The sequence below is a fragment of the Ruegeria sp. BC7 genome, assembly GCF_056539165.1.
Map to the genome: position 1 here is coordinate 110,370 of NZ_JBQFUL010000006.1, position 102,366 is coordinate 212,735.

At 58.8% G+C, this 102,366-nt stretch carries 95 protein-coding genes, 1 other RNA gene and 1 riboswitch (1 of these 97 cut by a window edge); of the genes, 62 read left to right on the plus strand and 34 right to left on the minus strand.

The annotated features are described in order from the left end of the window. Positions 1 to 621, plus strand: partial view of an LON peptidase substrate-binding domain-containing protein gene (locus ACR0KS_RS15375; protein ID WP_170553983.1) — the 3' portion only. 21 nt of this gene lie to the left of the window's left edge; 621 of the gene's 642 nt are visible here — the last part of the coding sequence; its start codon lies off the left edge, out of view; its stop codon occupies positions 619 to 621. Further along, positions 618 to 803 carry a Trm112 family protein gene (locus ACR0KS_RS15380; protein WP_170388768.1) on the plus strand — a complete coding sequence of 62 codons (186 nt, stop codon included), beginning with the start codon at positions 618 to 620 and terminating at the stop codon, positions 801 to 803. Before ACR0KS_RS15375 ends, ACR0KS_RS15380 begins: the two co-directional genes overlap by 4 nt. On the opposite strand, the gene ACR0KS_RS15385 is transcribed toward ACR0KS_RS15380, so the two are convergent. Further along, entirely contained in the window at positions 800 to 2,062 is a 1,263-nt protein-coding gene (locus tag ACR0KS_RS15385) for an FAD-dependent monooxygenase (RefSeq protein ID WP_480693259.1), read from the minus strand. The genes ACR0KS_RS15380 and ACR0KS_RS15385 overlap by 4 nt on opposite strands. Before the next feature lie 53 nt (positions 2,063 to 2,115). Here ACR0KS_RS15385 and ACR0KS_RS15390 point away from each other — a divergent pair, with 53 nt between their 5' ends. The 4 genes from ACR0KS_RS15390 (at position 2,116) to ACR0KS_RS15405 (ending at position 8,379) form a co-directional block, all read left to right on the plus strand. After that, complete coding sequence (locus ACR0KS_RS15390) at positions 2,116 to 3,444, plus strand: amidase family protein (protein WP_170567206.1); 1,329 nt, start codon at positions 2,116 to 2,118, stop codon at positions 3,442 to 3,444. A 108-nt stretch (positions 3,445 to 3,552) separates the two neighbouring features. Then, positions 3,553 to 4,734: an aminotransferase class I/II-fold pyridoxal phosphate-dependent enzyme gene (locus ACR0KS_RS15395; protein WP_170567204.1), complete on the plus strand. Its 1,182-nt coding sequence runs from the start codon at positions 3,553 to 3,555 to the stop codon at positions 4,732 to 4,734. Positions 4,735 to 4,748: 14 nt separating this feature from the next. Further along, the gene (locus ACR0KS_RS15400; RefSeq protein WP_170567202.1) at positions 4,749 to 7,643 is read left to right on the plus strand and encodes a DNA translocase FtsK 4TM domain-containing protein; all 2,895 of its coding nucleotides are present in this window, start codon (positions 4,749 to 4,751) and stop codon (positions 7,641 to 7,643) included. A gap of 139 nt (positions 7,644 to 7,782) precedes the next feature. Further along, the gene (locus ACR0KS_RS15405; RefSeq protein ID WP_170553995.1) at positions 7,783 to 8,379 is read left to right on the plus strand and encodes an outer membrane lipoprotein carrier protein LolA; all 597 of its coding nucleotides are present in this window, start codon (positions 7,783 to 7,785) and stop codon (positions 8,377 to 8,379) included. A gap of 12 nt (positions 8,380 to 8,391) precedes the next feature. On the opposite strand, the gene ACR0KS_RS15410 is transcribed toward ACR0KS_RS15405, so the two are convergent. Together ACR0KS_RS15410 and ACR0KS_RS15415 are read right to left on the minus strand one after the other, a co-directional pair. Further along, positions 8,392 to 8,973: a transglycosylase SLT domain-containing protein gene (locus ACR0KS_RS15410; RefSeq protein WP_170388763.1), complete on the minus strand. Its 582-nt coding sequence runs from the start codon at positions 8,971 to 8,973 to the stop codon at positions 8,392 to 8,394. A gap of 60 nt (positions 8,974 to 9,033) precedes the next feature. Further along, on the minus strand, positions 9,034 to 9,915 hold the full coding sequence (locus ACR0KS_RS15415) for an AEC family transporter (protein ID WP_170567200.1): 882 nt from the start codon (positions 9,913 to 9,915) through the stop codon (positions 9,034 to 9,036). 80 nt (positions 9,916 to 9,995) lie between these two features. Between ACR0KS_RS15415 and hspQ the strand changes: the two genes are divergently transcribed. Beyond that, positions 9,996 to 10,322, plus strand: coding sequence for a heat shock protein HspQ (gene hspQ, locus ACR0KS_RS15420; protein ID WP_170567198.1), 327 nt, complete (start codon positions 9,996 to 9,998; stop codon positions 10,320 to 10,322). Positions 10,323 to 10,346: 24 nt separating this feature from the next. Here the strand turns inward: hspQ and ggt are convergent, their stop codons facing one another. From ggt to ACR0KS_RS15435, 3 genes are all read right to left on the minus strand, one after another. Next, on the minus strand, positions 10,347 to 11,924 hold the full coding sequence (gene ggt, locus ACR0KS_RS15425; protein WP_170567196.1) for a gamma-glutamyltransferase: 1,578 nt from the start codon (positions 11,922 to 11,924) through the stop codon (positions 10,347 to 10,349). A gap of 198 nt (positions 11,925 to 12,122) precedes the next feature. Further along, positions 12,123 to 12,563, minus strand: a complete 441-nt coding sequence (locus ACR0KS_RS15430) for an ATP-binding protein (protein WP_170485759.1) — start codon at positions 12,561 to 12,563, stop codon at positions 12,123 to 12,125. 30 nt (positions 12,564 to 12,593) lie between these two features. Beyond that, positions 12,594 to 12,932, minus strand: coding sequence for an STAS domain-containing protein (locus tag ACR0KS_RS15435; RefSeq protein WP_170388758.1), 339 nt, complete (start codon positions 12,930 to 12,932; stop codon positions 12,594 to 12,596). A 102-nt stretch (positions 12,933 to 13,034) separates the two neighbouring features. Here ACR0KS_RS15435 and ACR0KS_RS15440 point away from each other — a divergent pair, with 102 nt between their 5' ends. Both ACR0KS_RS15440 and ACR0KS_RS15445 read left to right on the plus strand, forming a co-directional pair. Continuing rightward, the gene (locus ACR0KS_RS15440; RefSeq protein ID WP_170485758.1) at positions 13,035 to 14,207 is read left to right on the plus strand and encodes an acetyl-CoA C-acyltransferase; all 1,173 of its coding nucleotides are present in this window, start codon (positions 13,035 to 13,037) and stop codon (positions 14,205 to 14,207) included. A gap of 56 nt (positions 14,208 to 14,263) precedes the next feature. After that, positions 14,264 to 14,716, plus strand: a complete 453-nt coding sequence (locus ACR0KS_RS15445; RefSeq protein ID WP_170567395.1) for a GAF domain-containing protein — start codon at positions 14,264 to 14,266, stop codon at positions 14,714 to 14,716. A 35-nt stretch (positions 14,717 to 14,751) separates the two neighbouring features. On the opposite strand, the gene ACR0KS_RS15450 is transcribed toward ACR0KS_RS15445, so the two are convergent. Together ACR0KS_RS15450 and ACR0KS_RS15455 are read right to left on the minus strand one after the other, a co-directional pair. Next, positions 14,752 to 15,141 carry an SHOCT domain-containing protein gene (locus ACR0KS_RS15450; RefSeq protein WP_170485757.1) on the minus strand — a complete coding sequence of 130 codons (390 nt, stop codon included), beginning with the start codon at positions 15,139 to 15,141 and terminating at the stop codon, positions 14,752 to 14,754. 117 nt (positions 15,142 to 15,258) lie between these two features. Continuing rightward, positions 15,259 to 15,558: a DUF1294 domain-containing protein gene (locus ACR0KS_RS15455; RefSeq protein WP_480693260.1), complete on the minus strand. Its 300-nt coding sequence runs from the start codon at positions 15,556 to 15,558 to the stop codon at positions 15,259 to 15,261. A gap of 89 nt (positions 15,559 to 15,647) precedes the next feature. On the opposite strand from ACR0KS_RS15455, the gene ACR0KS_RS15460 reads away from it, so the two are divergent. The 9 genes from ACR0KS_RS15460 to rarD all read left to right on the plus strand — a co-directional run bounded on the left by ACR0KS_RS15460 (position 15,648) and on the right by rarD (position 26,327). Further along, the gene (locus ACR0KS_RS15460; RefSeq protein WP_170388754.1) at positions 15,648 to 16,217 is read left to right on the plus strand and encodes an XRE family transcriptional regulator; all 570 of its coding nucleotides are present in this window, start codon (positions 15,648 to 15,650) and stop codon (positions 16,215 to 16,217) included. After that, positions 16,218 to 16,841 carry a LysE family translocator gene (locus ACR0KS_RS15465; RefSeq protein ID WP_170567194.1) on the plus strand — a complete coding sequence of 208 codons (624 nt, stop codon included), beginning with the start codon at positions 16,218 to 16,220 and terminating at the stop codon, positions 16,839 to 16,841. 4 nt (positions 16,842 to 16,845) lie between these two features. Then, positions 16,846 to 17,226: a GFA family protein gene (locus ACR0KS_RS15470; protein ID WP_170567192.1), complete on the plus strand. Its 381-nt coding sequence runs from the start codon at positions 16,846 to 16,848 to the stop codon at positions 17,224 to 17,226. Between the two features lie 15 nt (positions 17,227 to 17,241). Next, positions 17,242 to 19,695 carry a GcvT family protein gene (locus ACR0KS_RS15475; protein ID WP_170567190.1) on the plus strand — a complete coding sequence of 818 codons (2,454 nt, stop codon included), beginning with the start codon at positions 17,242 to 17,244 and terminating at the stop codon, positions 19,693 to 19,695. Between the two features lie 3 nt (positions 19,696 to 19,698). Then, a complete protein-coding gene (locus tag ACR0KS_RS15480) occupies positions 19,699 to 20,751 on the plus strand; it encodes a zinc-binding dehydrogenase (RefSeq protein ID WP_170567189.1) in 1,053 nt (350 codons plus the stop codon). Positions 20,752 to 20,765: 14 nt separating this feature from the next. Continuing rightward, complete coding sequence (locus ACR0KS_RS15485; protein ID WP_170567187.1) at positions 20,766 to 21,659, plus strand: homocysteine S-methyltransferase family protein; 894 nt, start codon at positions 20,766 to 20,768, stop codon at positions 21,657 to 21,659. A gap of 4 nt (positions 21,660 to 21,663) precedes the next feature. Further along, entirely contained in the window at positions 21,664 to 22,611 is a 948-nt protein-coding gene (locus ACR0KS_RS15490; RefSeq protein ID WP_170567185.1) for a helix-turn-helix domain-containing protein, read from the plus strand. A gap of 89 nt (positions 22,612 to 22,700) precedes the next feature. Further along, positions 22,701 to 25,154, plus strand: a complete 2,454-nt coding sequence (locus ACR0KS_RS15495) for a GcvT family protein (RefSeq protein WP_170567183.1) — start codon at positions 22,701 to 22,703, stop codon at positions 25,152 to 25,154. 267 nt (positions 25,155 to 25,421) lie between these two features. Next, positions 25,422 to 26,327 (plus strand): EamA family transporter RarD, encoded by a 906-nt coding sequence (gene rarD, locus ACR0KS_RS15500; RefSeq protein ID WP_170567181.1) that lies wholly within the window; start codon positions 25,422 to 25,424, stop codon positions 26,325 to 26,327. On the opposite strand, the gene ACR0KS_RS15505 is transcribed toward rarD, so the two are convergent. Both ACR0KS_RS15505 and ACR0KS_RS15510 read right to left on the minus strand, forming a co-directional pair. Next, positions 26,318 to 27,022: an SGNH/GDSL hydrolase family protein gene (locus ACR0KS_RS15505; RefSeq protein ID WP_170567179.1), complete on the minus strand. Its 705-nt coding sequence runs from the start codon at positions 27,020 to 27,022 to the stop codon at positions 26,318 to 26,320. The genes rarD and ACR0KS_RS15505 overlap by 10 nt on opposite strands. Positions 27,023 to 27,024: 2 nt before the next feature. Next, on the minus strand, positions 27,025 to 27,435 hold the full coding sequence (locus ACR0KS_RS15510; RefSeq protein ID WP_170567178.1) for a nuclear transport factor 2 family protein: 411 nt from the start codon (positions 27,433 to 27,435) through the stop codon (positions 27,025 to 27,027). A 96-nt stretch (positions 27,436 to 27,531) separates the two neighbouring features. Between ACR0KS_RS15510 and ACR0KS_RS15515 the strand changes: the two genes are divergently transcribed. The 4 genes from ACR0KS_RS15515 to ACR0KS_RS15530 all read left to right on the plus strand — a co-directional run bounded on the left by ACR0KS_RS15515 (position 27,532) and on the right by ACR0KS_RS15530 (position 30,560). Continuing rightward, positions 27,532 to 28,179 (plus strand): RluA family pseudouridine synthase, encoded by a 648-nt coding sequence (locus tag ACR0KS_RS15515; RefSeq protein ID WP_170567176.1) that lies wholly within the window; start codon positions 27,532 to 27,534, stop codon positions 28,177 to 28,179. 197 nt (positions 28,180 to 28,376) lie between these two features. Further along, positions 28,377 to 29,048: a YiaD family glycine zipper/OmpA-like lipoprotein gene (locus tag ACR0KS_RS15520; protein WP_170567174.1), complete on the plus strand. Its 672-nt coding sequence runs from the start codon at positions 28,377 to 28,379 to the stop codon at positions 29,046 to 29,048. Between the two features lie 119 nt (positions 29,049 to 29,167). Beyond that, positions 29,168 to 29,710: an NAD(P)H-dependent oxidoreductase gene (locus tag ACR0KS_RS15525; protein ID WP_170567172.1), complete on the plus strand. Its 543-nt coding sequence runs from the start codon at positions 29,168 to 29,170 to the stop codon at positions 29,708 to 29,710. A 49-nt stretch (positions 29,711 to 29,759) separates the two neighbouring features. After that, a complete protein-coding gene (locus tag ACR0KS_RS15530) occupies positions 29,760 to 30,560 on the plus strand; it encodes an FAS1-like dehydratase domain-containing protein (protein ID WP_170567169.1) in 801 nt (266 codons plus the stop codon). On the opposite strand, the gene ACR0KS_RS15535 is transcribed toward ACR0KS_RS15530, so the two are convergent. After that, entirely contained in the window at positions 30,552 to 31,586 is a 1,035-nt protein-coding gene (locus tag ACR0KS_RS15535; protein WP_170567167.1) for an NAD(P)/FAD-dependent oxidoreductase, read from the minus strand. The genes ACR0KS_RS15530 and ACR0KS_RS15535 overlap by 9 nt on opposite strands. Before the next feature lie 55 nt (positions 31,587 to 31,641). Between ACR0KS_RS15535 and mnmC2 the strand changes: the two genes are divergently transcribed. Beyond that, the gene (mnmC2, locus tag ACR0KS_RS15540) at positions 31,642 to 32,307 is read left to right on the plus strand and encodes a tRNA (5-methylaminomethyl-2-thiouridine)(34)-methyltransferase MnmC2 (protein ID WP_170567165.1); all 666 of its coding nucleotides are present in this window, start codon (positions 31,642 to 31,644) and stop codon (positions 32,305 to 32,307) included. Continuing rightward, complete coding sequence (locus tag ACR0KS_RS15545; protein ID WP_170567163.1) at positions 32,304 to 33,173, plus strand: DMT family transporter; 870 nt, start codon at positions 32,304 to 32,306, stop codon at positions 33,171 to 33,173. Before mnmC2 ends, ACR0KS_RS15545 begins: the two co-directional genes overlap by 4 nt. Here the strand turns inward: ACR0KS_RS15545 and ACR0KS_RS15550 are convergent. Continuing rightward, positions 33,147 to 35,111 carry a lytic transglycosylase domain-containing protein gene (locus ACR0KS_RS15550; RefSeq protein WP_170567161.1) on the minus strand — a complete coding sequence of 655 codons (1,965 nt, stop codon included), beginning with the start codon at positions 35,109 to 35,111 and terminating at the stop codon, positions 33,147 to 33,149. The two genes, ACR0KS_RS15545 and ACR0KS_RS15550, sit on opposite strands and share 27 nt — an antisense overlap. 132 nt (positions 35,112 to 35,243) lie before the next feature. On the opposite strand from ACR0KS_RS15550, the gene dapA reads away from it, so the two are divergent. Next, entirely contained in the window at positions 35,244 to 36,116 is an 873-nt protein-coding gene (dapA, locus tag ACR0KS_RS15555) for a 4-hydroxy-tetrahydrodipicolinate synthase (protein WP_170485737.1), read from the plus strand. 98 nt (positions 36,117 to 36,214) lie between these two features. Here the strand turns inward: dapA and ACR0KS_RS15560 are convergent, their stop codons facing one another. The 6 genes from ACR0KS_RS15560 to pdxR all read right to left on the minus strand — a co-directional run bounded on the left by ACR0KS_RS15560 (position 36,215) and on the right by pdxR (position 45,212). After that, positions 36,215 to 37,087 (minus strand): DmsC/YnfH family molybdoenzyme membrane anchor subunit, encoded by an 873-nt coding sequence (locus tag ACR0KS_RS15560; RefSeq protein ID WP_170567157.1) that lies wholly within the window; start codon positions 37,085 to 37,087, stop codon positions 36,215 to 36,217. Further along, positions 37,087 to 37,836, minus strand: a complete 750-nt coding sequence (locus ACR0KS_RS15565; RefSeq protein ID WP_170567155.1) for a 4Fe-4S dicluster domain-containing protein — start codon at positions 37,834 to 37,836, stop codon at positions 37,087 to 37,089. Before ACR0KS_RS15565 ends, ACR0KS_RS15560 begins: the two co-directional genes overlap by 1 nt. Positions 37,837 to 37,927: 91 nt before the next feature. After that, positions 37,928 to 40,741, minus strand: coding sequence for a molybdopterin oxidoreductase family protein (locus ACR0KS_RS15570; protein ID WP_170567153.1), 2,814 nt, complete (start codon positions 40,739 to 40,741; stop codon positions 37,928 to 37,930). 87 nt (positions 40,742 to 40,828) lie between these two features. After that, on the minus strand, positions 40,829 to 41,842 hold the full coding sequence (gene pta / locus ACR0KS_RS15575; RefSeq protein ID WP_170567151.1) for a phosphate acetyltransferase: 1,014 nt from the start codon (positions 41,840 to 41,842) through the stop codon (positions 40,829 to 40,831). A gap of 5 nt (positions 41,843 to 41,847) precedes the next feature. Next, positions 41,848 to 43,626, minus strand: a complete 1,779-nt coding sequence (gene xsc, locus ACR0KS_RS15580) for a sulfoacetaldehyde acetyltransferase (protein ID WP_170386062.1) — start codon at positions 43,624 to 43,626, stop codon at positions 41,848 to 41,850. Between the two features lie 125 nt (positions 43,627 to 43,751). Continuing rightward, positions 43,752 to 45,212 (minus strand): MocR-like pyridoxine biosynthesis transcription factor PdxR, encoded by a 1,461-nt coding sequence (gene pdxR / locus ACR0KS_RS15585; RefSeq protein WP_170567149.1) that lies wholly within the window; start codon positions 45,210 to 45,212, stop codon positions 43,752 to 43,754. Between the two features lie 124 nt (positions 45,213 to 45,336). Here pdxR and ACR0KS_RS15590 point away from each other — a divergent pair, with 124 nt between their 5' ends. Both ACR0KS_RS15590 and ACR0KS_RS15595 read left to right on the plus strand, forming a co-directional pair. Continuing rightward, positions 45,337 to 45,645 carry a metalloregulator ArsR/SmtB family transcription factor gene (locus ACR0KS_RS15590; RefSeq protein WP_170386056.1) on the plus strand — a complete coding sequence of 103 codons (309 nt, stop codon included), beginning with the start codon at positions 45,337 to 45,339 and terminating at the stop codon, positions 45,643 to 45,645. Further along, the gene (locus tag ACR0KS_RS15595; RefSeq protein WP_170567147.1) at positions 45,638 to 46,669 is read left to right on the plus strand and encodes a permease; all 1,032 of its coding nucleotides are present in this window, start codon (positions 45,638 to 45,640) and stop codon (positions 46,667 to 46,669) included. Before ACR0KS_RS15590 ends, ACR0KS_RS15595 begins: the two co-directional genes overlap by 8 nt. 80 nt (positions 46,670 to 46,749) lie before the next feature. Here the strand turns inward: ACR0KS_RS15595 and ACR0KS_RS15600 are convergent, their stop codons facing one another. Continuing rightward, positions 46,750 to 47,139, minus strand: coding sequence for a hypothetical protein (locus tag ACR0KS_RS15600; protein ID WP_170567145.1), 390 nt, complete (start codon positions 47,137 to 47,139; stop codon positions 46,750 to 46,752). A gap of 52 nt (positions 47,140 to 47,191) precedes the next feature. Continuing rightward, entirely contained in the window at positions 47,192 to 47,953 is a 762-nt protein-coding gene (locus ACR0KS_RS15605; RefSeq protein WP_170485727.1) for a DUF1013 domain-containing protein, read from the minus strand. Between the two features lie 130 nt (positions 47,954 to 48,083). On the opposite strand from ACR0KS_RS15605, the gene ACR0KS_RS15610 reads away from it, so the two are divergent. Continuing rightward, complete coding sequence (locus ACR0KS_RS15610) at positions 48,084 to 48,725, plus strand: ribonuclease T2 (protein WP_170567143.1); 642 nt, start codon at positions 48,084 to 48,086, stop codon at positions 48,723 to 48,725. On the opposite strand, the gene ACR0KS_RS15615 is transcribed toward ACR0KS_RS15610, so the two are convergent. The 4 genes from ACR0KS_RS15615 to ACR0KS_RS15630 all read right to left on the minus strand — a co-directional run bounded on the left by ACR0KS_RS15615 (position 48,722) and on the right by ACR0KS_RS15630 (position 52,621). Continuing rightward, complete coding sequence (locus tag ACR0KS_RS15615) at positions 48,722 to 49,210, minus strand: hypothetical protein (RefSeq protein WP_170386039.1); 489 nt, start codon at positions 49,208 to 49,210, stop codon at positions 48,722 to 48,724. The two genes, ACR0KS_RS15610 and ACR0KS_RS15615, sit on opposite strands and share 4 nt — an antisense overlap. 412 nt (positions 49,211 to 49,622) lie before the next feature. Continuing rightward, positions 49,623 to 50,216, minus strand: a complete 594-nt coding sequence (recR, locus tag ACR0KS_RS15620) for a recombination mediator RecR (protein ID WP_170567141.1) — start codon at positions 50,214 to 50,216, stop codon at positions 49,623 to 49,625. Positions 50,217 to 50,280: 64 nt separating this feature from the next. Continuing rightward, positions 50,281 to 50,625: a YbaB/EbfC family nucleoid-associated protein gene (locus tag ACR0KS_RS15625; RefSeq protein WP_170554095.1), complete on the minus strand. Its 345-nt coding sequence runs from the start codon at positions 50,623 to 50,625 to the stop codon at positions 50,281 to 50,283. A 235-nt stretch (positions 50,626 to 50,860) separates the two neighbouring features. After that, positions 50,861 to 52,621: a DNA polymerase III subunit gamma/tau gene (locus tag ACR0KS_RS15630; protein ID WP_170567139.1), complete on the minus strand. Its 1,761-nt coding sequence runs from the start codon at positions 52,619 to 52,621 to the stop codon at positions 50,861 to 50,863. A gap of 170 nt (positions 52,622 to 52,791) precedes the next feature. On the opposite strand from ACR0KS_RS15630, the gene ACR0KS_RS15635 reads away from it, so the two are divergent. Continuing rightward, positions 52,792 to 53,289 (plus strand): phosphatase domain-containing protein, encoded by a 498-nt coding sequence (locus ACR0KS_RS15635; protein ID WP_170567137.1) that lies wholly within the window; start codon positions 52,792 to 52,794, stop codon positions 53,287 to 53,289. Between the two features lie 2 nt (positions 53,290 to 53,291). Here the strand turns inward: ACR0KS_RS15635 and ACR0KS_RS15640 are convergent, their stop codons facing one another. Next, positions 53,292 to 53,699, minus strand: coding sequence for a thioredoxin domain-containing protein (locus tag ACR0KS_RS15640; protein WP_170567135.1), 408 nt, complete (start codon positions 53,697 to 53,699; stop codon positions 53,292 to 53,294). 82 nt (positions 53,700 to 53,781) lie between these two features. Beyond that, positions 53,782 to 54,004, minus strand: a riboswitch (cobalamin riboswitch). A 136-nt stretch (positions 54,005 to 54,140) separates the two neighbouring features. Here ACR0KS_RS15640 and ACR0KS_RS15645 point away from each other — a divergent pair. Then, the gene (locus tag ACR0KS_RS15645) at positions 54,141 to 54,998 is read left to right on the plus strand and encodes an alpha/beta fold hydrolase (protein ID WP_170386022.1); all 858 of its coding nucleotides are present in this window, start codon (positions 54,141 to 54,143) and stop codon (positions 54,996 to 54,998) included. Between the two features lie 26 nt (positions 54,999 to 55,024). Here ACR0KS_RS15645 and ffs read toward each other — a convergent pair. Together ffs and ACR0KS_RS15655 are read right to left on the minus strand one after the other, a co-directional pair. Then, positions 55,025 to 55,123: signal recognition particle sRNA small type (ffs, locus tag ACR0KS_RS15650), an RNA gene on the minus strand. Between the two features lie 39 nt (positions 55,124 to 55,162). After that, positions 55,163 to 57,028: a bifunctional 2',3'-cyclic-nucleotide 2'-phosphodiesterase/3'-nucleotidase gene (locus ACR0KS_RS15655; protein ID WP_480693261.1), complete on the minus strand. Its 1,866-nt coding sequence runs from the start codon at positions 57,026 to 57,028 to the stop codon at positions 55,163 to 55,165. Between the two features lie 178 nt (positions 57,029 to 57,206). On the opposite strand from ACR0KS_RS15655, the gene nudC reads away from it, so the two are divergent. Both nudC and ACR0KS_RS15665 read left to right on the plus strand, forming a co-directional pair. Then, positions 57,207 to 58,187, plus strand: coding sequence for an NAD(+) diphosphatase (gene nudC / locus ACR0KS_RS15660; RefSeq protein WP_170567131.1), 981 nt, complete (start codon positions 57,207 to 57,209; stop codon positions 58,185 to 58,187). Between the two features lie 40 nt (positions 58,188 to 58,227). Then, on the plus strand, positions 58,228 to 58,695 hold the full coding sequence (locus ACR0KS_RS15665; protein ID WP_170485718.1) for an SRPBCC family protein: 468 nt from the start codon (positions 58,228 to 58,230) through the stop codon (positions 58,693 to 58,695). Between the two features lie 81 nt (positions 58,696 to 58,776). Here ACR0KS_RS15665 and ACR0KS_RS15670 read toward each other — a convergent pair whose 3' ends face one another. Continuing rightward, on the minus strand, positions 58,777 to 59,610 hold the full coding sequence (locus ACR0KS_RS15670) for a prephenate dehydratase (RefSeq protein ID WP_170567129.1): 834 nt from the start codon (positions 59,608 to 59,610) through the stop codon (positions 58,777 to 58,779). Between the two features lie 119 nt (positions 59,611 to 59,729). Here ACR0KS_RS15670 and ACR0KS_RS15675 point away from each other — a divergent pair, with 119 nt between their 5' ends. The 5 genes from ACR0KS_RS15675 to ACR0KS_RS15695 all read left to right on the plus strand — a co-directional run bounded on the left by ACR0KS_RS15675 (position 59,730) and on the right by ACR0KS_RS15695 (position 66,101). Next, positions 59,730 to 60,239 carry a c-type cytochrome gene (locus ACR0KS_RS15675; RefSeq protein ID WP_170386730.1) on the plus strand — a complete coding sequence of 170 codons (510 nt, stop codon included), beginning with the start codon at positions 59,730 to 59,732 and terminating at the stop codon, positions 60,237 to 60,239. 174 nt (positions 60,240 to 60,413) lie between these two features. After that, complete coding sequence (locus ACR0KS_RS15680) at positions 60,414 to 62,324, plus strand: extracellular solute-binding protein (RefSeq protein WP_170567127.1); 1,911 nt, start codon at positions 60,414 to 60,416, stop codon at positions 62,322 to 62,324. A 1-nt stretch (position 62,325) separates the two neighbouring features. Further along, positions 62,326 to 63,420, plus strand: a complete 1,095-nt coding sequence (locus ACR0KS_RS15685; protein WP_170386010.1) for a microcin C ABC transporter permease YejB — start codon at positions 62,326 to 62,328, stop codon at positions 63,418 to 63,420. Continuing rightward, positions 63,421 to 64,527 (plus strand): ABC transporter permease, encoded by a 1,107-nt coding sequence (locus ACR0KS_RS15690; RefSeq protein WP_170386007.1) that lies wholly within the window; start codon positions 63,421 to 63,423, stop codon positions 64,525 to 64,527. It abuts the gene before it with no gap. Then, the gene (locus ACR0KS_RS15695) at positions 64,524 to 66,101 is read left to right on the plus strand and encodes an ABC transporter ATP-binding protein (protein WP_170485714.1); all 1,578 of its coding nucleotides are present in this window, start codon (positions 64,524 to 64,526) and stop codon (positions 66,099 to 66,101) included. The genes ACR0KS_RS15690 and ACR0KS_RS15695 overlap by 4 nt, the downstream gene beginning before the upstream one ends. A gap of 19 nt (positions 66,102 to 66,120) precedes the next feature. On the opposite strand, the gene ACR0KS_RS15700 is transcribed toward ACR0KS_RS15695, so the two are convergent. Next, a complete protein-coding gene (locus ACR0KS_RS15700) occupies positions 66,121 to 68,049 on the minus strand; it encodes an elongation factor G (protein ID WP_170567125.1) in 1,929 nt (642 codons plus the stop codon). A gap of 205 nt (positions 68,050 to 68,254) precedes the next feature. Then, complete coding sequence (gene hemN, locus ACR0KS_RS15705; RefSeq protein ID WP_170567123.1) at positions 68,255 to 69,610, minus strand: oxygen-independent coproporphyrinogen III oxidase; 1,356 nt, start codon at positions 69,608 to 69,610, stop codon at positions 68,255 to 68,257. A gap of 61 nt (positions 69,611 to 69,671) precedes the next feature. Between hemN and fnrL the strand changes: the two genes are divergently transcribed. Together fnrL and ACR0KS_RS15715 are read left to right on the plus strand one after the other, a co-directional pair. Next, positions 69,672 to 70,415 (plus strand): transcriptional regulator FnrL, encoded by a 744-nt coding sequence (fnrL, locus tag ACR0KS_RS15710; RefSeq protein ID WP_170385995.1) that lies wholly within the window; start codon positions 69,672 to 69,674, stop codon positions 70,413 to 70,415. Positions 70,416 to 70,476: 61 nt separating this feature from the next. Continuing rightward, positions 70,477 to 70,731, plus strand: coding sequence for a GlsB/YeaQ/YmgE family stress response membrane protein (locus ACR0KS_RS15715; RefSeq protein WP_170385992.1), 255 nt, complete (start codon positions 70,477 to 70,479; stop codon positions 70,729 to 70,731). Positions 70,732 to 70,768: 37 nt separating this feature from the next. On the opposite strand, the gene ACR0KS_RS15720 is transcribed toward ACR0KS_RS15715, so the two are convergent. Then, the gene (locus ACR0KS_RS15720) at positions 70,769 to 71,608 is read right to left on the minus strand and encodes a universal stress protein (RefSeq protein ID WP_170567121.1); all 840 of its coding nucleotides are present in this window, start codon (positions 71,606 to 71,608) and stop codon (positions 70,769 to 70,771) included. Positions 71,609 to 71,803: 195 nt separating this feature from the next. On the opposite strand from ACR0KS_RS15720, the gene ccoN reads away from it, so the two are divergent. The 11 genes from ccoN (at position 71,804) to nusG (ending at position 81,850) form a co-directional block, all read left to right on the plus strand. Next, positions 71,804 to 73,411, plus strand: coding sequence for a cytochrome-c oxidase, cbb3-type subunit I (gene ccoN / locus ACR0KS_RS15725; protein WP_170415607.1), 1,608 nt, complete (start codon positions 71,804 to 71,806; stop codon positions 73,409 to 73,411). 14 nt (positions 73,412 to 73,425) lie between these two features. Beyond that, positions 73,426 to 74,154: a cytochrome-c oxidase, cbb3-type subunit II gene (gene ccoO, locus ACR0KS_RS15730; RefSeq protein ID WP_170567119.1), complete on the plus strand. Its 729-nt coding sequence runs from the start codon at positions 73,426 to 73,428 to the stop codon at positions 74,152 to 74,154. 11 nt (positions 74,155 to 74,165) lie between these two features. Continuing rightward, positions 74,166 to 74,402 carry a cbb3-type cytochrome c oxidase subunit 3 gene (locus tag ACR0KS_RS15735; RefSeq protein ID WP_170385980.1) on the plus strand — a complete coding sequence of 79 codons (237 nt, stop codon included), beginning with the start codon at positions 74,166 to 74,168 and terminating at the stop codon, positions 74,400 to 74,402. Then, on the plus strand, positions 74,399 to 75,262 hold the full coding sequence (gene ccoP / locus ACR0KS_RS15740) for a cytochrome-c oxidase, cbb3-type subunit III (protein WP_170385977.1): 864 nt from the start codon (positions 74,399 to 74,401) through the stop codon (positions 75,260 to 75,262). The genes ACR0KS_RS15735 and ccoP overlap by 4 nt, the downstream gene beginning before the upstream one ends. A gap of 381 nt (positions 75,263 to 75,643) precedes the next feature. Further along, complete coding sequence (locus ACR0KS_RS15745) at positions 75,644 to 76,519, plus strand: LysR family transcriptional regulator (protein WP_170567118.1); 876 nt, start codon at positions 75,644 to 75,646, stop codon at positions 76,517 to 76,519. A 99-nt stretch (positions 76,520 to 76,618) separates the two neighbouring features. Further along, positions 76,619 to 78,046 carry a cytochrome c oxidase accessory protein CcoG gene (gene ccoG / locus ACR0KS_RS15750; RefSeq protein ID WP_170485708.1) on the plus strand — a complete coding sequence of 476 codons (1,428 nt, stop codon included), beginning with the start codon at positions 76,619 to 76,621 and terminating at the stop codon, positions 78,044 to 78,046. A gap of 2 nt (positions 78,047 to 78,048) precedes the next feature. Then, positions 78,049 to 78,507, plus strand: a complete 459-nt coding sequence (locus tag ACR0KS_RS15755) for a FixH family protein (protein WP_170385967.1) — start codon at positions 78,049 to 78,051, stop codon at positions 78,505 to 78,507. A gap of 3 nt (positions 78,508 to 78,510) precedes the next feature. Continuing rightward, on the plus strand, positions 78,511 to 80,688 hold the full coding sequence (locus ACR0KS_RS15760) for a heavy metal translocating P-type ATPase (protein ID WP_170567116.1): 2,178 nt from the start codon (positions 78,511 to 78,513) through the stop codon (positions 80,686 to 80,688). Positions 80,689 to 80,692: 4 nt separating this feature from the next. After that, the gene (ccoS, locus tag ACR0KS_RS15765) at positions 80,693 to 80,851 is read left to right on the plus strand and encodes a cbb3-type cytochrome oxidase assembly protein CcoS (protein ID WP_170355309.1); all 159 of its coding nucleotides are present in this window, start codon (positions 80,693 to 80,695) and stop codon (positions 80,849 to 80,851) included. 68 nt (positions 80,852 to 80,919) lie between these two features. Continuing rightward, complete coding sequence (gene secE, locus ACR0KS_RS15770) at positions 80,920 to 81,117, plus strand: preprotein translocase subunit SecE (RefSeq protein WP_058272489.1); 198 nt, start codon at positions 80,920 to 80,922, stop codon at positions 81,115 to 81,117. Between the two features lie 199 nt (positions 81,118 to 81,316). After that, complete coding sequence (nusG, locus tag ACR0KS_RS15775; RefSeq protein ID WP_170567114.1) at positions 81,317 to 81,850, plus strand: transcription termination/antitermination protein NusG; 534 nt, start codon at positions 81,317 to 81,319, stop codon at positions 81,848 to 81,850. A 179-nt stretch (positions 81,851 to 82,029) separates the two neighbouring features. On the opposite strand, the gene ACR0KS_RS15780 is transcribed toward nusG, so the two are convergent. Continuing rightward, positions 82,030 to 82,614, minus strand: coding sequence for a heparin lyase I family protein (locus tag ACR0KS_RS15780; RefSeq protein WP_170567112.1), 585 nt, complete (start codon positions 82,612 to 82,614; stop codon positions 82,030 to 82,032). 339 nt (positions 82,615 to 82,953) lie between these two features. On the opposite strand from ACR0KS_RS15780, the gene rplK reads away from it, so the two are divergent. The 3 genes from rplK (at position 82,954) to ACR0KS_RS15795 (ending at position 85,927) form a co-directional block, all read left to right on the plus strand. Then, positions 82,954 to 83,403: a 50S ribosomal protein L11 gene (gene rplK, locus ACR0KS_RS15785; protein WP_037314971.1), complete on the plus strand. Its 450-nt coding sequence runs from the start codon at positions 82,954 to 82,956 to the stop codon at positions 83,401 to 83,403. Position 83,404: 1 nt separating this feature from the next. Beyond that, positions 83,405 to 84,103 (plus strand): 50S ribosomal protein L1, encoded by a 699-nt coding sequence (rplA, locus tag ACR0KS_RS15790; RefSeq protein ID WP_170385957.1) that lies wholly within the window; start codon positions 83,405 to 83,407, stop codon positions 84,101 to 84,103. 183 nt (positions 84,104 to 84,286) lie between these two features. Beyond that, positions 84,287 to 85,927 (plus strand): hypothetical protein, encoded by a 1,641-nt coding sequence (locus tag ACR0KS_RS15795; protein WP_170567111.1) that lies wholly within the window; start codon positions 84,287 to 84,289, stop codon positions 85,925 to 85,927. 25 nt (positions 85,928 to 85,952) lie between these two features. Here ACR0KS_RS15795 and ACR0KS_RS15800 read toward each other — a convergent pair whose 3' ends face one another. Beyond that, positions 85,953 to 86,921 (minus strand): aminoglycoside phosphotransferase family protein, encoded by a 969-nt coding sequence (locus ACR0KS_RS15800; protein ID WP_170567109.1) that lies wholly within the window; start codon positions 86,919 to 86,921, stop codon positions 85,953 to 85,955. A gap of 422 nt (positions 86,922 to 87,343) precedes the next feature. On the opposite strand from ACR0KS_RS15800, the gene rplJ reads away from it, so the two are divergent. The 5 genes from rplJ (at position 87,344) to ACR0KS_RS15825 (ending at position 98,075) form a co-directional block, all read left to right on the plus strand. After that, positions 87,344 to 87,862, plus strand: coding sequence for a 50S ribosomal protein L10 (gene rplJ / locus ACR0KS_RS15805; protein WP_170355300.1), 519 nt, complete (start codon positions 87,344 to 87,346; stop codon positions 87,860 to 87,862). 80 nt (positions 87,863 to 87,942) lie between these two features. Beyond that, entirely contained in the window at positions 87,943 to 88,320 is a 378-nt protein-coding gene (gene rplL / locus ACR0KS_RS15810; RefSeq protein ID WP_170485701.1) for a 50S ribosomal protein L7/L12, read from the plus strand. A gap of 249 nt (positions 88,321 to 88,569) precedes the next feature. Then, positions 88,570 to 92,706: a DNA-directed RNA polymerase subunit beta gene (gene rpoB / locus ACR0KS_RS15815; RefSeq protein ID WP_170567107.1), complete on the plus strand. Its 4,137-nt coding sequence runs from the start codon at positions 88,570 to 88,572 to the stop codon at positions 92,704 to 92,706. Between the two features lie 50 nt (positions 92,707 to 92,756). Next, positions 92,757 to 96,998, plus strand: coding sequence for a DNA-directed RNA polymerase subunit beta' (gene rpoC, locus ACR0KS_RS15820; RefSeq protein ID WP_170567105.1), 4,242 nt, complete (start codon positions 92,757 to 92,759; stop codon positions 96,996 to 96,998). A gap of 189 nt (positions 96,999 to 97,187) precedes the next feature. After that, positions 97,188 to 98,075, plus strand: coding sequence for a DMT family transporter (locus ACR0KS_RS15825; protein ID WP_170567103.1), 888 nt, complete (start codon positions 97,188 to 97,190; stop codon positions 98,073 to 98,075). On the opposite strand, the gene ACR0KS_RS15830 is transcribed toward ACR0KS_RS15825, so the two are convergent. After that, entirely contained in the window at positions 98,017 to 98,823 is an 807-nt protein-coding gene (locus ACR0KS_RS15830) for a putative rhamnosyl transferase (RefSeq protein WP_170567101.1), read from the minus strand. The genes ACR0KS_RS15825 and ACR0KS_RS15830 overlap by 59 nt on opposite strands. Before the next feature lie 398 nt (positions 98,824 to 99,221). On the opposite strand from ACR0KS_RS15830, the gene rpsL reads away from it, so the two are divergent. From rpsL to ACR0KS_RS15850, 4 genes are all read left to right on the plus strand, one after another. Then, positions 99,222 to 99,593, plus strand: coding sequence for a 30S ribosomal protein S12 (rpsL, locus tag ACR0KS_RS15835; protein ID WP_005621086.1), 372 nt, complete (start codon positions 99,222 to 99,224; stop codon positions 99,591 to 99,593). Between the two features lie 15 nt (positions 99,594 to 99,608). Further along, complete coding sequence (rpsG, locus tag ACR0KS_RS15840; RefSeq protein ID WP_010441203.1) at positions 99,609 to 100,079, plus strand: 30S ribosomal protein S7; 471 nt, start codon at positions 99,609 to 99,611, stop codon at positions 100,077 to 100,079. 18 nt (positions 100,080 to 100,097) lie between these two features. Further along, a complete protein-coding gene (fusA, locus tag ACR0KS_RS15845) occupies positions 100,098 to 102,215 on the plus strand; it encodes an elongation factor G (RefSeq protein ID WP_170385928.1) in 2,118 nt (705 codons plus the stop codon). A 60-nt stretch (positions 102,216 to 102,275) separates the two neighbouring features. Further along, the coding region (locus ACR0KS_RS15850) for a GTP-binding protein (protein WP_215675807.1) at positions 102,276 to 102,366 on the plus strand (91 nt) is incomplete at its 3' end.

Consider the following 102,366-nt stretch of genomic DNA (forward strand, 5'->3'; position numbering starts at 1 on the left):
CCGGAAACGGTATCCGTCTTTCCTTTGCCCGGGGCGCTGCTGTTGCCCCGCTCGCGCCTGCCGCTGCACATTTTCGAGCCGCGCTATCTGCAGATGTTGGACGACGCCTTGAAAACGCCCGAGCGTTTGATCGGGATGGTGCAGCCGAACCCCTGCCAAAGCGACGATGACAAGCTGCATCAGATCGGCTGCGCGGGGCGGGTGACGCAGTTTTCGGAAACCGAAGATGGCCGATACCTGATTACGCTGACCGGGATTTCGCGGTTCCGCGTCAAGTCCGAGCTGGACGCATTTACCCCTTACCGCCGCTGTCAGGTGTCCTGGGATGGGTTTGACCGCGATTTGGGCCGGGCCGAACATGATGACGGGTTCAACCGCACAAACTTTCTGACGCTGCTAGAGCGGTTTTTCTCGTCCCGGCAGCTATCGACCGACTGGGACTCGTTGAAGGACGCGGATGATGAGTTGCTGGTCAACTCTCTTTCCATGCTGCTGGACTTTGACCCCGAAGAAAAACAAGCCTTGCTAGAAGCGCCCTGTCTGCGTACCCGTCGCGAAACTCTGGTAACACTGATCGAATTCGCCATGCGCGGCGGATCGAGCGAGGAAAAGCTGCAATGACCACACCTGAACACGCCTTTGACCGCCGAATGCTTGAGGCATTGATTTGCCCGCAGACGCAGACAACTCTGCACTATGATGCAGAAAAGCAGGAACTGGTTTCAAAGGCTGCGGGGTTGGCTTTTCCGATCCGCAACGGAATCCCGGTGATGCTGGTCGATGAGGCGCGGGAACTGGATTAAATCGCGCGCCCCTGAAGCAGTTTCGGTAGGTCCCCGGTCAGTCCGGCGGCCTCGCGTACGAAACCCCGCCGCAGGCCCGGAAGTGACCCGACGATCCCCATCCCGATGTCGCGCCCAACGCGCAAGAGGGGATTGTCATTTGAAAACAGCTTGTTGAACACATCCGTCGCCATGGCCAGCGCAGCCGTGTCAAAACGGCGCCATTCCTGATAGCGCTCCAGCACTAGAACCGATCCGATGTCCTCGCCGCGCCGTCCGGCCAGAGTCAGAACCTCGGCCAGCGCACCCACATCACGCAGCCCGGCATTAAGCCCCTGACCGGCAATCGGGTGCATGCCATGCGCGGCATCTCCGACAAGGGCCATTCGTTCGCCAATGAATGCGTTCGCGATGGTCAGGTTCAACGGATAGGTAAACCGATCTCCGGCCAGTTTGATATCGCCGAGGAAGTCACCAAACCGGGGGCGCAGGACCTGCAGATAATCCGCTTCGGGCAGGGCATTGATGCGTTTTGCGGCGTCGGTCCGTTCGCTCCAGACAATCGAGCTGCGGTTGCCGGTCAATGGCAAGATCGCAAGCGGACCGGGCGGCATGAAGAATTGATGCGCGATACCGTGATGGGGCAGGTCATGTTCGATGGCGCAGACCAGTGCCGTCTGGCCGTAGTCCCATCCGCTGCGCTTGATACCTGCACGTGCAGCCGTACCGCTGCGGCGGCCATCGCAGCCCACAAGCAGGCTGCCTGTCAGGGTCGAGCCGTCATCCAGAGTGAGGGTAACGCCCGTTGCGCTTTGATCCTGCGCAATGACCGTTCGACCATTGATCTGAGTAATGTTGCTGTCTGCGTCCATCGCATCCAAAAAGGCGCGGCGCAGATGACGGTCCTCGACCATGTATCCCATTGGGCCTTCTTCGATCTCGGCGTGATCGAAATGCATGAAGAAGGGTGACGGCCCGGTCCCTGCGTGCCCGTCGGTGACCTTGATCTCAAGCATCGGCTGGGCGTGTTCGGCGACACGGTCCCACACGCCAATCGTTTGCAGCAAGCGCTGAGAGGCCAGCGCAAGCGCATAGGCACGCCCGTCGAACGCGGCGTTTTTCCGAACTTTCTGGGCCAAGGCGTCGACGATCGTGACGGTATGCCCCGTCTGAGCCAATGCCAGTGCCAAGGCGGGGCCGTTCAGACCGCCACCAACGATCAGGATATCGGACGTGTGTTCCATGCGGTGCAATATGCGCGCCCTTTCGGGATTGTCCATGTGCGGTCCTGTCGCTACCGTCCCTCAAAGCGAATTTTTCCAAGGGGGTAGGGATGCAGGATTGGTTGACCATGACCGCGTGTGATCTGGGCCGAGGCATTGGCATGGGTCAGATCGACCCTGTTGAATTGACCGAAACCTATCTGTCTGCCATCGCCGCGCACCCTCACCGGGACCGTATTTATGCCCGCGTTACCGAAACACGCGCTCGGGCCGAGGCTGAGGCCGCGCGTGCGCGGGCCAAACTGGGCCTGCGCCGGTCCCTGCTGGATGGGGTGCCGATCAGTTGGAAAGACCTGTTCGATACTGCCGGCACGAAGACCGAAGCCGGATCAGCCCTTTTGAAAGGGCGCGTCCCCGAAACGGATGCCGTTGTTGTCAGAAACGCGACGGCGATGGGCGCGGTTTGTCTGGGCAAGACCCATATGAGCGAATTGGCCTTTTCCGGACTGGGTCTGAACCCGATCACCGGGACGCCGCCTTGTATCGACGATGTGGACGCGGTACCGGGCGGGTCTTCCTCTGGTGCTGCGGCCTCGGTCGCTTGGGGGCTGGCTGCGGGCGGTATTGGGTCGGACACGGGCGGGTCGGTCCGCATCCCTTCTGCCTGGAACAACCTCGTTGGGCTGAAGACCACGGCTGGACGCGTGACGCCTGAGGGGACTGTGCCCCTGTGTCTGCGGTTTGATACGATTGGCCCATTGGCGCGCTCGGTGGAAGATGCCGCCCATTTGCTGGCTCTGCTGGAAGGCGGTGTGCCCGCTGACTTGCGCGGTGCAACGCTGCAGGGCCGCCGTTTCGCCGATTTGCAGAACGTGGCCAAGGATGATCTTCGGGATGGTCCGGGCGCGGCTTACGAATCTGCCCTTGCCCGTTTGCGAGAGGCCGGGGCCGAGATTGTCCCGCTGGAGGTGCCCGAACTGAACGACGCCATGAGCCTGTCCGGTATCCTCTATACAACCGAAGCCTACGGCCTGTGGCGCGATGTGATCGAGGCCAACCCGGACGCCATGTACCCAGAGATTCTAGAGCGGTTCCGCGCGGGCAAGAACGTCTCGGGGCCGGATTACATCGCGGCCTGGTCCCGGTTGAAAGCCTGCCGGACTGCTTGGGACGCAGCAACAGCCGGTTTTGATGCTGTGCTGGCGCCAACCGCGCCGATCCTTCCCCCGAATCTTGAGAGGTTGATGACGGATCATGACTATTACGTCACCGAGAACCTGCTGGCATTGCGCAACACCCGGATCGGAAATCTGATGGGTTTGGCGGCGCTGACCGTTCCGACGGGAAAGGCTGGGTGCGGGTTGATGATGATGGGGTATCCGGGATCGGAAGAAGCGCTTTTGAGGGTGGGCGCGGCGGTCGAAACGGCTCTGGCGTGAATGCCACAATCCCCTGATTCGCCGTCGCTTTGTCTGGACGAAGCGGAATCCGACCTGTAATCTGCCAAAAAACGGGGCGAAAACGATCCCGGCATTGAGGCAGTAGTTATGAATTTTCCCGAGCGGTTCTCGAACCTACCGGAATATGCTTTCCCGCGTCTGCGCACCCTGTTGGATCATCACCAGCCGGGCGGAGATGTCATTCACATGACCATCGGCGCGCCCATGCACGATTTTCCCGCATGGGTGACGGATGTGATCATGGAAAACGCGGCCGGATTTCAGGGTTACCCCCCGAATGAGGGCTCCGCCGCGCTGCGTGGCGCAATCACCGACTGGATCAAGCGCCGCTATGGTGTGGCGATGGACCCAGACGCCAATGTCATGGCCCTGAACGGCACGCGCGAGGGGTTGTACAACGCGGCAATGGCGCTGTGTCCCGAGGAAAAGAACGGGCAGAAGCCAGTCGTCCTGTGCCCCAACCCCTTTTATCAGGTCTACATGGTCGCCTCGATTTCGATCGGGGCCGAGCCTGTATTTGTGCCCGCCACCGCTGCAACCGGTCATCTGCCAGACTATGCGAGTCTGCCCGAGGATGTTCTGAACCGCACTGTTGCGGCCTATATCTGTTCCCCGGCCAATCCCCAGGGTGCGGTGGCGTCGCGCGACTATTGGGCCGAACTGATCCGGCTGGCCGAAAAGTACGATTTCCGTATCTTCGCCGATGAATGCTATTCCGAGATTTATCGCGATGAGGCTCCGACCGGCGTTCTGACCGTCGCGCAGGAACTGGGCACCGATCCTGAGCGGATCACCCTGTTCAATTCGCTGTCAAAACGGTCCAACGTCGCCGGGCTGCGTTCCGGTCTGATTGCAGGTGGTCCTGAGACGATCAAACGGGTCAAACAACTGCGCAACTATGCAGGCGCACCCCTGCCGCTGCCTTTGCAAGCGGCCGCCGCAAAACTATGGGCGGATGAGGCGCATGTGGCCGAGAACCGCGCGCTCTATCAGGAAAAATACGCCATTGCGGATCAGGTGTTCTCGGGTCTGCAGGGCTATATGCCGCCCGAGGCCGGGTTTTTCCTTTGGTTGCCGGTCGATAATGGCGAAGAAACCGCATTGAAGCTGTGGCAGGAAACCGGTGTGCGGGTACTGCCGGGTGCATATCTTTCTCAAGGCGATCCGGGGCAAAACCCGGGCGAGCAATTTATCCGGGTCGCGTTGGTGGCCCCAAAAACAGAGTTGCAGCAAGGGCTGATCAAGCTACGCGACTGCATCTATTCGTGAGGTACGAGGGCAAAATGGCATCATATAACGCGCGCAATCGCGATCCCTTGCTGGACAGCACGACGCAAGCCGCCATTGAACGGCGCAGCAAAGAGCTGATCGGCATCGCCTTGATCCTGCTGGGGCTGGCCGCAGCCGCGATGATCTGGTCCTACACGCCGGACGATCCGAACTGGATGGTGTCGACCGATGCGCCGGTGCAGAACTGGATGGGCCGGATTGGTGCCTCGATCGCCGCGCCCCTGTTCATGATCGTCGGCTGGGGCAGTTGGAGCATCGCGCTGGTCCTGATTGGCTGGGGTGTGCGCTTTGCTGGTCACTTTGGCGAAGAACGCGCGATTGCCCGACTGATCTTTGCCCCAATCTGGATCGCGATTGTGTCCGTGTATGCGGCAACGCTTGTCCCGGGCGAGGCGTGGCGTGCGACGCACAGCTTTGGGCTAGGTGGTCTTTTTGGCGATACGGTCATGGGCGCTTTGCTGACGCTGTTGCCGATCTCGTCGCATTTCATGGTCAAGGTGATGTCTTTGGCTATGGCGGTCGGAATGGTGACGCTTGGTGTGTTTGTTCTTGGGTTCACCAAGGACGATGTGCGCAAAGGGTTCCGTGCATTCCTGCTGGGTCTGGTCATATCCTACGATGGGTTGATGAACCTGTTGGGCCGGGGCGCTGCTGCGACAGCGCAGGCCGCCCGTGATCGCCGCGCGCAATGGGACGAGCGTAAAACGGCAAGGGCGGAAGCCGCTGAAGCCGTTTTTGACGATGAACTGGCCTATGCTGATCCCGTTTTCGACGAACCCCCGCTCGAGTCGCCGGAGCCTGTGAAAACGGGTCTTCTTGCGCGGATGCCTTCACTGATCCGCCGCCCCGAGCCGATGCCCGAGCCCGAATTGCTGGAACGTGAGCCTGTTGCCGGGTTTGACGAGATGCCGGGTGAAGATCGCATTCGCTCAAAGATTTCTGCGGCCGTGCGTAACCGCAAGGTCGCAGCCGGTGAGATGACGCCTGAGCCTGATCCGAACCTGCCGCTGACCAAAGGGCGCGGCAGGGGCCCCGATCCGCTTATCCTGAATGCAGGCGGGGCTGGTGACTTGCCGCCTGAACCTCCGATGACGTCCGCGGGTTTGCCGGTGGAGCCGATGATGTCGGCACCTCAGGCGACGGACTGGCAAGAGCCTTTGGAGCAGGCGGATGATTTTGGCGCGGACTACGAGGATGAGGCCGTGTTTGAAGATGTGGCCGAACCCGCGCCGCAACAGCGCCCGGCCGTGAAAATTCCGGTTGCCGAGCCACGCAAGCCGGTCGTCGCGCAGCCCGTGCGCCGCGCTCCGCAGCCGTCGCGCCGCGCGCAGGCCGAGGCACAGCCTGCGCTGTCCTTCGAGGAAAAGCACTCGGATTTTGAACTGCCGCCTTTGGGGCTGTTGTCGAACCCCTCCAGCATACAGCGCCACCACCTCAGCGATGAGGCGCTGGAAGAAAACGCGCGGATGCTGGAAAACGTGCTGGACGATTACGGCGTGAAGGGTGAGATCGTCAGCGTTCGCCCCGGCCCTGTTGTCACAATGTACGAGCTTGAGCCTGCTCCGGGCCTGAAAGCCAGCCGTGTGATCGGTCTGGCGGACGATATCGCGCGGTCCATGTCGGCGCTGTCGGCGCGGGTGTCGACCCTGCCGGGGCGCTCGGTGATCGGGATCGAACTGCCCAACGAAAACCGCGAGATGGTGGTGCTGCGCGAAATCCTCGCCAGCCGCGATTTTGGCGATGGAAACCACGCGCTGCCACTGGCCTTGGGTAAGGACATTGGCGGTGAATCCGTTGTGGCGAATCTGGCCAAGATGCCTCACCTGCTGATTGCGGGGACCACAGGTTCCGGTAAATCGGTGGCGATCAACACTATGATCCTGTCGCTGCTGTATAAGTTGACGCCGGATGAATGCCGCCTGATCATGATCGACCCCAAGATGCTGGAACTGTCGGTTTATGACGGCATTCCGCACCTGCTCTCGCCCGTTGTGACCGACCCGAAAAAGGCGGTTGTAGCCCTGAAATGGGTGGTGGGCGAGATGGAGGATCGCTATCGCAAGATGTCCAAGATGGGCGTGCGCAACATCGCAGGCTACAACGGCCGCGTGAAAGACGCTCTGGCCAAGGGCGAGTTGTTCAGCCGCACGGTCCAGACCGGGTTCGACGATGAAACGGGCGAACCGGTGTTTGAGACCGAGGAATTCGCGCCCGAAGCGATGCCCTATATCGTGGTTATCGTTGACGAGATGGCCGACCTGATGATGGTCGCAGGGAAAGAAATCGAAGCCTGTATTCAACGTCTGGCGCAGATGGCGCGGGCCTCGGGCATCCACCTGATCATGGCCACGCAGCGCCCCTCGGTCGATGTGATCACCGGAACGATCAAGGCGAACTTCCCGACCCGGATTTCGTTCCAGGTGACCTCGAAAGTCGACAGCCGCACCATTCTGGGCGAGATGGGCGCCGAGCAACTGCTGGGGCAGGGCGACATGCTCTATATGGCGGGCGGTGCCAAGATCACTCGGTGTCACGGTCCGTTTGTCTCGGATGAGGAGGTCGAAGAGATCGTGACCCACCTGAAACAGTTCGGTCAGCCGGACTATGTGGGCGGCGTGGTCGATGGCCCGGCCGAGGAAAAGGCAGACAATATCGACGCCGTTCTGGGCCTGAATACGGGTGGCAACACAAATGGCGAGGACGCTTTGTACGACCAGGCCGTGGCGATTGTGATCAAGGATCGCAAATGCTCGACCTCGTACATCCAGCGGAAACTCGCCATCGGCTATAACAAGGCCGCGCGACTGGTCGAGCAGATGGAGGATGAAGGCGTTGTATCCTCGGCAAACCATGTCGGAAAACGCGAAATCCTTGTGCCCGAGCAATAATCCCTTTTGCGGAATACCGCCGTAGAAAAATCAAGTGACGCGCTGAAATTATGGGTTTCGGCGCGTCTTTTATTTAAAGCGCTCCCGAAATCGGATTTGGATATTTAATAACATTGGCGGAACGCATATCTGGTAGGTCATGAAACAGATTGCTTTTGCCCTGGCCCTGACGCTGGCTGCGCCCGCTGCGTGGGCCGCTGAAAAACTGCCCTTGTCGCAGATATCAAACTATCTGAACGGTTTGAAAACCGTTGAGACCACGTTCACTCAGGTCAATGATGATGGCTCATTGAGCACCGGTAAGCTTTGGATGGAGCGGCCGGGCAAGATGCGGTTTGAATACGATCCCCCAAACAGCGCGGTTGTTCTGGCGCGTGCTGGAACGGTTCAGATATTCGACCCGAAATCCAACCAGCCACCCGAGCAATATCCGCTGAAGCGCACGCCGTTATCGCTGGTTCTGGCGCGCAACGTCAATCTGGGGCAGGCCAATATGGTCGTCGGGCATGAGTTTGATGGAACGGCCACGGTGGTAACCGCTCAGGACCCGAAAAACCCCGAGTCTGGCCGGATCGAGCTGATGTTTACCGGCGATCCGATCGAGCTGCGCAAATGGGTCATCCACGACAACGCCGGTAGCCAGACAACTGTGCTGCTGGGGCAACTGGATACGGATAACAGGCTGGATCAAAGCCTGTTTTCCAACCGTGCAAGAAGCGGGTCAAGCAATCGCTGACCCGCTGATGTCTTAGTACCGGCAGCCGGCCAACTGAGCCTGATACAGTTTCGCGCGCGCATCCACGTCATTTGCGACGTTCAGTAGCCATGTTTTGCTGTAGTGGCTGCCGCGCGCATATCCGCTGTGACCTTCGTGGTATGCCAGATACTGATTTCGCGTGTCGCTGGGGTGAATCCCGTTCCGCTCATAGCTTTTGTTCATGTACCAGCCGATGAAATCCGAAGCATCCCGGATGCGGTCACGCTTGGCGCGGCGTTTTCCGGTCTCTTTCTGGTATTCATCCCAGGTTCCGTCCAACGCCTGACTGAACCCATAGGCGCTGCTTTGACGGCCCATCGGAATGACCCCCAACACGTATTGGTGCGGTGTCCGGGCGTCATGACGATAGCGGCTTTCTTGATAGATCGTCGCCATCTGGACGTGTACCGGGACACCCCATTTGCGCTCGGTGCTCTTGAACGCCTTGATATAGTCAGGCCGTTCGCGCGCAATGCTGCACGCGTCATTTAGCTTGCTGGGCGGTTGCTTGGACCCGCCGCCACAGGATGCCAGAAACAGCACCCCGAAGAGTACGATAAGAATTCTGCTCATGTGCCTCGTGCCTTTTTTCTTTATTCTAGCGCAGATTGAGCTCTGAGGAAATCACAATCGCTACAGAACGATAGCTAGAATTATAGGCAAAGCACCGACAGAAAGACCGGTCGAGACCAAGACCATGCCAGCCACGGCATCTGCATCGGCATCAAACCGTTCCGCCAGAAGATAAGAGGTTACGGCCACCGGGGTGCACATTTGCAAGACCAGCACACCAAACGCGATTGGATCAAGGTCAAAAGCGCCCGCAATCGCCCAGCCCAAGCCAGCGCAGACAGCCAGTTTCAAAACCGACAGCCAGATCGCCTGGCTCAGCTTGCCCGTCGTCAGGCGGGCAATCGCCACGCCAAGAGTGATCAGCATCATCGGAATCGCCATTTGTCCCAGCAGTTCCAGAGTGTTGGTCAGAAAGACCGGGGTCTCCCACCCGCGCCAAAGAAACAGCGCGCCCAGCAGCGTGGCCCAGACCATTGGCTCGCGGGCGACCTTGCCAAACGCGCCTTTTCCCGCGACCAGATAGATCCCGTAGGTAAAGGAAAACAGCGCGGTAACGGCAAGAAACACAACCGCGAACCCCAGCCCTGCCTGACCGAAAGCGAACAGGCACAGCGGCAGTCCAAGGTTTCCCGTATTCCCGAAAATCAGCGGGGCCAGATAGGTTCGGCGATCAAGATTTCCAAACCGCACGAAAACTCCGAACGCAACGGCAAGAACGACGTGACCTGCGATGGCAGCCAAAGTAAACCGTGTAAGTTCTCCGGGTGGAATCTCGGTTTGCATGAGGGCAACGAAGATCAGACTTGGCACAGCCAGCGTCACCGCAAGACGTGTTACAAATTGCAACCTGTATTCAAATCCCAGCTTGACCCAGACAAAGCCAATGCCGGCCAACAGAAAGACTGGGGCCACGATTTCAAAGACTGTCAGTAAGAGGTTCACAGACTGTTTCCCTTAATTGCGGATCAATGATTGGCATTCTTCGCCGGAAAGGAGTAGTAAGACTTTTGGGGGCTGAGAAAATGCTAAAGACAAGCGCCAAGTACCGTTTGGGCCAAGTGGTCCGCCACAAAAAACATCCCTTCCGGGGGGTGATTTTTGACGTGGATCCTGAGTTTTCAAATACGGAAGAATGGTATCAGGCGATCCCTCAAGACAGCCGTCCGATCAAGGATCAGCCGTTCTATCATCTGCTGGCAGAGAATGATCAATCCTTCTATGTCGCTTATGTTTCAGAACAAAATCTGGTTGCGGATCAGTCGGGTGAGCCTGTGGAACACCCTGATATCCCGGACATGTTTGGCCCGTTCGAGAACGGCGCCTATCCGCTGCACTTCCACTTGAACTAGTGCCTGGCCCGACAGACGTCGGGGTCAGTACCCAAGTGCACATCCGTCTTTTCTGGGGTCGCTGCCACCCTCGAGAACGCCGTCCTCGCGGATTCGTATTGCCTGCGCTCCGCCAAGCGGTGTTTCCGGTATCTGAACGTTGTGTCCCATATCGGACAATTGTTGAGCGACATTGCGCGGAATTCCGCGTTCCAACTTTAAAACGCCCGCGTCCGCAAAAGCGCGAGGGGCGTCGATACTTGCCTGAAGTCCAAGACCATGATCCGTCAGGTTGGACAACAGCCGCGCGTGCCCTGTCGGTTGAAACGCACCGCCCATGACGCCGAAAGGCATGCTTATTCGCCCTTGCTGCGAGATCATTCCGGGGATGATGGTATGCATCGGCCGTTTGCCTGCAGCCATCTCATTCGGGTGCCCGGCCTGAAGTGTAAATCCAGCCCCTCGGTTCTGCAGCAGAATTCCGTATTTCTCGGACGCAATGCCGGATCCAAAACTGTGGAAGATGGAATAGATCAAAGAGACAGCCATCCTGTCCCGGTCAACGACGGTAATATAGACGGTGTCTTTGTGTATCGCCTCAGTTAGGGGCGCCGCTGCGGGCATTGCGCGTGTGACGTTGATCAACGCCGCCAGACTATTCGCAACGTCCTGATCGAAGAATATATCAGCACGAGAGGTACAGTCAGGGTCGGCAATAAATCGGTTCCGCGCGTCGTATGCCAGTTTCGAGGCTTCGGCCTCGATATGGAGTCTTTCAACTCCGAACGGATCCATACTGCCCAGATCAAAGTTCTTCAGGATGTTCAGCAGCAGGATCGCTGTCGCGCCTTGGCCGTTTGGCGGATGCTCGACAAGGTCAAAACCTTTGTAATGGCCGCTAACAGGCTGGGTTTCCGTATATTGCGTGTTCTGAAAGTCAGTCAGCGTATGTTCGCCCCCCATTTGGGTCAGCGCGTCCACCATGTCTTGAGCGATGTCGCCTGAATAGAACGCATCGCGTCCTTTTCGGGCTATCTGGCGCAAAACTTCAGCCTGACCGGGCGCTCGAAAGATTTGCCCAATCTCGGGGGGCTTGCCGTCCATCAGATAGTGGGTGCGCGCCGCGCCTTGGAGTGTTTCAGCGCCCAACTTCCAGTCGAACGCAACCCTCGCTGCCACAGGTACACCGGAGTCGGCATAATGGATTGCGGGTTGCAGAATGGCGTCCAACCCAAGCCTGCCCTCTGTTTCGGCCAGGTGACACATCGCATCCACGGCACCCGGTATAGTTACCGCGTCCGGAGTATTCAGCGGCACCGTGGTCAGTCCCTTTTCACGCAGTTTCCGGGCATCGGCCGCTGCTGGCGCTCGGCCCGAGCCGTTCAGGGCGCGTATCCGATCCTCACCCGCGCGATTGAACAGAACAAAGCAGTCTCCGCCCAATCCGGTCATCTGCGGTTCGCAAATATTCAAGACGACGGCCCCGGCAATGGCGGCATCCATTGCGTTGCCCCCGTCCCGGAGAATGTTCAACGCGACTTGCGCTGCCAAGGGGTGCGACGTGGCGCACATACCTTCGGTTGCCAAAACTTCGGATCTGCCCGGTGTGTGAAAATCCCGCATAGCGCTGCTTCCCTGTTTGAACGCGCCGAAAGTATAGCGCGATCAGGTATTGTCCAGTCAAACCAATGGGAAGTTCCTCGGCGCCGATCACTGGGTGGGGGCTGTGACACTAGACGCCGAGGGAAGCTATCTGAGCTACAGAATCTCTTATGCCCTGCGTTTGCGGCGCTACAATGGTGCGATTGTGGCTATTTTGGGTCAGACGGCATCGGGCAAATCAAATCGCAGGGACAGCCTGTTGCACCCCTCGATGCGTTCATAGCGGATGTCGCTGGTCAGTTGGTGGATCAGAAACCAGCCGAATCCGCCTTCGGGCAATTCTTCGATTGTCGTGCCCAGCGGAGCAGGTATCCCGTCCGGGACGCTGAGACCGGGCATGGGTTTGCCGGTGTCGGAAATCAGGATGTCCAGCCAGTTCTGATTCAGGCGGCAGCGTATTTGCACCTTGGCGGGGGTGATCCCGGCATATGCGTGTTCGACCACGTTATTGATCGCTTCGGCCAGTGCAATTTTTACGTCACCTGCCTTGTTTCGGGGCAACCCATTTGCTTCCAAACAGGTGCTTAGTTTGGCAATTCCGGTACTTGCCTCAGCTTCTGTCGCTACAAAGCTCAAATCCAGGCAGTTGCCGTTATACATGTTCGAGCGCCCAATCACGAGTTTGGAGAGTTAGTCTTTGAGGGTCGACAGCGCGTCGTCCAGCGACGCAAACAGTTTGAAGACAGTATCCATGCGCGTCAGCCGGAACACTTTTTCAACGAAGGGGTGGAGGCCAGCCAAGTCCAGCCTGCAATCACTCCCAAGCTGTTTCATAGAGGCAACGATGGCACCCAAGCCGCTTGAGTCGATGAATTCCACTTTTGTCAGGTCCAGAATGATCCGCGTACTGCCATCTTCAGCTTCTTTGCGCATGTCTTCCTTGAACTGGATGGCCATGGCCGCGTCGATCCGGTCAGAATGAACCGTAATGATCTGTGTCGTGCCGGTCGTTTTGCTGGTCAGGCTCATACGCGGTGATCCTTTAAACTGAAATTCACTCGTAGAAATACGCTAGACGGCAATTCTTACCATTCGGTATCCATCAATCCGGAAAACAGGAGGAGCACCCGGATGAAACATGTTGTTATTGCAGGCGCGGCCCGAACACCTATGGGCGGATTTCAAGGCGTGTTCGATGGTGTGGCAGCGGCCGATTTGGGTGGCAGTGCCATTCGCGCAGCGTTGCAAGGTGCCGGGACCGAAACGGTAGACGAGGTTCTTATGGGCTGTGTCCTGCCGGCTGGTCAGGGTCAGGCACCGGCGCGTCAGGCCGGTTTTGCAGCGGGTCTGGGCGAAGACGTCCCCGCCACAACGCTGAACAAGATGTGCGGCTCGGGCATGAAGGCCGCGATGATGGCGTTTGACCAGATCGCGCTGGGTCACGCGGACACGATGGTCGCGGGTGGGATGGAGAGTATGACTAACGCCCCCTATCTGCTGCCGAAAATGCGCGGCGGGGCCCGGATCGGGCACGGGCAGGTCGTGGACCACATGTTCCTTGATGGTCTCGAGGACGCCTACGACAAGGGTCGGCTGATGGGCACGTTTGCCGAGGATTGCGCCGAAGCCTACCAGTTCACCCGCGAGGCGCAGGATGAATACGCGCTGCAATCGCTATCCAATGCTCTGGCCGCACAGGAAAGCGGGGCGTTTTCGGATGAGATCACTCCGGTTGTGGTCGCGACCCGCAAGGGTGAGGTGCAGCACGCCGCAGACGAACAGCCGCAATCCGCCCGACCCGAGAAGATACCGACGCTGAAACCTGCGTTCCGCAAGGATGGGACTGTGACGGCGGCCAATTCATCCTCGATTTCGGATGGGGCGGCGGCGCTTGTGCTGGCGTCCGAGGATGCGGCCAAAGATCAGGGGCTGACCGTACGTGCCCGAATTCTGGGGCATGCCAGCCACGCTCAGGCTCCGGGCTTGTTCACAACCGCCCCTGTCCCCGCTGCACAGAAATTGCTGTCCAGGATCGGATGGTCCAAGGATGACGTCGATCTGTGGGAAGTGAACGAAGCCTTCGCCGTTGTGCCGATGGCCTTCATGCATGAGATGGGTTTGCCGCGTGACAAGGTCAACGTAAACGGCGGCGCCTGCGCATTGGGTCACCCGATCGGCGCATCGGGCGCACGCATAATGGTGACGCTTTTGAACGCGTTGGAAAAGCGCAACCTGAAACGTGGTGTCGCGGCGATCTGCATCGGTGGCGGAGAGGGCACCGCGATTGCAATCGAACGTGTTTGACCCATGGGTGGTTTCGGCATAGGTGGCTTTGCACGACTTATACCGGACAATCCATGATGACCGTTGACTACGATCTGCTTGCGAAAACCATCTCATCCCTGACCGAAGGGGAAACTGACGCGGTCGCACTCATGGCAACCGTCGCCTGCGAGGTGCATCATTCCGACGACCGGTTCGACTGGACCGGGTTTTATCGCGTGACCGAACCGGGCGTGTTGAAGATCGGCCCGTATCAAGGCGGTCACGGATGTTTGGTTATCCCGTTCGAGCGTGGCGTGTGTGGCGCTGCTGCACGAACGGGCGAGGTTCAGCTTGTGCCCGACGTGGATGCTTTTCCCGGCCATATCGCCTGTGCTTCGAGCACGCGATCAGAGCTGGTCTTGCCGGTGCGAAACGCATCGGGCGAGGTCATTGCCGTGTTCGATATCGACAGTGATCAACCGGACGCATTCACGCAGCAGGATGCGGACGCGCTTGGCGCAATTCTGAATGCCGTTTTCGGGACTTAACTCCGGCAAGAGCGACTCTGGCCGGAGTTAAGTCCTCACGCGCTGAGGATCTTGGCTTTTTGGGCTGCGAATTCTTCGTCTGTCAGAACGCCCTTGTCTTTTAAGGCGGCCAAACGCTCCAACTCGTCTGCGGTCGATACTGTCGCGACGGATCGGATGTAGTCCTTCTGCGCTTCCTCGATCTTGTTCATGGCCGCGACATTGTGTTCATGCATCTTTTCGCCCCGCGCGATCAGATAGGACAGCACTCCGAGCCAGGGAATGAGGATGACAAACGCGATCCATGCGGCCTTGCCGAAACCGCTCAGGTCTTTTGAGCGGAACACGTCGGCTACCACTGAAATCATTACCCAGAACCAGGCCACCATCAGGAACAGCCAGAAGATCGACCAAACTATGTCGAAAAACCCGATGCCATTTTCCATGTCTCTTCCAACCCTTTGCCAAAATAAGATTATTTCAGGAATTCAGTATTCACATCAATGTAACAGACAGTTTCCTCTTTGGCTGCCGATTATTTTTTGATTGAAAACCAGCGGTGTTCAGAGCGGGAGTTGCGTTGTGAGAACGTACAAAAAGGCGACCTGTAAGCCGAGCACCAGATAGAGGTATATCGAAAACCGCCGCTTGCGCGCCTTGTGGCGAAAAATCCAGCGCCCCAAAACAGCACCCGGCCCCCCGCCGATCACGGCAAGCCCTAGCAGTTTGGCCTCGGGTACGCGGCGTTTGCGACGTTTAGCGCGCAGTTTGTCCCATCCAAATGCCAGCAGGGTCAGCAGGTTAATAGCCCAAAGATACGCGACAGCAATCCACATGCGCGACGAATAGACAATCTCGGCCAATCACCCAAGTGAAAAAATGCTTGGAAATTTCACCGACTCAGGCCATCGTGAAAAAGTAGGTCAAAATTTCACGACTTCTGGAGAGCCCGGTGAACAGCCAAGCCCCAAACAGTGCGACCCTTGGTGCCGACATCCGCGCTCTGCGAAAGGCGCGCGGCCTGACCTTGACCGAGATCGCCGCACGGCTGGATCGGTCGGTTGGGTGGCTCAGTCAGGTCGAACGAGACATGTCCGACCCGTCGATCTCGGATTTGCGCCAAATCGCCGAGTGCCTTGGTGTTCCAATGTCGATGCTGTTTTCCCATTCCGCGGCCCCTGCGGATGAGCTGGGATTTATCGTGCGCGCAGGGTCACGGCGGCCCATGGGGTCAGGCGAAGAAGGGCTGATCGAGGAGTTGCTCTCTCCTGATCTGACCGATGATTTTGAGATGGTGCATTCCACTTTCGAGCCGCGCTCTGAAATGCAGACCCCAGCAAGCCGCCCGACACAAGAGGTTGGCTACATGGTTTCCGGTCGGTTGGACCTGACGATTGGCGGGCGGCAATTCTCAGTCGGGCCGGGCGATAGCTTTCGCATCAAGCACGTGCCTTACAAGTGGGCGAACCCCTATGATGAGCCCGCCGTGGCCATCTGGGTCATTGCTCCACCGGTGTATTGAATGAGTTTTGAAGCCTGGACCATATTTGCGTTGTTCTGGCTGGTATTTGTCACCACGCCGGGACCAAACGCAGTCAACTGCATCTCGAACGGGATGAGCCTGCCATTTCCCAAGGCGATGCTGGGGGTGTTGGCGATCCTGACACAGGCCACCGCCTTTCTGATCTTCTCGGCGCTGGGCATAACGGCACTGATCGCGGCCTCTCCTACCGGGTTTTTCGTCGCCAAGCTGATCGGTGCTGGGTTCCTGATCTGGATGGGCATCCGTGGCTGGATAAATGCTAGCAAACCCACGCCTGCGTTCGAGCGACCCGCGCGCCATGTCTATCTGCACGCGCTGGCCGTGGCGACGATCAACCCCAAAAGCGTGGCCGGGTATCTGGCGGCCTTCTCGCAGTTCGTGCAGCCCGACATAGCGGTCTGGCAGCAGATGGGGGTGATCATGCCCACTGTGCTGGTCATCACAACGCTCAGCTATACTGGGTTTACCCTGCTGGGCGCATTGATGGGAAAGGCTGCGCTGGGGGCCGTATTCAATGTCTGGGTCCGTCGCGTGATGGCGACCTGTTTCATCATCTATGGCGTGTTGCTGGGCACCAGCACGACGCCTGCAGCAAGGGGGTAGTGATATGCACACCGGTTCCTGTCTGTGCGGCAAGGTCGCGTTCAAAATTGACGGAGACCTCACGCCGCCAAATGCCTGTCACTGCGGTCAGTGCCGCAGGCAGTCGGGGCATCTTTGGGCCTCAACCGTCACGTATCAGGACAACCTCAGCTTTACCGCCAGTGATACACTGGGCTGGTATCGCGCCTCGGACATCGCCAAGCGCGGCTTTTGCAGCGCCTGTGGCTCATTCCTGTTCTGGCAGTACAATGATGAGGACACGATTGCGATTTCGGTAGGCTCTCTGAACGAGCCCACCGGTTTGAAACTCGCCCAGCACATCTTTGTCGCGGACAAGGGCGATTACTATGACATCCAGGACGATCTGCCCCAGCGGGCACATTAACAGGGGATCAAGACCATGAGTGATTTTCCAACCAAGGCCCGTGTGGTCATCATCGGCGGCGGCGTTGTCGGCTGTTCGTCACTGTATCATCTGGCCAAGAAGGGCTGGACCGATTGCGTTCTGCTGGAAAAGAACGAGCTGACGGCTGGCTCGACCTGGCACGCGGCGGGGAATGTTCCGACCTTTTCGACCTCGTGGGCGATCATGAACATGCAGCGCTATTCGACCGAGCTGTATGCGCGGCTGGCCGATGAGGTTGACTACCCGATGAACTACCACGTCTCAGGTTCGATCCGCCTGGCGCACAGCAAAGAGCGGATGCAGGAGTTCGAGCGTGCCCTGTCCATGGGCCGCTATCAGGGCATCCCGATGGAGATGTGGACGCCGGACGAGGCAAAGGAACGCTATCCGTTCCTTGAAACCCATGATCTTGAGGGCGTTCTGTACGACCCGACCGATGGTGATATCGACCCGGCGCAGTTGACGCAGGCGCTGGCCAAGGGTGCGCGCGATCTGGGTCAAAAGATCATCCGCTTCTGCCCGGCAACCGGCGTGACGCAGCACGACGACGGCACGTGGACGGTTCATACCGACAAGGGCGATATCGTCTGTGATTACGTGGTCAACGCCGCGGGCTACTATGCGCAGCGCGTGGGTGAGATGTTCAAACCCTATGGTGGCCGCACCGTGCCTGCGATGGTCATGAGTCACCAGTACCTGCTGACCGACGAAGTGCCTGAGATTGAAGCATGGTCGAAGGAAAACGGTGGCAAGCTGCCGCTGCTGCGCGACGTGGATATCTCTTACTATCTGCGGCAAGAGAAAAACGGCTTCAACCTTGGTCCGTACGAGCCAAACTGCAAGGGCCATTGGATGACCGAAGACGACCCGATGCCCGAGGATTTCAGTTTCCAACTGTGGAACGACGATCTGGACCGGATCGAGGACATCGTCACCGACGCGATGGAGCGGGTGCCGCTGATGGCGACCTCGGGTGTGGGTCGGGTGATCAATGGCCCGATCCCCTATGCGCCTGACGGCCTGCCTCTGATCGGGCCGATGCCGGGCGTGACAAACGCGTTCGAGGCGCACAGCTTTACCTTCGGCATCGCACAGGGCGGCGGGGCTGGCAAAGTGCTGGCCGAATGGATCGTCGATGGCGCAACCGAATGGGATATGTGGGCCGTCGATCCGCGCCGCTACACCGACTACACCGATCAGGACTACTGCAACCAGAAGGGTATGGAGGTCTACGGCAACGAATACGCCATGCACTTCCCGCATCACGAATGGCCTGCGGCGCGGGACAAGAAGCTGTCTCCTGTCCATGACAAGATCAAAGAGATGGGCGGCGTCATGGGGGCCTATAACGGCTGGGAGCGTGCCAATTGGTTCGCCAAGCCGGGTGACGATACCTCGCTTGAGGCCACGCATACATGGGGGCGCTCGGGTCCGTGGGAGCAGCGGATCAAGGAAGAATGCGAGGCCGTGCGCGACCATTGCGGTGTGCTGGACCTGCCGGGGTTCTCGCGGTTCAAGGTGCAAGGGCCGGGGGCTGACGAATGGCTGCGGGGGCTAGTGGCCGGGTCGCTGCCCAAGATCGGTCGCGTCGGGCTGGTCTATTTCTCGGATGATCGCGGTCGTATTCTGACCGAGATGTCCGTAACCCGCGAGGCTGAAGACCTATTTGTGCTGGTCACTGCCGCAACTGCGCAATGGCATGATCGGGAATGGTTGGAACGCCACATGCCCGCAAACGCAGCCTTTACTCTGGAAGACTGGACCACGCGTATGGACACGCTGATCGTGACCGGCCCCAAATCCCGCGAGGTACTGAGCAAGGTTTGCGAAGCCGACCTGACGCTGCCGTGGCTCAGCTTTCAGGAAAGCGAGATCAAAGGGGGCTGGGTTGCTTTGCTGCGCGTGTCCTTTGCGGGCGAACTTGGGTGGGAAGTCCACGCTGAGAACGCGGATATGCCGGCGATTTATGACGCCATCCTCGAAGCTGGGGCAAAGCCGTTCGGCATGTATGCCCTGAACTCTTTGCGGATCGAAAAAGGCTACCGCGCGTGGAAGGGCGATCTGTCCACCGACTATTCGCTGCTGGAAGGCGGGCTGGGGCGCTTTGTCAAGCTGGACAAGCCGCAGGATTTCCCCGGCAAGGCTGCAATCCTGAACGAAAAGCAGCAGGGGGTGAAAAAATCCTTTGTGACCCTAACGGTCGAGGCCGGTGATTGCGACGCACCCTACATGTCATGCATCTGGCAAGGGGATCAGATCGTGGGTGAGACGACCTCGGGCGCGTGGGGCTATCGTGTTGGCAAGTCCATTGCGCTGGGCATGATCAAGTCGGAACTGGCCAACCCCGGCACCGCGCTAGAGGTCGAAATCTACGGCCAGAAATACCCCGCCGTGGTGCAAGAGGATCAGCCCCTCTGGGATCCGGCCAACGAACGGCTGCGGGCCTGATCCATGGCTGTTCCGCGCGTCATGCAGGGCGTTTACCTGACCCGCCACGGTGGGGCAGAGGCGTTGGAGTGGCGCGCGGATATCCCCGTGCCACAGCCCGGACCCGGTCAGGTCTTGGTCCGGGTCGCGGCAGCCGGGGTGAACAACACCGATATCAATACTCGCGTTGGCTGGTATTCGTCAGATGTGACCGGCGCGACAGATGCGGTGGATCAGGATGTCGATGCAGGCGGCTGGGGCGGGGCGCTGCACTTCCCGCGCATTCAGGGCGGTGATCTATGCGGGATCGTTGAACTCACCGGGCCAGAGACGGGTTTCACCCAAGGCCAGCGCGTAACCTGCCCGATCAACCTGCCACGTCCACGCCCCGGCAATCCCACCGGTTTCATCGCGCTGGGGTCCGAGATTGACGGGGCCTTCGCGCAGTACTGTCTGGTTGAGGCGTCTGATCTGTACGACGTATCGGCCTCACCCCTGTCAGATGCCGAGATCGCGGCCATTCCCTGCGCCTTTGGCACGGCGGAAAACCTGCTGACCCGGGCGGGCGTGACCACCGGGCACAAGGTTCTGATCACTGGCGCGTCCGGCGGTGTCGGCCTTGCCGCCGTGCAACTGGCCCGGCTGCGCGGAGCGACCGTGTGGGGCGTCACCAGCCCCGCCAAGGCCGATGTGGTCAAGGGGCAGGGGGCCACGGATACGTTCGACCGAAACGCGCCTTTGCCGAAGGATACGTTCGACGTGGTGATCGACGTGGTCGGCGGCCCCGCATGGCCCGGCCTGATCCTGTCGCTGAAACCCGGTGGGCATTACGCCGTCTCGGGTGCCATCGCCGGGCCTATCGTTCAGGCCGACTTGCGCGACATTTACTTGCGCGACATCACCATCCACGGCTGCACTCATCAGGCGTTCGAGGTTTTCGGCCGACTGGTCGAACTGATGAACGCAGGCCGGATCAAACCTTTGATCTCAAAAACCTACCCGCTAAGAGATATTGCCAAAGCGCAAGAGGACTTTCAGTCCAAGGCGTTTGCGGGAAAACTGGTTCTCATTCCCTGAGGAAAGGTAAGGCAATGGCGGATATCACCTTGTTGGACGGCTCGATCGGGCAGGAACTGGTCAAACGCGGCGGCGAAAAGCCCACGCCTCTGTGGTCTACGCGGGTGATGATGGATCAGCCCGAACTGGTGGGGCAGGTCCATGCGGATTACTTCCGACGTGGCGCGACGGTTGCCACGACGAATACCTATGCTGTCCACCGCTCACGTCTGGTGCGCGAAGGGATCGAGGACCAATTGCCCGCCCTGATCGACACGGCGCTGAGTCAGGCGGAGGGCGCGCGGCCCGCTTCGGGCGGACGGATCGCCGGGGCGCTGGGGCCACTGCTGGCCTCGTACCGGCCCGACTTGAAACCCGATGTCGAGGAAGCCGCGCTGAAATACGCCGAGCTTGTCAGTCTGATGAACGACCGGGTGGACCTGTTCCTGCATGAGACGGTCTCGTCCCTGCAAGAGGCTGAAGGCGCGCTGCGCGGGACGGAAAGTGCAACCAAACCCGTTTGGTTGGCGTTGTCAGTGATGGACAATGACGGCACCCGTTTGCGCTCGGGCGAGCAACTGGCGCAGGTTGCTCCGCTAGTGGACAAGTTCGCGCCGCAAGCGGTTCTGATCAACTGCACCCGGCCGGAATCGGTGATGCCCGCGCTGACGATCCTTGAGACGATGGGCCGCCCCTATGGGGCTTATGCCAACGGCTTCACCGGTATCACACAGGATTTTCTGGAAGATGCGCCCACGGTTGATGCTCTGGAACAGCGCCATGACCTGACCCCCGAAGCCTATGCCGATTTCGCCATGTCCTGGGTCGAACACGGGGCCACCATCGTCGGCGGCTGCTGCGAGGTTGGACCGGACCATATCGAGGCGATGGCCCATGCTTTGCGCGTGGCCGGGCATAGGATCGTCTGACGCCATGTCGCCGGCACAGCAGCATTTCGATATCGTCGTCGCCCCCGGCTTTGTGCTGCTTGAACTGGCGTCTCTGGTCGAGGTGCTGCGGCTGGCCAACCGCGTGTGCCCTCACCCGCCGTTTACCTATACCTATCGGTCGCTCAGAGGGGGGGCGATCCTCAGCAGCAGTGATGCACTGATCCAGACCGAGGCTGTCAGCGCCCAGCCCAAGGCGGATTACCTCTTTGTCATCGGCAATTCCGACCCCGACCATCCCGATCTGTCGCTGGGCCGCGTGGTGTCTGACTATACCTATCGCGGCGCACAGGTGTTTCTGCTGGCTGAGGCCGCCAGCCGCTATATCGACGAAAGAGGCACGGCGGATATGGCCACCCATTGGGAAAACGCGTCGTTCCTGCGGGAAAGGGGTGCGCGGTTCGAGGCCAAGCTGTCGATTGCGACCGAACAGGGCGCGGTTGTGACCTGCGCGGGGATGGAGGCGACCACGGATGTCGCTTTGGCCGTAATCGGGCGGCATATCTCTGGCCCAGCCAAGATGACCGTCGCCGATATCATGCTGCACGAAAACATCCGCGATTTTTCCTCGATGCAGCCGTTTTCAGGCGCGCGCATGACCGCAACCGGGGATGCCAAGCTGGACCAGTGTATCAAGCTGATGCAGGCGAATATTGAAGACCCCCTGCCGATCCACGAAATCGTCGAGGAACTGCACCTGTCCAACCGCTCGCTGGAACGTAAGTTCAAGACGTTCTTCGGCACCACGCCCAACGGCTTCTACCGCGAGATGCGGCTGGCCAAGGCCAACAACCTGCTTTTGAACACGACGATGAGCGTGCGCGAGATCGGTCTGGCCTGTGGTTTCCCGAACGGGTTTTCCTCGGTCTACAAGAGCTTTTTCGGCGTTACCCCGTTTGTTCTGCGGCGGGAAAAGCGCGCGGCACATCGGTGAAAATTACCCATTTTGTGACGCTTTTGATGCATTTACTGCCGATCTTCCGTGGCAGGTTGACCCAAACCTGACACAGCGGAGATTTCAGGATGGTTGATCTTCCCAGAAAGGCCCGAGTGGTCATCATCGGCGGCGGCGTAATCGGTTGTTCGGTCGCGTATCACCTGACCAAGAAGGGCTGGAACGATGTTGTCCTGCTGGAGCGGAAACAACTGACCAGCGGCACTACGTGGCACGCCGCCGGTCTGATCGCCCAACTGCGGGCGACGGCGAACATGACCAAACTGGCGAAATACAGTCAGGAGCTTTACGGCTCGCTCGAGGAAGAAACAGGCGTTGCCACCGGGTTCAAACGCTGCGGTTCGATCACTGTTGCGCTGACCGAGGAGCGCAAGGAAGAGATTTATCGTCAGGCAGCGATGGCCCGCGCTTTTGGCGTCGAGATCGAAGAGATTTCGAACGAGCGGGTCAAAGAGATGTACCCCCACTTGAATACCCAAGACGTTAAGGGCGCGGTCTATCTGCCGCTGGACGGGCAAGGCGACCCGGCCAATATCGCGCTGGCCTTGGCCAAGGGCGCACGGCAACGCGGCGGCATCGTCAAGGAACGGGTGAAAGTCACAGATATCACCAAACAGGGGCGCAAGGTCACGGGCGTCGATTGGGTCGCCGATGACGGCAGCGCCTCGGGCCATATCGAATGCGACATGGTGGTGAACTGCGCGGGCATGTGGGGGCACGAGGTTGGCCGGATGGCAGGCGTGAACGTCCCTCTGCACGCGTGCGAACATTTCTACATCGTCACCGAAGGCATCGACGGACTGACCCAGTTGCCGGTGCTGCGCGTGCCGGACGAATGCGCCTATTACAAGGAAGACGCAGGCAAAATCCTGCTGGGCGCGTTTGAGCCGAACGCCAAGCCCTGGGCCATGAACGGCATTCCCGACAGTTTCGAGTTTGACCAACTGCCAGAGGATTTTGACCATTTTGAACCGATCCTCGAGGCGGCGGTGAACCGGATGCCGATGCTGGCCGAGGCGGGGATTCACACCTTCTTCAACGGGCCGGAATCCTTCACGCCCGACGATGCCTATCATTTGGGCCTTGCGCCAGAGATGGACAACTACTGGGTCGCCGCCGGGTTTAACTCAATCGGGATTCAGTCGGGCGGTGGTGCTGGCATGGCGCTGGCCGAATGGATGGACTCGGGCGAAAAGCCCTTTGATCTGGGTGACGTGGATATCAGCCGGATGCAGCCGTTTCAGGGGAACAAGAAATACCTGTTTGAACGGTCCAAGGAAACACTGGGCCTGCTCTATGCCGACCACTACCCCTATCGCCAGAAGGCCACCGCGCGCGGAGTGCGGCGCACACCGTTCCACCACCACCTCAAGGATCAGGGCGCGGTTTTCGGAGAGCTTGCTGGCTGGGAACGCGCCAACTGGTTCGCCAATCCGGGGCAAGAGCGCGAATACCAGTATAGCTGGAAACGTCAAAACTGGTTTGAAAACTCAGCCGCCGAGCACCGTGCCGTGCGCGAGAATGTGGGCATGTATGATATGTCCTCGTTCGGTAAGGTCCGTGTCGAAGGCCCGGATGCCGAAGCATTCATGAACTACATTGGCGGCGGAGACTATTCGGTGCCAAACGGCAAGATCGTCTATACCCAGTTCCTGAACCGTCAGGGCGGGATCGAGGCTGATGTGACCGTCACCCGCCTGACCGAGACCGCCTATCTGGTCGTCACCCCCGCGGCCACTCGTCTGGCGGATCAGACGTGGATGCAGCGACACGCGGGCGGTTTCAATGTGGTCATCACCGACGTCACCGCGGGCGAGGGCGTTTTGGCCGTCATGGGCCCCAATGCGCGCACGTTGCTGCAAAAGGTTTCGCCCGCTGATTTCTCGAACGCAGCAAACCCGTTCGGCACCGCGCAGGAAATAGAGATCGGTATGGGTCTCGCCCGCGCGCACCGTGTCACCTATGTGGGTGAGCTGGGGTGGGAGATCTATGTCTCCTCCGATATGGCGGGTCATGTGTTCGAGACATTGCACGAGGCGGGGCAGGACATGGGCCTGAAACTGTGTGGGATGCACATGATGGATTCGTGCCGGATCGAGAAAGGGTTCCGCCATTTCGGACATGACATCACTTGTGAGGATAACGTCGTCGACGCCGGGCTTGGCTTTGCAGTCAAAACTGACAAAGGCAGCGACTTTATCGGTCGTTCGGCGGTTATTGAGCGCAAGGAAAGCGGGCCGAAAAGCCGGTTGGTTCAATTTCGCCTAACCGATTCCGAACCGCTGCTGTTTCACAATGAACCGATTGTTCGGGACGGTGAATATGTGGGCTACTTGAGTTCGGGCAACTACGGTCATACGCTGGGAAGCGCCATCGGTATGGGCTATGTACCATGCGAGGGAGAGAAGGCGGCAGATGTGCTGGCTTCGTCCTACGAAATAGACGTATGCGGTGTGAAGGTCAAAGCCGAGGCGTCGCTAAAGCCAATGTACGACCCTAAATCCGAGCGCGTTAAGGTCTGAACCGTTTGAAAATGGGGCTCTGCCCCCGCCGCGGCAAGCCGCGTCTCCCCCGGGATATTTTCAGCCAGATGAAGTACGGATCCCCTGCTTCATCTGGCCCCAAATATCCCGGAGCGCGAGGCAGAGCCTCGCATGCCAGCACCGCAGCTCGCGGAACGGTTGCGTGTTCAACCCATAACGATTTGTTATGTGAACCTTCACGATTTTCGCAGTTTTCCTGATGGCAGAGTTTGCCTAAAGACAACCAGTGTCGATTGGAGACCCGCTATGGTGAACGCTGCTGCCCCTTTACAGAATACAGATACACCGAGGGGATTGGTGTTGGCTGTTACGGCCTATGTTCTGTGGGGATTCCTACCCCTGTACATGAAGGCGATGGCGCATATCGGTCCGGTAGAGATCGTTGCCCACCGTATCATCTGGTCAGTACCAGTGGCAGGAGCGCTTCTGATTGCGTTGGGGCGAACGCGGGATCTGAAGGCTGCTTTGAGGAACCCGAAAATGCTGGGTATGGCTGGCTTGACGGCTGGGCTGATCTCGGTGAATTGGGCCATTTATGTCTGGGCGATCGCCAGCGGAAACGCCCTTGATGCCGCATTGGGATATTACATCAACCCTTTGTTCAGTATTGCGCTTGGTGCGGTATTGCTTCGTGAGCCATTAAACCGGACGCAACTGATTGCGGTCGGGTTGGCGGCTGCAGGTGTGGCGGTTCTGGTCCTTCAAGCCGGCAGCATCCCTTGGGCAGCATTGGGACTCATGGTGAGCTGGGGGTTCTATGCATTCTTCAAGCGGTCTCTGCCAATCGGTCCCAATCAGGGTTTCCTGCTTGAGGTTCTGATCCTGCTGATCCCGGCCTTGGCCTATGTAACCTGGCTGGGCGTCCAGGGGAACGGCCACTTCGGAATTGCTGCCACCGATACGATGCTGCTTGCCGGTGCGGGGGTGGTTACGGCTGTTCCCCTGTTGGTCTATGCCAATGGTGCCAAGCTTGTTCGCCTGTCGACGATGGGAATTCTCCAGTATATTGCACCGACCATGATATTCATCACAGCGATCACGGTCTTCGGCGAGCAGATCGACCAGGGGCGCATGATTGCCTTCCCGCTGATCTGGGCGGCGCTTGTGGTGTATTCAATTCCTATGATCCGGCAGATGCGGGCTCAACCCTGACGGAGTAGGTGCGCGGCCTTTGCCGCCCAGATCGCGTAGGTTTTGGGGCTGGGGTGATACCCGTCCGGTGCGGCCAGAGCTGGATCGTCCGGCAAGTCCAATGACAGATGGAACGCTTGACGATGCTGGGCAACGACCTGTTGCAACCCCTGATCAAGTCGGGCCGCCTGCTGCCCGAGAACCCAGGCCAGAGGCTGCGGGAGCGCTGGAAAACGGCTCATTTCGGGTACGGCTGTCATCGCCACGCGCTTCACCCCCAGCTGCCCGACAAGCAAGTCTACCAATTGACTTTGCCGGTCAATGAAAGACTTTCGGGTAACGCCCCGGGTCACGTCATTGACGCCCAAGGCTGTAACCGCCGCATCAAATTGATTGTCCAAACCTCGAAGTCTGTCGATCGTATCCTGCGTCGTGTGGCCTGTTGTGGCCTCGAGCCTCCATTCGACGGTGTAGTGACGCGAGAGTTCGCGAACCAGATACCCCGAAAGCGCCTGCGCCTGAGTGCCTGCGCCAACACCGGCCGCTGAACTGTCTCCGGCGATCAAAAGCCGCAACCGAGGCCCTCGCCCGTCGCGTCCTTCCCGGGGACCAATTGGCTCGGGCAGCAATCGAGCGTTGCGGCGAACAGACAGACCTTGCGCCGCGAGTATCGGCAGCAAGGGTAGGCGCAGCAGTTGGTCCGCAGCAACGGGCATGATCAGCTCAGCGCGTTCTTGAATTCCAGAAAGCGCGGATCCGTCATGACGCGGGCCATCATCGCTTCGCGTAGGGCGCCGATGGTCTTGTAGGGGCGCATGACCACTTCAAACTCCTGAATCAGCCCGTCGTCGTTAAGAGTGATCAGATCAACCCCGACCGCGTCCAGATCGCCAACCTTGCATTGGAATTCCAGCGCCCAGTCTTTGCATTCGCCCATGATACGGCGGTAACGGAAGTCCGAGAAGACCTGCGCCACATGGCCCAGAACCGCAGCCGCCGGAGCACGACCTGTCCAGGTGCTGTAATAGGTCGGCGGAGAAAACCGAACGTCCTCGGCCAGCAATTCGTGAATTAGGTTTTCGTCGCCCTTGGCAACGACTTCTTGCATGCGCTCGATCGTGGGGTGCATGGTCTCTCCTCCGGTTTTTGCGCAGAGTTGCGGAACCTCTGGGTTCAGGCAAGGACGACGTTGCGGGACTTTGCGCGGTACGTTAGGCAAGCGCGCATGAGCGAAGCATATGATCCCCCGAAAACGCCACTGGATGTCCTGCATGAGGATGCGCAGTTGATCGTGGTGAACAAGCCATCGGGCCTGCTGTCGGTTCCGGGACGCGGAGAGCATTTGGCGGATTGTCTTTTGGCGCGAGTGCAGGCGGCTTTTCCGCAGGCATTGCTGGTGCACCGGCTGGATCGGGATACATCGGGGGTGATGGTGTTCGCGCAGACGCCCCATGCGCAGCGGCATCTGAGCATGCAATTTGAGAAGCGCCAGACCCGTAAAACCTATATCGCGCGTGTATTTGGCCGGGTTGAGCCCAAAACCGGAACCATTGATCTACCGCTGATCGTGGACTGGCCCAACCGCCCGCGCCAGATGGTGTGTCATCAGACCGGAAAGGCCGCGGTAACCGATTGGCGTGTCGTCAAACACGAGGGCGACACGACCCGAGTGCGCCTGTTTCCGAAAACCGGGCGGTCACATCAGTTGCGCGTCCACATGCAATCGTTGGGTCACCCGATTTTGGGCGATCCCTTTTACGCGGAAGGAGCGGCGCGCGATTATCCGCGTCTTATGCTGCATTCAGAAGAACTCCGTCTGAAGAACCCAGAGGGCGGGGTGTCGATGAAGTTCCGCGCCGCCGCAGATTTCTGACATAGAATCGCGCGAATCCGTGGCAATCTGCGGTTGCAGTGGACAAATCTGCCAGAGTGTCGCGACAGGAAATCATTGAGCGGCGGGTAACTGCCGATATCACCGGATTGTTGCTTGAGCCTGCGACCGCAGGGCGCGATATACCGGACCGAACAATATGGACCCGATGAACGGGTGTCAGAGCAGAAGGTGATTTTATGGCGATTTCAAAGTTTGTCGTTTCCGCTGGGCTGTGCTCGGCTATGTTTTTGGGCGCGTGCACAGACCCCGGCACACTGAGCTTGCCTGGCGATCCGAACCAGAACGCAAAACAGGGTGCGATTCTGGGTGGTCTGGTCGGTGCGGGTGTCGGGGCGATCGCGAACGGCTCTGATCCGCTTCTTGGCGCGTTGGCCGGTGGTGCGATTGGTGCGGCTGGCGGTGGCCTGATCGGTAACCAATTGGACCAGCAGGCCGCGGAACTGCGCCAGCAATTGGCCAATCAGGGGATCACCGTGACCAATGCCGGGGACCGGCTGATTGTCACCGTGCCGAACGACATCACCTTTGACACCGACAGTTCGACCGTGCGCCCGGCGCTGCGGGCTGATCTGGTGCGGGTGGGGCAGAACCTGGTGAATTACCCCAATTCAACCGTGCAGGTCATCGGCCATACGGACAGCGACGGCGAGGCGTCGTACAATCAGGCCCTTTCAGAACGTCGGGCGCGCTCTGTCGCCGATATTCTGCAGGCTAATGGTGTCAACAGTGCCCGGATCAGCACGATTGGACTGGGTGAGAACCGTCCGGCGGCCTCGAACCTGACGGCTGAAGGCAAAGCCCGTAACCGTCGGGTTGATATCGAGATCATTCCAAACGGGCGCACCTGAACCTGACGGGGCACCGTCAGGTGCCTTGGCTTTTTTGCACATTGACTGCGCGTCATGGGGGCTTTGGCGCGCAGATGTGTCGCGCTAACTAGTGAAAGACACCATCACGGAGCCCTCTCATGTCTGAACCGATCCTGCTTGGCCTGTCCGGGTCGCTGCGCCAGAGCGCAACCAACCGTAAGCTGCTGCGTGAAGCTGCGCGACTGTTTGATCCGGGGACATATGTCGAGGCGGACCTGAACCTGCCGCTTTATGATGGTGATCTGGAGGACGGCGAAGGTATCCCCGGGCCGGTGCAACTGCTGGCGGATCAGATCGCGCAGGCGCACGCCGTGATCATCTCAACGCCGGAATACAACAAGGGTCCATCCGGAGTATTGAAGAACGCGCTGGATTGGGTGAGCCGAACCAAGGGCAAGCCGTGGGCGGACAAACCCGTTGCCGTGATGTCCGCCGCTGCAGGTCGCGCAGGTGGTGAGCGGGCCCAAATGGTCCTGCGCAGCTATATGGTGCCGTTTCAACCCCGTATTCTGCAGGGGCCGGAAATTCATCTGGCCAGCAGTTCCAAAGAGTTTGATGAGCAAGGGAAGCTGACCAGTGAGCGCTATGAAAGCACTCTGCAAACCCTGATGCTAAAGCTGCGCGCCGAGGCTGGCTTCTGATCGTCGCGGGCCGCTTGTCGGCGCCTGTTCCGCTGTCTAGTCTTCTGCCATGACGGAGGAAACACAGACAGATGTTCTGGACCCGGCCCGCGCCGCTGCGCTTCAGATCGCGCTGGGGCAGGGCGGGACCATCGGGGCAGGTACACCCTTGCCTGCCTTGTTCCACCAGCTTTATTTCTGGACGCCGCAGCCACCGGACCGTCTTGGTCGGGATGGCCATCCAAAGGTTGGCGGTGGCCTGATCCCCGATATGGGTTTGCCACGCCGGATGTGGGCAGGTGGACGGTTAGAGTTTCATGCGCCCCTTGTTGCGGGTCGGGCAGCCGAACGACGCTCGGTTCGGGAAAGTCTTGTGTCCAAAACAGGACGAACCGGGCCGCTGGCGTTTGTCACGCTGCGCCATGAGATATGGCAGGATGCAACGCATTGTCTGACCGAGTGGCAGGATCTTGTTTACCGCAACGATCCATCTGACACAGAACCGCGCCCCGTGCCGCTGGTCGCACGGACCGATGAGACTGATCGGCGTGAGGTAACTTTCAACTCGACTTTGTTGTTTCGATACTCGGCGCTGACGTTCAACGGTCACCGTATCCACTATGATCTGGACTATGCGCGTCAGGTCGAAGGGTATGACGGTCTGGTCGTGCATGGGCCGCTGCTGGCCCAGTTGTTGATGTTTTTTGCCGAGGACGTGATGGGTCCGCTTGCACGGTTTTCGTTCCGCGCGACATCGCCGTTGATGCATACAGAAACCGCGACCTTGTGCCGGAACGGTCAGAGCATGTGGGTCCGCGGCCCTGACGGGCGGCAATGCATGATTGCCGATGCCACCGCGCGATCACAGTGACGCTTCGGGCCGGAAATCTTCGGGGATCGTATCCCGGTCATCCAGTATCAGATCGGCCATGACCGCGGCCACCTTCGGGGCCATTCCAAAGCCGATCTTGAACCCGCCATTGGCGATGAACTGCCCCTTGTGCAAGGGATGCAGGCCCAGCATCGGGGCACGGCTTTTGCTGCGAGGGCGGACCCCGGCCCAGCGTTCGATCACCTCGGCCCCGTGCAGAACAGGGACCGCGCGCGTGGCACGCTCTAACACATCCTCAAGCGCGGCATCTGCGCTGGTCGGATCGTCATACTCCCGCTCGGAGGTTGAGCCGATGGCCAGCGTGCCATCCGCATGCGGCACGATATGGACCGTATCGGCAAAGAGCTGCGGAACCTCTCCGGCGTCGAACCGCAACAAAGCGGCTTGTCCTTTGACACCATTGCCGACGACCTTCCCGAATGCGTCGTTGAGTTCCAGCAGCCCGGCCAACCCGGTGGCGTGAACGACTTGCCCCTTGTCCGGTGCGTCTGTCACCACATCAACGCCCATAACGGCCAGCGCAGATACCAGCGCGGCACAGGCGCGCCGTGGGTGCATCCGGGCACTAAGCGTGTCATGGATAACATAGCCGGTTGGGCTGGGAGGGCACCACGATCCCAGTTCTGTGGTTTCAACGACCCGCCATTCGGCCTTGCCCTGCCACAGTTCAGCCGCCGTATCTGCACGAGCGTGAGCCAGGTCCAGGGTTCTGGCGTCGGGAATGGGTTGCAGCCGTCCCAGCCTTGCGTAACCCGCTGAAACCCCGCCGGTTTCCTCGACCTGTTTCCAGAATGGTTCGGCCATGATCAGGCTCTCGAACTGAAAGGCTTTCTTCGCGTTCCAGTTCTCGGGGACATGAGGGGCAAGAGCACCGACCAGCCCGCCGCTTGATCCTGCGCCCGCGCCAAAAGGATCAACGACCTGAACTTTTGCGCCGCGCCGGGCACAGGTCCAGGCGATGGACAGGCCAAAGATACCCGCGCCGCGTACCGTCACATCGACCATTGCCAAACCCCTTTTCCTTGTTCAGTGTCGCGCCGCTTAGCTACAGGATTCCCCGATGGCAGACCAGCGCGCCGAACTGACTTGGACCGACGATCACATACCCGTTTCAGACCGGTTCGACGATCCGTATTACTCATTGCAGAACGGGCTGGCTGAAACGCGCCATGTCTTTCTTGACGGCAACAACCTGCCCGCGCGCTTCGCGCCAGAGTTTCATATTGCCGAACTTGGGTTTGGCACCGGTCTGAATATGCTGACCGTGTGGTCAGAGTGGGAAAAGTCCGGGCAAACAACTCCTCTGAGCTTCACCAGTTTTGAAGCCTACCCAATGGACCCTGCGGATATGTCCCGCGCACTGGATGCTTTTCCCGAAATCGCCCCTTGGGGCACGCGTTTTCTGCAGCACTGGCGCGGAGGATCGTGCGATCTAGGTACGCTGCGGCTTGAGGTTATCGAAGGGGACGCGCGCGAGACGCTGCCCAAATGGACCAAGTCTGCCGATGCGTGGTTTCTGGATGGGTTCTCTCCGGCCAAGAACCCGGAACTGTGGGGGGCTGAGTTGATGCAGCATGTATCCGACCACACGGCCCCCGGCGGCACTGCCGCAACCTACACCGCTGCTGGTTTCGTACGCCGCGGATTGGAGGAAGCAGGGTTTTCTGTCACCCGAGCCCCGGGATATGGTCGCAAACGCCACATGACGCGGGCGGTCAGATCATGACGCAACAGAACAATACGCGCGCAGGTGTCGCCTTGATGATTGCCGCAACCGTTGTGTTTGCGTTGCAGGACGGCATGTCCCGTCACCTTGCTGGAACCTACAACACCTACATGGTCGTCATGATCCGGTACTGGTTCTTTGCCGCGTTCGTCGTGGCACTGGCCCTGCGTGCTCCGGGTGGTATCGGGGTGACGGCGCGGACCAGCCAACTGGGATGGCAGATATTGCGCGGGGTCTTGTTGGCCGGTGAGATTTGCGTGGCGGTTTATGCCTTTACCGTTCTGGGCCTGATCGAAAGTCAGGCCGTGTTCATCTGCTATCCGCTTCTGATTGCGGCGCTCAGCGGTCCGGTACTGGGCGAAAAGGTGGGCTGGCGGCGGTGGATGGCGATTGGCGTCGGCTGCATGGGTGTGCTGATTATCCTCCAACCCGGTATGGGCGTGTTCAATCCGTTGGCCGTGATACCCCTGATCTCGGCCCTGATGTTTGCCGTCTACGGATTGCTGACCCGGTATGTCGCCCGGCAGGACAGCACCGCAACCAGCTTTTTCTGGACCGGTATCGCCGGAGCGGTCGCCATGACTGCGGTCGGCATGTGGTTCTGGGAGCCGATGGAAAGCCGCGATTGGTTCTGGATGGGGTTGCTGTGCCTCAGCGGAGTGCTGGGACATTGGCTGCTGATCAAGTGCTATGAAATGGCCGAAGCCAGCGCCGTGCAGCCCTTTGCCTATTTCCACCTGATGTGGAGCGCGATTTTGGGTATCTCGGTTTTTGGCGAAACCCTGCGGCCCGCCGTCGTCATCGGCGCCGGGCTGGTCATCGCTGCTGGTCTGTTCACCCTATGGCGCGAACGCCGCCAGAGTTGAGCCTATCAACTCCTGCGAAAACGGGATCGGCAGGGCCGGTTGGCCCAGACGGGCGCGGTAAACCGGCAGGCTTTCGGCGACGCGCATCACGTAATTGCGGGTCTCGCTGAACGGGATCGTCTCAATCCAGTCGACAACGTCGATCTCACCCGCGCGCGGATCACCATATCGGCCCATCCACGAGATCGGTCTGCGCGGTCCGGCGTTATATCCGGCGGCCATCATCACGACGTTGCCGTTGAAATCGGCCGCTAGTCCAGACAGGTAATTCGCCCCCAGCTTGGCATTGTATTGCCAGTCCGACGTCAGCTTGCCCGTTTTATGACCGCTGAGAATGCCCATGTTCTTGGCAACCAGTTGAGCGGTCGCAGGCATGACCTGCATCAAACCTCTGGCACCTGCGCCGCTAACGACAACCGGGTCGAACTCACTTTCGCGCCGGGCAATGGCCAACATCATCTCCTTCGCCATCGGCAGACCCAGATCGGCCACCGGGTGCACCGGGTAATAGGCAGCAGGAAGGACAACACCGGTTTTGGCCGCACGCTTGGCAATCATCACCGCCAGATGAGGCTCTTTCAGTTCGATCACCAGATCGCCCAACTGGGTTGCCTCGACCGAGTCCAGGTCTTCCACCAGGTGTGTCAGGAACCGTTCTGACAGGTTCGCTTCGCCAGCCTGCAACAGCAGCAACCCCGCCTCCAGCACGCTGGATTCGGCGAATTCGGCCTGTTTCCAATGCGGCGCGCGTCTGGGACTTGCCAGCTCACCGTCGAAGGGGCGGCCAATCTGCTCAGCCGCCAGCAAACCGTAGAACGAGGTCTGATGGTCCGCTCCCATCGCATAGGCTTCGTAGGCCTTATCCGCATTGCCCTGTGCCGCGTAAGCCCGCCCAAGCCAATAACCGGCCCGCCCTTTCGAGATCGGCGACCGAACGGCGTCTGAGAAATTCTGGAAATGTCTCACGGCAGTCGCCGGGTCGTTCAGTTTGCGCAGGGCAAGGAACCCTGACAGCCATTCAAGGTCGGCATATCCATAGCCCATTTCAGGCGTCATGTGGTGGTTTGCCGCGATTTCATAGGCACGGTTGGCATTGCCACCGCGCATCTCCAGCCGCGCCAGCCGACGGCGGCCTTCTGCCCATTTGTCCGGTTCGCCCAGAGCCTCGGGGCCAGTGGATCGCGCCAGCATCAGGTCAATGGCGCTGTCATCCAGTTCCTTCTTGTCCCGCCAGACAAACCGGTCAAACGCCAGCCCCGGAGACTCTGCCAGCGACTTGGGAACGGCGGCCACCTTACCATCCACACCGGGCAGACGCTTTTGCAGGGCGATCCGGGCTTCGGCCAGTCTACGATGATCAGACCCAACCAAAGGCAGCATCTGCCCCGCGCTGACAAGGTGGTTGTCCCACAGCATCCGATCCAGCCGGGCTTCGTGGTGGGGCTTGAGGAGCTTTCCGAAGTTTTCAAGATAATCCTTTTGCAGACCTTTACCCATCGGCATGGTCCGCCAAGCGGCAACAATATCGGCCTCGGCATCCCCCTGACGCCCCTTGGCCTTGAGTGCCACCGCATAGTTCAAGGCGCCTTCCGCCGTTTGCGGCGGTGCATCGGAATAGAATTTCAAAACACGGTCAGGATCCGCACCGGTAAACGCCGGTTCACTTTTCCGGCGCAGCCATGTCAGACCGGGCCAGTCCGGGCGGCGGTCCAGAAAGACCAGCACATCACCGGAACTGCCAAAACCTTCGCGCAGCCAATGCCAGACGATTATGTCACGCGATACGGACCCCCGGGCACCGGCTTCGCGCAAAGCGGCGTTCCAGTCGCCTTTGCGCATTTCATACAGTCCGGCGCGCAGATCGCTCGCTGCGTCGGCATGCGCCTGCCCGAATGATCCCAGAATCATTGCCATCAATAGCGTCAGAACGCGTGTCATGCCTTGCATTTCCCAACCAACCAAGGATAGAGCCATTCAGGATAAACCTTGCGCCGCCGGGATCAACTCACATCGCTCAGATTGTGATCGCTGGTGGCCCAAAATTGCCAACTGCACTCTGAGGAGCGTGTCATGTTCAAAGGCTCGATGCCAGCCCTGGTCACCCCGTTCACAAACGGCGAGTTGGACTTGGATATGCTCAAACGGTTGGTGGAATGGCAAATTCAGGAAGGGTCGACCGGTCTAGTGCCCGTAGGTACCACCGGAGAAAGCCCCACCCTCAGCCATGAAGAACACGAAACCGTCGTCGCAGAGGTCGTCAAAGCCTCGGCCGGGCGAGTGCCCGTGATCGCGGGTGCGGGATCCAACAACACAGTTGAAGCCATCCGTTTCGTGCGATTCGCACAGAAGGTCGGTGCCGACGCCGCGCTGGTCGTGACCCCCTACTACAACAAGCCGACGCAAAAAGGTCTGATCACGCATTTCCGCGCGCTGCATGACTGCGCGGATCTCCCGATTATCATCTACAACATTCCCGGTCGTTCGGTCGTCGACATGACCCCTGAGACGATGGGAGAGCTGGCGGAGCTGCCGCGCATCGTCGGCGTTAAGGACGCCACCGGCGATCTGGCGCGCGTAAGCCAGCAGCGCGCCACCTGCGGGCCAGATTTCTGTCAATTGTCGGGCGAGGACGCTACCGCGTTGGGCTTCAATGCGCATGGGGGCGTAGGCTGCATCTCGGTCACAGCAAACGTGGCACCGAAACTCTGCGCCGAATTCCAGCAGGCGACCCTTGCGGGTGACTACGCTAAGGCGTTGGAATACCAGGATCGGCTGATGCCATTGCACGAAGCGATCTTTATTGAACCCGGCCTGGTGGGCGCAAAATACGCCCTCAGTAAACTTGGCCTCTGCAGTACCGAGGTCCGTTCGCCCCTGACAGAACTGGAAGACGGTACCAAATCCGCGATTGACGCGGCAATGGCCCACGCCGGTCTGCTATAATCCAGCTGAATCTTGGCGGGATCCGCGCTTCATCTGGCTAAAAATATCCCGGGGGATGAATTGGTCTGAAAGACCAAGAAGGGGGCTGGCCCCCTTCCTTACCGTTTGCCGTAATACAATCCGACCACGTGCTCAGCCTGCGCGAAAAACAACCAACGCGACACGGCAACACCCGCCAGATGCGAGAGCACCGCAAGCAGGGCAAAAAAGTGGTTGAACGGCAGAAAAAGCAGAACAACTGGGGCGAAGAAAGCCAGCAGAAACGAAATGATCCTCAGTTTCTCGGCGTGTCTGCGCCCCACGACATGCACGAATTCCCGCAGCAGATAGTTCGTCCCTGTGTGAGGTGGCTCAAACGCCCGAACCGCTCCGCGTGACCCCAGACCCGTTGCTGTGCCCAAGTTGGTTCCTGATTGGGCGAGAGCTTTGTCGCCCTGCCACCAATACAGCGCTTGAACAGTCGCAGCGACCAGCAACAAAGGAACAGCCAGCCCGGTTTGACCTGCAAGCAGCGCGCCTCCAGCCAGACTGAAACTCAGAAACAGCGCCGGTGTGAGCTTCATGTTCCAGCGAGGGATAGTCTTGAGTTGGGTATAGATCATGGACGTTGTGAAAACAGTTGCCAGCGAAAACGCCGACCCGATAAGCCCGAGCACGCTCCACCGTTGTCCCAGAAAGACGGCTCCGATCGCGTATAGGCCCATAACGATCAGTGCGATGACTGCACACCATCCTTCGCGGCTAAGCCAACTGGACCTCCATTGAGTGAACGCCTTCCAAGCGCGTTCAGGGTGCCCAAGGTGGAAGGTCGAGGCCATAAGCCCGCCAACAGACAGACCATAGGCGATAACAAAGAAAACGAACGCAACCCAGCCGGTGACGTCCGGCATCCCAAGGCCCAAAAAGAAGAGGAGACCGAAACCCAGGCCGGACAGGGTGGTGAAGATAATGACGGAAGGGGCTGGATGCATCAGAGCTTCTCCAGAGCTTTGTCGAGCCAGCCGATAAAGCCCTTGGGTTCTTCGGCGACCGGGGCCAGCAGCGGTGCCAGAATGTCAATCTGGTCTTCCACTTGATCCTTGGGGCGCGGTGGCAGGTATTTGTTCACGGGCTTGGTGCCCATTTCGGGCATCAGGTCCATTCCCTCCCGCTCGGCAACCAATTTGCTGACATCGCTTTCGGGGTCTCCAAGATCGCCGAAATGCCGTGCCCCTGCGGGGCAAGTGCGAACGCAGGAGGGGACTCGGTCCACCTCGGGAAGGTTTTCATTGTAGATACGATCAACGCAGAGCGTGCATTTCTTCATCACCCCTTCCGCCATATCCATCTCTCGCGCTCCGTAGGGACAGGACCACGCGCAGAGGCCACAACCTATGCAGTCGTTTTCGTTGACCAGCACAATGCCATCCTCGACCCGCTTATAGCTGGCCCCGGTGGGGCAGACGGTGACGCAGGGCGCGTCCTCGCAATGCAGGCAGGATTTTGGAAAGTGGATTAGTTGGGCGTGGCCTTCGGCGGGCTGAACCTCGTACGAGTGGACGCGATTCAGGAACGTGCCCGACGGGTCGGCACCATAGGCGTCCTGATCGGACAAGGGTGCCCCGTAGTTTTCGGTGTTCCATCCTTTGCACGAGATCACGCAGGCATGACAGCCGACGCAGGTATCAAGGTCGATGACGAGGCCCATTTTGCGCTCGGTCGATTGGGGGAGCTGGGTCATGACGGGCTTGCCTCTGCGAGTGTGGTGAGGTTTGGCTGGGGCTCTGCCCCAGACCCCGGGATATTTTTAGCCAGATGAAGCGCGGACCCGGTCATTTGCCAACCTTCCATGCAATATCCTTTGGGCCGGTGCCGACGGGGGAGTTGATCGGGCCGAATTCCGGCTGGCTTTGCGATTCGGTCGGAGGGGTGGTCTTTTCGATTTTGACTTTGAGGTCGAACCACGCCGCCTGACCTGTGACCGGGTCCGAGTTGGCCCATCGCATTCCATCGCCTTTGGGGGGCAGCAATTCGTGGATCAGGTGGTTGAGGAGGAACCCTTTGGTGGCCTCGGGCGCGTCTTTCTGCAAGGCCCACGCGCCTTTGCGTTTGCCGATGGCGTTCCATGTCCAGACGGTGTTGTCGTTCAGCGCGGACATTTCCATAACCGGGACTGTGATTTCACCATGCGGCGAGGTGACTTTTGCCCAATCTCCGTCTTGTAGCTGGTGTTCGCGCATCAGTTTGGTGGGGACGTAGAGTGGGTTACGACCGTGGAGCTGGCGCAACCATGCGTTCTGGGTGCCCCAGCTGTGGTACATCGCCATGGGGCGTTGGGTCAGGGCGTTAACGGTAAAGCCCTCGTTGCCCTGCTGGTCGGTTTCGTACCAGATCGGCAGCGGGTCCATTGTGTCTTTGATCCGCTGGCGCAGATGCTCGGGGGGCTGGCGGTCGCCATGCCCTTCGGCGGCCAGTTGGAATTTGCGCATCGGCTCGGAATAGAGTTGGAACAGGTAGGGTTGCGGGCTGTCATAGAGGCCCATGCCCACTGCCCAATCCTGATAGGCCGCGTTCCACGGTTTGTAGTAGTCCGCGCCTTCGGGGATATGCGCCACGTAGAAGCCACCGTTTTCGATGTAGCGGTTTAACTGGTCAGGATTGACCTCTCCGCGCCCTTCCTTGTCACCATCCTCGCCCCGGAACCCGGCCAGAGGGCCAATGCCGGGTTTGCGCTGGTGGTTGACGATATAGTCGGCGTAGTCTTTCCATTTGGGCGTGCCGTCTTCGTTGGTGAAACCCGGCAGGCTCATGCGGTTTGCCAGTTCGATCAGCACCGATTGGAAGCCGCGCACGTCCCGGTCGGGCTCCACCACGGGCCAGCGGATCGCATCGGCGGCGGCGTCGGCCTCGCAGATCGGGCGGTCGAGCAGCGAGATGCAGTCGTGCCGCTCCAGATAGGTGGTGTCGGGGAGGATCAGATCGGCATAGGCCACCATTTCCGAGGAATATGCGTCGGAATAGATGATCTTGGGGATGACATACTTGCCGTCTTCGGTCTTGGCCGACAGCATCTCCATCACACCCTTGGTGTTCATGGACGAGTTCCACGACATGTTCGCCATATACATTAACAGCGTGTCGATCTTGTAGGGGTCACCCGCAGCGGCGTTCGAGATCACCATATGCATCAGGCCATGGGCCGACATCGGGTTTTCCCATGTGAATGCTTTGTCGATGCGTTGCGCGTTGCCGTTTTCGTCCAGCAGCAGGTCTTCGGGGCCGCGTGGGAAGCCTAGGTGCGGGCCTTCCAATGGTCGACCGGGGCGGCGGTCGCCGTGTGGGGTAGGATGCGCCTCGACCGGTTTGGGGTAGGGCGGTTTGAAGCGGAAGCCGCCGGGGACCTCGACCGTGCCCAACAGGATTTGCAGCACGTGCAGAGCGCGGCAGGTTTGGAAGCCGTTGGCATGGGCGGAAATTCCGCGCATGGCGTGAAAGCTGACCGGACGGCCCGTCATCTTGCTGTGTTTTTCGCCCCGGAAGTCGGTCCATTCGTGATCCAGCTCGATCGCCTCGTCAAAGGCGACGCGGGCGATTTCTGCGGCAATGGCGCGGATGCGTTTGGCGGGGATGCCGCAGCGGTCGGCAACGGCTTCGGGGGCATGATCGTCCGACAGGTATTTCTCGGCCATTAGGTGAAAGACCGGGCGGTGCGTAACGCCATCTTTGTCGTAGGTGGCCGACAGATCCGGGCGCACGCCGGGTTTGTCGAATGCGGTGGGTTCGCCTGTCACGCGGTCGATCACCAGAGGTTTTCCATTGGCGTCGCGTAGGAACAGTCCCTTTTCCGGGCCCTCTGCGGCGTTCACCAGAACTGGCGCATTTGTGTAGCGGCTGAGATAGTCGAGGTCGATCTTGCCCGCCTTCATCAGCACATGGATCAGCGACAGGATAAACAGACCGTCGGTGCCGGGCGTGATCCCAACCCAATCGTCAGCCACCGCGTTATAGCCCGAGCGGATCGGGTTTACCCCGATGACACGCGCGCCACGTGCCTTGATCTTGCCAATCCCCATCTTGATCGGGTTGCTGTCGTGGTCCTCGGCCACGCCGAACAGCATGAACAGCTTGGTGTGGTCCCAGTCGGGCTGGCCGAACTCCCAGAAGGCACCGCCCATCGTGTAGATGCCACCTGCGGCCATGTTGACCGAGCAGAACCCGCCATGGGCCGCGTAGTTGGGCGTGCCGAAATGCTGTGCCCAGAAGCTGGTAAAGCTTTGGCTTTGGTCGCGGCCGGTAAAGAAGGCCAGTTTCTGCGGGGCGGTCTCGTGCAGCTCGTTCAGCCAGCCGACTGCGGTGCTGATCGCTTCGTCCCATTCGATCTCGCGGAATTCGCCCGAGCCGCGTGGTCCGACCCTGCGCAGCGGTTTGCGCAGGCGCGACGGCGCGTTGACCTGCATGATCCCGGCGCTGCCCTTGGCGCACAGAACGCCCTTGTTGACAGGATGGTCGCGGTTGCCCTCGATATAGGCGACCTTTCCGTCTTTCATATGAACGTTGATGCCGCAGCGACAGGCGCACATGTAGCAGGTGGTCTTGCGAACCTCATCCGAGACCTTGGGCGAGGTATCTATGACTGGCTGGTTCAAATCGGCCCCCTGTAGTTAACGATCTGATCATTCTCACATTTTGCCGAGAACCGGAATAACTTTTGCATTTTAGCGGCTATCGGCGGCTCATTTCCCAATCTGGCCATGTTGCGCCTGAACGCTGGTAACGGCGATCATGTGCAGTATGTCTTCGGCCGTACAGCCACGGGACAGATCATTCGCGGGTTTGGCCAGCCCTTGCAGAACTGGTCCGATGGCTTCGACCCCGCCTATTCTTTGTGCAATTTTATACCCCAGGTTGCCTGCGTTCAGGCTGGGAAACACGAATACGTTCGCTTCGCCTTTCAGGGGCGATTCGGTCGCCTTTTGCGCTGCGACCTCGGGCACGAAGGCGGCGTCGAACTGCAGCTCTCCGTCGATCAACAAGTTCGGATCCTTGGCACGCGCGATATGGGTGGCTTCGACAACTTTTGAGACCTTCGGGTGCTCGGCGCTGCCGGATGTCGAGAAGGATAGCATCGCCACGCGCGCCGTATCTCCTGTCAGCGTGGTGTAGGACGCAGCCGAAGCGCGGGCGATTTCCGCCATTTCCTGCGCGTCGGGGTCCACGACCAGACCGCAATCGGCGAAAATGCGCGCTCCCTTTACCTCGTGGTGGTCCTGACAGAACAGCATCAGGAAAAAACTTGAAACCATGGCGGCGTCCGGAGCTGTGCCGATGATCTGCAACGCGGTACGCACAGTGTCCGAGGTGGTCTCGACCGCGCCGCCTACCGTGCCGTCGGCAATGCCTTGTTGCACAAGCATGGCTGCGTAGGTCAGGCGGTTGGTGATCCGCTGGCGCGCGTCATCCAGCGTCATGCCCTTGTGCCTGCGTCGCTCGTACAAGGCTTCTGCCAGTTTGGGTGTCAGCGCAGTTGTTGCCGGATCGTGGATTTCGATGTGATCGCGATTGAACTCGCCCTGCGCCTCCAGCAGAGGTGTAACCTTGGCAGTGTCGCCAACCAGAATAATCCGCGCGACATTCTCTTTCACCGCCATGACCGCGCCCTCGACGACACGTGGATCATCGCCCTCGGAAAGGGCGATGATTTTGTCCGACGCGCTGGCCGTCCCGAGAATGGCGCGCAGAGGCTTCACGCGGGTTACGCCCCGGCCTGCGGGGTCATGTCATCCGCGCTGATGCCCGCAACCGCCACCGGTTTCTTCATCGCGTCGCGGCGGAACGGCTCACCCAGTTCCTGGTTGATCATCGCTTCGATCAGGGTGGTGATGCCGTTTTTCTGGTCTTCGATCGCCTGGTTCAGCGCCGCTGTCAGCTCGTCCATGGTATGAGCCACGACACCTTTCAGGCCACATGCCTGCGCGATCCCGGCATACGAGACTTTGGTGTCCAGTTCGGTGCCCACGAAGTTGTCGTCAAACCAAAGGGTCGAGTTCCGTTTCTCGGCCCCCCACTGGTAGTTGCGGAAGACGATCTGCGTGATCGCGGGCCATTCCTCGCGCCCGATTGCGGTCAGTTCGTTTACCGCGATGCCAAAAGCGCCGTCCCCAGAGAAGCCGACGACCGGAGTATCCGGGTTGCCGATTTTTGCGCCGACGACGGAAGGCAGCCCGTAGCCACACGGCCCGAACAGTCCCGGTGCCAGGTATTTGCGGCCCGCCTCAAAAGACGGATAGGCGTTGCCGATGGCGCAGTTGTTGCCGATGTCCGAGGAAATGATCGCTTCGTTTGGCAGTGCCGCCTGTATCGCACGCCACGCCATGCGAGGGCTCATCCAGTCTGGCTTGGCGGCACGAGCGCGCTGGTTCCAGGTGGTGCCAGGATCGTCATCCTCGTGATCCATGCTCGAGAGTTGCTGTGCCCAAGCGGATTTCTTTTGCGAAATTCGAGATTTGCGCTCGATGCGGCCTGCGTCCCCGGCTGTATCGCTGAGCTGCTCAAGGATGCCCTTGGCGACTTTGGCGGCGTCCCCAATCACGCCAACCGAGACTTTCTTGGTCAGGCCGATCCGGTCAGGGTTGATGTCGACCTGAATGATCTTGGCGTCAGCGGGCCAGTATTCCATGCCATAGCCCGGCAGGGTCGAGAACGGGTTCAGACGGGTGCCGAGGCACAAAACCACATCGGCCTCACTGATCAGCTCCATCCCCGCTTTTGAGCCGTTGTATCCCAAAGGACCGGCGAACAGAGGGTGGCTGCCGGGGAAGGCGTCATTGTGCTGGTAGCCGACGCAGACCGGCGCATCCAGACGTTCGGCCAAAGCAATCGAGGCGTCGATCCCGCCTTCGGACAGAACCACACCTGCGCCGTTCAGGATCACAGGGTTTTTGGCGTTCGACAGCAGGTCTGCCGCCTGCGCTACGGCGCTTTCCCCACCCGAGGGGCGCTCGAACTCAACGATTGCGGGCAGGTCTACGTCGATCACCTGAGTCCACATGTCACGTGGGATGTTCAACTGAGCCGGCGCGCTGGCGCGTTTCGCCTGCATGATCACGCGGTTCAGAACCTCGCACACGCGGGACGGGTCGCGGACCTCTTCCTGATAGGCGACCATGTCCTCGAACAGTTTCATCTGCTCGACTTCCTGAAAGCCGCCCTGACCGATGGTCTTATTCGCCGCCTGCGGTGTGACCAGCAGCAGCGGAGTGTGGTTCCAATAGGCGGTTTTGACGGCGGTGACAAAGTTGGTGATGCCGGGGCCGTTCTGCGCGATCATCATCGACATCTTGCCGGTGGCGCGGGTATAGCCGTCCGCCATCATGCCCGCGCTGCCCTCATGCGCACAGTCCCAGAACATGATGCCCGCCTTGGGAAACAGGTCCGAGATCGGCATCATGGCCGAACCGATGATCCCGAACGCATGTTCGATCCCGTGCATTTGCAGAACCTTAACAAAGGCTTCTTCCGTGGTCATTTTCATCTGACTGATCTCCGCGCATGTGTGGAATGGCCGGGCGATTTACCCTGCCTTTGAATACGGTTTTGGCCCAAGGGAACGGGTGGCGTTAGGGCCAGAACCAACAGCGGAATAGGTCCAGAGCTGACTTAGTATGCACCGATGGCGTCGGCGATGAGTTTCGCGCCGGGCGCAATGCGATCAAGGGCGATCGAAGAATAGCCGAGGCGATAGAAATTCCGCGGCCGTTCAGGGCCGGAAAAGAACGGCGCGCCCGGTTCGATATGAACGCTCTGACCGCGCAACCTTTGCGCAAGTTCCGTCGTGTCCACATGGGGCGGCGCAGACATCCACAGGGATGACCCACCAAGAATCCCGCGTCCGGCCACGGTCAGGCCATGCTGATCCACCGCGTTGTCCAGCGCATCGCGCCGTTGGGCCAGCGCCTTCGACATCCTTCGGATTTGCGCATCGTAGTGGCCAAGCGACAGGAAGTATGCGGCCGTGCGCTGGATATGTCCGGGCGGATGGCGCAGCGCCAGCGAGCGCAGGGCGCGGGCCTCGCGAATGAACGGTTCCGAGCCTACCATGTAGCCAAGGCGCAGCCCCGGAAAGAGCGATTTGGAAAAGCTGCCCACATAGATCACCCGCCCGTCCCGGTCCATCGACTTGAGCGCGGGAGAGGGCGCGCCCAGAAAGGCCATCTCGAATTCGTAATCATCCTCGACCACCATCGCATCAAGCTCGCGCGCGCGGGTCAGCAAGTCTGTTCGGCGGTCCACGGGCATGGTTGCGGTGGTCGGGCTTTGGTGGCTGGGTGTCGTGAAGATCACGTCGGTCTCATCCGGCAGCGCGTGGGCGGGCAGACCATCACGGTCAACCGGGACAGGGGCCACTTTACACTCGGAATGGTTCAAGAGATCGCGCAGCGCATAATAGCAGGGATCTTCGATCACAGCTGTGCGATTGCGATTCAGCAATATGCGCGAGGCCAGCCAAAGGGCGTTCTGCGCACCCATGGTAATCAGGATTTCTTCCGGTCGCGCAGCAATGCCCCGACGGGGCAGGGTGTGTCGGGCGATGAATTCGACTAGCAGCGGATCGTCCTGATCCACGTAATCTCCGGTCAGAGAGTCAAAGTCCTTGTGACCCAAGGCACGCACTGCGCAGAGACGCCAGTTGGCGTGGTCGAAAAGCGTTCGATCTGCCTGTCCGTAGATAAAGGGATAGCGATAATCGCGCCAGTCGCTGGGCTTGGACAAAACTTCTCCGTCCGAGAAACGCCGCGCCAGCGCCGTATTCCAGTCGACGGTTTCGTCCCCGCGCTGAACCGGCGAGTACTTGGGTGGCACTGGGGCATTTTGCGAGACATAGTACCCGGATCGGCCCTTTGCTGTCAGGTAGTCATTGGCCAGCAGTTCCGTATAAGCCAGCGTCACCGTAATCCGGCTTACGCCCAGATGCGCGGCCAGTTTGCGGGATGAGGGCAGCTTTTCGCCCACGTGAAAACGGCCCGACAGAATGCCCTCGGCAATCATCTGCTGGATCTGTGCCTGCAGCGTGCCTTGTCCGTTGAGTTCAAGAAAGAAGGTGTCGACCGAAATGCCCATAGGGTCTTATAGGGTGGACTTATGGGGTGGGCAATCTGGACTTACAGGGATTTGTCTATTTGCGTTGACAACGGAATTCGACTCACCTAAATAACTAGAAATCTAGTTTAATGGAGAATGCGATATGTGGGAAACCGCCGCAGCAGGATTTTCGGCCATGGGATCCGAGGCCCGGTTGAAAGTTCTGAAAACTCTGGTCCGGGCAGGTGAAGCCGGGTTGACCGTTGGCGAAATACAGGAACGCACGGGTATCGCGCCGTCTACATTGGCGCATCACCTGCGGTTTCTGGCGGCCGGTGGTGTCGTTGAGCAAGAGAAAATAGGGCGCACAACGATCAACCGCGCCAGCTATGACGAGCTTAGAAATCTGGCGCAGTTCATCTTGTCCGAGTGCTGCGCGGACGAAGTGGGAAAGGCCGCGAACGATGGCTGAACTGACACAGAACCAGAAGATTTCGGGAAAAGCTGCGCTGGACGTGATCAAAACGCCATGGGCGGTGATCGTCGCGATTTTGATCGCCGTGGCGGTTCTGGACCCCGGAAACTGGGCAGAGGTTGTCACTTTCGCAGGCAAGGCACTTGCGCATACCGGGCAATATATCCTGTTTGCTGTCCTGCTTCTGTCTTACCTTAAGGCGACAGGGGCCGAGGTCATGGTCGCCCGCGCCTTTGAAGGGCGCGAGACACGGATGATCTTCCTCGCCGCTCTGTTCGGCGGGTTGGCACCGTTTTGTTCCTGCGAGGTGATCCCCTTCATCGCGGGACTGCTGGCACTGGGTGCGCCCTTGTCGGCGGTGATGGCGTTCTGGCTCAGCTCCCCTCTGATTGACCCGCCCACCTTGCTGATTACCGCGGGGGCTTTGGGCTGGCCGTTCGCGATCGGGAAAGCCGTGGCTGCTGTCGCTCTGGGGCTATTCGGCGGTTTCGTCGTGCGTGGTCTGATGCGCAGCGGTGCATTCGCGCAGCCGCTACGGGAATACAAACCAGCCGGTTGCTGCGGGTGTGGCCCCAAGCAGGATGACAAGCCCGTCTGGCGGTTCTGGCAAGAGCCCGAGCGTCGCCAGCGCTTTCGGTCCGAGTTCGTTCACAACGGCCTGTTCCTGCTGAAATGGCTGGCTCTGGCCTATGTGCTTGAGGCGCTGCTGGTCAGCTACGTTCCCGCCGATCTGATCGCTCGGGTGGTTGGTGGTGAGGGTGTCTTGCCCATCGTCATCGCGGCTCTGGTCGGGATGCCCGCTTACCTGAACTCATACGTTGCACCGCCGCTGCTGGCCGGTCTGACCGAACAAGGGATGAGTGTCGGGGCCGCGATGTCGTTCATGGTCGCAGGTGCGGTCAGTTCGATCCCGGCAATGGCAGCCGTCTGGTCGCTGGTCAAGCCGAAGGTGTTTGCGACCTATCTGGGGCTGGGCATAACCGGAGCCATTATCGCAGGGATCGTATTTCAGATGATCTAGTGCGGTTGGGGTCTCAAGCTGAACCCGAAACGCCTAAAAGGAAAAACCGCCCGGTGGTGTCACCGGGCGGTTTTGCGTGATCAGCTTGCTTCGCAATATCGCGGCAGCTTGAAGCGGTATCGCGGTTCGCCACTTTCGACGTATACGCGTTTTTCTATGCAGGCTATGTCGCCAACGGTCTGGGAAATCGGCGCTTCGGTGGACGAGATCGACGTCGCGGATCCATCCGGCAACCGGACCGAGGCGATGACCCCGTTCTTGAGATCCCCGTTGATCGGCGTGGCAGACAGGACCGGGACTGTCATGAACGCTTCGTGCTCGTGCCGCCCGTCGTCGTTGAGCAGCAAGAGCGCCGCTGCAACGGCAACAACTCCGACGCCTCCCAGCACAGCCAGACCCTTGGTCTTCATAAAGGCATAGATCGACACGGCTCGGTGCGGACCAAATACGGCAGACAATACGTTCAGCATGTGGATCCCGTTAAAAAAGCCCCGGCCCGTTCAGGCAGGGGCTGTCTGTGCATTAGGGGCGCAGATCGTCTTCGTCTTCATCCTCGGCCCCGCCTTTGGGCAGGTTGAAGAAGCTGTCCGCGTCGATGACCGGCTCGTCGTCTTTTTCTTCGACCGGTTCGTCGGACAGCGAGAATGTTTCCAGACCTTCGATCGCGGTCGGGATTTTTGGCGCGGCGTCCATTTCCAGCGACTGCTCGGTCGAAACCAGCTTGCGGCGCTCATCATCGCTCATGACGCCACCTTCGGCGGCTTTCTTGGCCGCGGCCTTCTGAACGATCGCATCCAGTTCGGACTGTTTGCACAGACCCAGGGCGACCGGGTCGATCGGCTGCATGTTGGCGATGTTCCAGTGCGTGCGCTCGCGGATCGACTGGATGGTGGGCTTGGTGGTGCCGACCAGCTTGGCGATCTGACCATCGCTGAGTTCAGGGTGGAACTTGACCAGCCACAGGATCGAGTTCGGACGGTCCTGACGTTTAGACAGCGGTGTATAGCGCGGGCCACGGCGCTTTTCTTCGCCTGCGGCAGCGGCGTTGAACTTGAGCTTGAGCTTGTGCAGCGGGTTGTTCTGCGCGGCGTCGATCTCGTCCTGGGTCAGCTGGTTGTTGGCGATCGGGTCGAACCCTTTGACGCCAGCGGCCACGTCGCCGTCGGCGATGCCTTGCACTTCAAGTTCGTGCATGCCTACGAAATCCGCGATCTGCTTGAAGCTGATCGTGGTGTTGTCCACCAGCCATACGGCTGTTGCCTTGGCCATAAGCGGTTTTGCCATCAGCCCGTCTCCTTTAAATACATCTGTCCCGTCGCCGGAATTCGGCGGCCCCGTGGTCTTGGGGCAGGTTTCCGTTGTCGGGGAACTTGGCCCGTATATAGTCGCGCAAGGTCAAGAAGGGAAGAGGCGAATGCGCCAAGGGATTCTGGGGCTGACACTATGGGCGATAAGCGCGATGTCAGCCGTGGCGGATGGCAAAGCGGCAGGTGCGTTCGACTACTATGTTCTGGCCCTCAGCTGGTCGCCCAACTGGTGCGCGCGCGAAGGGGATGCGCGCGGATCAGATCAGTGCGACGCGCGCCACGATCACGGCTGGATTCTGCATGGGTTGTGGCCACAGTTCCATCAGGGCTGGCCGTCCTATTGCCAAACCGCCGAGGCTCCACCCTCGCGCCGTATGACGCGGGAAATGGCGGATATTCAAGGCACGTCCGGTTTGGCGTGGCATCAGTGGAAGAAACACGGAACCTGCTCGGGCCTATCTGCGCCGGATTATTTCGCCCTGTCGCGCCGTGCTTACGAGCAAGTCGTGCGGCCCGAGGTCTTTCGCAAGCTGGATGAGACCGTCAAACTTCCGGCCTCGGTGGTTGAGGAGGCGTTTCTGAAAGCCAATCCGGGGCTACAGCCGGACATGATCACCATCACCTGCAAGCAAGGTTACATCGAAGAGGTTCGTCTGTGCCTGTCTCGCGATCTTAAACCGGTGCCCTGTGGCCGGGATGTGATCCGGGACTGCACGGCGACAGACGCCCTGTTCGATCCGATTCGCTAGAGCTTTTTGTTCTGGCAGTCGCGCGCGTATTCCAGCGCCTTGGCCGTGCCCTTCAGGTCTATGGCCATGACGGTTTCTCCTGCCGGATTGTAAACGGTCATTGTGCGGTTCTGAGCAATGGCATTCACAAAGTTCCGGTCGGTGAAAAACACCGTCGCACCCGGCACGCGGTTTTGTTTGAACCCTATGGCCGTGGCGTCAAAGCTATTGCCGTCCAGCTCGAACCGGATGGGATAGCTTTGGCCCTGTTCAATATCCCCCCACGCCTTGTTGAAAACCGTAAAATACCCGCGGTCGCCCAAGGCATCATAGCCTAGACGAACGACCGACAGATCCTCGTACACCGTCTGGATCAGGCACCCGTTGCCAAGCGCGGGGTCCATCATGATGTTCCAACCCTCGGCAAAGCCTTTGTCGATGAGTTCCTGCGACCAAGCGGCGGTTGCGGTGAAGGCGGCGAGGGTGAGGGCGAGAAGGCGTGTCATTGATTTCATCCTGATAGCTCTACCTAGGAAGAAAGCCCTAGATATCCTGTTTGGGCAAGGAACAGACTCGTTTTGGGCGGTTTTTTCAACAGAAAGGCTCATTTGTGTCTATTTGCCTTACTTGCAGCTGTACGGAAACGACCCATCGGAGTTGTCGTCGAGTATACCAACAACAGTATCAGCATAGCAGGTAAGTGTTTTGTCACCGGGACCCTCGCGAGAAAACAGTATAAACTCTGTTGTTCCGCCAGTCAGAGACAACAATTAGTTTCCGTTTGACTCCGTCTTCGGCATTTGTCGTCCCGGTTATGCATTTAGCTGCAATAAATAGTGTAGCAACTACCCCGCAAATTGCTTTCATTAGCGCTCCAAACTCCGTGTATGCAACGTAATATAGGTTTACTAAGAAAGACTAAATTTCCTTCCGCGCCCTCAGCGCTGCCGTGATCGTCCCGTCGTCCAGATAGTCCAGCTCGCCGCCAATCGGGACGCCTTGCGCTAGCGAGGTCAGGCGGACCTGCCCCTCCAACTGATCGGCGATATAGTGCGCTGTGGTCTGGCCATCGACGGTGGCATTCAGGGCAAGAATGACCTCGGTAACTCCTTCGGCCACCACCCGGTCCTTGAGGCGGGGGATGAGCAGTTCGTCCGGGCCGACGCCGTCCAGTGCCGATAGCGTGCCGCCCAGAACATGATAGCGGCCTTTGAACACGCCCGCACGCTCCATCGCCCAAAGGTCAGCGACGTCCTCGACCACGCACAGCTCACCAGTCGCGCGGACCTCGCTGTTGCAGATATCGCAGATATCGGTCGTTCCCACGTTGCCGCAGTTCAGACACTCGCGGGCGGTGATGGCGACTTGCTGCATGGCATCGGATAGGGGGGTCAGCAGCAGGGCGCGCTTGCGGATCAGGTGCAGCACAGCGCGGCGGGCCGAGCGCGGACCCAACCCTGGCAGCTTGGCCAACAGGTCGATCAGGTTGTCGATGTCGCTGTTCGAGCTCACTGCGCGCGCTCCTGCAAATGAGCCGGGCAAGGGCGCCCGGCCTGTGTTTCGTCAGGAGTGTCTATCAGAACGGCAGCTTGATGTCTGCGGGCAGGCCCATGCTTTCGGTGAGCTTTGCCATTTCTTCCTGCGACCGCTCTGCCGCTTTGGTCTGCGCGTCCTTGATGGCGGCAAGGATCAGGTCCTCGACCACTTCCTTGTCGTCACCGTTGAAGATCGATGGGTCGATGTCCAGACCTTTCAGTTCGCCTTTTGCAGTGGCGGTGGCCTTGACCAGCCCGGCACCGGATTCGCCAACAACCGTGATGGTGTTCAGTTCTTCCTGCATGTCGGTCATCTTGGTCTGCAAATCCTGTGCGGATTTCATCATCTTGGCCATGTCGCCCAGACCGCCGAGTCCTTTGAGCATCGTGTTTCTCCTGTACGTCAGTTTGAAGTCTAAATACGGGCGGCACCCGCGCGGCACAAGGGCCGTAGGTCTCCCGCCCGTCGTCAAGGTCTTTGGCAAGACCTTTCCTCCCGTTGGGCCCGGCAGCGCGGGCCTTGCCCGCGCTGCCGGGCCCAAGTCCGCTCAGGGGTGTCGGCGTCAGCCGATGGCCCGTGGCGGGCGCGGGAGTATCACGGGTATTGAATTCGCGAAGGGTTCAATCCTCCTCGAACGGGTCCCATTCGTCTTCGACTTCGGGCAAGGCTTCTGTTTCGACCTTGGCGGCGCGTTCCTCGGGTGTTTCGATCCTTTTGATCCGGGCTTTTGGGAATTGTTCCAGCACCGCCTGAACCAGCGGATGCTGCTCGGCCTGCGCACGCAGCGCGAGGTCTGCGGCGTCCCTGACTTCGGCGATTGTTGCCGTGTCACCGTCAGATACGACCGATACCGCCCAGCGATTTCCGGTCCAGCGTTGCAACGCCGATCCCAGCCTTTGCGCCAAATCTGTCGGCGCATTGTCGGCCGGAGTAAACTCAATCCGTCCCGGCTGGTACGAAACCAGACGCACGCCGTTTTCAACTTCGACCAGGAGTTTCACGTCTCGGTTTGTGCGAATCAGTTCAACCACATGTTCAAAGGTCGGATACCGGGCCAGGGCGGTCTGAGTGTCCCGCGCCAAAGCTGCGCTGGGTGCGCCCGCACCTCCACCTGCTGGCGCCGCGTAAGACTGTGCTGCAGGCGCATGAGCCTGAACGGTGCCGTGCGACGGCGCAGGCATTCCGCCGCCGGGTCCGCCGTTCGGGGCAGGGGGTGGTGCGTCCTGAAGACGTCTGATCAGATCTTCCGGGGTGGGCAGGTCGGCGACATGGGCCAGCCGGATGATGGCCATTTCCGCCGACATCATCGCATTTGGCGCGGCCGAAACCTCTTCGAGCGCTTTCAACAGCATTTGCCACATTCGGGTCAGGATGCGCATCGGAAGGGCTTCGGCCATCTGAACGCCCCGCGCGCGTTCGTCAGGCGAGACCGTCGGGTCTTCGGCAGCGTCCGGCGTTATCTTGACCACCGAGACCCAATGCGTGATCTCGGCCAGATCGCGCAGCACGGCCAGCGGGTCGGCGCCTTCGGCATATTGGCCGCCCAGCTCTGTCAAAGCTCCGGCGGTATCGCCGCGCAGGATCATGTCCATCAGGTCCAACACTCGCCCGCGATCGGCCAACCCCAGCATGGCCCGCACCTGATCGGCACTGGTTTCCCCGGCACCGTGCGAAATAGCCTGATCCAGCAACGAGGTCGCATCCCGGGCCGATCCTTCCGCCGCGCGGGTGATCAGCGCCAGAGCGTCTTCGGCGATCTGAGCGTTCTCGGCAGTTGCGATCTTTTTCAGCAGGCCGATCATGTCCTCGGGTTCGATCCGGCGCAGGTCGAAGCGCTGGCACCGGGACAGGACCGTCACCGGAACCTTGCGAATCTCGGTGGTGGCGAAGATGAACTTCACGTGCTCGGGCGGTTCTTCAAGGGTCTTGAGCAGAGCGTTGAACGCACTGTTCGACAACATGTGAACTTCGTCGATGATGTATATCTTGTAGCGCGCACTGGCGGCGCGATAGCGGACACTTTCGATGATCTCGCGAATGTCGTTCACACCGGTGCGGCTTGCGGCGTCCATCTCCATCACGTCGACATGGCGGCCTTCCATGATGGCCACGCAGTGTTCGCACTGGCCGCAGGGTTCGATCGTGGCTTTGCCTTCGCCGTCTGATCCGATGCAGTTCATGCCCTTGGCAATGATCCGCGCCGTCGTGGTTTTGCCGGTGCCGCGAATGCCGGTCATGATGAATGCCTGCGCGATCCGATCGGCCTCGAATGCGTTTTTCAGCGTGCGCACCATCGCGTCCTGGCCCACGAGGTCGGCAAAAGTTTCAGGACGGTATTTACGCGCGAGCACCTGATAGGCGGGGCTTGGAGATTCGGTCATGTCTGCTCTGTCGGATTCGTATCAGCTTTGCAGCGTAGTGACCCCCGCCGCCTACGTCCACAGCAGGGTGCGATGAATTTCGATTTGGCATGACAGATCGCAGGAGGTACAGCTTTCGGTAAGTATGTTTGCCCCGTTCGCGGGCTTTCTATGCAGGCTGCGTGGTTATTTTGGACAAGTTTGAAATCTATCCCGTACCGATTGGTTCCGGCTTGGTGGCCTTGGCTCCGATACCGGGTCGGCATGGGGACTACGCTGGGGATCTGGGAACGCTCCTTGAATGGCGGCCAGACCTGGTGATCTCAATGACGACGGACATCGAAATGGCAGATGCCAGAGCGAGCGGGCTGGGACGCGATTTGCAGTGCAATTCGGTCAAATGGGTTCACCTGCCGATCGAAGATTTTGGTGCTCCGTCGTCAGGGTCGCAAACAGAATGGTCGGAAGTCAGCGCTGCGGCGCTGCGGATACTTTCAGGTGGCGGCAAGGTTCTGGTGCACTGTCGGGGCGGGTGCGGGCGTTCCGGAATGACGGTATTGCGCCTCATGGTGGAAAGCGGCGAACCCCCCGAGCAGGCTCTGCGCAGATTGCGGGCCGCAAGGCCATGCGCCGTGGAAACCGCCGCGCAGCTTGCTTGGTCCACGGCACCGGTTCCGCGTGGCGCTTGACGTCACGCCCCAAGCTGATGCTGCGCGTCGGACGCCGGTTGCGCCGCAAATGTCGTCACTTGGAGCATTGCGCACGGCAATTCAGAAACAACTCCGGCCGGCATGAAGGTTGTGTCTTGGCCGAACATCAGGTCGGCGAATTCATTTAAGATTGCGGCGGGCGTGTCAGAGCCGATGCCGCAAAACACCCTGATCTGAGCGTGATCCGCGCGAAAACGGGCCGTGCACCCGTCGGCGCAATGAGCCAGCTCGCCGCTGCCCTCCACCTCGAATTCACGGTTGGTCGCAGGCTGCGCGGTCGCCATCGCATCCGCCAATGCGCGCGCCATCTGAGCCAGCGCCGCGCAGGGTCTGCCGGTCTTCTGGCAAACCGTTGCCGAAAATTCGTGAGTTTTAGTCTTCCAGATCATACTGCGCCCTCCGCGCGTTGGCCGGGGCATTGGTCAGGAAGGTTCAGCGAACTGAAGACCTGCCCGGACACCCCGCCCGAGTTTCGGTTTTGGTTCGATGGCAGGTCTCCTGACTTGCGGGTCTTCGCGTTGCCGACCTTCCCAGCCATTTGGCCAGTGGTGTCTCGGCATTGCTCACCGCTTACAGTTGCGGGGGCAGTCGCGGCCTTGGTCCGTTCCGGTTTCTCCGGTTGGGACCGCACCGTGTTCCCTTTTCATCCCGCCCCCAGAGATCGGGAACGAGAACCATCACGTCATCGCTAGCGGGTGAAATCCTTCCGAGTCAAGCGTGCAGTAGAATTCAAACGGACGCATGGTCACTCTTGCGCGCTCTTGACTCTGTGGGTGCATATGGCCCGATAGGAGAGTGAACCGAACAGTTCAGTAGCTTCGAGAGGGCCCATGTTGGATAACTTGCAGTCGGTGCTGACCGAGGATTTCTTGATTCCCTCTGGCCAGGCAAAATTGTCGGCGCGATTGTATTTGCCGATGACAAAGCCAGAGATTGCCGTTGTCGTGCACGGCGCGACGGGTGTTCCGCGAGATTATTACCAGCACTTCGCCCATTGGCTGGCGGCCGAACAGGGTATCGCCTGTCTGACCTACGACTACAGCGATTTCGGCCATTCCCTGACAGGGCGGAGGCAGGACGCGCAGGCGACAATGGCGGGTTGGGCCTTGAATGACATGCCTGCGGCGCGCGCCGAAATGCGTAGACGGTTCCCTAACGCGCAACAGTGGAGCATCGGTCATTCCCTTGGTGGCATGCTCGGCCCGGTTTCGCCCGATTGTGAACAGATCGACCGTATGATCTGTATCTGTTCGGGTCTGGCGACTTTGTCAGATCACCCGTGGCCCTACCGCGCCTTGGCTTCGATGTTCTGGTACGGCCACGTGCCTCTGGTTGTAAAATCTTTGGGCTACTTGCCGGGCAAGGCCACCGGGTTTGGTGCTGATCTGCCGTCAGGCGTGTATTGGCAGTGGCGCGATTGGTGCACTGCGCCCCAGAATTATCTGCCCGAAATCGGAAAAAGCCTACCGGCTGCGGACTGGTCCAAGCACGGAAAGCCCGTGGAATTGTTTGCGCTTGAAGACGACCAACTGGCGCCGCCAAAGGCCGTGTGGCGTCTGGCCAACCTTTATGGTCCAAGTGCACGTCGGAATCTGTTGTCAGCGCAAGATTTTGGACTGAAACAGATTGGGCATATCGGAATCTTTGCACGCCGAAGCGCTGCCATTTGGCCCCGTCTGATCGCCTGACGCGGCAACACATCTTCGGTTTGGAGAAGTGAGAGGTTGGACATCGACCCAAGCGGGGCTCGTTGTGGCTGCTTCCTTCCGGACCTGACCAGGTTGGCGAGGCGCTCGCCCGCGCCAACCTCTCAGGGGTGGATATAGGCATCTGTCGCGCAAATGACAACCCGTCAGAGTGTCAATCGAATTTGCGTAAACCCACTGTCGTCCTGCCCGATTGGGTTTGGGTCGAATTCGTCCAGTTCGGCCAAGTGTTGCAGGGCTTTGGCCCCAGTTCTCAGGATGGCAAAAGCGCCGGGCACTGGCGCAAGCGTGAACGGAGGTTTGGCGTTGTCCAGCGGATCAGGCTCGGTCACTCCAGACAGGTAATCCCGCAGGGCGCGTTGAATTGGCAAGACCGGCAGGGGAACTTGCGGTGCGCTATCAACAAACGGAAAATGCCCGCCGCCATTTGCCCTGTAGTTGTTCAGGGCAACCACGAATGACTGCGACTTGCAAATGGGGTGGCCGTCGAACCGCAGGTCGCGAATCCGGCTGTTCAATGGGTTGGTCATGTCGCCGCCCATATCGAAACGGGCAGGGTGGCTGAGGTCGATCTGGTAGGTCAGACCGTGCAGGACATCAAAGTTGTGACCGGCGCGCCCGGGGCTCAATAAGTCTCGCTGGTGGCCCGGCTGCATCTGGTTGAGCACACTGGCCGACATTTCGAGCCATTCCTTCAATTGCTCTGCCGTGACGATGACGGCCATCAATTCGTTCGGAAAAATGCTGAGGTCGTGGACATGGCGCAAGCGGATCTGGCCCGGCGGCACGTCGGTAAAAAAGCGCGGCCCGGCACGGCCCCCGAATTTTGAAGGCGAAACGGCCGATAGGACCGGAAAGCTCTCGTGGGGTGTGCCTTTCAGGTAGGGCCGCAGGGCCGCGGCCTGAGCCGACGCCACTAGCGCAAGCCCACGATCCGCAGCGCAAAAACTGAAGTAGCTGTGCAGATGCCGCCGTGTTTTCCCAACAGGCTGGTCAGATATCTTTCGCGTAGCAGCATGTGCTTCGGCAAACAGGCGTCGCATTTCCGGGTCTTCCGCCGGCGGGTTCAGAGGCGCGGTGGGCGATATGGGGCGCAGTTCTGTGCGTTGGCTGGTGACCCTCCATTCTCCGTCTGTTTCCGCGCTGAGGTTCAGGTCAATCACCCCCAGATGCGACCCCGCAGCGCCGGGCATCACGACCGGCTTTCCATGGACGAAACCGTTTTGCCAATCGACATGCTCCAACCCGTCATGCGCAGCCCCGGGAAGCGTCAGATGCGAATGTCCGGCGATGATCGCGTCGATGCCATCCACGGCCGCCAAGGGGATAATGGCGTTTTCGATCATGGGTTCCGGCGCCGAGGTACCCAGCCCGGTATGCGCCAGCGCAATTATCAGATCGCATCCGGCAGACTTTAGCTCTTTCGTTTTCGTTCGCGCGCAAGTCACGATGTCGTCTATGTCCACGACACCTTTCAGATGATTGGCCTCCCACTTGGCCGTTTGCGGAGGCAGGACAGAAAAGACGCCAATTTTCAAAGTGGTTTTCCGCCCGTTTGCGCTGATGGAGCGGTCTAGAATCGCGTGGCTTTGCCAGATCGGAGCCGCGTCCTGCCGGGTGGCATTGCTGCACAGAACCGGGCACGGTGCCTGCCCCATCACTCGATCCAGGACACCCAGTCCGAACCCGAAATCGTGGTTGCCCAATCCAACCGCGTCATATCCGAGCATGTCGAACGCCTGCATCAGGATGTGACGTTCATCTGTTTGCCCAACTGCCCACTCGCCAATCGGAGCACCCTGCAGCGCGTCGCCATTGTCAAAAAGCAGAACCAATTCACCCCTCTCCTCGGTCTGCGCCCGCGCCTGTTTGATCAGGCTTGCGGTGCGTGTCAGGCCGATGGAAGGGTCCGGGCTGTCACTGTAGTAGTCAAACCCGGTCAAATTCATATGCAGGTCTGTCGTGGCCAGAATTCGGACCCGCGCTTTCGTCAAAGAGGAGGAAGGTTTCAAAACTCTACTTTTGGCAGTTTTTTATTAATCAATTTCAACAAAAAGAGTATTCAGCGCAAAGATCAAGATGAGCCGCGGGTATTTAACGCCGCGGGTTCTTTTTCCGGTCGGTATGAATTGCCATTGCAACGCCATCGTTGTCATGGCAGCCCTGTGCGGACAACCCAAAGGAACTGCAATGAAAAACGCTGAGCATGTGACATTTGGTGGTTCTGGCCTGGATCGTGCGGCGCATATTCGTGGAAACGCTGATGAAATCGCGTCGGCCCGGGCGAACCCCGGGGCGCGGTGTCTGTTGCTGTGGCGGGGTAAATTGCTGGCCCAGGGCGAAGCGCTGGATCGGCTGGGCTTTGTTCCGATGACACATGGCTTGGTTGAAAACGGACCGGGTGGCATTACCGAGGAACCGATCTTTCTGGGCTTTTCCGATGACTCGCCAGTGTTCGCGGTCGATATTTCAAACTGGGCCGCAGATGATTTGGATTTGTCTCAGGTCGGCGCTTTTGTTGACCGGTCAGAGCAACAGCATCCTGACCTTCCCGCAGGGTTTGTGTTTGCTGAACTGCGTCGAATCATGACCCGGTTATCGGCGCGCGACGCCGAGTTGGCTGCGTCCGCCAAGGCGGTAATCGGCTGGCACGAGACTCATCGGTTTTGCGCCCGCTGTGGCGCGGCCAGCGAGATGTCTCAGGCGGGATGGCAGCGCAGTTGCCCGTCTTGCGGTGGGCAGCATTTCCCGCGAACGGACCCTGTGGTCATTATGCTGATCACGCATGGCGAATCCGTTTTGATGGGGCGGTCTCCTGGGTGGCCCGAAGGGGTGTATTCCCTGCTGGCGGGATTTGTCGAGCCGGGCGAGACGCTGGAAGCCGCCGTCAGACGCGAGGTTATGGAGGAGGCAGGCGTGCCAGTAGGTCAGGTGACGTATCTGTCCAGCCAGCCCTGGCCGTTTCCAGCATCGTTGATGTTTGGGTGCGCAGGTGAAGCTCTTTCGAGGGACATCAACATTGATCCTGTTGAGATCGAAGATGCGATGTGGGTCAGCAAGTCCGAGATGATGCAGGCTTTCGCAGGTGAGCATCCAAATCTTTTGCCAGCGCGCAAAGGTGCCATCGCGCATTTCCTATTGCAGAACTGGCTTGCAGACACCTTGGACTGACAAAATACTGGGCTGATAAGTATGAGAGCCACGAACTGAAATGCAATTCACGGCGCGCGAAGATATCGAAGCCCCGATCAACTCAGTGTTTGAGATGGTAGCTGATTTTGAACGCTTTGAGCGTATGGCCATGCGTCGCGGTATCGAGGTGCGGCGGATGTCGGGGCACATGGGGGTCGTTCCCGGCACAACCTGGGAAACCGAGTTCAGGCTGCGCGGTAAGCCGCGCCACGTCGAAATATTGATGGCCGAGTGTGAGCCTCCGTCCCAGATGCGCTTTGAGGCCACGGGCAAAGGCCTCAGCGGTACGACGGTGATAGAATTCCTCGCCCTGTCCCAGCGCAGAACAAGGCTGAAACTGGATATGACCCTGGCAGCCAAATCCCTGCCGGCGCGCCTCTTTCTGCAGTCACTCAGACTGGGGCAGTCTCGGTTCCGCCGGCGCTTTCAGTCGCGGTTGAGTGAGTTCGCCCGAGAAATGGAGGAACGGCACAGGCACGGCCTCTGAAGCGCAGAAAAGCCCGAAACCGCTGGCGGGCAGCACACCACCCCTGGTGGATGGGCCAAGCGTTTCACTTCGCGACGTGTCTCATCCACGCGGTTGGGCGGCTGGATACACACCCAGAACCTCCACATTTGTGGTGAAATGCTCCAGCTCCTCCATGGCCAGCTTTACGTTTCGGTCGTCTGGGTGACCGACGATGTCGGCGTAGAATTGCGTGGCGGTGAATGACCCATCAACCATGTAGCTTTCCAGCTTGGTCATGTTGATACCGTTCGTGGCAAAGCCGCCCATCGCCTTGTAGAGGGCCGCAGGGATATTGCGCACCTGAAAGACAAAACTGGTGATCATGCCGTGCTCGCCACGACGGGACACATCTGCCTGACGGGACATCACAAGAAACCGCGTGGTATTGTTGTCACGGTCTTCGATATGGCGTGCCAGAACCTTCAGGCCGTAAATTTCCCCGGCAAGTTCGCTGGCCAACGCAGCCGAGTGCAGATCACCTTGCTCGGAAACCTCACGCGCGGCGCGGGCGTTGTCGGGGCTGACCCGTCCGCGAATCCCGTGTTCTTTCAGAAACCCCGCACATTGAGGCAGCAATACCAGATGCGAATGGGCTTCGGTTATGTCCGCAAGCGCGGCCCCCGGAACGGCCAGCAGGTTGATGTGAACACGCACGAATGCCTCGTCGATGATGTGCAGACCGCTATGGGGAAGCAACCGGTGGATATCGGCGACCCGACCGTAGGTCGTGTTTTCGACGGGCAGCATCGCCAGATCAGCCTCGCCCGAGCGGACCGATTCGATCACATCCTCGAATGTGCGGCAGGGCAGGGCCTCCATGTCGGGGCGGGCATTGCGGCAAGCCTCGTGGCTATAGGCGCCGGGTTCTCCCTGAAATGCGATACGTTTGGTCATTTGGTCGATTCCGTGCAACAAGTTCTCGAATTGGGCGTTTAGTCGCGGTGTCTATACCTTGCCTCTTGTCAGGGGAAGCCTTAGACACCCCGCAGACAGCTGAAATGGACTCGCGATCAATGTTCGACACGATGACAGTTACCAAGGCCGCCGCAGGCCTGTTTGGCACCTTCCTGGTGCTGCTTCTGGCCAAATGGGGCGCCGAAGTTCTTTATCACGCCGATGCGCATGGCGAGACGGCTTCTTATATCATCGAAACCGAAAGCGCGGGCGAAAGCGCTGACGGCGAAGAAGTGGTGTTTGAAGACATGCTGGCCGCCGCTGATGTGGAAAAAGGCGCCAAGGTATTCCGCAAATGCACCGCCTGCCACAAGCTGGAAGATGGCGCGAATGGCACCGGCCCGTACCTGTATGGTGTTGTGGACCGCCCGGTTGCCTCGGCGAATGGGTTTACCGGCTATTCAGCCGCGATGCAGGCGCATGGCGGAAACTGGACGCCGGAAGCTCTGGACGCGTTCCTGGAACGCCCAAGCGCCTATATTTCGGGCACCTCTATGAGCTTTGCTGGCCTGAAAAAGCCGCAGGATCGCGCCGACCTGATTGCTTACCTGCAAACAATTGGCAACTGATCCCATACTCGGTATCGCCTAGATTCAAAGCCGCTGCCCCGCGCAGCGGCTTTATTTTTTGTTTAAGAAGAACTTCACAAAGCGTTCACGCATTCTAAACTTGCATATGACAGTGCTGGTCTTTTAGCTGGCGCTTACAAGGTTAAAGAAGTCAACGATCCAGAGGATGAGCACATGAAACCCCTGCCGCCCGCACCGCGCGTATCGAATGTTCGGCCTTGGGCGGCACTGATGGGGATTACAGCGGCGTTCATGCTGAGCATTGGAAGCCAAGCCCATTCCGCCGAGGAAAATGTCACCCGAAGCCACGGCTATTCGTATTTCGGAAATCTCGACTATCCCGCAGACTACCCGCATCTGAACTATGTGAACCCCGAAGCCCCCAAGGGGGGAGAGTTGTCGCTGGCTGGTTCCGGAACGTTTGATTCTTTGAACCCGTATTCGCGCAAAGGTCGGGCCGGGGCGCTTACGACGCTGCAATACGACTCGCTGATCGACAGCACTGCGGACAGCGTCGGGCAGTATTACGGCCTGCTGGCTGAAAGCATGGAGTACGATGAAGGCCGCAACTACGTGATCTTTCACATGCGGCCCGAGGCGACGTTCTGGGACGGCACCCCTGTAACGGCCGAGGACGTGGTCTATAGCCATCGCCTGTTTATCGAGCAGGGTCTGCCATCCTATGCGCAGGCTGTTGGTCGGATGGTAGCGGACTCCGAAGCGCTGGATGACCACACCGTCAAATTTACCTTTAGCCCCGAAGTAACAAGACGTGGGCTGATCGAGACCGTTGGGTCAACGCCTGTATTCTCAAAAGCGTGGTTTGAAGCAGACGAGAGCCGCCGTCTGGATGAACCCCGGCTCGAGGTTGCGGTGGGGTCGGGGCCGTACAAGCTGGACAGTTACGACATCAATCGCCGCATCGTTTACAAGCTCCGTGACGATTATTGGGCGAAAGACCTGCCTATAAATGTGGGGCGCAACAACTACGATACCATTAGGGTTGAGTACTTCGCCGACCAGACCGCTGCTTTTGAAGGGTTCAAGGCGGGTGAGTATACGATGCGTATCGAAAGTGACCCCAAACTCTGGGCCTCAAGCTATGATTTTCCGAAACTGAGCGAAGGTTCAGTTGTGCGGGATGAGATTGTCGATGGCAGCCCTCCGACGCCATCGGGCTTTGTTTTCAATCTCGGCAAGCCGCAATTCGCGGATAAGAACGTGCGCAAAGCCTTGGCGCTGGCGTTCAATTTTGAATGGGCCAATGAATCGCTGATGTTCGGATTGAATTCGCCCCGGAACTCGTTTGTTCAGGGAACGCATCTTGAGGCAACCGGCGTGCCGGAAGGGGCTGAACTGGCGTTTCTGGAGACGCTGGGTGACGTGGTCCCCGCAGATGTTCTGAGCGAACCGGCGCTTTCGACGCATGAATCCAACTCGGCGCGCTTGAACGACCGCCGCAACCTGCGCAAGGCGTCGAAACTGCTGGATGAGGCCGGTTGGCCTGTGGGCGAGGGCAATCTGCGCCGCAATGCGGCAGGTGAAACCCTCAAGGTGAACATCCCCTATGCGTCCAGTATTCCAACCTCGACCGCGACGATGATTGAAACTTTCGTGCAGAACCTGCAGTCGATCGGCGTGGACGCCTCGGCGGAAAAGGTGGACCCGTCTCAGTTCACGCTGCGCCGGCGCGAGCGGGACTACGACATGGTTCATTCCACCCGGTATGGGTCATTCCTGTCGACCGGCGGCGGTTTGAGCCAGATGTACGGTTCCGAAGAAGCCGCGTTTAGCCTGTTCAACCCGGCTGGGCTTGCCAGCCCGCTGGTGGATGCCGTGATTGAGGCGTCTTTTGACACAACAAATCAGGCCGAACAGGACGCGGCGCTTATGGCGCTGGATCGCGTGCTGCGGTATGAGTTCTTCATTATTCCCGATGGATACGTGGCGGACTACTGGACGGCCTATTACGACATGTATGAATACCCCGAAAACCTGCCGCCATTTTCGCTTGGCTACCTTGATCTCTGGTGGGTCAACCCCGAGAAAGAGTCTGCGTTAAAGACGAAGGGCGCGCTGCGGTAACATGGGCGCCTATATACTAAGACGCCTGTTGCTGGTTATTCCCACGCTTCTGGGCATTATGATCGTCAACTTTACGCTGGTTCAGTTTGTACCGGGCGGGCCGATCGAACAGATCATCGCGCAGATCGAAGGTCAGGGCGACGTTTTCGCAGGCTTCGCGGGTGCCGGAGATGCCGGTGCCGCCGCCGAACCCGCCGGAGGCTCGTTCGACGACAAATACGTTGGTGCCCGTGGCTTGCCGCCGGAATTCATTGCAGAACTGGAAAAAGAGTTCGGGTTCGACAAACCGCCGCTGGAACGTTTCCTGTCCATGATGGGCAACTACCTGACACTGGATTTTGGCGAGAGCTATTTCCGGTCGATCAGCGTTATTGATCTGGTCCTCGAAAAAATGCCTGTCTCGATCTCGCTGGGCCTGTGGTCCACGCTGATTGCCTATCTGGTGTCGATCCCGCTGGGTATTCGCAAGGCGATCAAGGACGGCTCGACCTTTGATACCTGGACCAGCGGAACGATCATCGTGGCCTATGCCATTCCCGGTTTCCTGTTCGCAATCCTGTTGCTGGTGCTGTTTGCCGGTGGGTCATACTGGCAGATTTTCCCGCTGCGGGGGCTGACATCGGACAATTGGGACAGCCTTAGCCTGATGGGGAAAATCGCCGACTATTTCTGGCACATCACTTTGCCGATTATCGCCCTGACCATTTCGGCCTTTGCAACCCTGACGCTGCTGACCAAGAACTCGTTCCTGGACGAGATCAAGAAACAGTACGTGATGACAGCCCGCGCCAAGGGGTTGAGCGAGGGCAAGGTGTTGTACGGTCACGTGTTCCGCAACGCTATGCTGATCGTGATTGCGGGGTTCCCTGCGGTGTTTATCGGCGTGTTCTTTGGCGGGTCGATCATTATTGAAACGATCTTCTCGCTGGATGGGTTGGGCCGATTGGGGTTCGAGGCGGCCGTTGCGCGCGACTACCCGGTGATCTTTGGCACTCTGTTTATTTTTGGCTTGATGGGGCTGGTTGTCGGCATCATCAGTGATCTGATGTACGTGCTGGTCGACCCGCGCATCGACTTTGAAAAGCGGGAGGGGTAGATGGCGCTTTCTCCGCTTAATCAACGTCGTTGGCGCAATTTCCGGCGCAATGGCCGGGCCTTCTGGTCGCTGATCATTTTCTCGATCTTGTTCGGCTTGTCGCTGTTTGCCGAATTCATCGCCAATGACAAACCGATCCTCGTGAAATACCGGGGCGAGTTCTACACGCCCGTCTTCAACTTCTACGCCGAAACCGAGTTTGGGGGCGACTTCCAGACCGAAGCGATCTATCGCGATCCCGAAGTGCGCTGCCTGATCGACAGCGGCGGGTTGGAGCAGTGTTTCGACGACCCCGAGGGGATTATCGAGCAGATCGATGCCGGTACGTTCCAAGCCGAAGGGTTCGAGCGCGGCTGGGCCATCTGGCCCCTGATCCCCTATTCCTTCAACACCAGCGTTGACCGGCCGGGTGCCGCGCCACTGCCTCCAAATGGCCAGAACCTGCTGGGCACGGACGACACCAAGCGCGATGTTCTGGCGCGGGTGATTTATGGGTTCCGGCTGTCGATCCTGTTCACCCTGATGGTGACCGGCGTTGCCAGCCTGATCGGGATTTTCGCCGGTGCTATTCAGGGGTTCTTCGGCGGCTGGCTGGACCTGATTTTCCAGCGGATCATCGAGATATGGTCCGCGACCCCGTCGCTTTATGTGATCATCATCATGTTTGCCATTCTGGGCCGAAGTTTCTGGTTGCTGGTGGCGTTGATGATCCTGTTCAGTTGGACAGGGCTGGTCGGGGTTGTCCGGGCCGAATTCCTGCGGGCGCGGAACCTTGAATATGTGCGCGCGGCGCGTGCGCTGGGTGTGGGCAACATGACCATCATGTTCCGTCACATGCTGCCGAATGCGATGGTCGCCACGCTGACCTTCATGCCGTTTATCGTCACGGGCACCATTGGTGGGTTGGCCTCACTGGACTTCCTTGGCTTTGGCCTTCCATCCTCGGCCCCGTCTCTGGGTGAGCTGACCTTGCAAGCGAAACAGAACCTGCAAGCCCCGTGGCTGGCGTTCACGGCGTTCTTTACCTTTGCCATCATGCTGTCGCTGCTGGTCTTCATCTTTGAAGGCGTGCGCGATGCGTTTGATCCCAGAAAGACCTTCTCATGAGCCTTTTGGATGTGAACAACCTCAAGGTCTCGTTCAAACAGGACGGGCAGGTCAGCGCGGCGGTGAAGGGGGTGTCATTCACCGTCGACCGTGGTGAAACGGTGGCTTTGGTGGGTGAGTCCGGATCGGGTAAATCCGTTACAGCCTTGTCGACAGTGTCGCTGCTGGGCGATAGCGCGATCGTCGAAGGTTCCGTCCGGTATGACGGGAATGAGATGATCGGCGCGTCCGAGGACAGGTTGATGGATGTGCGAGGCAACGACATCAGCTTTATCTTTCAAGAGCCGATGACCTCGCTCAACCCGCTGCATACGATCCAGAAGCAGATGGCGGAATCCCTGGCCTTGCATCAGGGTCTGACCGGGGATGCAGCGCGTGATCGAATTGTCGAGCTGCTGACAAAGGTTGGCATTCGCGACCCGCAGGATCGTCTGGACAGCTATCCGCACCAGCTTTCGGGCGGACAGCGGCAGCGCGTGATGATCGCGATGGCGCTGGCCAACAAGCCCGATATCCTGATCGCGGATGAACCGACAACGGCGCTGGACGTGACCATTCAGGCGCAGATTCTCGAACTGCTGGCCGAGTTGCAGAAATCCGAAAACATGGGAATGTTGTTCATCACCCATGACCTTGGCATCGTGCGCCGGATCGCGGACCGTGTATGCGTGATGAAGGATGGTGAGATCGTCGAAACCGGCCCCACGGCCGAGATTTTTGATGACCCGCAACACCCTTATACCCGCAAGCTGCTGGCGGCCGAGCCGTCCGGTCACCCACAGGCGGTGGCCTCGGATGCAGAAGAGGTCGCGCGGACTGATCACCTCAAGGTCTGGTTCCCGATCCAGCGCGGGTTCCTGAAGCGGACCGTGGGACACGTTAAGGCGGTCAACGACGCCACGCTCAGCGTGCGCGCGGGTGAGACGCTGGGGATCGTGGGCGAAAGCGGCTCGGGCAAGACAACGCTGGCTTTGGCGATCATGCGCCTGATCGCGTCTGAGGGTGGCATCACCTTCCGCGATCAGGATGTCCGGCGTTGGTCCACGCGACAGCTACGCCGGTTGCGCAAGGACATGCAGATCGTGTTTCAGGACCCGTTCGGCAGCCTGAGTCCGCGCATGACGTGCCAGCAGATCATTGCCGAAGGTCTGGCGATCCACAAAGTCGACCCGCACCGCGCCCCGCGTGAACTGGTGGCTGAGGTGATGACCGAAGTGGGGCTGGACCCGGCCGCAATGGACCGGTACCCGCATGAGTTCTCAGGCGGCCAGCGTCAGCGGATCGCCATCGCGCGAGCAATGGTGTTGCGGCCCAAGCTACTGGTTCTGGATGAACCGACCAGCGCGCTGGACATGACGGTGCAGGTTCAAATCGTCGATCTGCTGCGCGATCTTCAACGCAAATACGGGCTGGCCTATCTGTTCATCAGCCACGATCTGAAAGTCGTGCGCGCCATGTCCCATAACGTCATCGTCATGCGAAACGGTGATGTGGTTGAAATGGGCGCGGCCGAGGATTTGTTTGAAAACGCTCAGACGGATTACACCCGGGAATTGATCGCAGCGGCGGGCTGAAGCCCGCCCTGCGGTTTGCTCAGGCGCTGGCTTTTTCCTTTGCCGCCTGTTTTGGAACCGGGCCACGCAGTTCCTCATAGTGATCAAAGCTCAATCTCACCCAACCGGTGCCGCGTGTGGCGCTGGCCAGACTGCGGTGCAGTTCATCCTCGGCGACCGCCGGAAGCTGCGCGTTGAAAATCTCCCACCCTGATGCGTTGGGATTGCCCTCAAAGCCCAGAACCTGACCTTGAAGCGAGCTGATCGTGGGCACCAGATCGCCGACGAAATCCGAAGGCAGGTGAATCTCGGCATTCAGGATCGGTTGCAATACCACGGGTTTAGCCTGTGGCAGCGCCTCACGCACAGCGTTTTTTCCGGCCGTGCGGAAAGCATAGTCCGAGCTGTCCACGTTGTGGTGCTTGCCGTCGCTCAGCGTGATTTTCACATCTACAACCGGGAACCCCTCGGGGCCCTGTTCAAGCGCGTCCTTGGCCCCGTGTTCGACCGAGGGGATATAGTTGCGCGGCACGGCGCCGCCTTTGACCACCTCTTCAAACTGGAATCCTGACCCGCGCGGCATAGGCGCGACCGAGATGACGACATCGGCGAATTGTCCGGCCCCGCCGGACTGTTTGCGATGGCGGTGCCGATGTTCAATCGGCGTGCGGATGGTTTCCCGATATGCGGTTTCAACCGGGTCGGTGACGATCTCGATCCCGAAATCTTCGGCCAGTTTCGCGCTGACACGGCGCATATGCTGCGGACCCTGAGACCCCAGAACTGAGTGTCCGCTCAGCTCGTCCTGCTGCATGTGCAGTCCGGGGTCAATCTCGACCAACCGGGTCAGGGCATTGGACAAACGTACATCGTCGCGTTCGTGCGCCGGTGAGACCACTTGACGGTGGGCCGCTGGATGGGACGAGGCCCACTCGGGCAGCGGCGTGGCCTCTTTGCTGTCATAGAGATTGCCGGGGTTCAGGTGGTCAGACTTGACCGCCAGCCCGATCTGTCCCGCGTCCAGCTTGCCGATCTGGGTTTTTGCATCCAAACCCGTCAGATTGCCAACGGTCTCTCCGCCCAATGGCTCATGAGCTTTTACGCCGTCGCCCAGTCCGCGCAGGACGATGATCTTGCCGATATGCTTCTTCACATCGGCAAACCCTGCAATCGCACGGGCGTTTTCGGCGGCCTCATCGCGACCGGCTGCGATGTCAAACTCGGGCGCTTCGTGCCGTAAGGCTTTCATCAGGCGCGTCAGGCCGTTGCCATGGCTGGCGGATCCCAGACAGGCGGGGATAAGCTGATGGTTCTGCAATACCTGCGCGGCAAGGTCGTAAATCTCGGCGCTGGGGGGCTGTTTGTCTTCGATCAGTTGTTCGAGCAGGTTGTCATCAAAATCGGACAGAGTTTCCAAAAGCTCGGTTCGGGCTTCTTGTTCACGGTCTTCCACAGATTGGGGCAGCTCGATCAGATTCGAGGGTTTCCCCTCTTGGTATTTCCAGGCCCGTTCCGAAATCAGATCGACCGCGCCAACTATGGAGTCTCCGTCACGGATGGGGACTTGCCGCAACGCGATGTGATGAACGCAATAGGTCTGTAGTGCCGCGATGATGTCCCGAATGCGCCCATTCGGGCTGTCCATCCGGTTGATGAACAGAAAGCAGGGAATCCCGGCTTCCTCCACCAACCTCAGATAAGGGGCGCAGAGAACGGCCGCGTCCGGGTCTGGGGGCACAACCACAACAGCCGCGTCGGAAATGGCCATAGCCGGGCCGACATAGCCCAGATTATCCCCGCCGCCATCGACGTCGACGGCGCACCAGTGTTCGTCCAAATAAGAAAAACCGTGCAAGTGCACGGTTCCGGATACGTCGAATGTGGTGGGTCGACCGTCGAGGCGGCTAATGGCCTCGACCAGGGTTGTCTTGCCCGACTGACTGGGGCCGAGGACGGTGAAAACGCGCATGAGTGCTGTCCCTCTTTCAGGTTGCAGTAATACCTGCACGAAAAGGACCGTCCCACGCGGATGCGTCGGCAAGAACTGTCTGCGAATTCACCTGCCTCAGGGTGCGGATCGCACGTCCCAAGTGTGGAGAAAATCGGATACCTGCGTCAAGCCCCTGCACGTATTTCAGGGTGACGGACCGCAGAGCCGGGCAATCTGCAAGATGTCAGATCGCCGAACTATGCCCTGCTTTGCTGAGGTCATAGGCGTCGAAACTGCGGGCAATTATTCGGGTCAGAGCCCGCGCTTCCGTAGGGATGAACAGGCCGTCCTCGGTAACGCGAAGCAGATTATCAAACGCTGTGTTGGCGGTCAGATACATCTGGTTCAACTCGGCGGCAGAAATATCGTGGTCGCGCAGGATTTCGGCTGAGTTGATCTGAAAGTCGCACATCAGTGCCTCGATCAATCGGGCACGCAGCACGTCCTGCCCCTTGAACACATGTCCACGGGACGTCGAGAAACGCCCCTCGCGGATTGCTTTGGTATGGGCCGAGGTTGCGGGTGCGTTCTGGGCGTAGCCCTGCGGAAAGCGCGAGATCGAGCTTGCGCCTACTCCGATCAGAACTCCGGCCTGATCGTCGGTATAGCCCTGAAAATTCCGCTTGAGCCGCCCAGTTTTCAGAGCTTGGGTCAGGCCGTCATCCTGCGTCGCAAAGTGGTCAATTCCGATTTCGGCGTAGTTGTCCCACATGAACAGGCGGCGTGCCGTGTCGAAAAGATCAAGACGCTGTTCCGGGGTGGGCAGCGCGTCGGACGGAATCAATTGCTGCCGTTTGGCCATCCATGGAACATGGGCATATCCGTATAGCGCCACGCGATCCGGGCTGAGCGACAGTAGCTTTTGCACACTTTCGGTCATCCGCGACTTGGTCTGATGCGGCAGGCCGAACAGGATGTCTGCGTTCAGGCTGGAAATGCCGCGTGCGCGGATCATCTCTGCTGCTTTGCGCGTGGTGTCGTAGCTTTGAATCCGGCCAATAGTTTTCTGAATTTCGTCGTCGAAATCCTGAACCCCGATCGAAGCCCGGTTCATTCCGGTCTCTGCCAATGCGTCCAGACGCGCTTCGTCAATCTCGTTCGGGTCGATCTCAACCGAGAACTCGGCGTTCGGGCCAAGTGGAACAATTTCCAGAATACGCTTTGCCAGATCACGCATCAGATCCGGGCTGAGTAAGGTGGGTGTACCGCCGCCCCAGTGCAAGCGCGAGAGGGTCACCCCTTGTGGAAGACGTTCAGCCAGCAGGTCCAGTTCGGCCTTCAGCACATCCACATAGGCGATGACTGGGTTGTCGGTCTGGGTGCCTTGCGTCCGGCATGCGCAGAACCAGCAGAGCCTGCGGCAGAATGGGACGTGGATGTACAAAGAGATGGCAGAGCCGGGCTTGATCCGGGAAATCCAGTCCCCATAAAGACTTGCCCCCACGTCATTGCTGAAGTGAGGGGCGGTAGGATAGCTTGTGTAACGCGGTACTTTCGCGTCAAATAGTCCAAGCCGTGCCAGTTGTGGTTTAACTATCATGGCGATACCGTTAAAGGACGGCCCGCAAAGATACCTTGATAGAGATCAAGTGGAAACGTGTATGACACCCACATTCAAGATCGACCATGCGAACTGTGCTGACTGCCCGATCCGCCATCGGGCCGTGTGCGCGCATTGCGATGCCGATGAGCTGGAAGAGCTGGAAACGATTAAGTATTACCGCAGTTTTGAGGCCGGTCAGACGATTATCTGGTCAGGAGATCAGATGAATTTTGTGGGATCGGTCGTGTCTGGCATCGCGTCGTTGACCCAGACTATGGAAGACGGCCGCACACAGATGGTGGGGCTTTTGCTTCCCAGCGATTTTGTCGGACGGCCCGGTCGCGAATCGGCGCCTTACGATGTGCAGGCTACGACCGATCTGGTGATGTGTTGCTTTCGCAAGAAGCCTTTTGAAGAGCTGATGAACGAGACCCCGCATATCGCCCACCGCCTGCTGCAGATGACGCTGGATGAGCTGGACGCAGCGCGTGAATGGATGCTGGTTCTTGGGCGCAAAACCGCGCGCGAAAAGATCGCCAGCCTGTTGTCTATCATCGCCCGCCGGGATGCCTCGATCAGTCCAAAGGGGAATGCCGGGCCGATAGTCTTTGACTTGCCGCTGACGCGTGAGGCCATGGCGGATTACCTTGGTTTGACCCTGGAAACGGTCAGCCGCCAGATTTCAGCTCTGAAACGGGACGGCGTCATTAGCCTTGAGGGCAAACGTCACGTGACCATTCCGGACATGGGCCGTCTGATGGAAGAAGCAGGCGACGACTCAGACGGTGGTTTTCTGGTCTGACGTGACCTGGCGCATCAGTCATGGTTTAGTGGGCTAAGTGCAGTCAGTTCAGGAGTAAACCATGGAATTCAGCAGCCTACTGGCCATGATCTTCATTGGTGCCGTAGCCGGTTGGCTTTCCGGCAAGATCATGGAAGGCCGGGGCTTCGGCCTGTTTGGAAACATCATCGTCGGGGTTGTCGGCGCGTTTCTGGCGGGAACGATCTTTCCGGCGCTTGGCTTTTCGGTTGGGGGCGGCGTGTTCTCGTCAATCTTGTTTGCCACGATCGGAGCAGTCATTTTGCTGTTCCTGATCGGTCTCGTACGGCGAGGATAAAAAAACCGCCCCTTAGGGCGGTTTTCTTTTGCTGGCCTCAATGCGCCAGAAATACAGGAACAGGCGATTGTTCCAACATGTTTCGCGTTGCGCCGCCCAGAATGGCCTCTCGGAATCTCGAATGCCCGTAGGCACCCATGACGATCATGTCGGCTTCGGTGTCCGAGGCGTGACGATTCAGGATGTCTGATACACGGGTCATCGTCTTGCTGAGAACGTCGATTTCACATTTCACGCCGTGCCGTGCCAGCATTTGCGACAACATCCCACCCGGATCGGACCGGTCCGGACCGTGGCGCGGCGGGTCGATCACAACGATCCGTACAAGCTCGGCCTGTTTCAGGAAGGGCAGGGCGCGACGAATGGCGCGCATGGCCTCGACGCTTTCGTTCCAGCCGATCAATATGGTGCCCGGCCGGTCGAACGGTTGCGCGTTTGCCGGAGTGATGAAAACGGGGGCGTGCCCCTCGAACATGGCCGCTTCTACTATGGGTTCACACTCTGCGCCACGATCTTCGCCATAAGGCTGAGGCAAAACCACCAGATCAGAGAATCGTGCACGGTGGGCAACATGACGTCCGATGTCCGCGATCTGGGCCACTCCGTTTTCGGCCGACCACCGGATGCCGGATTTGCCCAGAAACTCTTTTGCGTGGGCCAGAATCTCCTCGGCTTCTGCATTCGCGCGGCTCAGCGTTTCTTGCAGGATCAGGGCGTTTGCGCCCGCATAGTAATACCCTGTCTGACTGCGATCGACCCCCAGGCACAAGGCTTCGGCGTGGGCATCCTGAGCCGAGGCAAGCGCCGCCAACTGCGCGAGCGCTGCGTTCGATTGTTCAGTATTTGTCATGACAGTAAGAAGAGATTTGTAAGCCATTTTGACCTCTTGCCTTCGGACCACTGCAAAATGCGACTTTCTGGCCCAGTCGTTTCTTAAGCATTGTCATAGTATTCGGCGGCTTGTCTTGACACAGATCAAGGCAGTTGAGGCGGCTGTCCGACAAAAGAGCAGCCAGTCAATAAGGTTCTGCGATATAAGAGAATCGCGCAGAGCATGGCAAAGGGACGCAATATGTCAAATTACATCAAGCTGATCGTGCTTGGTCTTATCGTGGTTTTTGCCGCGATCGGGACCAATTATGCACGCGATTTGGCGTATCAGGTGCATGCAATTCTGGTGATGCTGATCGCCGGCGGATTGTTCATCTGGACGCTTAGAAACACCGACGAGCCAGATATTCTTGTGGATCATTCGGCCGAATATATGGACGGCGTGATCCGCTATGGCGTTATCGCCACCGCCTTCTGGGGCGTGATCGGGTTCATCGCCGGTACATTTATCGCCTTTCAACTGGCCTTTCCCGTTTTGAATTTTGAATGGGCGCAGGGCTATCTTAATTTTGGCCGTTTGCGTCCGCTGCACACATCCGCGGTGATTTTTGCCTTTGGCGGCAATGCCTTGATCGCAACCTCGTTCTACGTGGTACAGCGCACCAGTGCCGCGCGTCTTTGGGGCGGCAACCTGGCGTGGTTCGTGTTCTGGGGGTATCAGCTGTTCATCGTACTGGCCGCGACCGGTTATGTTCTGGGTGGTACACAATCCAAGGAATACGCTGAGCCCGAATGGTACGTCGATCTGTGGCTGACCATCGTCTGGGTTGCGTATCTGGCCGTTTTCCTGGGCACTGTCGTCAAGCGGAAAGAGCCGCATATCTACGTGGCCAACTGGTTCTACCTGGCCTTTATCGTCACCGTCGCGATGCTGCACGTGGTCAACAACCTGACCATCCCGGTCAGCATCTGGGGGTCGAAATCGGTCATCGTCTGGTCGGGTGTACAGGACGCCATGATCCAGTGGTGGTACGGCCACAACGCCGTGGGCTTCTTCCTGACTGCGGGCTTCCTGGGCATGATGTACTATTTCATCCCGAAACAGGCCGAGCGTCCGGTGTTCTCGTACAAGCTGTCGATCATCCACTTCTGGGCGCTGATCTTCCTGTACATCTGGGCCGGTCCGCACCACCTGCACTATACCGCGCTGCCTGACTGGGCTTCGACGCTGGGCATGGTGTTCTCGATTGTGCTGTGGATGCCGTCGTGGGGTGGCATGATCAACGGTCTGATGACCTTGTCGGGCGCATGGGACAAACTGCGCACCGACCCGATCATCCGTATGATGGTCATCTCGGTCGGCTTCTACGGCATGTCCACCTTTGAAGGCCCGATGATGTCGATCCGCGCTGTGAACAGCCTGTCTCACTACACCGACTGGACCATTGGTCACGTGCATTCTGGCGCTCTGGGCTGGAACGGTATGATCACCTTTGGTGCGCTGTACTTCCTGGTACCTGTCCTGTGGAAGCGTGAGCGTCTGTATTCGCTGCAGATGGTCAGCTGGCACTTCTGGCTCGCCACGATCGGCATCGTATTGTATGCCGCGTCGATGTGGGTCACCGGTATCATGGAAGGCCTGATGTGGCGTGAAGTGGATGCCAACGGCTTCCTCGTGAACTCGTTCGCTGACACCGTGGCCGCCAAGTTCCCGATGTATGTGGTACGTGCGCTGGGCGGTGTGCTCTACGTCGCGGGCGGTGTGATCATGTGCTACAACCTGTGGATGACTGTGCGGAAGGCACCGGCTAAAGAAGCCAGCCTCTCCGTCGCGGTCCCGGCTGAATAAGGAGGGCCGGAGCAATGGCAATTCTCGACAAACATAAGATCCTCGAGACCAACGCGACCCTCCTGCTGGTATTCAGCTTTCTGGTCGTGACCATCGGTGGCATCGTTCAGATCACCCCTCTGTTCTATCTTGAGAACACAATCGAGAAGGTGGAGGGCATGCGTCCCTACACCCCTCTCGAAATGGCGGGTCGTGAAGTCTATCTGCGCGAAGGCTGCTATGTCTGCCACAGCCAGATGATCCGTCCGATGCGGGACGAGGTTGAACGGTACGGCCACTACTCGCTGGCGGCTGAGTCGATGTATGATCACCCGTTCCAGTGGGGATCGAAGCGCACCGGGCCTGATCTGGCCCGTGTGGGTGGCCGTTATTCGGATCAGTGGCACGTGGACCATCTGCGCGATGCACAGTCGGTGGTGCCGGAATCGGTGATGCCCAAATATGGCTTCCTCGAGCACCGCAAGCTGGACGGCAAGTATATCGGCGACATCATGGCTGCTAACGCGGTCGTGGGCACGCCCTATACAGAAGAAATGCTGGCCAACGCCCAGGCGGACTTCCGTGCGCAAGCCGATCCGGACAGCGATTATGACGGACTGCTGGAACGTTATGGTGACAAGGTCAACGTGCGTAACTTTGATGGTCAGCCTGAACTGACCGAAGCCGACGCGCTGATCGCTTACCTGCAGATGCTGGGAACGCTGGTCGATTTCTCGACCTTCACCCCGGATCCGAGCCGCTAAAGGAGGGTGTGATGGAAGAATACACAATCCTCAGGCAGTTCGCGGATAGCTGGATGTTGCTACTGTTGTTTGCCTTCTTTGTTGGCATCGTGATCTGGGTATTCCGCCCGGGTGCCAGCAAGGAATACAAAGACACTGCCAACATCCCCTTCCGGCACGCTGACGCACCAGCGCCCCTCCGGGGCGACGACAAAGCTGCGCCCCTAGGGGGCGACAATCCCGCCACACCCAAGGAGGCGCGGCCATGAGCAAGACACCTGAAAAACTGCCGGGTGATCCGAAGACAACCGGACACAGCTGGGACGGTCTCGAAGAGTTTGACAACCCGATGCCCCGCTGGTGGCTGTGGACTTTCTACGTCACAATTATCTGGGGCGTGATCTATACGATCATGTATCCGGCGTGGCCGTTGGTTCAATCCGCGACCGCTGGCGTTCTAGGCTGGTCCTCTCGTGGGATGGTTCAGGAAGAAATGGTTGCCTTCCAGGAGGCCAACGCGCCTTGGAATGCCAAGCTGGTGGAAACACCGCTTGAGGACATCTCGAAGGATCCTGAATTGCAGCAATTCGCGGTAAACTCGGGTGGCGCGGTGTTCCGCACCTGGTGCGCACAGTGCCATGGTTCCGGTGCGCAGGGCGCGCCCGGCTTCCCGAACCTGCTGGATGATGCGTGGCTGTGGGGCGGAACGCTCGAAGATATCGAGTTCACCATCGCCCACGGTATTCGGAACGAAGAAAGCGACGACGCGCGCTATTCCGAGATGCCGGCCTTTGGCGAGATTCTCGAGAAGGAAGAGATCACGCAGGTGGTTCAGTACGTCATGTCTCTGAGCAACGCTCAGACGGATGACGCGGCGGCGCAAGCGGGTAAGGTTGTCTTTGAGGATAACTGCGCTGCGTGTCACGGCGAAGACGGCACGGGTGACGTGTTCCAGGGTGCGCCGAACCTGACCGACGCGATCTGGCTCTATGGTGGCAGCGAAGAAGCTCTGACCGAGACGGTCACTTATAGCCGCTTCGGTGTGATGCCCGCCTGGGAAAACCGTCTGACCGATGCGCAGATCCGCGCTGTGACTGCCTATGTCCACCAGTTGGGTGGTGGTCAGTAAGGTTTGAAGAATACCTTCGGACGGTTCGCCGCCCGAAGGTTGAGGCACCGGCTGTTCCATCTGTTCGCGCGTTTCCTGAACAGCCGGTGCTAATTTCCCAGACTACTAATCGCGAATGATGCAGTCCAGATGCACCTTTTCGTGCGCTGGGCTTTTTCTTTTCCAATGATCATGTGCCGACCAGTGCTTTGACCGCGACCCAAGGCGGGGTTTGTCGATACTTTCATCGCGATCTCTGGTTTGAGTCGCGACCATGAAGGTTCTTGCAAGGATTGAGAGCATTTTGCCTCTCCTTTCCGGTTTGTGCATGCAGAAAAGATTGAACTTCTGGCGGAAAAATGCGACTCAATTACAATTCTATTATGTAAGCAGGGCTTACAGATGAACTGGATGAAAATGCCACCTCTGGCCTCGCTCCGGGCATTTTCGGCCTTTGCCGAGGCTGAGAATATTGTCCAAGCTGGTGCGGCGTTGAATGTCAGCCACGCTGCCATCAGTCAGCAGTTGCGGACGCTGGAAAAGTACTTGGGCGTTTCGTTGCTGGATCGGTCAGGGAAATCCATGACCCTGACCCCCGAGGGTGAAAAGCTGGCGCGTGCAGTCCGACTGGGGTTTGGCGCAATCGGAGCAGCCGTTGCGGACCTGACGCAAACCGATCAGGATCGTCCTGTCCACGTTTCGCTGACGCCCTCATTCGCTGCGTCCTGGCTGATGCCACGCCTGCCTGCCTTTCAAGCAGAATTTCCGAACATTCCTCTGGCTTTGGACCCGACGCCGAAATTGGTCAACCCAAGCCCCGGCGGTGTGGACGTGGCAATCCGGTACGGCAGCGGAGATTGGTCCGGCATTGACTCGGACCTGTTGCTGAGCAGCCCCATTGTGATCGTCGCTGCGCGGAATTTGCTTGGGAACCGGGTTGAGTGGACGCCACAAGAGCTAAGCCAGCTCCCTTGGCTGGAAGAACTGGGCACTACCGAGGCAACAACCTGGCTGGCGCGACATGGCGTCGAACACGGCCCGGGTGCCGGGCGGATTGCCTTGCCGGGGAACCTTTTGCTGGACGCATTGCGCGCCGGTCAGGGCGTAACAGTCACGGCGCGGCATTTTGTCGAGAGTGACATCGCCTCTGGGCAGCTTGTGGAACTGTTTTGCGAGCCTGAAAATAGCGGCTATTATATCGTAACGGGCGAAATACCGCTTCGTCCTGCCGCCAAAATCTTTGTCAGTTGGCTTAGAGGGCAAGTCGTCAGACTGTGACAAAAGGTGTCTGTACGATGCGCTTTTGACCCATGTCAAAGAGCCTACCTTTGTGATCTGGAAAAAGACGCCAAATACTGCCACATCTGGAGCCAGCCCGTGAGCGATTCCGACCCCGCCCCCAGCCTCTACGCCGCAAGGGAGCCCATCTTTCCCCGGCGCGTATCCGGGCCATTTCGCAACCTGAAATGGATCATCATGGCTGTCACACTGGGCATATACTACGTGACGCCGTGGATCAGATGGGATCGCGGACCCAGCCTGCCGGATCAGGCGGTGCTGCTGGATCTGGCCAATCGTCGTTTCTATTTCTTCTGGATCGAGATTTGGCCGCACGAGTTCTACTTTGTTGCAGGTCTATTGATCATGGCCGGGTTGGGGTTGTTCCTGTTTACCTCGGCGTTGGGGCGTGTCTGGTGCGGCTATGCCTGCCCACAGACGGTTTGGACAGACCTGTATATTCTGGTCGAACGCTGGATTGAGGGCGATCGAAACGCGCGTTTGCGCCTACACCGTCAAGAAAAGCTGGACTTCCGCAAGGCGCGGCTGCGCGTGACGAAGTGGACCGTCTGGCTGCTGATCGGTTTGGCGACAGGTGGGGCTTGGGTGTTCTATTTCGCCGACGCGCCAACGCTTTTGCGCGATCTGGTGACGGGTAATGCGCACCCGGTGGCCTATACCACGATGCTGATCCTGACCGGCACGACCTTCCTGTTTGGCGGGTTCGCGCGTGAGCAGATATGTATCTATGCCTGCCCTTGGCCGCGTATTCAGGCGGCGATGATGGACGAGGATACTCTGGTCGTTGGTTACCGCGAATGGCGGGGTGAACCACGTGGCAAGGGCAAGCGTACTGCCGATTCCGAGTTGGGGGATTGCATCGACTGTATGGCCTGCGTGAATGTCTGCCCGGTTGGGATCGACATCCGCGACGGGCAGCAACTGGAATGCATCACCTGCGCGCTTTGCATCGATGCCTGTGATGACATGATGGCCAAGATCGGCAAGCCGCGTGGCCTGATCGACTATATGGCGCTGAGCGATGAAACGCGCGAGCGTGAGGGTCAACCGCCCCGGAACGTCTGGAAGCACATTCTGCGTCCCCGGACCATCATGTACACAGGGATGTGGGCTGCGGTCGGTTTTGCGCTGTTGTTTGCGCTGTTCATCCGCTCCGATATTGATCTGACCGTGGCGCCCGTTCGGAACCCGACCTTTGTGACCCTGTCCGACGGTACGATCCGCAACACCTATGACGTGCGCCTGCGCAACAAGCATGGCGAGGAGCGGCCGTTCAAGCTGACCCTTGCAGGTGATCCCGCCCTGCAGGTTCAGATCGAAGGCAATGACGGTGACACTGTCAATGTCGCTGCAGATACGGCACAATTGACCCGCGTCTATATCGTGGCCTCTGGTGGAACCGGCCCGGCGTCAACTGACGTTACTCCGGTGCGCATCTGGGTCGAAGACCTGCAAAGCGGAGAGCGTGCCTTCAAGGACACAACCTTTAATGGGCAAGGGAACTGAACATGGCCGAACGTAAATTCACCGGCAAACATGCCCTGGCCGTTTTTGTGGCTGCATTTGGCGTGATCATCACGGTAAACCTTGTACTGGCCTACAGCGCGGTGAAGACTTTTCCGGGGCTGGAGGTCAAGAACTCTTACGTCGCCAGTCAGGAGTTTAACGAACGTCTGCAGGAGCATCAGGCGCTGGGATGGGATATCCGTGCTGAGCTGTCCGGGGGGCTTTTGATTCTGCACATAACAGACCAGACCGGTGCGCCTGTCGAAGTGGCCGAGCTGCAGGCCGTCGTTGGACGGGCCACGCATGTAAAGGATGACTTCTCGCCGGATTTCAGCTTTGACGGAACTGCCTATGCAACGCCCGCGTCGCTGGGCAAGGGAAATTGGAACATCCGTTTGGTCGCAAAAGATCACAGCGGGGCCGAGTTCGCTCAGCGCGTGCCGCTGTATGTAAAGGGATAGGGAATGACGGCGCAGCTTTCATCTGGCACGGCCGCCTGTCCGGGTTGCATTGCAAGCCCTGCGGAACCTGCGCGCCCGATCCCGGAAGATGTGCAGATTGCGCTGTCCCTGCCGGGCATCCATTGCTCGGCCTGTATCGCCACGGTCGAGCGTGAGCTGAATGCCCATCCCGGCGTAGAAGATGCGCGTGTCAACCTGACCCTGAAGCGCGCGATGGTCAAAGCGGCGCCGGGCTTGTCTGCGGTAGACTTGATCCCGGTTCTGGAAGGCGCAGGCTATGAAGCGCATGAGCTGGACCCCGGTGCGCTGTCTGCGACGCAAGCGGACAAGGCAGGGCGTGACCTGTTGATGCGGCTGGCGGTGGCCGGGTTTGCGTCGATGAACGTGATGCTGCTGTCGGTCTCGGTCTGGTCCGGGGCGGCGGATGCAACACGGGATATGTTCCACTGGATTTCTGCGGCCATCGCATTGCCCGCGATCGCCTTTTCCGCGCAGCCCTTCTTTGCGAATGCGTGGTCGGCTTTGCGGGTGCGCCGTCTGAACATGGACGTGCCGATCGTGCTGGCGATCCTGCTGGCGCTGATCACGTCCCTGTGGGAAACCGCGCTCAGCGGCAAGCACGCTTATTTCGATGCCGCCCTGACGCTGACCTTCTTTCTGCTGGCCGGACGCTATCTGGATTACCGCACCCGCGCCGCCGCGCGATCTGCGGCTGAGGAGTTGACCGCGTTGGAAGTCCCCCGCGCAATCCGCGTGGTAAGCGGGGTTGAGGAAGAAGTTGCCGTTGCCACACTGAATGTCGGCGATCTGGTTCTGGTCCGCCCCGGTGGGCGGATGCCTGTGGATGGAGAAATTGTCTCGGGACAGTCCGAGCTGGACCGGTCCCTGCTAACCGGGGAAACCCTGCCGGTCTTTGCCGAAGCGGGCCTGACCGTCAGTGCCGGTGAGGTCAACCTGACCGGCCCCCTGACCATTCGTGCGACAGCGGTGGGTGAGGATACCTCGCTGCATCGTATGGCCGATCTGGTGGCCATCGCGGAATCGGGGCGGTCGCGGTACACGTCGTTGGCGGACAAGGCGGCCAAGCTCTATGCGCCGGGGGTGCATATCCTGTCAGCGCTCAGCTTTGTGGGGTGGTATATTTATTCCGGTGACGTTCGGACGGCGCTGAATATTGCCGCCGCCGTGTTGATCATCACCTGCCCCTGTGCGTTGGGTCTGGCGGTGCCTGCGGTGACCACAGCAGCCTCGGGGCGGTTGTTCCGCAAAGGGATGCTGATCAAACATTCCACCGCACTGGAGCGTCTGGCCGAGGTCGATACGGTCGTTTTCGACAAGACTGGAACGCTAACCTCGGGCACGCCCGAGCTGACCAATCTGGGCGATCATTCCCGTGCTGACCTTGAGGTTGCGCTGGCTCTGGCCGAGGCGTCCTCGCACCCTTTGTCCGTCGCATTGACGCAAGCGGCACGCGAAGCTGGGATCGAGCCCGCCACGCTGAAAGACATCACCGAGGTTCCGGGATACGGCACCGAAGGCACTTACCACAGTCAGCGCGTCCGCCTTGGTCGGGCTGCATGGACGGGCGCGGAGGAGGGGGATCAGACCGCCGCGTGGCTCTCCATCGCCGGGCAGGCCCCGGTGGCTTTCCTGTTCTCGGACAGCCTGCGCCTTGGCGCTGCCGAGGCGGTGCAAGCGTTCCGCGATGCAGGCAAAGAGGTCATCCTGATTTCGGGCGATACGCAGGGTGCGGTTCAGGTGCTGGCGGATAAGCTGGGCATCCAGAAATGGATCGCGCAGGCTCTGCCACAGGACAAGGCCAAGCACGTGCAGAACCTGAGCGATCAGGGCAGTCATGTGCTGATGGTGGGCGACGGTCTGAACGACACGGCGGCGCTGGCGGCGGCCCATGTGTCGATTTCTCCGGCCTCGGCACTGGATGCGGCGCGGGTGGCCTCGGACATCGTGCTGCTGGGCAATGACCTGTCGCCGATCTCTGACGCCTGCGATACAGCGGTAAAGGCAACGAAACGGATTCGCGAGAACTTTCGCATCGCGACCGTCTATAATATCATCGCGGTGCCGCTGGCGGTGGCTGGTCTGGCCACGCCCCTGATTGCGGCTTTGGCAATGTCGACCTCGTCGATCACCGTGTCTCTGAACGCGCTGCGTGTAAGGTAAAACGATGGAAGTTCTGGCCTATCTGATACCGATTTCCCTGTTTCTGGGCGGGGTTGGGCTGGTGGCGTTTGTCTACACAGTGCGCTCGAACCAGTATGACGACCCCGAAGGCGACGCGCGGCGCATCCTCAGCGATGAATGGGACGACAAGCCCAAGCCCTGACAGCCCTTGAAATTGCCGCAATGCCCGGTTATGTCCGGCCCATCCGCTAGCAGAGAGAACACCGCCAAATGGCTACCATGAATCCGATCCAGTTCATTCAGCAAGTCCGCGCCGAGGTTGCAAAGGTCGTCTGGCCGACGCGCCGCGAGGTTCTGCTGACCACGGTCATGGTGTTCATCATGGCGGCCCTGACCGCCGTGTTCTTTGCGCTGGTCGATCTGGGCATTCGCGGCGGTCTGCAACTGATCCTGGGTGCGTTCGGGTAAACCCGTTCAGGCGCGCGGAAACGCCGCTTGCCCCTTGCACCGCGCGCGATGTCAGAGTAGTGACGCGGGACTATTCGGAATGGGCGTGCGGCGATTCGGGCTGTGCGCCGCTTTTTATTCCGAGTCACGTGATGGAATTTCAATGACGGCCGCGTCTGATTGATCGGATGCGCCGAAGGTAAACAAGGACGACAGGTTCATGGCGAAACGGTGGTACTCGGTCAGCGTTCTTTCCAACTTTGAAAAGAAGATCGCAGAGCAAATCCGCACGTCCGTCGCCGAGCAGGGCCTTGAGGAAGATATTGACGAGGTGCTGGTGCCCACCGAAGAGGTGATCGAAGTGCGCCGGGGCAAGAAGGTCACGACCGAACGCCGCTTTATGCCCGGTTACGTGCTGGTGCATATGGAGATGTCGGATCAGGGCTATCACCTCGTGAACTCGATCAACCGCGTCACCGGCTTTCTGGGTCCGCAAGGCCGTCCGATGCCGATGCGCGACGCCGAGGTGAACCAGATCCTAAACCGCGTTCAGGAAGGCGAAGAAGCGCCCAAGCTGATGATCAGCTTCGAGGTCGGCGAAAAGGTCAAAGTCAATGATGGCCCGTTCGAGGATTTCGACGGCATGGTCGAAGGCGTGGACGACGAGAACCAGAAGCTGAAGGTTTCGGTCTCGATCTTTGGCCGCGAGACCCCGGTCGAGCTGGACTTCACGCAGGTGACCAAGCAGGGCTGAGCTTGGCAGAGAAAAATTCCAAAAAAGCCGCGTCGCCTAATCGCACGCGGCTTTTTTGGTGCCTAGTTTTTTGGTCGTACCGGGATCTCTTTTGCGAATGGATGCTTTGGCACTTGGCGTTCTGTTGAGTCAATTTCTTGGCCTCGGGCGCAAACCAAATTCCCGGAGAGATACATTTTCTAATTTTCTTTGATCCCGGAAAGGTAGAGCACAGCTGGCGGTGCGTGGCTTCGGGGTTTTTTCCTATATAGGCCCAATGCAACCTTTCCCTCGGTTCCAGTACCCAAAGTACGCCCTTTCCACTGATAAACAGGGGCGTCATTGACCCAAACCAGAAAGTGACCATTGTCCCCAGTGGTCCATTTCACATCTACATTCACCTTGTGCCACCGGCCGGTCAGGTTTGACGCCGGTATTATCGTGCGGACAAGACTTTCATAGTTCCAATCAGTGCTCTCCACACGTTTCAAAGCTATGAGTTTATTGCCGCGAACTGCGAACTGGAAAGGGTGTGAATTGGCTCCCATCATTGAAAACTGAGTGACAACAATCTGTTCAGAACCTTTGTCCGTAAATCCCGGCGCAAAATAAACGTACCATTGGTACTTTTTGCGCTGTCCGTGCTTAAACGCGTTGTACCTTGCAAACTCTACTCTCTCGTTGCCCTGAGCGCAGTCGTCCCATTTCCTTTCACGCCCGCAATCCCCATACCGCAGCTCCATGCGAAGGGCCTTGCCATCGAAACCACCCGGCGGATCGGACACAATTTGTGCGCCGTAAGGTTTGGCGGGCTGCCAATTTCATAAACATTATGCCCCTATGCTATCATAATTTGCGCCTACATTAGGTGTTTTCTCAGACTGAGACTATTCTCTTTCGGACGACGGAAGTCGGTATCGCTGGTTGCTACTTCACGTTGAAAGGGCGCAAGCGGGGTAAATGGCGTATCCACTTGCCAACCCCACCATTCCCCTGTAAACGCCGCCTCTATCGTCTTCGGGCGAGATTCTCTCGTGGGAGGTTGTCGGGATCGCGATCCCGGATCGGACCACGCAACATAAACCGGGTGGGACGCGTTTCACCTACGTTGAAAGGAAAACCAAATGGCCAAGAAGCTTGCTGGTACGATGAAACTGCAGGTTCCTGCAGGTCAGGCGAACCCGTCGCCGCCAGTTGGTCCGGCGCTGGGTCAGCGCGGCATCAACATCATGGAATTCTGCAAGGCGTTCAACGCCAAGACCGCAGACATGGAGCAAGGCGCGCCTTGCCCGACCGTGATCACCTATTATCAGGACAAGTCCTTTACCATGGACATCAAGACGCCGCCCGCGTCTTACTACCTGAAAAAAGCCGCTGGCCTGAAGCCGGTCGGTAAGCGTAACCGCCCCCGTGGTGCCGAGAACCCCGGTCGTGAGACCGTGGCCACCGTGACCTCGAAGCAGGTTCGCGAAATCGCCGAAGCCAAAATGAAAGATCTGAACGCCAACGACGTCGAAGGCGCAATGCAGATCATCCTGGGCTCGGCCCGCTCCATGGGCATCGAGGTGAAGTAAGATGGCAAAACTTGGTAAACGCACCCGCGCTGCGCGCGAAGCTGTCGCCGGCAAGGAAAACCTATCGATCGAAGAAGCTGTTGCCCTGGTTAAGTCCAACGCGACCTCGAAATTCGACGAGACCATCGAAATCGCTCTGAACCTGGGCGTTGACACCCGTCACGCAGACCAGATGGTTCGCGGCGTTGTCGGTCTGCCGAACGGCACCGGTAAAGCGATGCGCGTCGCTGTATTCGCTCGTGGCCCCAAGGCGGACGAAGCGAAAGAAGCAGGCGCGGATATCATTGGCGCAGAAGACCTGATGGAAACCATTCAGGGCGGCACCATCGAATTCGATCGCTGCATTGCCACCCCGGACATGATGCCGATCGTCGGTCGTCTGGGTAAAGTTCTGGGCCCCCGCAACCTGATGCCGAACCCCAAGGTTGGCACCGTGACCATGGACGTGAAAGCAGCCGTGGAAGCAGCCAAGGGCGGTGAAGTACAGTTCAAGGCGGAAAAAGGCGGCGTTGTGCATGCTGGCGTTGGCAAAGCGTCGTTCGACGAAGCCAAGCTGGTTGAAAACGTCCGTGCTTTCGTTTCGGCTGTGGCCAAGGCCAAGCCGTCGGGCGCCAAGGGCACCTACATGAAGAAAATCGCGCTGAGCTCGACCATGGGCCCGGGCGTGACTCTGGATGTGGCGGCCGCTGCGGGCGAATAAGCCTCAGGCAGTTGTTGTTTTTTGAAACGGGCGGCATGTGTCGCCCGTTTTTCTTTTTGCGATCCTAAAATCTTGGTATGGGCGATCTGAGTTGGGCCCAGGCATACGTTCAATCAATGGGGTTTCGCGCCGGCGAGAAAGCAACTACAGGTGTCTAAGGGTTATTCGCTAGCAGAAGACACGATGCGACTTCAAAAAACGGCTAAAGAACTCAGGCAGTTGCGGCGAACAATCACGGGGTTCCGCACCGACGTCAGCCTTCGGTACTTTGAGGAGGTCGAAGGGGTGGTTCAGGGCGGCTATCTCACCGGTTTTCGGATCGTGAATGAGCACAGTTGGGGCACTGCGGATCTTTGCTCTAAGCTAATTGGGTACTACGAGCAGCAAAATCAGGACATTTTTACCCAAAGCTCGAAACCTACCCTGGTCGATCTCGGCGCGGCGGACGGGTATTGGGGTGTGGGCTTGGTGCAGGCCGGACATTTCGAGCGCAGTATTTGTTTTGAGCAAAAGCGGCGAGGCCGCCGTGTGATCCAGAAAACGGCGGCTGCGAATGGCGTGTCGGACAAGGTCTCTGTATTCGGAACGGCTACGCGCGACTCGATTGACGAAGCCCTTCACGACACACACCGGCCCGAGGAACTTTTCTTTCTCATTGATATTGAGGGCGCAGAGTTTGACCTGCTGACCTTTGAATTTCTGTCCACCTACCGGGCCTCGGAGTTTCTGATTGAACTTCACGCCGGGGGCGAATGGCTGGACGCTGAAAAGCAGGAACGCCTTTTGCGGGATGCCGCCATTCTTTTTGACCGTGAAATCATCGACGACACCAAGCGCGATCTATTGCAACTTCGTACCGAAATGGCTTTGCCTGACGATCTGACGTGGATCTTGGCGTCTGAAGGTCGGCTGTACCCAATGCGTTGGCTGCACCTGAAGCCCCGGAAAGTTCCTGCAACTGCGCAACCTGCCAAGCCGATAGCAGAGACGGCACAGACTTCTGGTTTTGGAACATTGTGGCTTGGCGATGAGCTGGGTCTTTTGGAGCGCGCGTGCCTGCAGTCCATGCAGTCGCAGGGATATAATCCGCTGCTTTATTCCTACTCTCCGCTGAAAAATGTCCCTCAAGGCATCGAGGTCGTTGATGCGCGAGAGATATACGAGCCGAACCGGGTCATTCGCCACATCAGGTATAATAGCCCTGCAATCCACGCAGACGTCTTTCGTTACCACATGGTCAGGAAAACCGGGGCGATTTGGTTGGACACAGATATGTTCATGGTAAGACCGGCCTCGGAGTTGTTGGACTCTGTTGCAGCCCGCAAAGGTTTCTGCATCGGCGCTGTGCTGAAGGACTCGCCCAAGAACCGCTCGTATCATTCATTCTTCAACAATGCCGTTTTTGGACTGCCCGCCGACAGTCGAACGCTGTTGATGTTGGGTGAAGTTTTCGAGGAGAACGAACGCATTTCGGATACATGGAGCGGTTTGAAGCGATTGTTCGTGCTGAACGATGCGGTCGACCAGCAAGAGCCGAAACCTTTCGGGAAATTGAGGTGGGGCGCAACTGGGCCGATGGCTCTTACCGAGGCATTGAATACTACAGGTGAAGCCTCGTTTGCGCATGACCATACCGGGTTTTACAACGTAACGGCCAAGCAGATGCCGGATTTGGCGCGACCGGATTCCAAACTGGTCGATTTTCTGGCCCCCACGACGTTCGGTCTGCATCTATGGGGCAGGGGCTTCCGTGCGGCGATTGCCAATGGCCATCGTCCAGACACGCAAACCGCCCTGCGAGATATACTTCAGCACGCTGACTAGCGATCGAGGGCGAACACGTGGCCCGTCAGCGCCCGATGTCGAAGGCGATGCGCAGCCTGTAACCCAGCCGATCGCGCCGGTCTTCTTCGTACGCGCTACAGTTGTGATTTCTATGCCAGAGCACGAGCCAGTCTTTCAGAAGGCGTCCCCGAATACAGAAGTCTAGTATACCTGTGTGGATCGGATGCCTGTAGCGACGAAAGAACATGTCCTTGTTGATTTTCAGAATACCACTGCGATCAACTTCACTGGGTTCAGCGTCTCTGAAAATATCCGATTTCAGGAAATCGACTATGTCGTAAACCGCCAGCTTTTCCCGCGCTTCGGTGAAATCCAGGCCGATCATTTTGCCCTGTCCGACTATGAGGTTCTGACTGTGAAAATCCCCGTGCGAGAATACCTGGACCTCGGGGATGCCCTTTAGGTTTCGGCTTTCGGCCGAAAGGACACCAAGCATCTCTTGGCTCTCGGAACGAATGTCCATTGGGGCGAAGTCCAGCAGCTCTTGAATGCTGTCCGTCATCCATTTGGGGCGAAACCCATAGTCTTTGGCGGGGTGATAGCCGTGCAGGTCGTGCAGCCAGCCCCCGGCGCGCCGGTATATCTGCGCGACCTGCTCATTGTCGGTGCTGTTGTGAATGATGTCCGCAGCCGTCGGCCGGTCAATGAACTCAGTCACGAAAAATGTGTTACCCGGCGATTCATAGACGGGTTGCACGACGCGGGTCGTTTTTGAGGCTTCAAAATGGCTCGCGAGTCTGGTCAGAAGCTCATATTCCTTACGCAATCGCCCTGTCGTGGGAGAGGCGAGATCAATTTTCAGGGCGTAGTCCCCGAAAGCGGTTTCGACCTTTAGCAAAAACCGTGTGTCACCAAAATCGTGAGATCTGTAGATAAACTGATAGCCTTTTACGGTTTCGGTCAGCGCTTGTTCGGAAAATTCCTCTACGTAGCCGCGTGCCAGCTTGTGTTCTTGTTCAGAAAGGCGTGGCATGTGATTGTGAAAGCGACTTGGAATAGGGTTGAAAGGGTGGTTTGACAGGACCCCAGACCGCTGGACAAGTCAATGTGTGGTTTGCGCGGAAACCAGATCAGGGGCACAGGTTGTGCAGAGCGATCAAAACCGCGCTGCAAGAGCAATTTACCCCTTGGAAACCCCATCCATCTGCCCTAATAAGACCTGCGGAGTAAAGCGTGCGATTCGTCGTGCGCTTTATTTCGTTTCGTCCAAGACGGTGGGTGACCTTGCGAAAGGTCTTAATTCCCTGCCTGAGACGGGTAAGACCAAAGAATTCTGAGGGTCGCGATCCTCGGGCGCATTTTGGCCAATCCCGTAACAACGGACCTGAACGCCGGGGCGTATGCCGCGGCAAATATGAGCCGGGGTGAGTGATCGCCCCAAATTTGGAGAGAACTGTGGATAGAGCCCAGAAAGAGAAAGTGGTCGAGGAACTCGGCCAAATCTTCGAAAGCTCTGGCGTCGTAGTGGTTGCCCACTACGCCGGTCTGACAGTTGCCGAGATGCAGGACCTTCGCGCACGTGCTCGTGACGCGGGTGGTGCCGTGCGTGTTGCCAAGAACAGGCTCGCCAAAATCGCCCTCGACGGAAAGCCATGTGAAAGCATTGGTGACCTGCTGACGGGTATGACCGTTCTGACCTATTCCGAGGACCCCGTGGCAGCAGCCAAGGTGGCCGAGGACTTCGCCAAAGAGAACCAAAAGTTCGAGATCCTTGGCGGTGCAATGGGCGAGAACGCTCTGGACCGGGCTGGTGTTACAGCCGTGTCGAAAATGCCGTCGCGTGAAGAGCTTATTGCTACGATCGCTGGTATGCTTGGCGCGCCTGCAAGCAACATCGCCGGTGCAATTGGCGCACCTGCAAGCAATATCGCAAGCATCCTTTCCACCATCGAAGAGAAGGCGGAAGCTGCGTAAGCGGTTGGCACTGAATGATCTGCGTGGGGTGAATACCCTGACGTTGGAACACACACTGTAAAACGGAAAGAGCTAATACAATGGCTGATCTGAAAGCACTCGCAGAAAGCATCGTGGGTCTGACCCTGCTGGAAGCACAAGAACTGAAAACCATCCTCAAAGACGAGTACGGCATCGAGCCCGCAGCTGGCGGCGCCGTCATGGTCGCAGGTGCAGCTGGCGACGCCGGCGGTGCAGCTGCTGAGGAGAAAACCGAATTCGACGTCGTTCTGAAGAACGCCGGCGCTTCGAAAATCAACGTGATCAAAGAAGTTCGCGGCATCACCGGTCTGGGCCTGAAAGAAGCCAAAGAGCTGGTCGAAGCTGGCGGCAAGATCAAAGAAGGCGTGGACAAAGCCGAAGCCGAAGAGATCAAAGGCAAGCTGGAAGCAGCTGGCGCCGAGGTCGAACTGGCCTAAGTCAGTCCAATGGCGCATCGCTGATGCGTCGGAAATTTGGCTGGGCCCGGAGAAATCCGGGTCCAGCCGAACCTGTCTTAGAAAGGACCTCATGAATTGGGGTGTTTTCTAAGACGCGGTTCTTGGATCGGGAGGCTGCCTTCGGGACGGTGGCCATGAATTGATCCGGACGTGTCGTCTCGAATGTGCAAGATGCCGGGGCCCGACGGTGTCTTTGCCCGCTGAGAACATCGAAAGGTGACATCTGACATGGCTCAAACGTTCCTTGGCCAGAAACGTCTTCGTAAATATTACGGCAAAATCCGTGAAGTTTTGGAAATGCCGAACCTCATTGAGGTGCAAAAATCTTCTTATGATCTTTTTCTCCGCTCCGGCGATGCAGAGCAGCCAACCGATGGCGAAGGCATCAAAGGTGTGTTCCAGTCGGTTTTCCCGATCAAGGATTTCAACGAAACCTCCGTTCTGGAGTTCGTGAAATACGATCTGGAAAAGCCGAAATACGACGTTGAAGAGTGCATGCAGCGCGATATGACCTATAGCGCGCCGCTGAAGGTCACTCTGCGTCTGATCGTTTTTGATGTCGATGAGGACACCGGCGCACGTTCGGTCAAGGACATCAAGGAACAGGACGTGTTCATGGGCGATATGCCCCTGATGACGCCGAACGGAACGTTCATCGTGAACGGCACCGAGCGTGTGATCGTGTCCCAGATGCATCGTTCGCCCGGTGTGTTCTTTGACCACGACAAGGGCAAGACCCACTCGTCGGGCAAGCTGCTGTTTGCCTGCCGCATCATCCCGTATCGCGGCAGCTGGCTGGACTTTGAGTTCGACGCCAAGGACATCGTGTTCGCCCGGATCGACCGTCGCCGCAAATTGCCGGTGACCACGCTGCTGTATGCGTTGGGTCTGGATCAAGAAGCGATCATGGACGCGTATTACAACACCGTGTCCTACAAGCTGGACAAGAAGAAGGGCTGGGTCACCCCGTTCTTCCCCGAGCGTGTGCGCGGCACCCGCCCGACCTATGATCTGGTCGATGCAAAATCCGGTGAAGTGATTGCCGAAGCGGGCAAGAAAGTCACTCCGCGCGCGGTCAAGAAATTGATCGAAGAAGGTGTGGTCACTGACCTGCTGGTTCCGTTCGATCACATCGTTGGCAAGTTTGTCGCCAAGGACATCATCAATGAAGAAAACGGCGCGATCTATGTCGAGGCCGGTGATGAGCTGACCCTTGAATACGACAAAGACGGAGAGTTGATCGGCGGCACCGTCAAGGAACTGATCGATGCGGGCATCACCGACATCCCGGTTCTGGACATCGACAACGTCAATGTCGGCCCCTACATGCGCAACACCATGGCTCAGGACAAGAACCTGAACCGTGAAAGCGCGCTGATGGACATCTATCGCGTCATGCGTCCGGGGGAGCCGCCCACCGTCGAAGCTGCGTCGGCCCTGTTCGACACCCTGTTCTTCGACAGTGAGCGTTATGACCTGTCCGCCGTTGGTCGCGTTAAGATGAACATGCGTCTGGCACTGGACGCGCCGGACACCCTGCGCACCCTGCGTCGCGAAGACATCGTGGCCTGCATCAAGGCGCTGGTTGAACTGCGTGACGGCAAAGGCGACGTGGACGATATCGACCACCTCGGCAACCGTCGTGTGCGCTCGGTCGGCGAACTGATGGAAAACCAATACCGCGTTGGCCTGCTGCGCATGGAACGCGCGATCAAAGAGCGTATGTCGTCGGTCGAGATTGACACCGTCATGCCTCAGGATCTGATCAACGCGAAACCGGCTGCGGCTGCTGTTCGTGAATTCTTTGGCTCGTCGCAGCTGTCGCAGTTCATGGACCAGACCAACCCGCTGTCGGAAGTCACCCATAAACGCCGCCTCTCGGCGCTTGGCCCCGGTGGTCTGACACGCGAGCGTGCGGGCTTTGAGGTGCGCGACGTACACCCGACCCACTATGGTCGGATGTGCCCGATTGAAACGCCGGAAGGTCCGAACATCGGTCTGATCAACTCGCTGGCTACTTTTGCCCGCGTGAACAAGTATGGCTTCATCGAAACACCTTACCGCGTCGTCAAAGATGCCGAGGTGACCGATGAGGTTCACTACATGTCCGCGACCGAGGAAATGCGTCACACCGTGGCGCAGGCGAACGCGACACTGGATGCGGATGGCAAGTTCATCAACGATCTGGTGTCGACCCGTCAGGCCGGTGATTACACCCTCGCCCCGCGCGAGAATGTGGATCTGATTGACGTGTCGCCGAAACAGCTGGTCTCGGTCGCTGCATCGCTGATCCCGTTCCTTGAAAATGACGACGCCAACCGCGCTCTGATGGGCTCGAACATGCAACGTCAGGCGGTTCCGCTGCTGCGCGCCGAAGCGCCGCTGGTCGGTACCGGGATCGAGGAAAAGGTTGCGATCGACTCGGGCGCTGCGATTCAGGCGAAACGCGCCGGTATCATCGACCAGGTCGATGCCCAGCGTATCGTTATCCGCGCCACCGAAGATCTGGAACTGGGCGACGCTGGCGTTGACATCTATCGTCTGCGCAAATTCCAGCGGTCGAACCAGAACACCTGTATCAACCAGCGTCCGCTGATCAAGGTGGGTGACACCGTCCAGAAGGGCGAAGTCATTGCCGATGGTCCGTCGACCGATATGGGTGAACTGGCCCTTGGTAAGAACGTGGTCGTCGCGTTCATGCCGTGGAACGGTTACAACTACGAAGACTCGATCCTGATCTCGGAACGTATCGCGCGTGACGACGTCTTTACCTCGGTCCATATCGAGGAATTTGAAGTCGCCGCCCGTGACACCAAGCTGGGCCCGGAAGAAATCACCCGCGACATCCCGAACGTCGGTGAAGAAGCGCTGCGCAACCTCGACGAGGCGGGCATCGTTTACATCGGTGCGGATGTTGAGCCGGGCGATATTCTGGTCGGCAAGATCACTCCGAAGGGCGAAAGCCCGATGACCCCGGAAGAAAAGCTGCTGCGCGCCATCTTTGGTGAAAAAGCATCTGACGTGCGCGACACCTCGCTGCGCGTGAAGCCGGGCGACTACGGTACGGTCGTTGAGGTCCGCGTCTTCAACCGTCACGGCGTCGAGAAAGACGAGCGTGCGCTGCAGATCGAGCGTGAGGAAGTCGAACGTCTGGCCCGTGACCGGGACGACGAGCTGGCGATCCTTGACCGCAACATCTATGCGCGTCTGCAAGGCATGATCCTGGGTAAAACCGCTGTTAAAGGCCCGAAAGGCGTCAAGGCAGGGTCAGTGATCACCGAGGATCTGCTGGAAACCCTGACCCGTGGTCAGTGGTGGCAGCTGGCGCTGGAAGGCGAGCAGGACGCACAGATCGTTGAGGCTCTGAACGAGCAGTACGAAGTGCAAAAGCGTGCTCTGGACGCCCGTTTTGAGGACAAGGTCGAGAAAGTCCGCCGTGGCGACGACCTGCCGCCGGGTGTGATGAAGATGGTCAAAGTCTTCATCGCCGTGAAGCGTAAGCTGCAGCCGGGCGACAAGATGGCCGGTCGTCACGGGAACAAAGGTGTGATCTCCAAGGTTGTTCCGATGGAAGACATGCCGTTCCTGGCCGATGGTACTCCGGTTGACTTCTGTCTGAACCCGCTGGGCGTGCCTTCGCGTATGAACGTTGGTCAGATCCTTGAAACCCACATGGGTTGGGCCGCGCGCGGTCTGGGTCTGAACATCGACGACGCTCTGGGTGAGTACCGCCGCTCTGGCGACCTGACCCCGGTGCGCGAAGCGATGAAGCTGGCCTATGGCGATGATGTCTACGAAGAAGGCATCACCGGTCTGGACGAGGATGGCCTGATCGAGGCTGCGGGCAACGTGACCCGCGGTGTTCCGATCGCAACCCCGGTCTTCGACGGTGCCAAGGAAGCAGACGTCAACGACGCGCTGGTGCGTGCGGGCTTCTCGGAAAGCGGTCAGTCGGTTCTGTTCGACGGTCGCACCGGTGAGCAATTTGCGCGTCCCGTGACCGTGGGCATCAAGTACCTGCTGAAACTGCACCACCTTGTGGACGACAAAATCCACGCGCGTTCGACCGGGCCGTACAGCCTGGTGACCCAGCAGCCGCTGGGTGGTAAGGCGCAGTTCGGTGGTCAGCGCTTTGGTGAGATGGAAGTCTGGGCTCTGGAAGCTTACGGCGCCGCCTACACCCTGCAGGAGATGCTGACCGTGAAATCGGATGACGTCGCCGGCCGGACCAAGGTCTATGAGTCGATCGTCAAGGGCGAGGATAACTTTGAAGCGGGCGTACCGGAATCGTTCAACGTTCTGGTTAAAGAAGTCCGTGGCCTCGGCCTGAATATGGAACTCCTGGATGCGGAGGTTGAGGAGTAAGGGCGCTGCCCTTTCTCCCGTCCCCCCTTCCGCAAGATTTGAGGTAACAAATGAACCAGGAAATCACCAACAACCCGTTCAACCCGCTGACGCCCCCGAAGGTTTTCGACGAGATCAAGGTCTCGCTGGCGTCGCCCGAGCGGATCCTGTCTTGGTCCTATGGCGAGATCAAGAAACCCGAAACCATCAACTACCGGACGTTCAAGCCTGAACGTGACGGTCTGTTCTGTGCGCGTATCTTTGGCCCGATCAAAGATTACGAATGTCTGTGCGGTAAATATAAGCGGATGAAGTATCGCGGCGTTGTCTGCGAGAAATGCGGTGTGGAAGTCACCCTGCAAAAAGTCCGCCGCGAGCGCATGGGCCACATCGAACTGGCCGCGCCCGTTGCGCATATCTGGTTCCTGAAGTCGCTGCCGTCCCGCATCGGTCTGATGCTGGACATGACGCTGCGCGATCTGGAACGCGTTCTGTACTTTGAAAACTACGTCGTCATCGAGCCCGGTCTGACTGACCTGACCTACGGCCAGATGCTGACAGAAGAAGAGTATATGGATGCGCAGGATGCCTATGGCATGGACGCGTTCACCGCGAATATCGGTGCCGAAGCCATCCGTGAGATGTTGGCCCAGATCGATCTGGAAGCCGAAGCCGAGCAGCTGCGTGCTGATCTGGCCGAAGCAACCGGCGAGCTGAAGCCCAAGAAGATCATCAAGCGTCTGAAGGTTGTTGAATCCTTCCTCGAGTCGGGCAACCGGCCTGAATGGATGGTGATGACCGTGATCCCGGTCATTCCGCCGGAACTGCGTCCGCTGGTTCCGCTGGATGGTGGCCGCTTTGCGACCTCGGATCTGAACGATCTGTATCGCCGCGTCATCAACCGGAACAACCGTCTGAAGCGTCTGATCGAGCTGCGCGCGCCTGACATCATCGTCCGCAACGAAAAGCGGATGCTGCAGGAGTCCGTGGATGCTCTGTTCGACAACGGCCGTCGTGGCCGCGTGATCACCGGCGCCAACAAGCGTCCGCTGAAATCGCTGTCGGACATGCTGAAGGGTAAGCAGGGTCGCTTCCGTCAGAACCTTCTGGGTAAGCGCGTCGACTTCTCGGGCCGTTCGGTCATTGTGACCGGCCCGGAACTCAAGCTGCACCAGTGTGGTTTGCCCAAGAAGATGGCGCTGGAACTGTTCAAGCCGTTCATCTACTCGCGCCTTGAAGCCAAGGGTCTGTCTTCGACCGTGAAACAGGCGAAGAAACTGGTCGAGAAAGAGCGTCCCGAAGTGTGGGATATCCTCGACGAGGTGATCCGCGAACACCCCGTGATGCTGAACCGTGCGCCGACGCTGCACCGTCTTGGCATTCAGGCGTTCGAGCCGGTCCTGATCGAAGGTAAAGCCATCCAGCTGCACCCGCTGGTCTGTTCGGCCTTTAACGCCGACTTCGACGGTGACCAGATGGCCGTTCACGTCCCGCTGAGCCTTGAGGCCCAGCTGGAAGCCCGTGTTCTGATGATGTCGACGAACAACGTTCTGTCGCCTGCAAACGGCGCGCCGATCATCGTTCCTTCGCAGGATATGATCCTGGGTCTCTACTATGTGACCCTCGAGCGCGAAGGCATGCCGGGCGAAGGCAAGGTGTTCGGTTCGATCGACGAAGTTCAGCACGCGCTGGATTCCGGCGAGGTGCATCTGCACACCAAGATCACCGCTCGGATCACGCAGATCGACGAGGAAGGCAACGAAGTTCAAAAGCGCTATGAAACCACTCCGGGCCGTCTGCGTCTGGGTGCTCTGCTGCCGATGAACAACAAAGCTCCGTTCGAGCTGGTCAACCGTCTGCTGCGGAAGAAAGAAGTGCAGCAGGTCATCGACACCGTCTACCGTTACTGCGGTCAGAAAGAGTCGGTCATCTTCTGTGACCAGATCATGTCGATGGGCTTCAAAGAAGCGTTCAAGGCGGGCATCTCGTTCGGTAAGGACGACATGGTCATCCCGACTGATAAGTGGGGCATCGTCGATGACACCCGCGATCAGGTGAAGGACTTTGAACAGCAGTACATGGACGGCCTGATTACTCAGGGTGAAAAGTACAACAAAGTTGTCGATGCCTGGTCGAAGTGTAACGACCGCGTAACTGACGCGATGATGAGCACCATCTCAGACGTCGCCAAGGCCGAAGACGGGTCGGACATGGAGCCGAACTCGGTCTATATGATGGCCCACTCCGGTGCGCGTGGCTCGGTCACTCAGATGAAACAGCTGGGCGGTATGCGCGGCCTGATGGCCAAGCCGAACGGTGACATCATCGAGACGCCGATCATCTCGAACTTTAAAGAAGGTCTGACCGTTCTCGAGTACTTCAACTCGACCCACGGTGCCCGTAAGGGTCTGTCGGATACCGCTCTGAAGACGGCGAACTCGGGTTATCTGACCCGTCGTCTGGTGGACGTGGCGCAGGACTGCATCGTTCGTGAGATCGACTGTGGCACCGAGCGTGCGATCACCGCCGAAGCCGCTGTAAACGACGGTGAGGTTGTTGCTTCGCTGGCCGAACGTGTGCTTGGCCGTGTGGCCGCTGATGATGTTCTGCGTCCGGGCACGGATGAGGTGATCGTGGCCGCAGGTCAGCTGATCGACGAACGTATGGCCGACACTATTGACGAAGCTGGTGTTGCCTCGATGCGCATCCGTTCGCCTCTGACCTGTGAATCCGAGGAAGGCGTTTGTGCAACCTGCTACGGTCGTGACCTTGCACGCGGCACCATGGTGAACACGGGTGAAGCTGTCGGCATCATCGCCGCCCAGTCCATCGGTGAACCCGGTACGCAGCTTACGATGCGGACCTTCCACATCGGTGGTGTTGCTCAAGGTGGTCAGCAGTCGTTCCAGGAAGCCAACCAAGACGGTGTTGTTGCGTTCGAGAACCCGCAAATTCTGGTCAATGCCGCAGGCGAAAGCCTGGTCATGGGCCGGAACATGAAGCTGGTGATCAACGACGAACACGGCGAAGAGCGTGCCAGCTTCAAGCTGGGCTACGGCTCGAAGTTGTTCGTTAAGGATGGCGCGTCTGTGGCGCGTGGCGACAAGCTGTTCGAGTGGGATCCCTACACCCTGCCGATCATCGCCGAGAAAGCCGGTACCGCGAAATACGTTGACCTTGTTTCGGGCCTTGCCGTTCGTGACGAGACCGACGAAGCAACCGGTATGACCCAGAAAATCGTGGTCGACTGGCGCGCTGCCCCCAAAGGCAGCGACCTCAAGCCCGAGATCATTCTGGTCGGCGAAGATGGCGAGCCGGTCCGCAACGATGCGGGTAACCCGGTTCACTATCCGATGTCGGTGGATGCGATCCTGTCGGTTGAAGATGGCCAGACTGTCGAAGCCGGTGACGTTGTCGCGCGTATCCCGCGCGAAGGCGCCAAGACCAAGGACATCACCGGTGGTCTGCCGCGTGTGGCTGAACTGTTTGAAGCTCGTCGTCCGAAAGATCACGCGATCATCGCAGAAGCAGATGGTTACGTGCGCTTTGGCCGCGACTACAAGAACAAGCGCCGCATCAGCATCGAACCGGCTGATGAGTCCATGGAGACCATCGAGTACATGGTACCCAAGGGCAAGCACATCCCGGTGGCCGAAGGGGACTTCATCCAGAAGGGTGAATACCTGATGGACGGTAACCCGGCTCCGCATGACATCCTGTCCATCATGGGTGTCGAGGCGCTGGCGGACTACATGATCGACGAGGTGCAGGACGTGTATCGTCTGCAGGGCGTGAAGATCAACGACAAGCACATCGAGGTCATCGTGCGCCAGATGCTGCAGAAGTGGGAGATTCTGGATTCAGGCGACACCACCCTGCTGAAAGGCGAGCATGTCGACAAGCAAGAGTTCGACGCGGCCAACGAGAAGACCATCGCGCGCGGTGGTCGTCCGGCACAGGGCGAGCCGATCCTTCTGGGGATCACCAAGGCCTCGCTTCAGACGCGTTCGTTCATCTCGGCGGCGTCGTTCCAGGAAACCACCCGCGTTCTGACCGAGGCTTCGGTTCAGGGCAAGAAGGACAAGCTGGTTGGCCTGAAAGAGAACGTCATCGTCGGCCGTCTGATCCCTGCCGGTACCGGCGGTGCGACTCAGGCCGTGCGTCAGGTTGCGCAATCGCGTGACAACGTGGTGATCGAAGCCCGTCGGGAAGAGGCCGAAGCCGCCGCTGCCCTTGCTGCTCCGGTCATTGACGACGACATGGTCGGTGACGAGCTGGACGTGATGGTGGAGACACCGGAAAGCCGCGAGTAAGCGAAGTTCAGAAATGAAGATCAGGCCCTGCGTTTCGCGGGGCCTTTTCTTTTGCGCGCGGACCTCTCGTCCCGCGTCATACCTGCCGGTTGGAGGATTGCGTCAGGCTATCGCGTTTTACGCTCTGCTTGGGTAATCATCAAAGGGCGGACAAGCGCCGCACGTTCAACCGCAAGGGACCGGAAAAGAATGACGCCCAATGTCAAAGGTGCGTTGTTGATGATGGGTAGCATGGCTGCCTTTACTATCAACGATACGTTGGTCAAGGTCGCGGGGGCGGAAGTGCCTCTGTTTCAGATGGTGGCGATGCGCGGGGCGTTGGCGACTGTCCTTGTGTTTATTCTGGTTCGCCATTTTGGTGCGCTTCACCTGAATTTCCCGCGTCATGACAAATGGCTTGTCGCCGCGCGGTGCCTTGCCGAGCTTTCGGCGACATTCTTCTTTTTGACGGCGCTATTGCACATGCCACTGGCCAATGTGACGGCTGTTTTGCAAGCCTTGCCGCTGACCGTGACACTGGGGGCGGCCCTGTTTTTCCGCGAGCATATCGGTTGGCGCAGAATAGTGGCGATCATGATGGGATTTGCCGGGATGCTGCTAATCGTGCGTCCCGGGCCGGACGGATTCAGCGTCTATTCAATATATGCCCTGATTGCCGTAGCAGCGGTTACTGTTAGGGACCTGATCACGCGGCGTATGTCCAGCCATGTCCCCTCGCTGGTCGTCACCTTGGCGACGACCCTGACCATTACGGTATCGGCAAGTTTCGTGACGCTGGTAAAGGGCTGGCAGCCTGTACCAGCCGATGCGGGCATATTGATTGCTTCGGCGGCTGTTTTTGTTTTGATGGGGTACCTGTTCAGCGTCATGGTCATGCGCGAAGGCGAGGTCGGGTTTATCGCGCCCTTCCGTTATTCAAGCCTGATCTGGGCTTTGGGTTTGGGTTGGGCCGTGTTCGGTGACTGGCCGGACGCGATCACAATGCTGGGTGCCGTGCTGGTGGTCGGAACCGGATTGTTCACCTTGTTCCGTGAACGCGCCGGACAGCGTCCTGCTCGATCGCAAAACGCGCGATGAATTCGCCCTCAAGTTCCGGCGTGAGGGGGGAAAGCTCTGCCTGGTTGTGGCGCGCATGTGGGGAATCGTTGAACTGATTCAGGGTCCGAACCCACATTGGCGCGTCAGGATAGCTGATCACCGGCATGAAGTTCCCGATCCTGTGATGGGCGAAGTTCATGATCGTCAGGTCGCACCCGCCGCGGACATACATACCCAACCCCACGCCCAACAGCGGTTGGAATTTCTGAGCGGCCAGTATTCCATCGGGGCCGAAACGCGCAAGAAAGCCGTTGTTGTAGTCTATGGCGACGGTTTTGTTCTTTTCGATCAAACCTTTGCCGTCTTCTGAGGCAATGCGCAGCCGTTCTATGAAATCAACGGAAACGGCGTCGTCGTCGTCATGACGAAATTGCAGACAAGGCGCGTGGGGGTTTTGGCGTGCGGCGTTCAGAACCTCTTTCATAACGCGGCGTTGTCGCAGGGGTTCCCGTGCGATGATCCTGATCTGTTTCACGCCCGCTGTCAGGTCATGAAGCCGGTCCAGGGCTGGTTTCGGCAGGCATTCACCAATCACGACCAGAAGTTGAAAATCCTCGTCGGTCTGTTCCTTGAAACAGGGCAGGGTGGTCGTCTCGAACAGGCGGAACCGCTCTTCCAGACGATTCGGGTTATAAAGATAGGCCCGGCGTTCCTCGATCGAGTCATGTTCGATCTGAAAGCCACCATATGCGGGATAGGAAAAGCGGCACAGGCCGATGACTTGCATGTTTCATCCGTAAGGCAGAGCGTTGCTGCGGACTATGCCGACACGACCGGTTGCCTGCAACGGCAGTTGTGCTGGAAGCATCCGGCGAAACGGGATAAATCAATGCAAACCGGCCGGACCGGTGTCATGTCAGGTGTGCTGTTGACACTTGGGCCGACTCCCCCTATTACGCGCGTCATCTCGGTACCGGGGGCCGCCCCAAAACCGATCTCAGTAATGGACTGGTCAAGACCCGGACAATTTTGCAGTTCGCGTCCTCTGATAACCAACCGCGACGTTCACCTCGGAATGGGAACGCTCGCGGGTTTTGCGCTTGTGGACGCATGAGCGCAGCAAAGTTTAACCGCACGCAATGCGCGTGCATGTCATGTGTGTTGCAAAACGGGGAAGAAACCGGAATGCCAACTATTCAACAGCTGATCCGCAAACCGCGGCAGCCCAAAGTAAAACGCTCGAAGTCCATGCACCTGGAGCAGTGTCCGCAGAAACGCGGCGTCTGCACCCGTGTGTATACCACCACACCGAAAAAGCCGAACTCGGCTATGCGTAAGGTTGCCAAAGTGCGCCTGACCAACGGGTTCGAGGTCATCTCGTACATCCCCGGTGAAAGCCACAACCTTCAGGAACACTCGGTTGTTCTGATCCGTGGCGGCCGTGTGAAAGACCTTCCCGGTGTGCGTTACCACATCCTGCGCGGTGTTCTGGATACTCAGGGCGTCAAAGATCGTAAGCAACGTCGTTCCAAATACGGCGCGAAGCGTCCCAAGTAAGAAGGAGAGGCTGATATGTCACGTCGTCACGCCGCCGAAAAACGCGAAGTCCTGCCTGACGCCAAATTTGGCGACAAGGTTCTGACCAAATTCATGAACAACCTGATGATCGACGGCAAGAAGTCGGTCGCAGAGCGCATCGTCTACAACGCCTTTGACCGCGTTGAGAACAAGGTAAAGCGCGCTCCTGTCGAAGTGTTCCACGAAGCGCTCGACAACATCAAACCGTCGGTCGAGGTTCGCTCGCGCCGGGTTGGTGGTGCAACCTATCAGGTTCCGGTCGAAGTCCGCCCCGAGCGCCGCGAAGCTCTGGCCATCCGCTGGCTGATCACCGCTGCGCGCGGCCGCAACGAAAACACCATGGAAGAACGCCTCGCCGGTGAACTGCTGGACGCTGTACAGTCCCGCGGTACTGCCGTGAAGAAGCGCGAAGACACCCACAAGATGGCCGAGGCGAACAAAGCCTTCAGCCACTACCGTTGGTAATCCAGAGGCTTATCCAAAATGGCACGCGAATATCCGCTCGAACTATACCGTAACTTCGGTATCATGGCGCACATCGACGCAGGTAAGACCACCTGCTCGGAGCGTATCCTGTATTACACTGGTAAATCCCACAACATCGGTGAGGTGCACGATGGTGCAGCCACCATGGACTGGATGGAGCAGGAGCAGGAACGCGGCATCACCATCACCTCGGCTGCGACCACCACCTTCTGGGAACGCACCGAAGACGGTAAGACCGCCGAAACCCCAAAGCACCGCCTGAACATCATCGACACCCCCGGCCACGTTGACTTCACCATCGAAGTTGAACGCTCGCTGGCGGTTCTCGACGGTGCTGTCTGCGTTCTGGACGCAAACGCCGGTGTTGAGCCCCAGACCGAAACCGTGTGGCGTCAGGCTGACCGCTACAAAGTTCCGCGTATGGTTTTCGTCAACAAGATGGACAAGATCGGCGCTGACTTCTTCAACTGCGTCAACATGATCGAAGACCGCACCGGCGCACGCGCTGTTCCGGTTGGTATTCCGATCGGCGCAGAGACCGAGCTAGAAGGTCTGATCGACCTGGTCACCATGGAAGAGTGGCTGTGGCAGGGCGAAGATCTGGGCGCAAGCTGGATCAAAGCTCCGATCCGCGACAGCCTGAAAGACATGGCTGACGAATGGCGCGGTAAGATGATCGAAGCGGCCGTCGAAATGGACGACGACGCGATGATGGAATACCTGGAAGGCAATGAGCCCGACGTTCCGACCCTGCGCGCCCTGCTGCGCAAAGGTACTCTGGAAATCGCGTTTGTTCCGGTTCTGGGTGGTTCTGCGTTCAAGAACAAAGGTGTTCAGCCGCTGCTCAACGCTGTGATCGACTATCTGCCCAGCCCGCTGGACGTCGTTGATTACATGGGCTTCAAACCCGGCGACGAGGAAGAAGTTCGTGACATCGCCCGTCGTGCAGACGACGAGATGGCCTTCTCGGGTCTGGCGTTTAAAATCATGAACGACCCCTTTGTTGGCTCGCTGACCTTCACTCGGATCTACTCGGGCACCATGAACAAGGGTGACTCGATCCTGAACTCGACCAAAGGTAAGAAAGAGCGCATCGGTCGTATGATGATGATGCACTCGAACAACCGGGAAGAGATCGAAGAAGCGTTTGCAGGCGACATCATCGCGCTGGCGGGTCTGAAAGACACCACCACCGGTGACACCCTGTGTGATGCGAAGGATCCGGTGGTTCTGGAAACCATGACCTTCCCTGATCCGGTGATCGAGATCGCGGTTGAGCCCAAAACCAAGGGCGACCAAGAGAAGATGTCTCAGGGTCTGGCCCGTCTGGCCGCCGAAGACCCGTCCTTCCGCGTGGAAACCGACTTGGAATCGGGTCAGACCATCATGAAGGGCATGGGCGAACTTCACTTGGACATCCTGGTTGACCGTCTGAAGCGCGAGTTCAAGGTTGAAGCGAACATTGGTGCACCGCAGGTGGCCTATCGCGAAACCATCTCGATGCCGGTCGAGCACACCTACACCCACAAGAAACAGTCGGGTGGTTCGGGTCAGTTCGGTGAGGTTAAACTCGAGATCACTCCGACAGAACCGGGCGAAGGTTACTCGTTTGAAAGCCGCATCGTCGGTGGTGCCGTTCCAAAGGAATACATCCCGGGTGTCGAAAAAGGCATCCAGTCGGTTATGGACAGCGGCCCTCTGGCTGGCTTCCCCGTGATCGACTTCAAGGTTGCCCTGCTGGACGGTAAGTTCCACGACGTTGACTCGAGCGTTCTGGCGTTTGAAATCGCGGCCCGTATGTGTATGCGCGAAGGCATGCGCAAAGCTGGCGCGAAGCTGCTGGAACCGATCATGAAGGTCGAAGTGATCACCCCGGAAGAGTACACCGGCGGTATCATCGGCGATCTGACCTCGCGTCGTGGCCAGGTGTCTGGTCAGGAACCGCGCGGCAACGCGATCGCGATCGACGCGTTCGTTCCGCTGGCGAACATGTTCGGCTACATCAACACTCTGCGTTCGATGTCGTCGGGCCGTGCCCAGTTCACCATGCAGTTCGACCACTACGATCCGGTTCCGCAGAACATCTCGGACGAGATTCAGGCGAAATACGCATAAGCGAAGATTTGAGGGAGCCCGGTCCACGGGCTCCCTTCATTACCGAAAAAGGAGGCCATCATGGCAAAGGAAAAGTTTGAGCGTACAAAACCGCACGTCAACATCGGCACGATTGGCCACGTTGACCATGGTAAGACGACGCTGACCGCAG

What these genes read in the sequence shown, in the direction of transcription:
- ACR0KS_RS15380 (WP_170388768.1), top strand. Translation starts at nt 618, where the DNA reads ATGACCACACCTGAACACGCCTTTGACCGCCGAATGCTTGAGGCATTG.
- ACR0KS_RS15385 (WP_480693259.1), bottom strand. Translation starts at nt 2,062, where the DNA reads ATGGACAATCCCGAAAGGGCGCGCATATTGCACCGCATGGAACACACG.
- ACR0KS_RS15390 (WP_170567206.1), top strand. Translation starts at nt 2,116, where the DNA reads ATGCAGGATTGGTTGACCATGACCGCGTGTGATCTGGGCCGAGGCATT.
- ACR0KS_RS15395 (WP_170567204.1), top strand. Translation starts at nt 3,553, where the DNA reads ATGAATTTTCCCGAGCGGTTCTCGAACCTACCGGAATATGCTTTCCCG.
- ACR0KS_RS15400 (WP_170567202.1), top strand. Translation starts at nt 4,749, where the DNA reads ATGGCATCATATAACGCGCGCAATCGCGATCCCTTGCTGGACAGCACG.
- ACR0KS_RS15405 (WP_170553995.1), top strand. Translation starts at nt 7,783, where the DNA reads ATGAAACAGATTGCTTTTGCCCTGGCCCTGACGCTGGCTGCGCCCGCT.
- ACR0KS_RS15410 (WP_170388763.1), bottom strand. Translation starts at nt 8,973, where the DNA reads ATGAGCAGAATTCTTATCGTACTCTTCGGGGTGCTGTTTCTGGCATCC.
- hspQ (WP_170567198.1), top strand. Translation starts at nt 9,996, where the DNA reads ATGCTAAAGACAAGCGCCAAGTACCGTTTGGGCCAAGTGGTCCGCCAC.
- ggt (WP_170567196.1), bottom strand. Translation starts at nt 11,924, where the DNA reads ATGCGGGATTTTCACACACCGGGCAGATCCGAAGTTTTGGCAACCGAA.
- ACR0KS_RS15430 (WP_170485759.1), bottom strand. Translation starts at nt 12,563, where the DNA reads ATGTATAACGGCAACTGCCTGGATTTGAGCTTTGTAGCGACAGAAGCT.
- ACR0KS_RS15435 (WP_170388758.1), bottom strand. Translation starts at nt 12,932, where the DNA reads ATGAGCCTGACCAGCAAAACGACCGGCACGACACAGATCATTACGGTT.
- ACR0KS_RS15440 (WP_170485758.1), top strand. Translation starts at nt 13,035, where the DNA reads ATGAAACATGTTGTTATTGCAGGCGCGGCCCGAACACCTATGGGCGGA.
- ACR0KS_RS15445 (WP_170567395.1), top strand. Translation starts at nt 14,264, where the DNA reads ATGACCGTTGACTACGATCTGCTTGCGAAAACCATCTCATCCCTGACC.
- ACR0KS_RS15450 (WP_170485757.1), bottom strand. Translation starts at nt 15,141, where the DNA reads ATGGAAAATGGCATCGGGTTTTTCGACATAGTTTGGTCGATCTTCTGG.
- ACR0KS_RS15465 (WP_170567194.1), top strand. Translation starts at nt 16,218, where the DNA reads ATGAGTTTTGAAGCCTGGACCATATTTGCGTTGTTCTGGCTGGTATTT.
- ACR0KS_RS15470 (WP_170567192.1), top strand. Translation starts at nt 16,846, where the DNA reads ATGCACACCGGTTCCTGTCTGTGCGGCAAGGTCGCGTTCAAAATTGAC.
- ACR0KS_RS15475 (WP_170567190.1), top strand. Translation starts at nt 17,242, where the DNA reads ATGAGTGATTTTCCAACCAAGGCCCGTGTGGTCATCATCGGCGGCGGC.
- ACR0KS_RS15480 (WP_170567189.1), top strand. Translation starts at nt 19,699, where the DNA reads ATGGCTGTTCCGCGCGTCATGCAGGGCGTTTACCTGACCCGCCACGGT.
- ACR0KS_RS15485 (WP_170567187.1), top strand. Translation starts at nt 20,766, where the DNA reads ATGGCGGATATCACCTTGTTGGACGGCTCGATCGGGCAGGAACTGGTC.
- ACR0KS_RS15490 (WP_170567185.1), top strand. Translation starts at nt 21,664, where the DNA reads ATGTCGCCGGCACAGCAGCATTTCGATATCGTCGTCGCCCCCGGCTTT.
- ACR0KS_RS15495 (WP_170567183.1), top strand. Translation starts at nt 22,701, where the DNA reads ATGGTTGATCTTCCCAGAAAGGCCCGAGTGGTCATCATCGGCGGCGGC.
- rarD (WP_170567181.1), top strand. Translation starts at nt 25,422, where the DNA reads ATGGTGAACGCTGCTGCCCCTTTACAGAATACAGATACACCGAGGGGA.
- ACR0KS_RS15505 (WP_170567179.1), bottom strand. Translation starts at nt 27,022, where the DNA reads ATGCCCGTTGCTGCGGACCAACTGCTGCGCCTACCCTTGCTGCCGATA.
- ACR0KS_RS15510 (WP_170567178.1), bottom strand. Translation starts at nt 27,435, where the DNA reads ATGCACCCCACGATCGAGCGCATGCAAGAAGTCGTTGCCAAGGGCGAC.
- ACR0KS_RS15515 (WP_170567176.1), top strand. Translation starts at nt 27,532, where the DNA reads ATGAGCGAAGCATATGATCCCCCGAAAACGCCACTGGATGTCCTGCAT.
- ACR0KS_RS15520 (WP_170567174.1), top strand. Translation starts at nt 28,377, where the DNA reads ATGGCGATTTCAAAGTTTGTCGTTTCCGCTGGGCTGTGCTCGGCTATG.
- ACR0KS_RS15525 (WP_170567172.1), top strand. Translation starts at nt 29,168, where the DNA reads ATGTCTGAACCGATCCTGCTTGGCCTGTCCGGGTCGCTGCGCCAGAGC.
- ACR0KS_RS15530 (WP_170567169.1), top strand. Translation starts at nt 29,760, where the DNA reads ATGACGGAGGAAACACAGACAGATGTTCTGGACCCGGCCCGCGCCGCT.
- ACR0KS_RS15535 (WP_170567167.1), bottom strand. Translation starts at nt 31,586, where the DNA reads ATGGTCGATGTGACGGTACGCGGCGCGGGTATCTTTGGCCTGTCCATC.
- mnmC2 (WP_170567165.1), top strand. Translation starts at nt 31,642, where the DNA reads ATGGCAGACCAGCGCGCCGAACTGACTTGGACCGACGATCACATACCC.
- ACR0KS_RS15545 (WP_170567163.1), top strand. Translation starts at nt 32,304, where the DNA reads ATGACGCAACAGAACAATACGCGCGCAGGTGTCGCCTTGATGATTGCC.
- ACR0KS_RS15550 (WP_170567161.1), bottom strand. Translation starts at nt 35,111, where the DNA reads ATGACACGCGTTCTGACGCTATTGATGGCAATGATTCTGGGATCATTC.
- dapA (WP_170485737.1), top strand. Translation starts at nt 35,244, where the DNA reads ATGTTCAAAGGCTCGATGCCAGCCCTGGTCACCCCGTTCACAAACGGC.
- ACR0KS_RS15560 (WP_170567157.1), bottom strand. Translation starts at nt 37,087, where the DNA reads ATGCATCCAGCCCCTTCCGTCATTATCTTCACCACCCTGTCCGGCCTG.
- ACR0KS_RS15565 (WP_170567155.1), bottom strand. Translation starts at nt 37,836, where the DNA reads ATGACCCAGCTCCCCCAATCGACCGAGCGCAAAATGGGCCTCGTCATC.
- xsc (WP_170386062.1), bottom strand. Translation starts at nt 43,626, where the DNA reads ATGAAAATGACCACGGAAGAAGCCTTTGTTAAGGTTCTGCAAATGCAC.
- pdxR (WP_170567149.1), bottom strand. Translation starts at nt 45,212, where the DNA reads ATGGGCATTTCGGTCGACACCTTCTTTCTTGAACTCAACGGACAAGGC.
- ACR0KS_RS15590 (WP_170386056.1), top strand. Translation starts at nt 45,337, where the DNA reads ATGTGGGAAACCGCCGCAGCAGGATTTTCGGCCATGGGATCCGAGGCC.
- ACR0KS_RS15595 (WP_170567147.1), top strand. Translation starts at nt 45,638, where the DNA reads ATGGCTGAACTGACACAGAACCAGAAGATTTCGGGAAAAGCTGCGCTG.
- ACR0KS_RS15600 (WP_170567145.1), bottom strand. Translation starts at nt 47,139, where the DNA reads ATGCTGAACGTATTGTCTGCCGTATTTGGTCCGCACCGAGCCGTGTCG.
- ACR0KS_RS15605 (WP_170485727.1), bottom strand. Translation starts at nt 47,953, where the DNA reads ATGGCAAAACCGCTTATGGCCAAGGCAACAGCCGTATGGCTGGTGGAC.
- ACR0KS_RS15610 (WP_170567143.1), top strand. Translation starts at nt 48,084, where the DNA reads ATGCGCCAAGGGATTCTGGGGCTGACACTATGGGCGATAAGCGCGATG.
- ACR0KS_RS15615 (WP_170386039.1), bottom strand. Translation starts at nt 49,210, where the DNA reads ATGACACGCCTTCTCGCCCTCACCCTCGCCGCCTTCACCGCAACCGCC.
- ACR0KS_RS15625 (WP_170554095.1), bottom strand. Translation starts at nt 50,625, where the DNA reads ATGCTCAAAGGACTCGGCGGTCTGGGCGACATGGCCAAGATGATGAAA.
- ACR0KS_RS15630 (WP_170567139.1), bottom strand. Translation starts at nt 52,621, where the DNA reads ATGACCGAATCTCCAAGCCCCGCCTATCAGGTGCTCGCGCGTAAATAC.
- ACR0KS_RS15640 (WP_170567135.1), bottom strand. Translation starts at nt 53,699, where the DNA reads ATGATCTGGAAGACTAAAACTCACGAATTTTCGGCAACGGTTTGCCAG.
- ACR0KS_RS15645 (WP_170386022.1), top strand. Translation starts at nt 54,141, where the DNA reads ATGTTGGATAACTTGCAGTCGGTGCTGACCGAGGATTTCTTGATTCCC.
- nudC (WP_170567131.1), top strand. Translation starts at nt 57,207, where the DNA reads ATGAAAAACGCTGAGCATGTGACATTTGGTGGTTCTGGCCTGGATCGT.
- ACR0KS_RS15665 (WP_170485718.1), top strand. Translation starts at nt 58,228, where the DNA reads ATGCAATTCACGGCGCGCGAAGATATCGAAGCCCCGATCAACTCAGTG.
- ACR0KS_RS15670 (WP_170567129.1), bottom strand. Translation starts at nt 59,610, where the DNA reads ATGACCAAACGTATCGCATTTCAGGGAGAACCCGGCGCCTATAGCCAC.
- ACR0KS_RS15675 (WP_170386730.1), top strand. Translation starts at nt 59,730, where the DNA reads ATGTTCGACACGATGACAGTTACCAAGGCCGCCGCAGGCCTGTTTGGC.
- ACR0KS_RS15680 (WP_170567127.1), top strand. Translation starts at nt 60,414, where the DNA reads ATGAAACCCCTGCCGCCCGCACCGCGCGTATCGAATGTTCGGCCTTGG.
- ACR0KS_RS15685 (WP_170386010.1), top strand. Translation starts at nt 62,326, where the DNA reads ATGGGCGCCTATATACTAAGACGCCTGTTGCTGGTTATTCCCACGCTT.
- ACR0KS_RS15690 (WP_170386007.1), top strand. Translation starts at nt 63,421, where the DNA reads ATGGCGCTTTCTCCGCTTAATCAACGTCGTTGGCGCAATTTCCGGCGC.
- ACR0KS_RS15695 (WP_170485714.1), top strand. Translation starts at nt 64,524, where the DNA reads ATGAGCCTTTTGGATGTGAACAACCTCAAGGTCTCGTTCAAACAGGAC.
- ACR0KS_RS15700 (WP_170567125.1), bottom strand. Translation starts at nt 68,049, where the DNA reads ATGCGCGTTTTCACCGTCCTCGGCCCCAGTCAGTCGGGCAAGACAACC.
- hemN (WP_170567123.1), bottom strand. Translation starts at nt 69,610, where the DNA reads ATGATAGTTAAACCACAACTGGCACGGCTTGGACTATTTGACGCGAAA.
- fnrL (WP_170385995.1), top strand. Translation starts at nt 69,672, where the DNA reads ATGACACCCACATTCAAGATCGACCATGCGAACTGTGCTGACTGCCCG.
- ACR0KS_RS15715 (WP_170385992.1), top strand. Translation starts at nt 70,477, where the DNA reads ATGGAATTCAGCAGCCTACTGGCCATGATCTTCATTGGTGCCGTAGCC.
- ACR0KS_RS15720 (WP_170567121.1), bottom strand. Translation starts at nt 71,608, where the DNA reads ATGGCTTACAAATCTCTTCTTACTGTCATGACAAATACTGAACAATCG.
- ccoN (WP_170415607.1), top strand. Translation starts at nt 71,804, where the DNA reads ATGTCAAATTACATCAAGCTGATCGTGCTTGGTCTTATCGTGGTTTTT.
- ccoO (WP_170567119.1), top strand. Translation starts at nt 73,426, where the DNA reads ATGGCAATTCTCGACAAACATAAGATCCTCGAGACCAACGCGACCCTC.
- ACR0KS_RS15735 (WP_170385980.1), top strand. Translation starts at nt 74,166, where the DNA reads ATGGAAGAATACACAATCCTCAGGCAGTTCGCGGATAGCTGGATGTTG.
- ccoP (WP_170385977.1), top strand. Translation starts at nt 74,399, where the DNA reads ATGAGCAAGACACCTGAAAAACTGCCGGGTGATCCGAAGACAACCGGA.
- ACR0KS_RS15745 (WP_170567118.1), top strand. Translation starts at nt 75,644, where the DNA reads ATGAACTGGATGAAAATGCCACCTCTGGCCTCGCTCCGGGCATTTTCG.
- ACR0KS_RS15755 (WP_170385967.1), top strand. Translation starts at nt 78,049, where the DNA reads ATGGCCGAACGTAAATTCACCGGCAAACATGCCCTGGCCGTTTTTGTG.
- ACR0KS_RS15760 (WP_170567116.1), top strand. Translation starts at nt 78,511, where the DNA reads ATGACGGCGCAGCTTTCATCTGGCACGGCCGCCTGTCCGGGTTGCATT.
- ccoS (WP_170355309.1), top strand. Translation starts at nt 80,693, where the DNA reads ATGGAAGTTCTGGCCTATCTGATACCGATTTCCCTGTTTCTGGGCGGG.
- secE (WP_058272489.1), top strand. Translation starts at nt 80,920, where the DNA reads ATGGCTACCATGAATCCGATCCAGTTCATTCAGCAAGTCCGCGCCGAG.
- nusG (WP_170567114.1), top strand. Translation starts at nt 81,317, where the DNA reads ATGGCGAAACGGTGGTACTCGGTCAGCGTTCTTTCCAACTTTGAAAAG.
- rplK (WP_037314971.1), top strand. Translation starts at nt 82,954, where the DNA reads ATGGCCAAGAAGCTTGCTGGTACGATGAAACTGCAGGTTCCTGCAGGT.
- rplA (WP_170385957.1), top strand. Translation starts at nt 83,405, where the DNA reads ATGGCAAAACTTGGTAAACGCACCCGCGCTGCGCGCGAAGCTGTCGCC.
- ACR0KS_RS15795 (WP_170567111.1), top strand. Translation starts at nt 84,287, where the DNA reads ATGCGACTTCAAAAAACGGCTAAAGAACTCAGGCAGTTGCGGCGAACA.
- ACR0KS_RS15800 (WP_170567109.1), bottom strand. Translation starts at nt 86,921, where the DNA reads ATGCCACGCCTTTCTGAACAAGAACACAAGCTGGCACGCGGCTACGTA.
- rplL (WP_170485701.1), top strand. Translation starts at nt 87,943, where the DNA reads ATGGCTGATCTGAAAGCACTCGCAGAAAGCATCGTGGGTCTGACCCTG.
- rpoB (WP_170567107.1), top strand. Translation starts at nt 88,570, where the DNA reads ATGGCTCAAACGTTCCTTGGCCAGAAACGTCTTCGTAAATATTACGGC.
- rpoC (WP_170567105.1), top strand. Translation starts at nt 92,757, where the DNA reads ATGAACCAGGAAATCACCAACAACCCGTTCAACCCGCTGACGCCCCCG.
- ACR0KS_RS15825 (WP_170567103.1), top strand. Translation starts at nt 97,188, where the DNA reads ATGACGCCCAATGTCAAAGGTGCGTTGTTGATGATGGGTAGCATGGCT.
- ACR0KS_RS15830 (WP_170567101.1), bottom strand. Translation starts at nt 98,823, where the DNA reads ATGCAAGTCATCGGCCTGTGCCGCTTTTCCTATCCCGCATATGGTGGC.
- rpsL (WP_005621086.1), top strand. Translation starts at nt 99,222, where the DNA reads ATGCCAACTATTCAACAGCTGATCCGCAAACCGCGGCAGCCCAAAGTA.
- rpsG (WP_010441203.1), top strand. Translation starts at nt 99,609, where the DNA reads ATGTCACGTCGTCACGCCGCCGAAAAACGCGAAGTCCTGCCTGACGCC.
- fusA (WP_170385928.1), top strand. Translation starts at nt 100,098, where the DNA reads ATGGCACGCGAATATCCGCTCGAACTATACCGTAACTTCGGTATCATG.